Raw genomic sequence first — 115,343 nt, 5'->3', positions numbered from 1 at the left:
GCCGTGCCCCCAACGCGAGTGTCCCGGTCCCGACGAAGCCGTAGCCGATCAACTGTGCGAGGAGGTGGATCGGCCCGGCACCACGCAGCGCGACGACGACGATCGGGTCCTCGAGCACGCGAACGGTCCGAAACGCCACCTCGCTCGCCACCGGTGGGAACCCGGTCACGACGACCGTGAACAGGAACCCGGCCCCGACGAGAGTCCTGACGGACCAGTTCGCGAGCAAGTCGCGGTAGCCCGCGTACGTCAGGGTGAAGTAGAACCACGCTACCGCCATCACCGCCCGCGTCACCTCGATCCCGTAGGAGGTGACGTACGCGGTCTCGCCACCGCCGACCACCTCGGCCAACTGGAGCGTCGCCCACACCGCGACCACGGCGAGGAACGTCGTCAACTCCCGTGCCGCCTCCCCGCCGCGCCGGTACACCCACACCGCTCCACCGGTCGCGACCGCGATGCTCCCCCCGAGCGCGACGACGTACAACAGCAACGCGGAGAACCACGGGTCGACGACGGTCACTGTGGTGTGTTGGCTCACTATCCGAAATAAAAGTGGCTATCCGTCCTTCGCGGCGTCTCGCGGCCGTTCTCCTCACCCGGGTGTGTGTGAAACACGAACTCCGGGTAGAAACCGTACCGACGGGTAGAGTGGGTACGGGTCGGAGGGCTAGCCTTTGCTCTCGACGCGAACTGCGAGCTAGCCGGCGAGTGGACGCTCGGTGCAGAGAACGCGGCCTCGCGGCGCGGAGAACGCGGCCACTCCGACTGCTGTGGACGCGGACTCCCGGGAGTAGCCACCCAGTGATCGGCGACGGGGTGGTTCCTACGGGGTGGGCGTCTCGGTGGGCGTGTCCTCGACGGGCGCGTCGATGGAGAACGACCGCTCCTCACCGGGCCAGCGGAGGCGTATGGAGATACTACCCTCACTCACCCGCACGTCCGACGACGCCCGACCCGTCTCGCCAGGGGCTACCGAGACGGTCGGTCTGTAGAAGACGCCACCCCACTGGATGCCACCGAACCAGTACCCGCGACTGTCTCCCTCGTTGCGGACGGTCACCGCGACTTCGACCCTCGATCTCGGGCGTGCCGTCTCCGGTACTGTCACGTCGACGACGCGGAACGACGGGAGGGCGGCGAGTCGACGGAGCCGCTCGCCGGGCACTCGCGCTCGGCTCCCGTCCGGGGCGACGAGCGTGGCCGCGGGCGCCGTCCCCTGGTCCGGGGTCGCGGTCGCCGTGTCCGTGGCCGTCACGTCGAAGAAGATCCAGCTCCCGCCGGACTCGCGGCCGTACCACTCTCCCACGACCGGCATGGCCGTCCAACTCATAGCGGAGCGAGGCGGAAACCCACCTCTTTAGGGGTGGGAGGAAGCCGACACGAGTAGTGGACTAACCACCGTACGGCAACTAGCTGACTCCCAAATATATATGAGTAAACGGCTATACATATGAGATATGGAAGTGCGCCGAACTGTCCCAGTCACGCTTGATGTGGACAGTCCCGACGCTGCACTTCTCGAAGAGACCATCGACCAGTTCCTCTGGGCAGCGCAGTACGTCACCGACCACGCCTTCCAAGGCGAGTACGTCACCACCAGCAAGACCACGCTCAATGACGAGACATACGACGATGTCCGTGAGGCTACTGACCTCCACTCGAATCACGTCCAGTCATCCCGCAACAAAGCTGCTGAAGCGTGCAACGGCGTTGTCAAACGCTGGAAACAGGGCAAGAAGGCCTCGAAACCACATTTCACTAGCCCCCACCTCGTGTACGAGTCTCGAACAGCCACGTTCCACGACGACTACGTGAGTCTCGCTACCGTCGACGGGCGAATCGAAGCCGACTACGTACTCCCCGAGAACTCGGAGAACACGCCCCATCAGAAGTACCTCTTCAACGACGACTACGAGATTACCAGCGCGGAACTCCACCGAAAGCACGGTGAGTGGCAACTTCACATCTGTTGCACAGCAGACGTGGAGATCGACACGTCGACCCAGGCAACCACCGAGAACGGAACGGTTCTCGGGGTTGACCTCGGCGTGAACCAGCTTGCCGTCACCAGTACGGGCCGGTTCTGGAGTGGTGACGAGTTCGACCACTGGCGACGAGAATACGAGAAACGCCGGGGTGACCTGCAAGAACACGGGACGCGGTGGGCACACGAGAACATCCAGTCAGTCGGACGGAAAGAGGAGGGACGATTCACACAGACCCTCCATCGTATCAGCAACGAACTGGTCGCAGAGGCTCGTGAGACCGGGTGTACGGTGATTGCCTTCGAGGAGTTGACCGACATCCGTGAACGGACTGGTGCCTCGTGGGGCCACAAGTGGGCGTTCGACCGCCTATACGAGTACGTCGAGTACAAGGCCGAGGCGTACGGATTGTGTGTCGAACAGGTGAACCCGAAGAACACGTCACGGCGCTGTTCTGAGTGTGGGTTCACACACCCCGACAACCGGGACGGAACGGACTTCGAGTGTCTCAAGTGCGAGTATCAGAACGACGCTGACTACAACGCAGCAAAAAACATCGGTTTGCGGTATCTCCGTGGCACTCAAACTGAGAGCGACGGAGGCGCACCCGTAGGCGTGCGCTTGAACAGCGGGACGCTGAACGTGAACGGTGAGTATGAATCACCTGCCGACGTGTCAGCCAGAACGGGAGTCCACGCTGAAAGCCCACCCCTTTAGCGGTGGGTTAGCTTACTCCGTTGTCCACACTTCTGTAGACGGTGTCCTCGAGTCGGAGTTCGAACGCGTCCGGCTCCGGCCCACGCAACGCCTCGGGGACGCGGACGGCGACGAAGGCGTCGTTGTCGGGTGCCGAGACTTCGACGGCGTCCACGGTGTGGACCCACCGAATCGAGGTCCTGACGCGTGCCGCCGCGACGGGGAGGTCGGTCCGGGCGGTCTGGGTCTGCCTCGTCCGGTCTCGACTCGTCTGCCCCTGATCCGTCCGTGTCTGTTCGTCCGCGGTGGCGCGGCGCGTCTCGCCGGACAGACACCCCGCCGTCGTGGCGAGCGTGGCTGCCGTCGACGCGAGGAGGGCTCGTCGTCGCACGTCCGGCGACTCGACTGGTGGTGGTAAGTGCCTTCGGGGACCAGAGGTCCGGGAGGGACAGCGCCCGCGACGCGGCTCAGTCGTCGCCCGGCGCGCTCCCGAAGCCGCCCTCGGCGTCGCTCGCCACCCGCGACGGCAGGTCGGTCCGCACGTCCTCGGCGTCGCCGGCCGCCAGTACGTCGGCGTACGGGTCCGGTAACACGCGGAGGAAGTCGTCGACGACCGTCTCCCAGTCGTCGAGCAGTTCCGCGGCACGCTCGCTGCCGGTGTGGGCGGCGTGGTTCTCGACGAGCCGCCGGAGGACCGCGCGGTCGCGGTCCGACAGCGACCGACTCGTCGACACCATCGAGCGGTTGACACGTCTCTCTGCGGTGCCGTCCGGATCGTAGACGTACGCGACGCCGCCGGACATGCCGGCCGCGAAGTTGCGCCCGACCGCGCCCAACACCGCTACGACGCCGCCCGTCATGTACTCACAGCAGTGGTCCCCGGCCCCTTCCACGACGGCTCGGACGCCGGAGTTGCGGACCGCGAACCGCTCGCCCGCGACACCCTCGACGTACAACTCCCCGTCCGTCGCGCCGTACAGCGCCACGTTGCCGATCGCGACGTTCGTCGCTGGATCGTACCCCGCGTCCTCTGGCGTCTCGACGATCACGCGTCCACCGGAGAGTCCCTTCGCGACGTAGTCGTTCGCGGTGCCGGTCACCCGCGCGGTGACGCCGGGTGCGAGGAACGCCCCGAACGACTGGCCGGCTGCCCCGGTCAGATTCACCGAGACGGTGTCGTCCGCGAGCCCGTCGCCGCCGTGTTCGTCGACGACGCGCCCTGACAGGGTCGCGCCAACCGCCCGGTCCGCGTTGTCGACGCGGCCGGTGATCGTCGTCTCTTCGCCGGCCGCGACGCGCTCCGCGAGGTCGGGACAGAGCCGGTCCAGGAGCCTGTCCGTCGGCCGCGGCTGGGGCTGGACCTTCGTCCGCGCCGTCCCGCCGTCCGCCGCCGTCGGCGTGTCGCCGGTCGGTGCGTCCGTCTCGTCCGGCACGGGGTCGCCGACGGGGTCCGCGAGCACCGCGCTCGGGTCCAGCGTCGCCGCCCGCCCGGTGAGGTCCTCACGCGGCTCCAGACAGTCGGGGCGGCCGACCATCTCGTCGACCGTCCGGAAGCCCAACTCGGCCATGATCTCGCGGAGGTCCTGCGCGACGAACCGCATGAACTCGATCACGTGGTCCGGTTCTCCGGGGAATCGCTCGCGTAACTCCTCGCGCTGTGTCGCGACGCCGACTGGACAGGTGTTCTGGTGACACTGTCGGGCCATCACACACCCCGAGGAGACGAGCGACGCGGTGCCGAAGGCGAACTCCTCGGCTCCCAACAGCGCCCCGACAGCCACGTCGCGGCCCGTCTTGAGTCCGCCGTCGACGGAGACGCGGATGCGGTCGCGCAGGTCCGTCTCGTGGAGCAGTTGGTTCGTCTCCGCGAGCCCGATCTCCCACGGGAGCCCGGCGTGTTTGATGCTCGTCCGCGGGGACGCCCCGGTACCCCCGGAGTGCCCGGAGACGTGGACCGCGTCGGCGTTCGCCTTCGCCACCCCGGCCGCGATGGTACCGATCCCGGTGCCGGCGACCAACTTGACGTTCACGTCCGCGTCCGGGTTGATCGCCTTCAGGTCGTAGATCAACTGCTTGAGGTCCTCGATCGAGTAGATGTCGTGTTGTGGCGGCGGCGAGATCAGCCCGACGCCGGGTGTCGAACACCGGACGTGTGCGATCAGGTCGTTCACCTTGCTGCCGGGGAGGTGGCCGCCCTCGCCGGGTTTCGACCCTTGCGCCATCTTGATCTGGATCTCGTCGGCGGCCCGCAGGTACGCCGCGGTGACGCCGAACCGCCCGGAGGCGACCTGTTTGACGTGACACTCGCGTTCCGTGTCGAACCGCTCGGGCGGTTCGCCGCCCTCGCCCGTGTTCGACTTACCGCCAATCCGGTTCATCGCCTGGGCGTTCGTCTCGTGGGCCTCCGGCGACAGCGACCCGAGCGACATCGCGGCCGTGGAGAATCGCTGGACGACCTCCGAGACGGGTTCCACCTCCGCGATCGGCACCGGGTCGCGGTCGCCGGCGAAGGTGAGCGTGTCCCGCAGCGCCTCCGGCTCCGCGGGGTCGTTCACGTGGGCGGCGTACTCCTCCCAGGCGTCGTGGTCGCCCGAGCGGACCGCCGAGTGGAGCGCACTCACGGAGTCGGGGTTCCAGCCGTGGCGTTCCCCGTCGCTGCGGTTCTCGTGTTCGCCCGTCCGCGGGAGTTCCGGGTCTCGGTCGTACCCCGCCGCGTGTCGCGCCAGCGCGTCGGTCTGCACTTCCTCGACTCCGATCCCGGCCGTCTTCGACTCGGTGTCGGTGAAGTAGCGGTCGAGGAACGACTCGTCGAGTCCGACGGCACCGAAGACGGCCGCTCCCTGGTAGGAGGACAGTGCCGAGATACCCATCCGCGCCATCGTTTTCGAGAGTCCGTCCTCAACCGCCTCGCGGTAGGCGGTGAGGGCGGTCTCGGGGTCGGCGCCGTTCTCGCCCGCGACGAGGTCGCGGACGGTGTCGTACGCGAGCGCCGGGTGGACTGCGCCGGCGCCGTAGCCGATCAGGCAGGCGACGTGGTGGACCTCGGCGGCCTGCTCCGTCCGGACGACGAGCCCGCACTGCGCCCGCAGCCGCTCGTCGACGAGGTGGGTGTGGACTGCGGCGGTCGCCAACAGTGCCGGGATCGCGGCGCGGTCCGCCCCGACGCGCTCGTCCGAGAGCACGAGTACGTCCGCGCCGTCGCGGACGGCGGCGGCCGCGCGCTCGCGTAGATCCGCCACCGCGGCCGCGAGTCGTGGTGCCTCGTCACCTCCGTCCTCGTCGTCCGGCACCGCGAACGTCGTGTCGACGGTGACGGACCGGAGCCCGTGGTCCGTGCCGTCCAGCGCGCGGATGGCCCGCGCCTCCGCGTCGGTCAGCACCGGCGAGTCACACACGACCTGCCGGGCGTGAGCGGGCATCTCCGAGAGGAGGTCTCGCTGTGGTCCGAGCCGGGTCTCCAGCGTGGTGACGAGGTCCTCGCGGATGTAGTCGATCGGCGGGTTCGACACCTGCGCGAAGCTCTGGACGAAGTAGTCGAACAGCGACCGCCGCGTCTCCGAGAGCACCGACAGCGGCGTGTCGTCGCCCATCGAGCCGACCGGGTCCGTCCCCTCGCGCGCCATCGGCTCCAGCATCGTGTCGAGTTGGTCGTGGCTGTACCCCGCCGCGACCTGCCGTGCGCGGAGGTCGTCCGGGAGCTCCGCCTCCGTCTCCTCCGTGACGGTGTCGTCCGTCAGGTCGTCCACCGCCACCGCCTCGCGGTCGACCCACTCCCCGTACCGCTCGTCGGTGAGGTCCGCGAACACCTCCTCGTCGGGGACGACGCGCCCCTCCGCCAAGTCCGCGACGAACACCTCGCCGGGTCGGAGTCGTCCGCGGTCGACGATCTCCGCGGGTGGCGTCTCCAGTGCGCCGGCCTCGCTGGCGGCGATCAGCCGTCCGTCGGCGGTCACGTCGTACCGACACGGGCGGAGGCCGTTGCGGTCGAGCACGCCGGCCACCTGCTCGCCGTCGAACCCGATCACGAGCGCCGGGCCGTCCCACGGCTCGACGAGCGAGGCGTGGTAGTCGTAGAAGTCGCGCCGGTCGGCCGCCATCTCCGGGTCGTTCCGGTACGCCTCCGGGACGAGCATCCGGAGGGCGTGCGGGAGCTCTCGCCCACCGTGGAGCAGCAGGTCGAGCACCTCGTCGACCGTCGCCGTGTCGGACTGGTCGGGGTCCGTCACGACGGGCGTGACGGCCTCCAACTCGTCGTCGTCGAACCGCTCGCCCGACAGCTCGGACTCGCGGGCGCGCATCCAGTTGACGTTGCCGTCGAGGGTGTTGAACTCGCCGTTGTGGACGACGTTGCGGTACGGGTGTGCGAGGTGCCACGCGCCGAGCGTGTTCGTCGAGAACCGCGCGTGGACCAGCGCCACCCGCGACCGGAGCCGCTCGTCGCGGAGGTCCGGGAAGTAGTCCGGCAACTGCTCGGCCGTCAACAGCCCCTTGTACACCACGCGCTGGCGGTCCAGCGAGACGACGTACGGGTCGCGACTGCTCTCGTCCCCGGTCCCGTTCTCGTCGGTGTCGGTGTCGGCTCCGGGCGTCGCCTCGTCGAGACGCGACTCGACGGCGCGGCGAGCCACGTACAACGCGTGGTCGAACGCCTCGGTGTCGACCGCAGCGTCTGTGTCTCCGACGGAGTCGTCGGCCGCTGTCGAGCCCGCGTCTCCGTTCGTGTCGGCGTCGCCCACCGCGTCGGTCGGTGCGACGAACACCTGCCAGATCGCCGGCTCGGCGGCGCGAGCCGTCTCGCCGAGGTTCGCCGGCTCGGCAGCCGTCGGGACGCGCCGCCACGTCAGCACCTCGCAGTCGCGTGCCGCCAACTCCTCGCGAACCACGTCTCGCACCCACTCGCGTGTCGCGTCGTCGTCCGGCGGGAGGAACAGCGTCCCGACGGCGTACGTCGACGGCAGCGACACGTCGAGTTCGGCCGCGAAGAACGCGTCCGGCCGTTCGAGCATCACACCCGCGCCGTCGCCCGTGTTCGGCTCCGCACCGCGGGCTCCACGGTGTTCCATGTCCGCGAGGAGGTCCAGCGCGTCGGCCACCGTCTCGTGGCTCGCCGCCCCCTCCAGGTCGACCACCGCGCCGACGCCGCAGTTCGCCCGCGACGCCGTCGGGTCGGCCAACCCCTCGCCGCGCGCGACGGCACTCGACTCCTCCCGATTCGCTCCCGTCCCCCGACCACCCGTGGTCCGCGCGTCGGCGCCCGCGTCTCCGCCGCCTACACCTCGACCACCGTCGCCTACATCCCGACTACCGTCTCCCAGTCGGTCCGCGCCGGCGTCGTCGTGAGTCATACACTACCACACGGACTCCTCTCCCTTATCGTCTTCTGGAATCGTAACACGAATATCAGTACCATTTCCTGATCCTAATATGCTAAGGTTTGACAAGGCCAGGTGTCTCGGACCGGTGTGCCTGTCGTTCTTCGGGGGTGCGTCGCGTGTCGATCCGACGTTCTACGGCCGACGTACGATTTCGGCGGCGAATCAAACGAAAACTTCTGGCTGCTGGCGTGGCTCGACTGCAGGCTGACCCGGCGCACTCGGCGGCCGGTGGTCGGTAACGGCGTGGGACTCCTCGCGGCGTCGACTGGGTGTTCGTTGCATCGTGGTGGTGGTCCTGGAGACGCGATCGGGAGTTCCGCGCCCGGGAGACGGGACTGGGAGACGCGGTCGGGAGTTCCGCGTCCAGGAGACGGGACTGGGAGACGCGACCGGGAGGTCCGCGTCCCGAGGAGCAGTCGTGCGACCGGGCCGTTCGAGAACTACCCGTCGGTGGCGAACGTGTTCTGCGCGGGTGGCCTGACCGGCGAACTGGTCCAGTCGACCGGGTTCGCGACCCGTGACGACGCCGTCTCGTCGACCGCAGAGGTTGAACTCCTCCGCGACACCGCGTACGTCTAGACGACCACCTGCGGCGACTCACCGCGGAACTCGGAGTGATCGTCCGGCGGCGACTCGTCCGAACAGCCCGCTCTGCTCGACGAACTACACCCTAAAGTATTACTTATTAGCGATACTAATCACCTATACTACTTGACTACACTCACTGGCTACAGTCTACTCTGACGAGTCTCGAATCACCGGCTTCGGTCACCGACTCTCGAGTCGCTCGCGTCGAGCCGAGTCACGCGCGGGACCCACAGAGACGCTCACTCGCGACCGGCAGATATTGCACCCCCGGAGCGAATCCACGTGTATGGACACGGACAGTGCCGACGAGCCGGCCGTGACGCTCGCGGACGTGGAGGCCGCGGCCGAACGACTGGCCGCGGTCCCGGAGATCGAGGAGACGCCGGTGGTCGAGAGCGCGACCCTCGGCCGCGAGACCGGCGCGGACGTGCGGCTCAAGTTCGAACACCTCCAGAAGACGGGGTCGTTCAAACCCCGTGGCGCGTACAACACGGTCGCGCAGTTGGTCGCGTCCGACGAGGCCGTCGACCGCGTCGTCGCCGCCAGCGCCGGCAACCACGCACAGGGGGTCGCGTTCGCCGCGACGGAACTGGGCGTCGACTCGCTGGTCGTGATGCCGGAGACGGCTCCGCAGGCGAAGGTCGACGCGACGCGCGGCTACGGCGCCCGCGTCGAACAGGTCGGCGAGACGTTCGCGGCCGCGATGGACGCGGCCCGGGAGGCCACCGACGACCCCGGCACCGCCTTCGTCCACGCCTACGACGACCCCGCGGTCGTCGCCGGCCAGGGGACGATCGGACTCGAACTCGCCGACCAGGTGCCCGAGGCCGACACCGTCGTCGTCCCGATCGGGGGCGGTGGACTGATCTCTGGGGTCGCGACCGCACTCGCGGAACTCGACGCGGACACCCGCGTCGTCGGGGTGCAAGCCGAGGGGGCGGCGACGGTGCCCGACAGTCTCGCGAAGGGCCACCCGGTCGACATGCCGGACCCGGACACCATCGCGGACGGGATCGCAACCGGGGGCATCTCCGCGTTGACGTACGGGCTGATCGACCGGTACGTCGACGAGGTAGTGACCGTCTCCGACACGGAGATCGCGACGGCGACGCTGTTCCTCCTCGAACGGACGAAACAACTCGTCGAGGGCGCGGCGGCGACGAGTGTCGCCGCGTTGCTGTCCGGAACGCTCTCGGTCGCACCCGACGAGACGGTCGTGCCACTGTTGTGTGGCGGCAACGTCGACACCGCGACGCTCCAAGACGTGCTCACCCGCGCACTCGTCGACCGCCAACAGTTCGTCACCTTGCGGGTCCGGATCGACGATCAGCCCGGTGTCCTCGGGGAGATCGCCGAGATCGTCGGCGAGTACGACACCAACATCCGGAGTGTGCGCCACGACCGCTCGGAGGCCGGGCTCCCCGTCGGGAAGGCGGACCTGGTCTTCCGCGTGACGGTCCCCGGCGCGGCGGCACTCGACGGCGTCGTGGGCGGTGTGGAGGACGCGGGGTACGAGGTCCGACGGGTCGTGCCGGAGGCGGCCGCGCCGGACGGTGTCGGCGAGGCGGGGGAGGACTGACCCGCCCGACGCGGTACACTTACCTCGCTCGTCGCCGACCACTCCGTAGATGCCAGACGCGAGCGAGGGGGACGGGACGCGACTGGAGACCGCCGTCGCGGCGCGACTGCGGAGTCTCGACGCCGGAGCGTACCGCGCGAACAGCGAGCACGTTCTGGAAGAGTTCGTCTCCTTCCTCCGCAGTCGACGTGACGTGACGACACTGGAAGAGATCGACGTGCTGGACGTTCGCCGCTACGCCCAGTACCTCCGCGAACGAGTCCACGACGACGCGGACGACCTCTCCGCGAGTTCCGCCGCCGGCCCGTACTTCACCGTCGTCCGCGCGTTCCTCGGCTGGTGTGTCGACGACGAGCGACTCGACGCGAACCCGGCGCGTCCGAATCGCGCTCGCGAACCGCTGCCGACGGACCGCGGGGACCACGACCGCCAGTTCTGGAGTCGCGAGGCTCGCGAGCAGTTGCTGGCCTTCGTCGACGACCGGGCCCACGAGGCGCTGGAGGGAGACGTAGACGTGGACCGGACGACGGCGTTCCGCGATCGGGCGCTCGTGACGGCGCTGGCGTTGACCGGTGCTCGCGGCGCGGAGCTGTTCGCGACGCCGCGCGACGAGGACCGCAACGGGTTGCGCTGGCGCGACGTGGACTTGGCCGGCGGGACGGCTGTCGTCTTCGGGAAGACACGCGAGGAACAGCCGATCCCGTTGTTGGACCGTGTCGTCACGGTGTTGGACCGCTACCGGCGCGTGCTGGAGCCGCCGACGGACGAGTGGCCCGTCTTCCCGACGGAACACGCCCCGTCGCTGGCTCGCGCCGCACGCGAGGGGCTCGCGGAGCGCGGCTGGGCCGACGAGCGGATCGAGACGGCGCTGGCGGACGCGACCGCCAGCGAGGTGTTGCGCGACCACGAGGTGCCGCCGCCGGCCATCTCGACGAACGGCGCCCGCTCGCTGATGCGTCGCCTCTGTGAGGCGGCCGAGGTGTTCATCGACGGGGAGTACTTGAAACCGCACGGCGGCCGGCGTGGACTCGGCAGCGAGGTGTACGCCGAGGATGCCGAACTCGCACAGGAACTGTTGCGCCACGAGAGCATCGAGACCACCCACCAGGCGTACCGCGAGGAACGTGTCGCGGAGACCCGCGAGCGCGTCCAAGACGTGCTCGACGGGGAGTGACACGTAGCGAGCGGAAGCCCACCCCTTCAGGGGTGGGTGTAAGCGACAACACAGCGCAGTACCCCACCGCACTACGACTCGTCTGGATGTTCCACCGCCTCTACCCCTGCCTCGATCACTTCCTGGTACGCCTCGCTCAGACTGTCCAGGTCGGCAGCCTCTTTGTAATCCTTCACCCGACCAGCCAGCGTGTGACTGATGTCGATATTTGGTCTCATCGTCCAAAAGACCTTTAGTCATAGAGCGGTAAGAGTCTGTTGTCGTGAGGCGGACCAACACGTTCGCGGTCAGACCGCTCACAGCAGACGGTGAGCAACTGCTCCGCGAGTTGTTGGACGCCTCTGCCAGTCTCTGGAACCAGCTCAACTACGAACGTCGCCAGAACTTCTTCGACGGCGAAAGCGTGTGGGACACCGCCGACTACCGCAAACAGTACGTTGGTGTTCTCGGCTCTGCCACCGCTCAACAGGTCATCCGCAAAAACAGCGAAGCGTGGCGGTCGTTCTTCGCTGCCCGCGAGGATGGCGAGGACACCGCCCCGCCGGGATACTGGGGCAACGAGGAAGATGGTCGAGAACTGCAGACGTACATCCGCAACGACCAGTACACCCTCGAAATCGGTGAGCGGAGTCGGCTCGAAATCCCTGTCGGCCGAGACCTCAAAGACGAGTACGGGCTTGGCTACCACGAGCGCCTGCGCCTCGAAGTCACTGGCGACCCCAAATGGGAGGGCGAACACGGCCGGTTGGAACTGTACTACGATGAGGTGAGCGACACGTTCAGGGCCTTTCACCCTGTCACAGTACCCGATTCTCGACAGGATTCACCACGAGCCGAGGAATCGGCTGCCTTGGATGTGGGCGCGAACAACCTCGTCGCCTGTACGACCACGACCGGTCAACAGTACCTCTACGAGGGACGTGACCTGTTCGCCGACTTTCGAGAAACCACCGAAGAAATCGCCCGTCTACAGTCGAAGCTCCGCGAGGGACGGTACAGTAGTCGCCGAATTCGACGCCTGTACCGCAAGCGGACACGGCGGCGCGACCACGCACAGGACGCACTCGTGCGTGACCTGATGGACCGACTGTACGACGAGGGCGTTGCCACCGTGTACGTGGGCGACCTCACCGACGTGCTGTCGGACCACTGGTCGGCGCGAGTGAACGAGAAAACCCACCAGTTCTGGGCGTATCGCTCGTTCGTCGACCGTCTCGCCACGACCGCCGAGGAGTTCGGTATTTCGGTCGAGGTTCGGTCGGAAGCGTTCACGACGGCAATGTGTGTCGCGTGTGGTGAGCGATTGGAGACGAAGCGTCGTGGTGACGTGTTCCGGTGTTCGTGTGGATACGAGGGTCACGCCGATTTGGACGCCTCCCGGACGTTCCTCAAACAAGAGACTGACACAGCGTTCGAAGCAGGGTCGATGGCACGGCCTGTGCGCCTCATGTGGGACGACCACGATTGGTCGGAGCGACCACACTCTCCCGAGAGGGCAAGTCCCAACGAGGAACGCACAAACCAGAGTACCAGCAACGGGAAAGTTGCCTCCGTGGGTCGATAGGTCGAACATCCCTACCGGAGGAATCCCACCCCTTCAGGGGTGAGAGGATGTCAAGGGCGAGACGTGTCTCCGATCCACGCCTCCGACGCAGTGTGAACGCAATCCCCCGGCGTCAGAGATTTGACTCGCCGGTCCAGTGTGAGAGGCGTGACGGCCGGCGGCCCGACGACGAACTCCTACGTCAGAGCGGCGCTGGACCTGCTGGTCACCGGGCTGTTCGTCGCGTTCGTCGTCGGCGCGGGCGCGTTCGGGTTCTGGCTCGGGAGCGTCTCGCCGCTGCCGACACCAGTCGCGGTGGCGATCCCACTGGTACCCGCGCTGTTGGGTGCGTACGCGTACTTCAAGCGGACGGTACGGTACTGGAACCGACGGTCGATCTGAGAGAGGCGACTGGACCGGATCGAATCCGCCCCCGTGTCGGCCGTCCGTCGTGATGGCCCGGTCGCTCGCTCGTCCGTCGCGGTGTTCCGACCGCTCAGTCGTCCGTCGCGAGGTTGCGCTCGACGAACCCGTCCGGGAGCGACTCCACCTCGCCCACCTGGACGCTCCAGAGGTCGGCGTACAGCCCGTCGGCCCCCAGCAACTCCTCGTGGGTGCCCGTCTCGGCGACGTGGCCGTCGTCCAAGACGACGATCCGGTCGGCGTCACGCACCGTCGAGAGCCGGTGGGCGATCACGAACGTCGTCCGCTCGGCGAGCGTGTCCGCGACGTTCTGTTGGATCACCACCTCCGTCTCGTTGTCGACGTGACTCGTCGCCTCGTCCAACACGAGGATCGACGGGTCCTCCAGGATGGCCCGCGCGATCGCCAGCCGCTGGCGTTGTCCACCCGAGAGCTTCACGCCCCGCTCCCCGACCGTCGTCTCGACGCCGTCGTCCAACTCCGAGACGAACTCCCACGCGCCGGCCCGCCGGAGTGCCGTCTCCAACTCCGCGTCGGTCACCTCCGTCTGCCCGTAGGCGACGTTCTCGCGGACGGTGCCGCCGAAGAGGAACGGCTCCTGGGAGACGTACCCCAAGTGCTCCCGGAGACTGTCGAGACGCACGTCGCGTACGTCGTGGCCGTCGAGCCGGATCGTCCCCTCGTCGGCGTCGTACAGCCGCATCAGGAGCTTGATCAGTGTCGTCTTCCCGGCACCCGTCGGCCCGACCAAGCCGACGGTCTCGCCCGGCTCCACCTCGAGACTCACGTCGTCGATCGTCGTCTCGTCGGCGTTCTCGTAGGCGAAGGAGACGTCCTCGTACGACACCGCGCCGGCGACCGTGTCGAGTTCGACCCCGTCGTCGCGGTCGGGAATCTGATCGGGTTCCCGCAGGAGCCCGACGATCCGCTCGGCCGCCGAGTAGGCGTACTGGTAGTTGTTCAACACCTGTCCGAACTGCCGCATCGGGTACATCAGCCGGCGGGCGTACAGGAGGAAGGTGACCAGCGTCCCCGCAGAGAGGCCGGCCGCGAAGAAGGCGACGACGGCGGGCGCCCCGGCAGTGCCGCCGAAGAGGTACGCGTAGCCGCCGAGCGTGAACGTGACGCCGTAGCCGAAGGCGGTGATCACGACGAGCGCGGGGAAGAACTTGATCCGGGTGCGGATCGCGTCCCAGTTGGCACTCCGGTAGTCGTCGGAGGCGTCGGCGACCCGGTCGGCCTCGTACGCCTCGCGACCGAACGCCTTGATCACGGTGATCCCGCCGATGCTGTTCTCCAGCCGGGCGTTGAGTCGCCCGACGGACGAGCGCACCTCGCCGTACTTCGGCTCGATGGCGTTCTGGAAGCGGTAGGAGGCGTACCCCAACATCGGCACCATCGTCAGGGTGACGAGCGCGAGTCGCCAGTTGAGCCACAGGGTGATCGCGCCGATGGTGAGCGAGGTGACGACGATCCGGACGCCCTGTTGGAGGTCCTGCGAGAGGAACGACTCCAGTTGGTTCACGTCGTTGTTCAGCACGGACATGATCTCACCGGTCTTGTGGTCGTCGAAGAAGGCGAGCCGCTGGGTCTGCATCTCCTCGTAGGTGTCCGTCCGCACGTCGTGTTGCACGTCCTGTGCGACGCGGTTGAGCGCCCACCCGCGGAGGTACCCGGACACGGCGGCCAACAGGAACGAGCCGGTGACGATGCCGACGGTGAGCCAGAACTGGCCGGTGGCCGTCGGCGGGATCCACGCCTCGGGCACCAGCGGGAGGGTGAACGGGCGTTCGTTCGTGAACAGTGCGTCGAGTGCGACCCCGAGGACGAACGCGGGGACGGAGAACAGCGCCGCCGAGAGGACTGTGGTGACACCACCCAACAGGAGCTCGAGGGTGTACCCACCGCCGTACTCGCGGGCGAGGTACAACATCGGCCGCTCGGCGTGTTCGCGGAGGTCGTCGAGCGACCCGTCGCCGTCGGACATACGGGACACACGGGGGCGCGACACTTCACTTCTCGTATCTCCGTAGCCGACGGCTGTAGTGAGACGCGCCGACCCACGACGGTCCGACTCCCGGCGGCTGGGAACGCGAACCAGGGGTTGGGAACTGCCCCCGGTTTATAGGCTCCGTCCGGACAGACTCGTAGGTGTGAGGTGACAGACGATGTCCACACAGGCGGCGAACCCACTGGCGGACGCGTTCGAGTTCGACGTGGGCGGGCAGTTGGCGAGCTACTGGCTCGCGTTCCTCAGACTCGTCACCGGGTGGTGGTTCTTCCACGCCGGCGTGACGAAGCTGCTCGAGGACGGGCTGGCGTTCACCTACGGCCCCGTCTACCTGAAGAACATGACCGGGACGGCACTGGGACCGCTCCCGGTGTTGATGGGTGAACACCTCGCACCGCTGATCCAGGCGGGGGTCCCACTCGGCGAGACGGCCATCGGGCTGGGCCTGATGGCCGGCGTCCTGGTGCGGCTGGCCTCGTTCTTCGGGGTGTTCTTCATGACCCTGTTCTGGGTCGGCAACGCCGGGTTCTCCCACGGGCTGGTGAACTCAGACTTCATGGGGCTGCTCCTGTTCGCGACGCTGATGGTGTTCGCGGCGGGGCGCCACTACGGACTCGACGCCGTCCTCGAACGCACCGCACTCGTCGAGAACAATCCGCGGTTGCGGTACCTACTCGGGTGAGAGGTGACGGATCATGAGCTACGACACGATCGACACGGCGGCGATCGGACTGAGCGGCGCACTGGCGCTGGTGGCGACCGTCGGCCTCGGGACCGTCGAGATCCTGGCCGGGAAGCCCTACAGCCCGGTGCCGCTGAAGAACGACGCGGGTGAGGTGATCGCACAACCGGCGGTAGATCCGACGATCCGCACCGGACTGATCGTCGGCGCACTGGTCGTCCTCCTCGTGTGGGGACTGTACCGGTTCGCGACGGCGACGCCGCGACGTGCCGGGACGACGAGCGATCCCGGCGTCTCCGCGGACTGAGACGTGCCGGCCCCTCCTTCCTCGAATCGACCGTGGTCGCGACGGCCGCGACCCACACGTCTCGTCGACCCGACGTGACCGGCGAGAGTCGTGTCGGCACGGTCACACTGTGGCCCAAGCGTGTCTCGCCGCCACGACGGGACCTCGGCGGCCGAGAGACACCGTCGGCGTCGTCACTCCTCGTCCGTCCTCGCCCCCGCTGGTCTGGACTCTCCAGTCGGGACGTCGTCCCACGTCGGTGCCTCGCCGGCCTGCTGGCCCTGCGAGAGCGCGGCCGACCGGCCGGCGTCGACCGGCACCGAGACGCCGGTGACGTACGCCGCGTCGTCGCTCGCGAGGAACGCGACCACGCCGGCAACGTCCTCCGGACGACCCCACCGCCCGAGTGGGTCGACGGGCGGGTCCTGTCGCAGTTCCTCGTCGTCCGGGTCGTCTAAGTAGATCGCGCCGGGTTGGACGGCGTTGGTGGTGATCCCGAGTGGTCCGAGTTCGACGGCCATCGCGCGTGTCAAGCCGTCGACGGCGGACTTCGCGACGTTGTACGGGAAGAAGTTCGGGACGGTGCGGGCCGCGTTCGTCGAGGAGACGTTGACGACGCTGCCGCCCCCCGGCATCGCCGGGAGCGCGTGCTTCGTCGCGAGCCACGCGCTGCGGACGCTGGTGTCGAACGTCTCGCGCCACGTCTCCGGGTCGGACTCGAAGAGGTACTCGTGACCGCCGTCGCCGACGACGTTGCACAACACGTCGACGCGGCCGTACTCCGCGACCGCCTCTTCGACCAGTCGCTCGACGGCCGCCGCGTCGCTCACGTCCGCCTCGACGAAGATCGCGTCGGCCAACTCGGCCGCGACGGCCGGCCCGTCGTGTGCTCCCTCGTCGTTCACGACCACCGACGCCCCCTCCGCGTCGAGTCGCCGTGCGATCGCCAGTCCGATCCCGTGTGTCGAGCCCGTCACCAACGCGACGGCGTCCTCGAATCGTCTCACACACACCACTCCCGGCGGTCGCCTGGAGAGTGTTCCCCTACCGCGCGTGAGACTGACAAGCGAGATCTCGCAGGCGACCTGCGGCGCTCTCCCCAGTCACCCGACGACCGTGACGGGCACGTCACACTGGCCGACGAGTCCGGTGGCGACGCTGCCGAGGACGCGGTCGTACTCGGCGGAGGTGCCGCGGTGGCCGACGACGACGCCGTCGTAGCCAGCCTCGGTCGCCACCTCGGCGAGCTTCGTGACCGGGTCGCCGTACCGGAGGTGGGTGTCGGCGACGGGGACGGCGCTCGACGCGACGCGCTCGGCGGCGGCCGCGAGCACCTCCTCTCCACGGGCAGTCGCCGCCTCCAGACTCCCGGATCGCTCCGGGGACCCGGGTGCCTGTGCGACGCTGTAGGAACTCGGGTCGATCGCGTGGGCGGGGGCGACGGCCCCGTCCGAGCGCGTCGCCAGTCGGCAGGCGTGTCCGACTGCGTCCCGACTGGTGTCCGAGCCGTCGACGGCGACGAGGTAGTCCATGCTCGGTCGTGCGGGAGGCGCTCACCTGAGTGGTGCGGCGCGTTCTCGGGAGCTGGGACTGTGATCCGTCGCGAGCACCGAGTGTCGAGGGCGAGTCGGCGGAGACACACCGCCGAGTCTCGACGACGGGCTGGGGAAGACACAAGAGCCTCCGCCCGGAATCGGGGCGCGATGGACCACCCAGGCCCACCGCTGTTCGCCGCGGTCGGCGACGAGTTGGAGCTCGCACCGCGGGACCCGGACCCGGACGCCGCCGACGAGTACGGCTGGCGACTCGACGACGCTCCGGACGGAGCGAGCGTCGCGGTCGGCGACACGCCGGTCGTCCACGTCGAGCCGGACACGGCCGGCCGCTACGTCTTCGTCCACGAGACACCGGCCGGGACGTACCGCCAGACCGTCCGCGTGTTCGGTGCCGAGCACGCACCGGGAGAGGCGCCGACGAGACAGCAGTACTCCGGCACGGAGCCACCGACTGCGGCGGACCACACCGTCCCGGCGGGCACCGACGCCTCGGAGGCGGACCCGACCGACCCCGGATCGGGACTGACGCGGCTCGACGACGAGACGGAGCCGGAACGGCCGCGACTCCAGTTGTCCGTCACCACGACGTTCAGCGAGTCCGACACCGACGACGAGGCGAGTGGCGTCGACGAGAGTGGTGCCGCCGACGCCGACACCGACGACGAGGCGAGTGGAGTCGACGAGAGTGGTGCCGCCGACGCCGACACCGTGACGATCGCCGCGGCGGTCGACGGGCCGAGCGACGCACGCGTGGAGTTCCTGCTCGACGACCGCGACGTACCGGCGGGGACGACGGTGGCCGATCTCGGCCGTGTCGAAGACGGCGAGCTGACGCTCCAACGCTCGGCGGTCGAAGGCCGACTCCGCGTCCACGCGGTCGCCGTCGGCGACAGCTACAGTGTGCCCGACCAGATCGACCTCCGCGTTGACGACAGCTCGGAGTCGCGTGCCGCAGCCGACGCACGCGGCGACTTGCGTGTCGAACGCCCGTACGACCCGCCAGAGTGGGCGCTCGACGCGGTGATCTACGAGGTGTACGTCCGCACCTTCGCCGGCGAGGAACCCGAGGCCGGGGACCCGAGCGCGGTCCCGACCGACTCTGCACCACCCGCACCCGGTGAGCGGGCCTTCGACCGGATCCGGGAGCGACTCGACCACCTCGACCGACTGGGCGTCGACGTGTTGTGGCTCACGCCGGTGTTACAGAACGACCACGCGCCACACGGCTACAACATCACGGACTTCTTGGCCATCGCGGACGACCTCGGCACGCGCGCGGACTACGAGCGACTGATCGACGCCGCCCACGACCGCGGGATGCGGGTGATCTTCGACTTGGTCTGTAACCACTCCGCCCGCGCCCACCCGTTCTTCCGGGACGCGTACGGGGACGGCGAGCACTGGGGTGTCGGCGAGGGCTCGCCGAATCCGGACAGCGACTACTACGACTGGTACGAGTGGCGAGACACCGGCGAGCCCGAGACGTACTTCGAGTGGGAGTACATCGCCAACTTCCAGTTCGACACCCTGGACGTGCGCCGGCACCTGTTAGACGTGGTCGACGAGTGGGCACCGCTGGTCGACGGCTTCCGCTGTGACATGGCGTGGGCGGTTCCCAACGGGTTCTGGCGCGAGGTCCACGACCGCGTGAAGGCTGCCGACGGGGAGTTTTGGCTGTTAGACGAGACCATCCCGTACATCCCCGAGTTCCAGGCTGGGCTGTTCGACACGCACTTCGACTCGACGACGGCGTTCCAACTCCGCGAGGTGGGTGCCGGCGACGCGCCGACCGCGTCGCTGTTGGACGCCGTCGCGGAGCGGCGCCGGATCGGCTTCCCCGAACACGCCTCGTTCATGCTGTACGCGGAGAACCACGACGAGTCGCGGTACGTCTCGAAGTGTGGGAAGCCGGCGGCGTTCGCGGCTGCCGGTGCGCTGGCGACGCTGCCCGGCACCCCGATGGTGTACGCCGGCCAGGAGCTCGGTCAACTCGGTCGACGCGACGCGTTGGACTGGGAGCACGCCGACGACCGGCTCACGGCCCACTACGAGCGGCTGTTCGAACTCCGCCACGAGGAGCCGGCACTGCGAGCGCGGGCGTCGCTGGACCGCGTCGACTACGACGTCGTGTCCGGCCACGACGAACGTGTCGTCGCGTACCACCGCCGCGCGGAGGGGGAGCCGTCTGCCGACGCGGCCAGTGGACTCGTCGTCGTCTGCAACTTCGCGGAGGGCGTCGCCGAGGTCGCGCTGGAGCCACCGGTGGCGGGACGGGACCTGGTCCACGAGGAGGCCGTCGCGACGGACCCAACCACCGTCGACGACGTGGTCGTCCTGCCGGTCGAGTGACGGGCCGGTCGTGTCCACGGCCGATAGAGCGACCAGAGGGCGGCGTCGTCGATCCAGCGGACTCGGCTGCGGTGACGACTTCGACGCCCCGTCAGTCCTGGTGACGACGGTCGAACCGGTCGGCGGGGAGGAGGAGTTCTTCGAGTTCCGGGATGCGTTTGACGTTGAACAGCACCTTCAGCTCCTCCGTCACGGGGGAGGCGATACAGGACAACTGGAACCCGCGGTCGACGAGGTCGTCGGAGAGGATGTGGTCGTTCGGCGTCGCCATCTCCCCCTCGACGACCATCACCGCACAGTTCGCACACGCGCCGCCACGGCAGGCGAACGGCCAGGCGTAGCCGCGCTCCTCGGCCGCCTCCAACAGGGTCTCTTTCGGCTCCGCGTAGAACCGCCCGAACGTCTCGTCGTCCAACTCCGCCGTCGCGGCCGTCTCGAACGGGTCGTCGTCCAGCGACCACCCGCGGTCGACGACCGCCTCGTAGTCGAGGTACGAGACGGTCGTCCCCACCTGCGGGTCGGCCTCGGTCTCCGTGTCGCCCGCCCGGGACCGCCGTCGCCAGTCCGCACGCGACCCTGGCTCGTCTGCACGCGACCTCGGCTCGGCAGACGCGCTCGCGCCCGAGCCACGTTCGCTCGTCTCGGTCGCGGTCGCTCCCGCGTCCTCGTCCCGTTCGGCGGTCCCGTTCTCGTCGCCGACCGTCCCGTTCGCGTCGCCGTCGGGCTCGTCGAGCGCCGGCTCTGTGCCGGCTTGGATCTCCTCGTAGGCGGACTTGACGACGCGGAACTCGGAGACGGAGCCACCCTGGTCCGGGTGGGTCTCGATCACGCGCCGGCGGTACGCGCGGTCGATCTCCGCCTCGTCCGCATCCGGGTCGACGCCCAACACCTCGTACGGGGAGGCCACGACTGTCGTCAGGTGACGGAGCCGGGTAACTCCCGCGTCTTCGATCGACGCCGACTGGGTGGTGACGGCAGCGAGTGGCGGTGGCGGGCGTCGGTGACGCGTCTCCCGCTCACACCGACGCCGTGTGCTGGCCGAACTTCACCACGACTGCGATCTGGGACCCGCCGCCGATGGTGAGCACCGTCGCGCCGAGACTGTCCAGCGCACCCGCGTCCGGCACGACGAGCAACAGTGCGGTGACGACACCCGCCAGCGCGTAGAACACGAGCGTGACGAGCATGTGCCGCATCAGCGTGTCGACGAGTGTCCCCTGCGAGGCCGCCCCGCGGAGGTGTTCGCGGTAGAAGTACGTGCCGTAGACGATCACCGCCGGCGCGAGCACGACGCTCAACACCGCCGGCGCGAGGCCGTCGAAGAACAGCGGCGGCACACCCATCCCGACGATCCCGAGGACGATCCCGACCTCGATCCCCCGCCGCGTCGGGTACTCGCCGAGTCTGTCGATCTCGCGGTCCGAGAACACCGCGTTGTACTGTGCCTCCCGGAGTGTCAGTCCGCAGGCGAACACGTAGCCGACGAGCAGCGTCGGGACGAGCGCCGCGAACGCCACCGGCGGTTCGACCAGCGTCGTCCGGAACGCACCGATCCCGCCGGTGACCACCCCGGCGGTGCCCACGAAGCCGAAGTAGGCCCACAGTGTCCGCTGTGACCCGGGGGCGGTTCGGTAGAGCCTGTACCCGACGTAGCCGAGGTAGCCGGACAACACCGCCAGCAGGACGAAGCCGATGAACCAGATCAGCGAGGTACCGCCGCCCCCGAGCAACGGGACCAACGGCGGCGGACCGACGGTCCCGACGACGGCAGCCGCGGACGCGGAGAGTGGTGTCATAGTCGGTGAGTGTGTCGTGTCGTGGGTTGTGCGTTTCGGGATCGGTACGGTCCGTGTCGCTGGTTGCGCGTTTCGGGATCGGTGCGGTCCGTGTCGCGGGCGGTCCGTCTCTCGGTTCGCTCGTGATCCGGCGGAGCCTCACCCGTGTGCCGTCAGCACGCTCCGGAGTGCCTCGGCGATCCGAGCGACGGACTCGTAGCGCCACGGTTTCTGCGGTGCGGTCGCGGTCTGGACGATCTCGTCCAACGCCGTCGGCAGCTCGTACTCGACGACCGACGAGGGGTCCGGCACGTCGGCCGGGACGAAGTTGCCGTCGGCGTCACGAGTGTGTGGGGGTGCCTCCCCCGTCAACATCGCGAACAGCGTCACACCCAGTCCGTACACGTCGGTCAGGCGCCCGACGGAGCCGTAGTCGTCGCTCATCGCCTCCGGGGGCGCGAACCGCTCGTCGGCACGCAGGGTCCGCGGAGTGCCGACGTGGGCACCGACGCCGACTCTGGTCAGCTTGGGGACGTAGCCGTCCGACCGGACCAGGCCGACCGTCCACGGCGAGATCCCGCCGTGGGCGGTGCCACCTTGGTGCATCGTCGCCACCGTGTCGGCCAACTGCACACCCAACTCCACCGCACCGCGCGTCTGGAGCCGCCCGGACCGCCACAGGGGCCGCGGGAGGTACTCCGTCGCCACCCACGGGTGTGGCGTCCGGCCGTGGTCGAGCACCGCGGCGACGTTCCGGAGCCCGTCGACCTCCGTCCACCCCTCGAACACCGGCTTGAAGTCGCGCTGGTAGTCCTTGATCGCGTACTCGCTGCGCGGGACGTACGTGTGGAGGAGGAACTTCTGGAACTCTCCGTTCACCGTCCCCTCGCAGACGTAGACGCGCTCGTGACGCGAGAGGCCGACGAGGTCGATCGCGTTGACCGCCTCGATCGGACTTGAGTCGGGCACGAGTGTGTTCGACCCCGGCGCGATCACTTGATCGTCGAGCATCGGGTACGTGAGGTACGGACCCCAGAGGTTCTCCTCCAGACGTCGTTCGGGGCGACTCATCTGTGCGGTGCCGGCACCTGCCGAAGCGGAGGCGTCGTGGTAGTAGTCGAGCATACCCACGAGGAGGCCCGCCTCCTGTGAGTCGTGATCGTCTGCGCGGGTCGCCAGGTGACTCACGTTCGCCGGGTGGTGTTCGGCCACCATCGCCACCGCCCACGCGGCCGTCAGTCGCACCTGCCGGTGGTCGTGGTCCAACAGCGCCAGCAACGACGGGAGTTCGCGCGGGGCCTGCCAGATCTCGTCGACGACGGTCTCGACAGCGTCCACGGCGTCCGGGTGGAGTGTGTCTCTGGCGGTCCCGAGGTTCACCTGCCGCGTGCTCGCGACGCCGCCATCGCCGGCCGCCGACCCCTCGGACTCGGACGGTTCCGGGACGAGGTGGTCCAGCAACATCCCGCTCGCGATGCCGTCGATCACGGGGTCCGTCCCCGGACCCTCCGGGCCGGACCCAACGTCGTCTGCGGTGATCCCCCGCTGAGCGGCCAACACGTCCTGGAGGAACCCGGACTCGACCGAGGTCTGGTCGTCGGCCAACTCGGCGACGGTGTCGATGGCGTCCGGGTGGAACTCCGCCACCTGCGCCAGTGCCCACATCGCGGTGAGACGGACCGGTCGCGACGGGTTGTCCAGCGCCTCCGCGACCGCCGGCAGTTGCTCGCCGAGGCCGTGCACGTCCGTCACGACTCGTTGGGCGATCCGACCGACGCCGGTGTCCGTCTCGCCGACCATGCTGTCTCACCGAGACCCCGTCTGCCCCGAGTCTCGCTGCCCGGCGCTACACCGCCCTCCCACTTAAGCTACCCTCTGAACGTCCTCGCCGAGTACGAGAATCGAGAATCGGGTGACCGTGCGGGTCGGTGGGAGGCGGAGTGGGTCCTACTCGTCCGCGCTCGCCGCCGGCGTGAATGAGACGGGTGTGCCCACGAGATCCGCGAGCGTCTCGCCGAGGCTGTCGTCGACGAGTGGGGAGTCCGGCCCGGGGTCTGCGGTCGCGGCGCTGCCGTCGACGGTGGCCTCGAGGATGGTGAACGTCTTCGGTCCGACGGCGGTCAGGGCGTACGCGAACACGCGGCCGGAGGCGTCGCGGAAGCGGAGGTCCACGCCAGCCCACTCCGGGAGGAGTCGGCCGGCGGTCAACTTGAGGTCGCCGGCCGGCGGCACCGCGCGGGAGTCACAGGCGGGACAGCGCCCGGGGTGTGGCTCGCGGCCGAGGTAGCCGTAGCGGTGACCGCAGTCTGCACACTGCAGGCCGCCCGCGCCCGCGTCCGAGCGCGACGAGTGGGCGGCAGTGGTCGGTCGGGACCGACCGGAGTCGTCGGGGGCCATGCTGTACGTCTCGGTACGTGCCACTCCGACGTAACTCTACCCCGAAATCCCACCCAAATCTCACCAGAGTCCGCGACAGTGTGGCTCTCTGGCGGGTCTCGTAACCGTTGACTACCGACGGGGCGCGCTCGGTGTGGTGCTCCGCGTAGGCAATACTACCTCTTCGAGGTGCCCGGTTACTGCTCGTCCGACGTGGACCGCTCGGGCGGCGGCCCGGGGGTGCGCCCGACGTACGCGCCGCGGTCGTGGACCCCCGAGTGTGGCGGTGGGAGCAGGACTTCGCCGTCCGGTCGCTCGGCGCGGAACGTCTCCCACGTCGTCACGCGCGAGGGACGGACGGGCAGCGTCGTCCCGGTCGCCGGCCCACAGATGGCCCGCGCGAGGATCTGACTCCAGTAGCTCCCGGTTGCGGTGTCGTACAACACGAGGTTGCCGCCCGCGCGGACGCCGACGCTCTCGCCGCCGGTGCGCTCGGCGCCGAACGTCCGGTTCCCCTGCTCTGCGGCCGCCACCTGGATGCGCTCGGGCTGCCAGAGTAGTCCCGAGACGGCGAAGGTGAGCGTTTCGCCAGCCACCGCGTGCTCCGCCGCCGTGGCGTTCTCGGTGTCTCCGCCGCTCTCGGTGTCCCCGCCGTTCTCGGTGTCGCCGCCGCCTCCACCGCTCTCGGTGCCCCCGCCGCTCCTGCCGCCCGTGGCGTCACTCGACGCCGGGACGCGCCGGTCGGCGACGACACCGCTGCGACAGATCGGACAGAACGTCACCAGCAGCGGTCCGCCGAAGGTGTCGTTCACGATCTCGTGTTCCGCGAGCACCTCCAGCGGGTAGGCGCGAGCGCGCCCGTCTCCGGTCTCGACGACGACGACCGTCTGTCGTGGGTCGATCCCACCCGACGATCCCGTCGCCGGTTCGTAGCGGTCCGAGATCCGGTGACTCGTCCAGTCGGGGGCGAACTGCGGGTCGACGAGCGCCTCCTTCCCCGGGTCCGCGACGACCGCCTCCGAACAGATCGTCGTCGGGACACCCTGTGCCGCGAGACTCCCGTCGTACGCGTCGCGGCGCTGCTCGTCACGCTCGCCACTCTCGTCACTCTCGGTCCGGCCGGTCCGACTGCCTCGCTCCGTCTGCGTAGCCCGGCCACTCCGCCCGCCGCGGCCGAACACGTCCAGACAGCCCGCGAGACTCCCGACACCGACGGCGAGTCCGGCGAGCGCGTCGCGGCGGTTCACGACTCTGCTACCGGCTCGGACCTGAAGAGTCGTCCACGGTCGTGCGTCGCTCGCGCCACGGAGCGGCCGCGAACGATCCGCGCGTCCACCGGAATCGGCCGCGTGACTCCGCGAGACAACACCCGAACGTAATCGGGTACGAGCACGAGCCACCACGAGAGGTTTTGTACCCGGGGGTCCGACGGACCCCCATGCGACTCCGCACCGCACTCAACGAGTTCAAACGCGATCCGTCGGACGGCGGCGCCGCCGACACGTCCACGGGCGCCTTCTCTGGCCGTGGGGATCGACTCGTCCACGTCGACCCCCGCGGTCGTCTCCGCGACTACTCGTACGCGCTGTCTGGGCTCTCCGGTCTCGACCGGTCTCGCTTCGGAATCGAGACGGCCGACCACACCTACTGGTTCGACGACCTCGACATCGTCCGGCAACACTACTACCGCGAGACCACCCTCGTGGAGACGGAGTACGACGCCGGCCGCTTCACCGTCCACCAGTACGACATCACCCTCGGACGCGCCCACGTCACCCACGTCGAACTCCGCGGCGCCGTGCCGCCGGAGGCGAGTCTGATCGCGTTCCTCACGCTCGCGCCGGAGGGCCGCGAGAGTCGCCTCGGCCGGCTGATCCACGAGGACGCCGGCCCCGAGGACAGTCGCGTGCTGGAGGTGTTCCACCGCGACGAACACGACTACGTCGCCGCCTCCACCGGGCTCGACGACGTGCGCGGACAGGTGCCCGAACGGTTCTACGAGATTCTCGACGACGACCCGGTCGAGTTCCCCTCGGAGTCGGCGCTGAACCGGTACGAGGACACCCACCTCTCCGGCGACGTGGTCGTCACCGCACCGCTGGAGGAAGCCGGCCGCGGCCGACGTACCTCGCTGGTGACGCAGTTGTCCGACCACACGGACGTGGACCGCGCGGACGCGCTGGGTGACCTGGCGAACTGCGTGACGGAGTTCGACTCGGCTCGTGCCTTGCGGACGGTCGCGGGCGAGCGCACGGAGGTGGACGTGCCCGACGACGTGGTCCGCGAGCGGACCGTCCGCAACGACCTCCGCGTGCTCGACTTACTGGAGTCGCCGTCCGGCGCACGGATCGCCGGCCCGGAGTTCGACCCGTTCTTCACCAACTCCGGCGGCTACGGCTACACCTGGTTCCGCGACGACGCGCGCATCTCGCAGCTCCTGCTCGGCTCCCAGCGGACGCTCGGACTGGACGTGACCGAGGAGTTGGTCCGGAGTGCGCGCTTCTACTGTGAGACACAGCGTCCAGACGGGACGTGGCCCCACCGCGTGTGGGCCGCCGACGGCTCGTTGGCCCCCGGGTGGGCGAACGGCCGGGTCGAGGGGCAGGCCGACTCGACGGAGTACCAGGCGGACCAGACGGCGACCGTCGTGCGGTTCCTCGCGACGTTGTTGGACGCCCGCGGCGACGAGTTGTCGCGCGAGGACCGCGACCGGATCCAGCGCACGGTCGCCGACGGGGTGCGGGCGCTGGACGACGACCTCGGGGCGGCCGGACTCCCGGTCGCGTGTCAGAACATCTGGGAGGACGCCGCCGGCCAGTTCACCCACACGGCGGCGACGTTCCTGGAGGCGTTCGCGGCGGTCGCGGACGCCCCCGTCGACGAGGTGACCGCCGGAATCGCCCGCGACGGGGCGGAACTCGTCGCCGGTAGCCTCCACCAGTTGTGGCTCCCCGAGCAGTGTGCCTACGCCGTCCGGCGGACGGACGACGGCCTCGACGACCGTCTCGACGGCGCGACACTCGCGTTGGCGGACGCGTTGGTCGTCGCGGAGGAGGTCGACGAGATCTCGCTCCCCGACCGCCTGCTCCCCCGCGTCGTGGCTCACACGGAGACGACGCTGTCGGGACTGTACCGCGACCCGGACGACGACCCGGTCGCCGGGTTGATCCGCTACGAGGGGGACCGCTGGCGCACCGGCGGCCAACACGCCGAGAAGGTGTGGTCGCTGACGACCGCGATGGGGGCCGTCGCCGCGGCGAAACTCGGTACGCTGCTGGAGGAGATCGCAGACGGCGCCGTCGCCTTCGAGGGCCACCTCGACGCCGCGGCGGCGCCCGACGGCGGGCGGGCGGAGGCCACCGCGGACTCGTCGGACGCGTCGGCAGACGCGGCGGAGCCGACCGACGCGAGTGAGACGACCGAGACGGAGGGGGCGACGAGCGACGAGTCGACCGGGACGTCCACTCCGCCAGACCGCGACCGCGGGCCACACGAGCGGGCGAGTGCGGACGCGGCGACGCTGTTCGCCTGGGCGAGCGATCTCTACGAGTCTATCGAGGACGAGGGGCCGCTGCCGACGGACGCGGGCTACCTCCCGGAGCAGGTGTTCGACGACGGGAGCGCCGACTCGGCGACGCCGCTGGGGTTCTCGCACGGCTACCGCCTGCAGGCGACGGCACTGCTGTCGGCCGCCGACGCCCTGCCGTCGAGCGCGAGCGAGACGGACAGCCCGCCGGAACGCCCGAAGTGGACGACCGGCGAGAAGTTCGCCGTTGGCACCGCCGCCGACCACACCACCGAGACGCCCTCGCGGGTGTGGTTCACCGCCACGGAGGGTACACTGACGGAGGTGCGGTTCCCGCGCGTCGACCTGATGAACCTCCGGACGCTGGACTTCGTGGTCGTCTGCGAGGACGACTCCTACACCGCGCGGAGTCACGTCGAGGGGTCGGCGGCGGCCGACGACACGGTCGAGCGACGTGTGGAACCGACCGCGGACGACGCCCTGGCGTTCGCCCACGAGATCGCGGAGACCGGCGACGGACGGGGCCACGAGTGGTCGCTGCGCGTCGAGTACGTCACGGACCCGGACCACGACGCGCTCCTCGCCGACGTGACCTTCGAGTCCGGCGACGACCACGCCTACGAACTGTACGCCGTCGCGGACACGGCACTCACGAACACCGGGACGGAGGACCGGGGTCTCCGCCTCGGGGAGCCGGGGAGTCACTACTTGGTCGCCCGCGACGCGGAGGCGTACACCGGCGAGACGGCCGACGACGTGGCCGACCAGCCGGTCGACCCCGCGGATCGGGCCGACACGGCCGACGAGCGGATGGCGGCCGGCGAACCGCTGTTGGTCGACGAGGACGGGGACCGCTACTCCGTCGCCGCGACGATGGCGACCGCCGGCCGGTTCGACTGGGCGACGGTCGGGCGTGCCGGCGGCGCGCTCGACGAGTTCTTCACCGACGGCGTCACGCCGACGACACGCGACTCGATCACGGACGAGCGGGTCGTGCTCGTCGGGCGGATGGGTACCGGCACCGCAGTTCGAGACACGCTCGCACTCGGGTTCGCTCGCCAGGCGGACGTGTCCGCGTCGCTGGGTGAGGCGGCGGGCGCACTCGCCGACGGGTTCGACGCCGTCCGCGAGCGCTACGTCGACACCTGGCGGTCGTTCCTCGCGGACAAGCCGCTCCCGGACGCCGTCGCCGACGAGGAGCGGCTGGCGAACCAGTACCGCTCGGCACTGATGACGCTGCGTGCCGTCGAAGACAAGACGTTCGTCGGCGCCTCCATCGCGTCGCCGTCCGTCCCCTGGGGCGACGCCGTCACCGCCGACGTGGAGAAGGGGTACGGCTACAACTTCGTCTGGTCGCGGGACCTCTACCAGGTGTTCACGGCCTTCGAGTTGGTCGACGACCTCGAGACCGCGGCCGACCAGGTGGCGTACGTCTACAACTACCAGCAGGACGAGCGCGGGTTCATCCCCCAGAACACGTACCTCAACGGGATCACCCGCTGGGGTGGCGAGCAGATGGACAACATCGCCTACCCGGCGGTGATGGCGTACCACCTCCACGAGCGGGGGCTGACGTTCGACGACGTGGCCTACGACTACGAGCACGTCCGCCGCTCTGCGAGTTACGTCGTCCGGAACGGCCCCGAGAGCGGCCAGGAACGCTGGGAGGAGGAGTCCGGCTACTCCCCGTCGACCATCGCCGCGGAGATCGCCGGACTCGTCGCCGCAAGCGAGTTGGCCGCCGCGACCGGCCACGACTCGGACGCGCTGGTGTACCGCGCGGTGGCGGACAGCTGGGCCAACCGCGTCGAGGAGTGGACCGCGACGACCACCGGGACGGACCGTCACACGGAGACGCCGTACTACCTCCGGGTGACCCGCGACGGCGACCCGGACGCGGGTCACCACCGGACGCTGGCGAACGGTGGGCCACGCTTGGACGAGCGGAACGTGATCGACGCCGGCTTCCTGGAGTTGGCGCGGCTCGGCATCCGGCCGTGGGACGACGACGTACTGGAGACCTCCCTCGACGTGGTGGACGACGAGATCCGCGTCGACCTGCCCGCGGGGGCGGCGTTCTACCGCTACAACGGCGACGGTTACGGCGAGGTCGAGCAGGGCGACATGGGTGCGCCGTGGTCCGTCGAGCAGCCGGGGAAGGGTCGCCTCTGGCCGATCCTCACCGGCGAGCGGGCGGAGTACGAACTCCGGCGCGACGAGCCGACGGACGAACTGGTCGCACCCGAGCGGGCGCTCTCGGCGATGGCGGAGTTCGCCAACTCCGGGCGGATGATCGCCGAGCAGGTGTGGGACCGCGAGGTGTCGACGGCCTACGACTGGGCGTACGGCGAGGGGACCGGCTCGGCGACGCCGCTGGCGTGGTCGATGGCCCAGTACGTCCGTCTCGCCCACGGGATCGACGCCGGACGGCCGGCGGAGACACCCGCGGCGGTCGAGGAGCGGTACGTCGACCGCGAACTGCACGCCCCCGACGAGAGCCCGGCGCTGCAGGTGGACACCAGCTTCCGCGGCAACGAGGTGGTCGTCAGCGGGAAGACGACCGGCGCTGCCGTCGCCGTCTCCACGCCGGCAGACGACGCGTACGTCGAGGTGACCGACGGCGCGTTCGAGGCGACCGTCGAGATCGGCTACGGCGAGAACGACGTCGTCGTCGCTGCCGCCGCCGACACGGCGCTCGACGAGGCGGGGACGACCGTGCGGCGGTTCTCCGTCTGATCGCGGTCACCGCAGCGTCGCGTCGGTGATCCGCGCGAGCCGTTCGGCCACGCCGTCGGTCAACTGCTCCTCTGTGACGCGCCACTGCCAGTTCCCCTCGACGGTGCCGGGGGTGTTGAACCGCGCCTCGCTCCCGAGGCCGAGGAGATCCTGTAGTGGGGCGATCGCCACCGCGGCGTTCGAGTTCCAGACCGCCTCGATCAGGTCCCAGTGGATCTCCTCGCCGTCCGTCCCGAGGTTGTAGTGGAGACAGTCCCGCTGCTCGGCCGGGAGGTCCTCGTAGTACCCGACGAACGTGTCCGTGTCGTGGGTCGAGGTGTAGCCGACGCTGTCCTCGGGGTAGTGCATCGGCTGGTAGCGGTCCCCCTCCGCACACCAGTCGGCGTACACCGGCACGCGCATCCCCGGGAACCCGAACCGGTCCCGCAGCGCCACGACGGACTCGTCGAGGAAGCCCAGGTCCTCCGCGAGGAACGGCAACTCGCCCAACTCCGCCTCCACCGTCTCGAAGAAGTCGACGCCGGGGGCGTCGCGCCACTCCCCGTCCGCCGGGTCGTCGCTGTCGCCGGGGATCGCCCAGTACTCGTCGAACCCCTTGAAGTGGTCGATGCGGGTCACGTCGACTAACTCGAACAGCCGGCGGAGGCGGCCGAGCCACCAGTCGTAGTCGCGGGCCGCGAGTTCGTCCCAGTCGTACAGTGGGTTCCCCCAACGCTGGCCGTCGTCGCCGGGGTTCGGCGGGACGCCCGCGACGGCCGTCGGCTCGCCGTCCTCGATCTGGAACGCCTCCGGCGACGCCCACACGTCTGCGGAGTCGAACGCGACGTAGATGGGGAGGTCGCCGACGATCTCGATCCCGCGTTCGTGGGCCGCGTCCGCGACGCGGCGCCACTGCCGGTCGAACAGCCACTGACAGAAGGCGTGGTACGCCACGTCGTCGGCGAACTCCTCGCGACGGCGCTCGACGGCTTCCTCGTCGTGTGCCCGGATCGGCTCGGGCCACTCCGTCCACGGCGCGCCGTCGAAGGCGCGCTTGCAGGCGACGAACAGCGCGTAGTCGTCGAGCCACGCGGCTTCGCGCTCGCGGAACCGGTCGAACGCCTCGCGGTCGCCGTCGGCTGGCGACTCGCGGAACCGCTCGAAGGCGGTCCGCAGGCGGTCGCGTTTGAACTCGCTCACGGCGTCGTAGCGCGTCTCGTCGGTGGCGACGCCGGCCGGCGGTTCGAGTTCGTCGTCCCCGAGGTAGCCCCGCTCGCCGAGTGGGTCGAGCGCGACGAGCAGTGGGTCCCCGGCGAATCCGGAGAGCGTCTGGTACGGGGAGTGGTACGCCCCGGCCGTCGTCGGACCGAGCGGACACACCTGCCACAGCGACTGGTCGGCCGCGTCGAGAAAGTCGAGGAAGGCGGTCGCGCCCGCGCCGAGGTCGCCGATGCCGTGTCGCCCCGGCAACGAGGTGACGTGACAGAACACGCCACTCTGTCGATCGAATCGCATACCGCACCGTTCTCCCGGCGGTGGTATGCCGTTTCCGGTCGCGACGGGGTTGGCGGCCGACTGGGGTTCGCGACCACTCGCCGGGGCACCCCCGACCGCCCGCCGTTCGCCCCGACGACCCCTCAGTCGCCCGCCGCCGCCCCGCCGGCACTCGCCGACTCGCTGGAGTCCGTCCCGGCGTCGCCGGCGCCGCCACCCAGCCGCAGGGACTCGCGGCCCTCGAACCCGGCCAGCCGGTGGACGATCAACAGCGAGACGCCGCCGCGGAACAGCAGGTTCGGGTACTGGACGAGCACCTGACTGACGACGATGTTCTGGATCAGTCCGGACAACAGCAGGAAGGCGTACACCACCAGCATCCCGAACAGGAACAGTTGGAGGTTGCGCGCCTTCCAGTGGAGCAGTCGCTGTCGTGCCGGGACGCGCTGGGCCGCGCGCCACACCGGGCGCAGGTACAGCGCGACGACGACGGGGTAGCCGCCGAGGATGCCGACGGCCGCCAGCGTCGCCAGCGTCGTGCCCGGTGCCGCGGCGTTGCCCAACGAGAACGCCACCCGCATCGTGACCGCGACGCCGGTCACCGCGGCGACGAGCCGGCGCGAAGCACCCGCCAACAGCGTCGTCCCGCCGTACAACACGGCGTAGGCGTACACGTCCAGCGCTGCCGTACTCACCCGGACGGCGTTGCCGTTCACGACCACACTCCCGCCACCGGTCGCCTGCCACAGCGAGTCGACGGTCGCCAGCGCCGCCAGCAGGACGAGCGGGTAGCAGTACCGCCGGAGGCTCGCGTCGACGCGTCTGACGCCGACCAGCAGCGCCAGGAGGACGACGGCGTACCCGACGGCGGCCGCCTGCAGCACCGTCGCCTGGTCCACCTGCAACGGGAGTAGTGTGGTAGTCACCGGTCGTCACCTCCCGCGGACGATCCGACCGAGCCGCTCGTCGGCCGCCCAGCCGTCGAGCTCCCGGTCGTCGAAGCCCCAGTCGTCGAATTTCCAGTCGTCGAAGCCCCAGTCGTCGGCTCCGTCGTGGCGGCGTCCGGCGCCACTCGCCCGTCGCCACTCGACCGTGTCTCGAAGTCGTCGAGCATCGTCCGGAGTTCGACGGTGTCGTCGACGAGGTCCTCGGCACGCGTCTCCAACTCGGCCATCGTCTCGGCTGTCGCCTCCGCGCGGGCCGCCAGCGACTGGGCCGCCTCGGCCGCCTCGGCGACCCGCTCGCGTACCTCGCTCACGGCGGCCGCGACCGACTCCGCGGCGGCCGCCCCGTCGTCAGTCGCCCGAGCGATCTCGTCGCTGGCGTCGTCGACCTCCGCGACGACCGCGGACAGCTCCCGGAACGTCTCGACGGCCTCCGAGACGGACTCGGTGCTCTCGGCGAGTCGTTCGCGGGTCGCGGCGGTCTCGTCGGTCACCTCGTCCACGTCCGCTCGTGTCTCGGCGACCGTCGCCTCGATCTCGGCGATGGCCGTCTGACTCTCCTCGGCGAGACTCCGCACCTCCTCGGCGACGACGCCGAAGCCGTCACCCTCCACGTCGACACGTGCGGCCTCGACGTTCGCGTTCAACGCGAGCACGTCCGTCTGTTCGGCCACGTCCGCGACGAGGTCCGTCGTCTCCTCCACGTCGGCCATCCGCTCGTCCAACTGCGCCACCAACTCGTCGAGCCGTTCCACGCGCGTCTCGACCGTCTCCATCGCCGCGACGGCCGCCTCGCTACGGTCCGCGCCGGTCGCCGCCACCTCGCCGCCTGCGGCGGCTCGGTCGGCCACCTCGTCGCTGGTCGCGGCGACCTCCTCGATCGTCGCAGACACGTCGCCCACGTCCTCCGCGACCGTCGCGAGTCTGTCCGCCGCGGCGGTCACGCCGTCGGCCGCGTCCCGGATCTCGGCGGCCAACTCGCGGTGGTCCCGCGCCGCCTGCGCCGCGTCCTCTGCCGTCGCGGTCGCCGTCTCCTCCACGTCGGCCGCGAACGTCCTGATCCGGTCGACGGTCGCCGAGAGGTCCGTCGCCATCGCCTCGTAGGCGTCCGCGATCCGCGCGACGGCGGCCTCGTCGGCGTCCGTGTCGAGTTCGTGCGTCAGGTCGCCGTCCGCCACGGCCTCCAGCGCCGCCCCGACCTCCTCGGCGGCCGCCAACAACGACTCCGTCTGCGCCTCGGCGTCGGCGCGGGCCGCCTCCGCCTCCTCGCGGGCTCGCTCGGACTCGTCGAAGGCGGTCCGTAGCGAGTCGCGCATCTCCGCGAGTGCGTCGCCCAACTCGCCGATCTCGTCGCTGCGCCGACTCCGTGGGTCCACGTCCAAGTCGCCGTCGCCGACCGCCTCCGCCGCGGCCGTCAGCCGACTCAACTCCGTCGCCACGTCGCCGCCGAGCACCACCCCGAGCACGCCGAGGTGGAGCACGGCGACGAAACAGACGGCGATCACGACCTCCGAGACTGGGACTCCGGCGCCGGTCCCGTACGCCGCGAACCCCGCGCCGAACAGGACCGTCGCCAGCGCCGCCACGGCGAGTGCGGCTCCCAACCGGTAGGTGTACTGCCGTCGAACGCGCCGTATCACGACTCTCCGTGTGCGACAGTGCCTCTTATCCGTGGCGGCTCGGACTCTCCAGCCAGTCTATCTAGTTAGACGACCGTCGGCTTCGGTACTCGTCTGTTAGAGTCGACTCACCAGTTCACCGCCGCCACACGACTCACCGCGAGCCCGGACCGCCAGCCAAGTCGTCTGCGCCCGGTGGGTCGTCGTCCTCGTCGTCGCGCTGTCCCGGTACACCGACGACGTGGTAGGAGACGAGCAACAGTGCCACCGACACGATCACCGCCAGCGTCGCGTCGTCGACGAGATCGACCGACGGGAGCGTCCCCGACCGGAGGAGGAGCCACGGGGCGGCCACCGCGGACAGCGCCGCCGCCCACCGACCGGGCCAAGGTGTCTCGACCGGTGGGTCCTCGCGGCCGACGAGGTTCGACAGCGTCCCTCCCACCAGCATCACCCCGAGTACGAGTGCCAGCTGGAGTGGCTGCGAGAGCGTCACCGGCCACCACCTCGCGACGACAGCGTCGACACGTTCTCCGGGTCCGTCGGTGACCGTCCGTGGGCGCCTCGCCGCGACGGGTGTGTGCGACGCCCGACGACGCCGCTCGTGTCTGTCGGTGACATCCGTCCGGCACTCAGGGGCCGACGGCTCTTAGCGGTTCTGGAGGTGACTCTCTCGGCGGCCACCGCGACGGTCGGCGGACCGACGGGGACGGGGAGCTCCGGAGGATGACACCACAGGAGACGAAGAGAGTGTCGAGGAGACGGAGAGACTGGGAAGTGGCGAGAGGAGGAGACGGAGAGACTGGGAAGTGGCGAGAGGAGGAGACGGAGAGACTGGGAAGTGGCGAGAGGAGGAGACGGAGAGACTGGGAAGTGGCGAGAGGAGGAGACGGGTGAGACACCGAAGACAGTGAGCGAGAGGGAACGAGCGTCGTCCGTCGACCGCGTCACCACAGGTCGCGACGACGGTCGTGCCCGTTCTGAGCACACAGTGGTAGCTGTTAACATTGTACGATACTTGGAGATCGCATGGTCTCAAACCTCCCAGTCGAGACCGAGCGACGCGGCGAGTACGTGATCTGGAACATGCGCGAGTGGGACGGAGACGACGAGGTACTCGGAGACCTGGAAGAGCGGTGGGTCGAGATACACACGGACTCGTCGATCGAGGGGTCCGTGGTCGTGTTGAACGACGATCTCCGTCTCGACTCCGGGTTCCAAGAGCACATCGAGACGCGGTAGTCGTCGCTGATCGAGCGCGCCGGTGTCGAGAAGATGGTGTGGGTCTCGGACGGGATCACTGCCCTGGCGGTGACGGCGAACCTCGAGGTAGACGGCCTGACTTCGGAGACCGCGGAGACGATCCCAGACGCGACGGAGTGGATCGAGACCGAGGCACCCGCCTGAGACTCGCGGCCGGCGGCAGTTTCGCCCCGGTCGGACGAGAAAGTTTTACCACTCCGGGGGAAACGGTCGGGTGTGAACGGTTCGTCGACCGAACGCCGTCTCCTCGTCGTGGGCCCCGACGACGTAGCGGCGCTCCTGCGAGAGGTAGCCGACCGCCGAGACACGCCGGGCTCCGTCGCCGTCGAGTCGAAGGCGGCTGCCGTCGGAGGGACCGACTACGGCGACACGTCCGGAGCGAGAGCGTCGGACGGTGCCGACGGGACGGACGAGGCAGCCGCGGTGCTCGTCGTCGCCGACGACCCCGCCGCGGTCGTCGACCGACTCTCGGAGGCGACGGGGCCGGTAGTCGTCGCGACGGACGACGAGACCACCGCCGGCGTCGAGTCGCTCCGAGCCGGCGCGACGGCGACGCTACCACGCGACGCACTCGCCGAGACACCCGAGACGGTACTCGACAGCCTACTCGAACTCGCCGCCACCGACGACGGCTCGCCTGCGAGAGCCGGCCGCACGGAGGGGAACGGCTGCACGGAGGGGAACGGCTGGACGGATGGGAACGGCTGCACGGATGGGGACGGCCGCACGGAGGGGGACGACACGCCGCCGAGTGACACCGAGACCGAGGACGGAGTGGCCGACGGGGTCGGGACCACCACGACGGCGACGGGAGCGGGCGACCGCCCGCTCGACCGCCGGTACGAGGTCGTCCTCGACGAGATGACGGACGTGGTCGCGGTCCACGACCCGGAGACGGGGGAGATCGTCGACGTCAACCAGGCGTTGTGTGAACTGGTGGGACGGGACCGCGAGTGGGTCCTCGAGGCCGGCGTCGACGGTGTCAGCGCGACCGACGAGGGGTACACCGTCGAGCGAGCGGTAGAGTTGTACCAGCGTGTCGTCACTTCCGGTGAGGAGGAGCGCGTCGAGTGGCGACTCGACCTCCCGGACGGGGAGCGGCGGACCCTCGCGGCACGAGTGACGCCGGTCGAGATCGACGGGGAGACGCTCGCGATGGCGGTGTGTCGCGACGTGACCGAACGCGAGCGGCGCGAGCGCCGCCTCCGCGAGGAACGCGAGAAGTACTCGACGCTGGTCGAACAGAGCACCGACGGGGTGACGGTCGTCCAAGACCGAGAGTTCGTGTTCGTCAACGACCGGTTCGCGGACGTGACCGGCTACGACCCCGAGTCGCTGGTGGGGGAGCCGCTGGAGTCGATCTTCGCCCCGGAGTACGAGTCGCTGGTGCGCGAGCGCTACCGCGAGCGCATCGGCGACGGCGACCCACCACGGCGGTACGACGTGGAGGTGGAGACACCCGACGGTGGCCGACGCGTGTTCGAACTCGCCGTCTCGGCGATCACTCACGAGGGAGAGCCAGCGACGCTGGCGAACTTCCGAGACGTGACCGACCGACGCGCCCGCGAGGCGGAGTTGGAACGTCGGGAGCGACAGTTCCAGCAGATCGCCGAGGCCGTCGACGAGGTGATCCACCTCGCGGAACCGGACCTCTCCGAGACCCACTACATCAGCCCCTCGTACGAGGACATCTGGGGGCAGAGCCCGGAGCGGATGTACGAGGACAGCTTCTCGTTCGAGGAGACACTCCACCCGGCGGACCGCGACGAGTTCCTCGGCCTGTTGCAGGACTGGATCGACTGTTGGACGGACCCCGACCGCCGCGGCCCGGACAGCCACGACTACGAGTACCGAGTCCGGCGCGACGACGGGAGTGTCCGGTGGATCGAGGGACGCGTGTACCCGATCCGCGCGGCCGACGACCCCTGCGAGGTGACGCGGATCGTCTCGCTGTCGCGTGACGTGACGGACGAGCGGGAGCGTCGCCAGACGGTGGAGTCGTTCCAGGAGGCGACCGGCGAGTTGACGACCGCGTCCACGCCGGAGGCGGCCTGTCGGACGGCCGTCGAGGCGACCGCGGACGTGTTCGGATTGGACGCTGCGGTCCACCTCCTCGACGACGAGACGGGGGACCTCGCTCCGACCGCCGCGGCGGGGTCGCTCGCACCCGCCGACGAGTTGCCCACTTGCGGCCCCGGCGATCCGGCGTGGCACGCCTTCGTCGACGAGGAGACGACGCGGATCGGCCTCCCGGACGGCGCGTCGTTCCCCGTCACGGACGGCGGTGGCGACGGGGACGAGGACCCCGACGCCGAGTCGGACGAGACGGAAATGGGAACCGAGACGGAGACGGGCAGCGAGACGGAGACGGGCAGCGAGACGGAAACGAGGGACGACGGCGCGACCACCGGCGTCGCGACGGGGCGGACCGCCGTGCTCGTCCCGCTGGCGAGTCACGGGGTGTTGTGTGTCGTCGGCGACGAGGGGGCGCCGTCGGCCGAGACCGCGAACCTCGTCGCGGCGACACTCGAGGCGGCGTTGAACCACATCGCCGGCGAACGGCGCCTGGCCTCCCAGCGGGCGGAGTTGGAGCGCCAGACACAGCGGGCCGAACAGTTGGAGCGCGTCGCGGAGCTGACGCGGCGCGTCGAGGCGGCGATCACCGAGCAGTCGGACCGCGTCGGCGTCGAGCGGGCGGTCTGCGAGCGGCTGGCCGAGATCGAGCCGTTCGCGGCCGCCTGGACCGCCTCCGCGAGGGGTGGCGGGGGAACCGGCACACTCTCACCGCGGGTGACAGCCGGCGTCGCCGACGAGACCGTCGCGCAGTGTCTCGCGGACGCGAGCGACGCGGACCCACACCCGGCGACGGCCGCCTCGAGGACCGGCGAGACGACGACGGAGACGGGGTTCGTCACAGCCGGGGGTGCCCCGTGGCGGCGCGCGCTCGTCAGGCGGGGGATCGAGGCAGTCTGTGCGGTCCCGCTCGTCTACGAGGGGATCACACACGGCGTGTTGGTGATCCAGGCGACGGAGGCGGACGCCTTCGACGGCCCCGCGGGTGACGCCGTCGATCAACTCGGTGCCTCCATCGGCTACGCGATCACCGCGGTCGAGCGCCGTCGAGCGCTGGAGTCCGACGAGACCGTCGAGTTGGAGTTTCGGGGTGACGCGACGGTGCCGTTCGCACGACTGGCTCGCGAGACTGGGCGAACTGTCAGACACGAGCGCACCGTCCGGCGACAGGACGGTTCGTTGACGGTCGTGTACACACTCCCCTCGGGAGAGACCGGGAGTGGCGGAGCCGACACCGGAGCGAGCGCCGCCACGGGGGACGACGAGTCGGACGTCGCGGCGGTCGCCGACCGCGTCTTCCCCGGCGAGACGACGGTGACGGTGGGCGAGGACGGCGGCGTGACGGTGGAGCGCGAGGGGACGACGTGGTTCGGTGCGACGGTCTCGGAGTACGGCGGCGTACTCCGCCGTGGGACGGCGCGCCCGGACGGGACGGAGTTGGTCGTCGAGTTGCCGACGGAGACGGACGTGCGGCGGTTCGTCGAGCGACTCGGCGACCGGTTGCCGGGGCTCTCGCTGTTCGCTCGCCGGGAACACGAGGCGAGTGCGGCGTCGGCGGACGGGGTCGCCAGACGACTCGCGGACCGACTCTCCGAGCGGCAGGCGGAGGCGTTGGAGACGGCCTACGAGATGGGCTACTTCGCGTGGCCCCGCGAGCACGAGGGCCGCGAGGTGGCGGCCGCGATGGACATCACCCAGCCGACGCTGAACCGGCACCTCCGCGAGGCGGAACGCAAGGTGTTCGACACGCTCCTCAACGGTGACGGCGGCGACGAGCGCGACGCCGACGCGTGAGCGTCTGCGGACCCGTCGGTTCGGGTTACCGGAGTCGCTCGGTCCATCCACCCCACTCAATCAGTGTAGTGTCGTGACCCTCTCCCACACCTCACTGTGTTGCCACAGAGGTGGAGTGGGGAGAGACGGTACGTGTGGATGCGACGGCAGGGCCACGGACCCGCGAGGTGCGGGTTCCCGGCGACCGCGAACGGGTGTCCTCCGCCCCGCCGACACCCCACCGCGCGTCGAGCCCCTCCCTCTCCCCCCGACTCGACGCGCCGGTCGCCGGGTCGCCTGCCCGTCGTCGTACCGTACCTCTCTCGGCCCTCCAGGCGGTCGCACGGTGACGCGCCGAGAGCCACTACTGCGTGTGGTCGAGCACACTCACTCGCCCCGAAGTCGTCGGAAACTCTCACTCGCCACGAAGTCGTCGGTACACCGACTCGAAATGGAGTCGACGAGAACACCGACTCGAAACGGAGTCGTCGAAACGTCTCACACTCGGCGAAAGTGTTGCGCCGGTCCGCGTGTTCAATACCCCCTGGGGCGTGGGCACAGTCGTCATGTTCGACACGGAGGATTCGTCGGCCACCCCGGCGGATCGAGTTCTCGGCGGGCACACTGCGTGACCGGACCGAGGTAGACGACGCACGGATCTTCGACACGACGCTGCGAGACGGGGAGCAGTCGCCGGGCACCTCGTTCTCGTACGACGACCAACGCGAGATCGCCGCGGCACTCGACGCCGCGGCGACGGACGTGATCGAGGCCGGCTTCCCGGTCAACTCCGACGCGGAGTTCCGCGCGGTCGCCGACGTGGCGAGCGCGGTCGACGCGGACGTGTGCGGACTCGCTCGCGTGGTCGACGACGACGTCGAGGCCGCGCTCGCGGCGGGTGTCGACGTGGTCCACGTGTTCTGTTCGACGAGTGACGTACAGCTCGCCGACTCGATGCACGCGACCAGAGCCGAGGCCGTCGAGCGCTCTGTCGCGGCCGTCGAGCGGGTGAAGGAGGCGGGCGTCGAGGTGATGTTCTCGCCGATGGACGCGACCCGCACGGAGCGGTCGTTCCTGATCGAGGTCGTGGAGGCGGTCACCGAGGCGGGTGTCGACTGGATCGACGTGCCGGACACCTGCGGTGTCGCCACGCCGGCCCGGTTCCGGGACCTGATCGAGACGGTCGCGAGCCACACGGACGCCCGGATCGACGTGCACACGCACGACGACTTCGGGATGGCGACGGCGACCGCGCTGGCCGGCTTCGAGGCGGGTGCCGACCAGGCGCAGGTGTCGGTCAACGGGATCGGCGAACGCGCCGGCAACGCCGCCTACGAGGAGGTCGTGATGGCGCTGGAGGGGTTGTACGGCGTCGACACCGGGATCGACACCCGGGCGCTGAGCGACCTCTCGGCGACGGTCGAACGGCACAGCGACGTGCGGGTGCCGGCGAACAAGCCCGTCGTCGGTGACAACGCGTTCGCCCACGAGAGCGGCATCCACGCCGCCGGCGTGATCGAGAACGCCGCCACGTTCGAGCCGGGGGTGATGGGCCCGGACACGGTCGGCACCGACCGCGAGCTGGTGCTCGGGAAACACACTGGCCGCCACGCCGTCCGCGAGCGCATGACGGAGATCGGCTTCGACCCGACCGACGAGCAGGTGGCGACGGTCACCAGCCGCGTCAAGGAGCGTGCCGCCGGCGACGAGCGGGTCACCGAGGCGGATCTGGTGGCGTTCGCCGAGGAGACCGGCGCGACACGGACCACGGAGTCCGTGTCCGAGGAGGAGCGTGTTCGCGGCGAGTGAGTCGCCCCGATCCGCGGTCGGGAGTCGGCGGGTACGGGAGACGAGCCACCCGGCGGTTCGGCCGCTGCCGGCTGGAAAACGTTGCCACGCCACGGGGATTTATCACTCCGACGGGGCGACGGGTGGGTGTGACCGCAGACGACACACGCAGACGAGCACGCTCCGGCGGCGCGAGCAGCGCCGCCCGGACGCTCGGTCGTGTCGTCGTAGGGGCCGCCTAGCCCCGCCCACACCCACCTCGATTCTCCGGCTCCAGATCGCCAGACGGCGACCCACTGCTCGCCCGACGCGACGACACACCGCTCGTGTCTCGCGACGACGCACTGCTCGCCCGACGCGACCCGTCGATCCGGGCGACCGTCTGGCCGCACGGACCACTCGAGTCACGCACCGACACGGCGGCGACCGACCGCCGAGCACCGCCGCAGTCGACCGACACGGCCGACGCGACACGACCGAGACGACAGCGACGATGTACACACGACGCACTGCGACGACGGACCGGCACAGTCGGACCACACCGCGTGGTCCGCGACCGACACGCGGCTCGTATCGCGGGGGTGAGCGATGACGGACGGGAGCCCCGGTGCGGCAGCGGCAGAGACGAGAGAGACCCGGGAGACCGCCGAGACGCCGGACCCACCCGAGACGGGAGGCGAACACGGAGGCGGCGAGACGAAGAGAGACGAACTCGACTCCGACGACACCGGAGCGCACGCGACGCCGACGACCGGTGCCGAGGCGGCGGTCGCGGCCCTCGAACGCGCCGGGGTCGACACACTGTTCGGCGTGCAGGGGGGTGCGATCATGCCCGTCTACGACGCCCTGTACGACACGGACGCACGACACGTCACGATGGCCCACGAGCAGGGGGCCGCCCACGCGGCCGACGCCTACGGGCAGGTGACGGGCGAGCCGGGTGTCTGCCTCGCCACCTCGGGGCCGGGCGCGACGAATCTCGTGACCGGCCTCGCGGACGCGGACATGGACTCGGACCCGCTGGTCGCGTTGACCGGGCAGGTGCCGACGGACCTCGTCGGGGGCGACGCGTTCCAGGAGACGGACACCGTCGGCGTCACGACGCCGGTGACGAAGGCGAACTACATGGCCACGGACCCCGACGCAGTCGGTGACACCGTCGACGAGGCGGTGTCGCTGGCGGCCGCGGGGCGACAGGGACCGACGCTGGTCGACCTCCCGAAGAACGTCACGCAGGCGGAGACCACCGAGTCGCCGACCGTGGACGACGACTCGACCTCCCCAGACGCGACCCCCGACGGCCCCACGCGGTCGCCGGAGTCGGAGGGACTCCCGAGTCCGCCGGACCCGGCGGTCGAGCGCGCCGCGCGGGCGCTGGCGGACGCCGAGCGACCGCTGTTGCTCGCCGGCGGCGGGGTGATCGCGGGCGAGGCGACGGCGCAGTTCCGCGAGCTGGCGCGGACCCACGAGGTCCCGGTCGTGACGACGATGCCAGGGATCGGCGCGTTCCCGGAGGACGACGAGTTGTGTCTCTCGTGGGCCGGGATGCACGGCACCGGGTACGCGAACGCCGCGATCACGCACTGTGACCTGCTGTTCGCGGTCGGGACGCGGTTCGACGACCGACTGACGGGTGACGTGTCCACCTTCGCGCCCGACGCCGAGGTGGTCCACGTCGACGTGGACCCGGCGGAGATCTCGAAGAACGTCCACGCCGACTACCCGCTGGTCGGGGACGCCGCGCGCGTGCTGTCGCGGGTCGCGGACGCACTCCCGGCGTCGCCGGACACCGAGGGGTGGCGCGAGCGGTGTGCCGAGTGGCGCGAACAGTACCCGCTGACCTACGCCGCACCGCCGGACGAGGCGATCAAACCGCAGTTCGTCGTGGAGGCGGTCGACGAGGCGACCCCCGAGGACACCATCGTCACCACCGGCGTCGGGCAACACCAGATGTGGGCGGCCCAGTACTGGACGTTCCGCGAGCCGCGCACGTTCGTCTCCTCGCACGGGCTCGGGACGATGGGGTACGGGCTCCCGGCCGCCGTCGGGGCGGCGACGGCCGCGCCGGACCGCGAGGTGGTGTGTTTCGACGGCGACGGCTCGTTCCTGATGACGTGTCAGGAGCTGTCGGTCGCGGTGCGCGAGGGGCTCGATCTCACCGTCTTCGTGCTCAACAACGAGGCGGTCGGGATGGTCCGCCAGTGGCAGGACGGCTTCTACGAGGGTCGCCGGATGGCCTCGGAGTACCCGTGGGTGCCGGACTTCGCCGCGCTCGCGGAGGCGTTCGGCGCCGAGGGGGTCCGACTGACGGAGTACGACGGCACCGCCGAGACGGTGCGGGCCGCGCTCGACACGGACGGGCCGGCGGTCGTGGACTGTCACGTCGACCCCGAGGAGAAGGTGTTCCCGATGGTCGCCGGCGGCGGCGCGAACGACGAGTTCGCCCTGACGGAGGACCACCTGTGACCGACGAGGAGACGCTGGGTGGCGTCCCGCTGTCCGCGACCCGTGCGGAGCCCGACCGCTCCGGCGACCGCCCCGCGGACGGGAGTCTCCCGGGACCGGCGCCCGACGAGCGCCCGGACCGCAGCGGCGCGCGGACGGACGAGGGCGTGCGGCTGGCGGACGCCGCGGCGACGGAACGGGGCCGCGAGCGGCGCACGCTGTCGGCGGTCGTCGACCACGACCCCGGCGTGCTCTCGGCCGTCGCGGGGCTGTTCTCGCGGCGGATGTTCAACATCGAGAGTCTCACCGTCGGCCCGACGGCGGACGACGCCTACGCCCGGATGACGATCGTCGTCGACGAGTCCGGCCCGGGGGTCGAACAGGCTCGCAAACAACTCGCCGGGCTGGAGTCGGTCCACACGGTCCGCGGACTGGCGGACCAGCCGATCGAGCGCGAGCTGGCGCTGGTGAAGGTGGACTGTACGGCGCCGGGCGAGGTGGAGGCGCTGGCGACGATGCACGACGCCGAGGTGGTCTCGGTGTCGCCGACGGCGGCGACGGTGCAGGTGACCGGCACGGAACGGGAGATCGACGACGCCGTCGCCGCGTTCGGCCGGTTCGGCGTCCGCGAGGTGTCCCGCACCGGCACGACCGCGCTGGGCCGCGGCGCCGAGACGGTGTTCGACGACGCCGACCACGGCGCCGCGCCGACGGACTTCGACCCCGACGGCACGACGGACCACACCGGGACACGCGACGAGACGGACACACGCGACGTCGAGACGGCGACGGAAGCCCGCGAGCCGAAGCGCGTGACCGGCGACGCTCCCGACGGTCCGCCGCCGACACCGGCGGACGAGGAGTGACGGATCGGCCGAGAACACACCACGACACGACACTCATGACGACACACGACACGGACGACACGACGGCAGACGCAACGCAGGCGACCGACACGCAGACGACGACCGGGACGAGCGGCGCGACCGACACGGAGATCTACTACGAGGCGGACGCGGACCCCTCGTCCCTCGCCGGCGAGACGGTCGCGGTGATCGGGTACGGCTCGCAGGGCCACGCCCACGCCCAGAACCTCGCGGACAGCGGGGTGGACGTGATCGTCGGCCTGCGCGAGGGGTCGAGTTCCCGCCCCGCGGCCCGGGAGGACGGACTCCGCGTGGAGACGCCGACGGCCGCCGCGAGGGAGGCCAGCGTCGTCTCGCTGCTCGTCCCCGACACCGCCCAACCGGACGTGTACGAGCGGATCGCGCCGGAACTGGACACCGGCGACACCCTCCAGTTCGCCCACGGGTTCAACGTCCACTACGACCAGATCGAACCACCCGAGGACGTGGACGTGACGATGGTCGCGCCGAAGGGCCCGGGCCACATCGTCCGGCGCGACTACCGCCGCGGCGAGGGGACACCCGGGCTGCTGGCGGTGTACCGCGACGCGACGGGCGAGGCACACGAGCGGGCGCTGGCGTACGCCGCCGGTATCGGGTGTACGCGAGCCGGCGTCGTGGAGACGACGTTCCGCGAGGAGACGGAGACGGACCTGTTCGGCGAGCAGGCGGTGTTGTGCGGCGGCGTCACGGAGCTGATCGAGGCCGGGTTCGAGACGCTCGTCGACGCCGGCTACAGCCCCGAGATGGCGTACTTCGAGTGTCTGAACGAACTGAAGCTCATCGTCGACCTCCTGTACGAGGGTGGCACCTCGGGGATGTGGGACTCCGTCTCCGACACGGCGGAGTACGGCGGGCTCACCCGCGGCGACGACGTGATCGACGAGGAGGTCCGCGAGAACATGGAGACGGTGCTGGAGGAGGTCCAGGACGGCACCTTCGCCCGCGAGTGGATCACGGAGAACCGGGCCGGGCGCCCGGCGTACGGGCAGCACCGCACCGCCGCCCGCGAACACGAGATCGAACGGGTCGGCGCGGAACTCCGCGAGTTGTTCGCGTGGAGCGACAACGCCGCTGCTCCGACGGACGGCGCGACCCAGACGCCCGGCGAGGCCGACGGGGAGGAGACCACGACGGGGACGCCCGACGACGCGGCGGACGGCGAGGACGACCAGACCCGAGACCCGCCGGAGGCGGACGCGGTATGAGCGAGGGCACACTGTACGACGAGGTGTGGGAGCGCCACAAGGTGGCCGAACTCCCCGACGGGCGCGACCAGTTGTTCGTCGGGCTCCACCTGGTCCACGAGGTGACGAGTCCGCAGGCGTTCGGGATGCTCCGCGAGCGAGACCTGGAAGTCGCCTTCCCGGAACGAACCGTCGCGACGACGGACCACGTCGTGCCGACGGCGACTACCGAACGCGACCGGCCGCTCGCCGACGACCAGGCGGAGACGATGCTGTCCGCGTTGGAGGAGAACGTCGCGGACGCCGGAGTGCGGTTCTTCGGACTGGGCGACGAGCGGCAGGGGATCACCCACGTCGTCGCCCCCGAACAGGGCCTCACACGTCCGGGGATGACCGTCGCGTGCGGCGACTCACACACGGCGACCCACGGGGCCGTGGGCGCCATCGGCGTCGGGATCGGCACCTCGCAGATCCGCGACGTGCTCGCCACTGGGTGTATCGCCGCCGAGAAGCGCGACGTGCGCCGGATCGAGGTGACCGGCTCGCTGGACGAGTGGGTGACGGCGAAGGACCTGATCGTCACCGTCATCCGCCGGCTGGGTGTCGACGGCGGCGTCGGCTACGTGTACGAGTACGGCGGCGAGGCGATCCGCGAGTTGGACGTGGAGAGTCGCCTCGCGCTGTGTAACATGTCCATCGAGGGCGGCGCGCGAGCGGGCTACGTCGAACCCGACGAGACGACCGTGGAGTACCTGCGTGGCCGCCCGTTCGCGCCGGAGGGCGAAGCCTTCGAGGAACGCGCCGCGGAGTGGCTGGCGCTGCAGAGCGACGACGACGCGACGTACGACGACGTGGTCGAGATCGACGCCGACGCGATCCAGCCGACGGTGACGTGGGGCACCACGCCGGCACAGGCCGTCGGGGTCGACGAACCGGTACCGGACCCCGCGGACCTGCCGGACGACGAGGCCGCGGCGGCTCGCGAGGCACAGGCACACACCGGCGCGACACCGGGCGAGCCGATGCGCGGGACGCCGGTCGACGTGGCGTTCCTCGGCACTTGCACGAACGGCCGTGCCTCCGACTTCCGTGCTGCGGCGCGCGTGTTGACCGGCGGCGACCCGGTCGTCCCGGCCGAGTCGGCGGGCGACGACGCGCGGGCGGCGAGCGACGGCGGTGTCGTCCGGCCGACGGTTCGTCACACCGTGCCGGACGACGTGCGCGCCGTCGCGGTGCCGGGGTCCGAGCGCGTCCGCGCCCGACTGGAGGCGGAGGGCGTCGACGAGGTGTTCCGGGCGGCCGGCTTCGAGTGGCGCCAGGCGGGCTGTTCGATGTGTCTGGCGATGAACGGTGACGAACTCGTCGGCGACGAGGTGTGCGTCTCCGCGTCGAACCGCAACTACGTCGGCCGACAGGGGTCGACGGCGGCGACGACGGTGTTGGCGAGTCCGGCGACGGTCGCCGCCAGCGCCGTGACCGGCGCGATCGTCGACCCGCGGGAGGTGGTGGCGTGACGGACGCGTCGGACGCGACCGCGCGTCCCGACCGCCCGACGAGCGGCAGTGCCGAGCGTCCGACGAGCGGCGAGTCGGTCGAGCACGTCGTCGGCCCGGGACTCCCACTGCCCGGCGACGACGTGGACACCGACCAGATCGTCCCGGCGCGGTTCCTCAAGGAGGTCACCTTCGACGACATGGGCGAGTACGTCTTCTACGACGAGCGCCGCGACGCGGACGGCCAGCTGGGCGACCACCCGTTCGACAGGCCGGAACACGCCGACGCGCGGGTGCTCGTCGTCGGCGACAACTTCGGCTGTGGCTCCTCGCGGGAACACGCGCCGCAGGCGCTGCTCCGGTGGGGCATCCGCGGGATCGTCGGCGTCTCCTTCGCCGAGATCTTCGCGGACAACTGCGCCGCGCTCGGTGTGCCGACCGTCACCGCCGACCGCGAGACCGTCGACGAGCTCCGCGAGTTCGTCGCCGCGAACCCGGACGCGCCGGTGCGGATCGACGTTCGGGCCGAACGGGTGACGTACGGCGACCACGCGGTCAGTGTCGAGATCGACGACGCCACCCGAAACGCCCTGCTCGACGGGCAGTGGGACACGACGGCGATGTTGCGTGCGAACCTCGAGACTGTCCGCGAGACCGCCGCGGAGCTGCCGTACGTCGACACTGTGAGCGACCCAGCCGGGAGTGGTGGTTCGTGACTGGGTTCGAGTCGCAGTCGGTGGACGGGGGATCGGCGGTGGCGAACGCCGATCCGACCGACTCGGACGACCGCCCGGCGGACGTGTTGGTCGTCGAGGGGGACGGGGTCGGCCGCGAGGTGGTGCCGGCGGCGGTGCGGGTCCTGGCGGCGACAGACGCAGCGCTGTCGTTCGAGACGGCCCGCGCGGGCGACGCGGTGGCGGCCGAGACCGGGCGCCCGCTCCCGGACACCGTGTACGACCGCGCGGCGGCGGCCGACGCCGTCCTGTTCGGCGCGGCCGGCGAGACGGCCGCGGACGTGATCCTCCCGCTGCGCGAGGCGGTCGGCTCCTTCGCCAACGTCCGCCCGGCCCGCGCCTACCCGGGCGTCGAGGCCCGCGCGCCGGAGACGGATCTCGTGATCGTCCGCGAGAACACGGAGGGCGTCTACAGCGGGATCGAGAATCGCGTCGCCGACGGGGTGACGACGCTGACGCGCGTGGTCACCGAGGCCGCCTCGCGGCGGATCGCGGAGTTCGCGTTCGCGTACGCCGCGGAACGGGACGCGCGGCTCACGGTCGCGCACAAGGCGAACGTGATGCGCGAGACGGACGGGCAGTTCCTCGACGCCGTCGCGGCGGTCGCCGCCGAGCGCGGACAGGGAGACGGAGACGCGGCAGCAGCGACGGGTGGAGGGAGTTCGGCGCGTCGGGACGACACGACGGGAGCCGACACGGCGACCGCCGACACGACGACCTACGACACGGCACTGATGGACGCGCTCGCGACGGAGTTGGTCCAGCACCCCGAGGCGTACGACGTGATCCTGACACCGAACCTCGCCGGGGACGTACTGTCGGACCTGGCGGCGGGACTCGTCGGGGGACTCGGACTGCTCCCGTCCGCGAACGTCGGCCGCGACGGGGGCCTGTTCGAGCCAGTCCACGGCACCGCGCCGGACATCGCGGGCGAGGGCGTCGCCAACCCGACGGCGACCATCCTCTCGGCGGCGATGCTGTTGGAGCACGTCGGCCAGCCCGGCGCCGCCGAGCGCGTCCGGAGTGCGATCCACGAGACGCTGGTCGAGGGGCCACACACGCCGGATCTCGGCGGCGACGCGAGCACCGAGGCGGTCACGGACGCGGTGGTGGAGCGACTGTGATCGGCGTGGAACGGAGTGTGCCACGGAGCACAGAACGGAACCGAGGCGGCGCCGACCCGGCGCCGACAGACGCGAGCGACCACGGAGACACCTGCGAGCATGAGTAGTCAAGACACGGACGGCGAGGCGAACGAGAGGGCGGATCGAGCGAGCGAACAGCGCACGGACCGGGCGACGGACCAGCGCGCAGACGGAGTGACGGACCAGCGCGCCGACCAGCGGCCGGATCGAGACACGACCGGGGACGCGCCACGGCCGCAGAAGGACCCGGACCTCCCGAGCGCGGCCGTGACCGAGGGCGCGGACCGCGCACCCCACCGCGCGATGTTCCGGGCGATGGGGTACGACGACGACGACCTCGCCGCGCCCATGGTCGGCGTCGCCAACCCCGCGGCGGACGTGACGCCGTGTAACGTCCACTTGGACGACGTGGCCGACGCCGCCGTCGCGGGGATCGAGGCGGCCGGCGGGATGCCCGTCGAGTTCGGGACGATCACCGTCAGCGACGCCATCTCGATGGGGACCGAGGGGATGAAGGCGTCGCTGATCTCGCGGGAGGTGATCGCCGACAGCGTGGAACTCGTCGCCTTCGCGGAGTCGCTGGACGCCTTGGTCACCGTCGCGGGTTGCGACAAGAACCTCCCCGGGATGATGCAGGCCGCCATCCGGACGGATCTGCCGACGGTGTTCTGTTACGGCGGGACCATCCTCCCGGGCGAGTTCGACGGCGACGACGTGACGATCCAGGACGTGTTCGAGGCGGTCGGTGCCCACGCGGAGGGTGACCTCTCCCGGGCCGAACTCGACGAGTTGGAACACCAGGCGTGTCCCGGCGCCGGGTCGTGTGCCGGGATGTACACCGCGAACACGATGGCGACCGTCTCGGAGGGACTGGGCCTCGCACCGCTCGGCTCCGCGACCGCACCGGCCGTGACAGAGGAACGGCTCGATGTCGCCCGGCGGGCCGGCGAGGCCGTGCTCCACTGTATCGAGACGGACCACACACCCTCGGACGTGCTCACGCGAGAGTCGTTCGAGAACGCCATCGCGCTCCAGGTGGCGGTCGGCGGCTCGACGAACGCCGTCTTACACCTGCTGGCGTTGGCCGCCGAGGCCGGCGTGGAGCTGGAGATCGGCGACTTCGACGAGATCTCGCGCCGGACGCCCCACGTCGCCAACCTCCGCCCTGGCGGGACGTACGTGATGGCGGACCTCCACCGACAGGGTGGTGTCCCGGTCGTGATCCGCCGCCTGATCCAAGCGGACCTGTTCCACGGCGACGCCCAGACGGTGACCGGCAACACGGTCCGCGAGGAGCTCGCCCGGCTCGACCTGCCGGCGGACGAAGCCGTCGACGAGTCCGTCGTCCGGCCGCTGGACGACCCGATCCACGAGGAGGGAGCGATCGTGATCTTGGACGGGAGTCTCGCGCCGGACGGGGCCGTGCTGAAGGTGACCGGCGACGACGAACTGTACCACCAGGGCCCCGCGCGGGTGTTCGAGGACGAGGAGTCCGCGATGGCGTGGGTCCAAGACGGCAACCTCCAGTCGGGCGACACGCTGATCGTCCGCAACGAGGGGCCACGCGGCGGGCCGGGGATGCGCGAGATGCTGGGTGTGACGGCGGCCGTCGTCGGGCAGGGCCACGAGGACGACGTGGCACTCCTGACCGACGGCCGGTTCTCGGGTGCCACGCGAGGACCGATGGTGGGGCACGTCGCTCCGGAGGCGGCCGCCGACGGCCCCATCGCGGCCGTGGAAGACGGCGACACCGTCACCGTCGACGTGCCGAACCGCCGGCTCGACGTGGGCCTCTCGGAGAGCGAGATCCAGCGCCGCCTCGCCGACCGAGAGCGCCCGGACCCCGACTACGAGACCGGCGTGCTCGCGAAGTACGGCCGCGCGTTCGGCTCGGCCGCCCACGGAGCGGTCACGGACCCGGGCGCGAAGCGGTAGTCTCGCGTCCGAACAGGGAGCGCGGGCGTCCGACAGACGGCTGTCGTGTGTCGGACACGAACGACCGAACCGACGAGGGTCTCCCGCGCGTCGAGTCGGCACCGACGAGCCGCCTCTCGGCGAACACTCGTGTGACGGTCGCTACGCTCCAGTTCTCTCCCCCGGTTGGGCGCCGACCCGTCGGGAGGATAGGTTTAACAACCCAGTTATCGTACGCGATTCTGTGCGCGACGGGGAGGGACGGTCCGACCGGTCACAGATCGGACTCGGGACGTTGCTCGTCTTCCTGGCGCTGATCGTCGTCGGGTCCGTCGCGGCCGGACTGTTGTTGCAGTCGGCCGGCGTCCTCGGGACGCGCGGCGAGGAGGCCGGGCGGGCCGCACAACAGCGGGTCAACGGCGGTGTCCTCGTCCACGGGAAGTTGGGCGAGGTGGACACCGACGGCGGTGGCGGCGTCACGACGGTCCAGTTACAACTCGGTCCCGCGCCGGGAGCGTCCGATCTCAACCTCACGCGGGCGACGGTCGTGTACGACGGGAGCAGGACCGCCGCACTCGGGTACACGGAGGGGTCGGCGGACGCAGTCTCCTTCTCGACGGTCGCGTTGCGCGGCGACGACACGGTGTTGACCGAGCAGAGCGACCGGATCGTCCTCACCATCGACGTGGCCGCCATCGAGACCGGCGACGGCGGGCTCGCCCGCGGTGAACGCGCCGAAGTCCGGATCACGACGCCGTACGGCGCGACGACGACGGTGGAGTTGTTCGTCCCCGATCCGCTCGGCTCGAGGGCGGTCGTCGAGTTGTCGGGCGGGCCGGGGTGACGGACTCCGGCCGCCACGCCGGGAGACGCAGCCTGCGGTCACTCGGACGCAGTCTCGTCGTCTCCGCTACCCGTCGACTCGCTCTCTTCGGTCTCCTCGTCTCCGGCGGTCGTCTGGCGCTCTGTGCGTCGCTCGCTGACGTGTTCCCACACTTCCGTACAGCCACAGCCGTCGTCCAACTCGTCGAGGTGGGATCTCGTCGCCTGTCGTTCACTGGACACGACGTGTGTCGACACGACGGGGAGACACTTCCGACTGGCGAGGATCACGGCGCCGCGAGAATCCGCGTCCGAAGCGGGTCGGGACCGCGGCGATCAGGTCAGCAGTTCCGTCACCAGCTCGACGAACGTCTCGTCGTCGGCGGCCGCGAGTTCCTCGTCGGCCAACAGCAGTCGGAGGCGTGGGCGACCCACGTCCGTCGGCACCTTCTCGGTGGTGAGGATGCCGTCGTCCTCCAGTTCCGTCTTCTCGCGCGAGAACGTCGCACGCGAGGCGAGCCCCACGTCCTCGCCCCAGTGACTGACGGTGTACAGCTGTGCCTCGTGACGTGCCGCGACGAGCAGCGACAGCGCGACGCCGTCGACCGGGTCGCCGGACGGACTGTGACCCGGTTCACCTAGCACCGCCGCGAAGTCGTCGGCGGCCGCCTCGCCGAGTTCCTCCGTCAGCGTCTCCAGCATCCGAGTACGACCCGGCGTCCGGAGGTCGAACGGCTCGGCGGTCTCGAACTGCTCGCCGTACGTCTCGTTGACGTCCGCGACGAACTCGTCGTCTTCTGCCGTCAACGCCGCCGCGTCCGTCGCGGTTCCGACGACGGCGAACACGTCGTCGTCCGTCACGAACAGGGTGTTCGACGTCGCCTCCGAGAGCGTGCGTACCTCCAACGTGCCGTCCTCGACGAGGTCGGCCGTGTCTGCCGCGACCGGGAAGTCGTCCCGAACCGCCTTCAGCACGGTCTCGGTCGCCAGTAGTCGAATCTGCGCTCCGACCTCCGTCGTCACCGCGTGTGCGACGACGGTCTCCAACAGCCGAACGTCCGGATCGACGATCAGCACCGGTCCCTCCGCGTCCCCCAACACCGACGCGACGACCGCCGATCTGTCGCCGACGTGATCGTACTCCGACATCTATCGTTCGGCTTCAGTAGGGTAGGGAATATAATATTGACGAGTCGTGTCTCTCGCTGAAATACATCTACGGGGGTTCGGAATTCGCACACACGCGGTGCGGTCGAACTCGATTCCACGCTGCAGGCCGTGTAGCCGACGACCCGTTCCACGCCGCCGGACGTGGAGACGACACTTGGGCTCTGTGTCACGGGGGTGGAGGTGACACTGGGTTCCGCGTCACGGGGGTGGAGGTGACACTGGGCTCCGCGTCACGGGGGTGGAGGTGACACCTGGGCTCTGCGTCACGGGGGTGGAGGTGACACCTGGGCTCCGCGTCACGGGAGGTGGAGGTGACACCTGGGCTCCGCGTCACGGGGGTGTCTGGTGAGGGTCACTCCTTACTCGCGACGAGGTGTTCCACGAGCGCCTCCTGGGTGTAGAGTCTGTTCTCCGCCTGCGTCCAGACGACGGACTGGGGCCCCTCCAACACCGCGTCGGTGATCTCTTCGCCACGGTGCGCGGGGAGGCAGTGGAGACAGACGGCGTCGTCGGCCGCCAGCGAGAGGAGGTCCGCGTCGAGCTGGAACCCACCCGTCTCGAACGCGGCGCGCTTGTCGCCGGCGGCGTCCTCGCCCATGCTGATCCACACGTCCGTGTAGACGGCGTCGGCACCGGCGACCGCGGACTCGGGGTCGCTCGTGACCGTCGGGGTCGGCCCGCCGTCGGCGACACTGGGCAGGCGGTCCAGGAACCCCTCGTCGAACCCGTGGGCCGCGGGCGTCGTGAGCGTGAGGTCGACGCCCAGCAGCGCACAGCCGACGGCGAGCGACCGCGCGACGTTGTTCGCGTCCCCGACCCACGTCACCGCGGCGTCGAGACCGACGGTCTGCTGGAGCGTCCGCAGATCCGCGAGTGTCTGACACGGGTGCGCGGCGTCGGTGAGCCCGTTCACGACCGGGACGGTCGCGTACTCGGCCAGCGTCTCGAGGTCCTCGTGGTCGAACAGCCGGGCGACGATCCCGTCGACGTACCCCGACAGCGCCCGCGCCGTGTCTCGGAGTGGTTCGCCGGCACCCAACTGGAGGTCGTCCGGGCCGAGGAACTGCGCGTGCCCCCCGAGGCGCGTCAGTCCCGTCTCGAAGGACACCCGCGTCCGCGTCGAGGGTTTCTCGAACAGCAACGCGACCGTTCGCTCAGACAGCGGCGAGTCGGACGGGTCCTCGGCGCGCACCGCCGCACGGTCGAGTAGTCGCTCGACTGTCCCCGCCGAGAGGTCGTCGACGTGGGTGAAGTGTGTCGGGTTGGTGGCGTCGTGAGGGCCGCTCGCCTCGTCTTGCTCCTCGTGTGTGGACCCAGGTGGCGTCGTGTCGTCAGGTGTGAGTGCAGTCATCTGTCGGATCGTGTGAGTGTGGTGTGTTCTCTAGGTGGTGTACGGTCGAGTCGGAGCGTCGGCGGGGTGAGGAGAGAGTCGGGGCGGAGGCCCCTATCGCAGTCGCTCGACGGCGGTCGCGGCGACGCCCGCCGCGCGGTCGAGTTCCGGGAGCGGCACCCGCTCGTCGGCGGTGTGGTCCAGCGCGGAGTCGCCGGGACCGTAGGTGACGACCGGCGCGTCCCACGCCGCCGCGAAGAGGTTCGCGTCGGCCGTCCCGGTCTTCCGGAGCAGCCGCACGTCGCCACCCGCGCCGCGGACGGCGACACGGAACGCCCGCGCCAACTCCGTCCGCGGACTGGCGGTCGTCGGCGGGATCGACTCCGTCCACGTCAGGTCACCGCGGTCGGTCTCGGCGGCGACACGGTCGCGGATCGCGTCCGGTGTCGTCGTCGGCGGCACGCGGAACTCCGCCGCGACGGTCGCGGCGACGGCGTGGCCGTCGTCGGTCGGCCCGCCGTCGATCCGCACGGGCGTCGCCGTCACCGACTCGAAGACGCTGCCGGGTGCCGTCTCCGCCGTGTCGCCGACGCTCTCCGACACGCGCCGCCACCAGTCCGTCGCGTGCTGGATCGCGTTCGGCTCCGGCCGCGAGGAGTGGACGGCGTCCGTCGTCACCTCGTAGCGCGCCCGGAGGAACCCGCGGTAGCCGAGCGTGACGGCGTCCCAGCCGGAGGGTTCGCCGTTCACGACGGCGGCAGGCGCGGGGCGGTCGTCGACGAGGTGCCGTGCGCCACGCGAGTCCGTCTCCTCGCCGACGACGCCGACGAACGACGCCCCCGTCTCGACGGCAGCGGCGGCCAGCGCGACCAGCGGCCCGGTCGCGTCGACCGATCCACGACCCCACAGTTCTGGGACCGTCTCTCGCGAGTCGTCGACCGCAGGATCGCCGCCCCAGCGGGCGTCCGCGACCGGCACGCGCTCGACGCGGACCGGCACTTCACCCGGGACGGTGTCGAGGTGCGACGTGAGCAACACGTCCTCGCCCGGCGCCGCGTCCGGTGCGGGTGCGCGGACGTTGCCGACCGCGTCGATCCGGACCGAGCGGTCCCGGTCCGCGAAGAACGCCGCGAGCCGGTCTGCGACTGCCTCTTCGTCGCCGGAGACGGAGGGTGTGGCGACGAGGTCGGCGAGCAGTTCGCGAGCCGGCGTCGTCAGTGCCGACTCGTCGACGGCGAGGGTGTCGGCCCCGGAGTCCGGCGTCTCGGTGCGGTCACTCTCGCGACCGGCTTCCGTCTCGCCGTCCCCATCGTCCCGACCGGTCTCCGCTGCCGTGGCGTCGGTGTCGGTCACGACAACACCTCCACGAGTGCGTCCACGATCCGGTCGGCGTGGTGCCGTTCGATCGTCAGCGGCGGGAGCAGGCGCACGACGGTGCGGCCCGCCGGGAGCGCCAACACCCGTTCGGAGAGTGCCAACTGCTTCAGGGTCCGGTTCGCGCCGCGGCGGACCTGCACGCCGAGCATCAGCCCGCGGCCGCGTACCTCGCGGATCGGGAGGTCGTGCGTCTCGGCGGCCGTCGTCAGCCGCTCGCGGAGGTACGCGCCCACGTCGGCGGCGTGACTCGCGAGACTCTCCTCAACGATCGTGTCGACGGTCGCGTCGGCCGCCGCACAGACGAGCGGGTTCCCCGAGAACGTCGAGCCGTGGTCGCCCGCACCCTCCGCGAGCCAGTCGGCACACAGTGTCGCCCCGAGCGGGAGTCCGGAGGCGACCCCCTTCGCCGTCGTCACCGCGTCCGGGACGATTCCGGCGTGTTCACAGGCCCAGAGATCCCCGGTGCGGCCCAGTCCCGTCTGGATCTCGTCACACACCAGCGCCGCGCCGCGCTCGGCGGTCACCTCGCGGGCCGTCTGGAGGTAGTCGTCGCTCGCCGGGTGGATACCGCCCTCCCCCTGGATCGGTTCGAGGAACACCGCGGCGGTGTCGTCGTCGACCGCGTCCGCGAGCGCCGCCTCGTCTCCGTACGGGACGAACTGCACCCCACGCGGGATCGGGTCGAACCCCGCGCGGTACTTCGGCTTCCACGTCAGCGACAGCGCGCCCATCGTCCGGCCGTGGAAGGCACCCTTCGCCGCGATCACCTTCGTCCGGCCGGTCGCGGAGCGCGCGAACTTCAGTGCCGCCTCGACCGCCTCGGTCCCGGAGTTACACAGCCACACCTTCGAGCAGTCGCCTGGGGCGAGCGCGCCGAGTCTCGCGTACGTCTCCGTCCGCGTCGGCGTCGGGTACGACGCCTGGACGTACAGCAACTCCTCGGCTTGGGTCTGCACGGCTTCGACGACTGCCGGGTGACAGTGTCCGATTGGCGCACAGGCGTACGCCGCGCCGGCGTCGAGGTACGCCGTCCCGTCGGCGTCGTGGAGGTGGACGCCGTCGCCGCCGACGATCTCCAGCGGCTTCTCCGAGAAGACGAACCCCTCGCCGTCCTCGCCCGCGGTCGCCTCGTCGGCACCCACCGCCGTCCCGCCGTCTGGAACGAGGCGGTCGCTAGCCTCACCACGGATCGACTCGCCGTCGTCCGTGTGTGGGGCACGGGTCACGACTCCACCTCCGCGGACTCGTCTGTCGTCTCGTCGGCGCTCGACTCGCCGGCACTGGATTCACCTGCACCGGCCTCGTCGACGACCGCCGCCCGGTCGACTCTGGTGCCGTCGCCGCCGAGCGCGGCGATCACCGGGTCGCGGACGTTCGCGTCGCCGATTACCACCGCGGGCGATCCGGCCGACAGCGCCGCCTCGGCCGCCATCACCTTGCGGGTCATGAACCCCTCTGCGGCCGCCTCCAGCGCGGCGAACGCCTCCCCCGTCTCCACGTGTTCGATCAGCGTCTCCGGGTTGTCGGGGTCGGCGTAGACGCCCCGCACGTCCGTCAGCGCGACGAGCGGCGCGTCCAGCGCCCCGGCGACGGACGCCGCGGCGCGGTCCGCGTCGGTGTTGACCGGCAGGAGGTCGCGAGTCTCGGTCGCGCCGTCGCCTGCCGTCGATCCGCCGTCGTCTCCCGCCGACCCGTCGTCGCCTGCCGCCGCATCCTCGTTCTCGGCCGCCGAGGCACGGTCTCCGGCTCTCGCACCTCCGCCCTCGTCCGTCGCGAGCATCGGGACGGTCACCACCGGGACGTGACCGGCGTCGAGTAGCGTCTCCAGCAGTTCCGTCCGGACGGACGCGATCCGGCCGGAGTGGTCGCCGCGTCTGATCTTCTTGCGGCCGTCCTCGACGACCCTGACCGTGCCGGTCCGCGGGCCGGTCAGCAGGCCGCCGTCGACACCGGAGAGGCCGACCGCGTCGACGTTCGCCTCGCGGAACTGCGTGACGAGATCCGTGTTCAGTTCACCGGCGAGCGTCATCGTGAACGCCCGCATCGTCTCGGCGTCGGTGAACCGGCCGGTGACGCCGTCCGGCGTCTCGACGTACTCCGGCTCGATCCCCAACTCCCCGAGCGTCTCGTCGACGGCCGTCGAGCCGCCGTGGACGACGACCACCCGGACGCCGTTGGCGACGAGGTGCGCCACGTCCGTCACCGCACCCGCGGGGTCGACCGCCGCCGCGCCGCCGATCTTGACGACCACCGTGTCCGGGTCGAGGCCGGCATCGCCCGTCTCGCCGCCGTCGGCCGCGAACCGGATCGTCCCGTCAGGTGCGCGGTGGACGCCAGGGTCCGAGGCCGTGTCGACGTGGCTGTGGTCCACCACGTCCGCTTCGTGGTCTCCCGTCACGGCGCACCCACCGGGTGGAGCCCGCGGTGTTCGAGGCCAGTCGTCTCGGGCAGGCCCAGGGCCACGTTCGCGGCGTGGACGGCCTGTCCGGCCGATCCCTTCACGAGGTTGTCGAGCGCGGCGAACACGATCACGCGACCCGCGTCGGGGTCGACCTCGAAGCCGACCTCCGCGCGGTTCGTCCCCGCGACGCTCTTCGGCTCGGGGTAGCGGTAGACGCCGCTCCCACCGGCGACGAGGTCGACGAACGGCTCGTCGTCGTAGGCGTCGCGGTACGCGTCCCACAGGTCTCGCTTCGAGACGGGGTCGACGAAGGTGTGACACGTCGCCGACGCACCGCGAGTCGTGTCGACCGCGTGGGCCGTGAACGCCGTCTCGATCCCCAGCAGGGACTCGATCTCGGCCTGGTGGCGGTGGCCGGTCGGCGCGTACGGGCGGACCACACCGGACCGCTCGGGGTGACTGGCGGCGCGGCCGCCGCCGGCACCACCCTCGCTGGAGCCGACCTTCACGTCGACGACGACGCGGTCGTCGGCCGTCAGGAGGTCCGCCTCGACCAGCGGCGCGAGGCCGAGCAACGTCGCCGTCGCGTTACAGCCGCCGGCGGCGATCAACTCCGCGCCGTGGAGCTGCTCGCGGGTCAACTCGGGGAGTCCGTAGACGGCGTCCTCTAGGTGGTCGGGGGCGGCGTGGCCGTCGTACCACTCGTCGTACGCCGTCTCGTCCGCGAGCCGGAAGTCCGCCGAGAGGTCGACGACGGTGTCGGCCACGTCGCGCAGCCGGTCGATCTGCTCCATCGTCACCCCGTGGGGTGTCGCGGCGAACAACACGTCCGTCGCCGCGAGGTCCGTCGGGTCGGAGAAGCGCACGTCGAGGTCGCGCAGGTTCGGGTGGACGCTCCCGAGCGAGCGGTTCTCGTACTCGCGCGAGGTGACGGCGTCGATCTCGAACTGCGGGTGATCCGCGAGGAGCCGACACAGCTCCCCGCCCGCGTACCCCGATCCGCCCAACACCGTCGCGTGGAACTGGTCGCTCTCGCTGGAGTGGCCGGTCGCGTCGTGGCTGTCGGCGTCGTCTGCTGCCCCTCCGGCCTTCGTGTCGTCGCTCTCCTCGTGATCGAGCGCCGTCATACGGTCGCCGTCACCTCCGTGTCCGTCTCCGCGTCGCCGTCCTCGGCCGTTGCCTGCGCCTCCAACCAGTCGACCACCGTGGCGGCTACGTCCACGTCGGTCGCCTCCGCGAGCGCCTCGAACTCGACGGTGTGGTTCACCTCGTGGACGGTGTACCCGTCGCCGGTCTCCATCAGGTCGACGCCGAGCAGCCCGCCGCCGACCGCCGTGGCGGCCTCGCTCGCCAGCGTGGCGGCCCGGTCGTCCAACTCGAACGCACTCGTCTCCGCGCCCCGCTTCGCGTTCGTGACCCAGTGGTCGCCCGATCGCGCCATCGCGGCGACGGGCTCCTCGCCGAGCACCAACACCCGCAGGTCCCGGCCGGGTTTCTCGACGAACTCCTGGACGTAGAACACGTCGTGCTCGTAGTGACCCAGCGTCGACTTGTGTTCGAGGACAGCCTCCGCGGCGGCACGCCCCTCCAGTTTCGCGAGCAGCCGGCCCCACGAGCCGACGACTGGCTTGAGCACGCACGGGTAGCCGAGCGACTCGACGGCGTCCAAGGCGCTGTCGGTGTCGAACGCCACCCGCGTCTCGGGTGTCGGGACGCCGGCCGCCGACAGCGCGAGGCTGGTCTCCACCTTGTCGGCACACACCCGTGCCGTGTCGGGGGTGTTCACCACCGGCAGGTCGTACGCCGCCGCGAACTGGGTGGTGTACAGCGACCGCGAGGTGGCGAGACAGCGGTCCAACACCAGGTCACAGTCCGACAGTGTGGCCGCCGCGTCGCCGGTCGAGAGCGTGTCTGTCGTCCCGTCGTCCGTCCCACCACTGCTCCCGTCGGTCGTCTCGCCGGTCGACTCGGCGGCACCTTTGCCGGTCGTCTCGGTGGTCGACGCGCCGCTCGTCTCGACGCTCGCGGCAGCCCCGTCGTCGACGCCGAAGGTGGTGCGGCGCACGTCGAGTTTCACGACCTCGTGGCCGCGGTCGCGGAGTTCGGTCAACAGCAGCTTCTCGCCCGTCCGAATCCGGGAGTAGAGGAGACCGAGCTTCACACTCACTCACCCCAGTCCTCGGCGAGTTCGGGCGCCTCGTCGAGGACCGGCGGCTCGGTGTCCAGCACCTCCAACTCGACGCCGCAGGTGGTGCAGTCGACGATCTCTCCGATCTCGTAGTCGTCGTGCAGGGTCAGTGTCGCCCCACACTCGACGCAGTCTGCCTCGGTCATCGCGTCTCCACCTCCGACGGGAGACTACTTCAATTTGTCGTATTCAATTAATGAAATAAACATGCAGAGGCGCCGCTGGCGGTGATATCGCGGTCGTCGTGCCACCGGTGACACCCTCGTCGTCGGGCCGTTCCCGGTCGCGAGTGCAGTCGTCCGAGCCCGCCCGTTCGCGGGTGTGGTCGTCCCGCCTCGCTCGGTCGCTGACGGGCTCGCCCGTCCTCGCCCGGTCGCAGGTGCAGTCGCCGTCGGTGGTGTGATAGTGTGTGCCCCTCTCGGGGCGGCGGCAGCGGGACGGCCGGCGCGGCCGGCGCCGGGAGTGCAGTCGCTCGCCGTCCTCGGACGAGCGCTCCGGCGTCGCTGGCGTCGCGGTCGGGACTGGCGAGTCCGCGCTTCTCCAACTCGCGCCGACACAGATCAGACATACCCGCTCACCTCCGCGTCGAGGGTCTCCGCAGCGGCGGCGAGTGCCTGCCGGCACGCCGCGATCGACTCGCGGTCGGCGACCAGCGCGGCCCGTGCCGCTTCGCGTTCCGCGGCTGTCGCCGACGGCGCGGGCCCGCCGGCAGAGTCGCGACTCGCCACACTCTCGACGGGGTCGAGCGCGGCGCGCAGTGTCGCCTCGTCGACCCGCGTGGTGGCGGGCTCGCCGACGACGGACTCGGTGGCCGCGTCGACGGCCGCGACGGCGGCGTCGGTGTCACCCTCCGCCAGCGCCACCTCCGCGTCGGCCGCCGCCGCGGCGACTGCCTCGTGGGCGTGCCGGAACGGGACGCCGGCCTGCGCCAACAGATCCGCGACACCCGTCGCCGTCGCGAACCCCTCGCCGGCCGCCGCCGCGAGCGCCTCCTCGTGCCACGTCGCGGTCGCGACGGCACCGGCGGCGACCTCCGTCGCCTCCGTGACGGCGTCGACCGTCTCCCAGGCGTGGGGTGTCGCGCGCTGCAGGTCGCGGTTGTACGCCCGCGGCAGCCCCTTCAACGTCGTGAGTAGCCCCGTCAGTCCGCCGACGGCGTCGCCAGCGGTCGCGCGGACCAACTCCAGCGTGTCGGGGTTCACCTTCTGGGGCATGATCGAGGAGGTCGAGGCGTACTCGTCGGCGGGCGTGAGCAACCCCCGATTTGCGAACAACAGCGTGTCCGCCGCGAGTCCCGACAGCGTGGTCGCCTGCGTCGCCAGCGTGGCGACCGTCTCGACGAGGAAGTCGCGGCCGGCGGCGGCGTCGGCGGCGTTGCGCACCACGCCGTCGAAGCCGAGCAACGCGGCGGTCCGCTCGCGGTCCACGTCGAAGGTCGTGCCAGCGAACGCGGCCGCGCCCAGTGGCGACCGGTTCGTCCGCGCGAACGCCGCCAGCAGCCGACTCGTGTCGCGTGCCACCGCGTTCTCGTAGGACAGCGCCCAGTGGGCGACCGTCGTCGGCTGTGCGGGCTGGAGGTGCGTGTACCCCGGCATCACCGTCTCGGCGTGTGACTCCGCCACCGAGAGCAGCGACTCGCGCAACCCGACGCTCGCCTCGGCCGCCGCGAGCAGGTCCTCGCGGAGCCGGTACCGGATACACGCAGCCACCTCGTCGTTGCGCGAGCGAGCGGTGTGCATCCGTCCGCCGTCGGGGCCGACGCGGTCGACCACCGCCGACTCGATCGCCTCGTGGACGTCCTCACCCTCGGGCAGGGCGTCGTGGCCGGCTGCCTCGACGGCGGCGAGTGCGGTCAGGATCTCGCTCGCGACGCCCTCCGCGACGATTCCCTGTTCGGCGAGCATCACGACGTGTGCGCGGTCGACGGCGAGGTCGGCCGCGAAGATCCGCTCGTCGGCCGCGAGACTCGACAGGAACGACCGCGCGGGCCCACCGCGGAACCGCTCGCCGCGGACGACACTCCCCGTCGTGCTGGAGTCTTCCGCTGCCGCTCCGGCCTCCGCCGCCGTCGTCTCTGCGCCGGTCGAGTCCGCCCCGGACGCGTCGTGGGCCTCGTCGGTCACCGTGAGTCACTCCTCCGTCGTGTCGGTAGTGCCGTCGTCTTCCGTGGTGACGCCGCCACCGCCGTCGGCGGCGAGCGTCTGGTCGTCCGCCGTGTCGTCGGCCGCCACCCCGGCGCCGTTCGCGAGGCGACTCTGGAAGCCGTGGTACTTCGCGACGCCGGTGGCGTCGGCTTGTTCGATGTCGCCCACGGCCGCGGTGTCGAACGACGCCGCCGACGCGGAGTAGGTGGCGTACTCGGACTCGCGGCCGACCACGCGCGCCTGTCCACCCTCGAACCGGATCGTCACGGTGCCGGTGACGCGCTCGTTCGTCGCCGCCAGGAACGCCTCCAGTGCGTCCACGAGCGGCGCGTCGAGCAGCCCCTCGTAGGCCTTCTGGGCCCACTGCTGGTCGACGTGCGTCTTGAACTGGCGTTCCTCCTGGGTGAGGACGAGTCCCTCCAGTCCCTCGTGGGCGGCGAGTAACGTCGTCGCGGCGGGGTGTTCGTAGTTCTCGCGGACCTTCAGCCCGAGCATGCGGTCCTCCATCAGGTCCGACCGGCCGACGCCGTAGGAGCCGGCGAGTTCGTTCAGCGTCTCGATCAACGCGACGGGTGCGAGAGTCTCGCCGTCCAGCGAGACGGGTGTGCCGGCCTCGAAGCCGATCTCGACAGTCTCCGTGTCGCCGTCGGGGTCGTCCGTCCACGCGTAGATCTCCGTCCCGGGGACGTGCTCGGGGTGTTCGAGGTCCCCACCCTCGACGGAGCGCGACCAGAGGTTCGTGTCGATGGACCAGGTACCCTCGTCGCCACCTTCCACCGGGAGGTCGCGCTCGGCGGCGTAGTCGATCTCCCACTCGCGGGTGAGTCCCAACTCGCGGACCGGGGCGATCACCTCGAGGTCGCTCGTGCGCCACACTGCCTCGAAGCGGAGTTGATCGTTCCCCTTGCCGGTACAGCCGTGCGCGACCGCGTCGCAGTCCTCGTCTTCGGCGACCGCGAGGATCTCTGCGGCGATCACCGGGCGCGCCAGCGCGGTGCCGAGCGGGTACCCCTGGTAGGTGGCGTTCGCCTGGACCGCGTCGAGACACTGCTCGGCGAAGGCGGCTCGCGCGTCCACGACGTGGTGGTCCAACTCGAGTGCCTCGGCGGTCGCCTCCGCCTCCGCGAACTCCGCGGCGGGTTGCCCGACGTCTACCGTGACGCCGATCACCTCGTCGTAGCCGTACTCTTCTTCCAGCAGCGGGACACAGACGGTCGTGTCCAGCCCACCGCTGAACGCGAGCGCGACGCGATCTGTCATCGGTCGTGTCGACGGGGCCACACCGTATAAATTTGCTGATTGAAAAATTGTAATTTAATGATACACGGCACGCTAGCCGGTCGAGGTCTGGTCTCCGTCTGGAAGGGATGGTACGATCGGGCCTAACGGCCCGGTCGCGGTCGCACGGCTCGTGGGCCCCGTGAGAGAACGCTACGGGAGTCACCGTACGACATCGAGTGACATTCCGAAGTGGACGTACATAAATGGTGGTGCCGGCGCGAACGTTGCCGAGCGGTGGTGACGGTGGCTCGGTGGGGGCGAGTCGCGGGGCCGCAAGACCGAAGTGGGTGACCCCACCACCGTAGGGTCGTGACGCGAGCCAGACCGACGCGGTACGCACTCGGCGGGACGGCGGCGGCCGTCCTCGCGTTGGTGTTCCTCCTCCCACTCGCCGGGACGGTGGCGCTTTACTGCGGCTACCGCGTCCACGCCGCCGGCGAACGGGTGTACGGCGGGCTCGTCGCCGCCGCCGGCTCGGTACCGGTACTCCTGTGGCTCGGCGGTCTCGTTCCGATCGCGTGAGTGGATCGGTGACCCAGTCTCGACCGCGCGTGAGTGGATCGGCGGCCTCGTCTCGATCGCCCGAGAGCCACGACTCCCCCGCGACACCCGCGGTCCGAGACGGTCCCACTCGGCCGGTGCCCGCCGGCCGCCGTCTCGTCGTCGCACGGGTGTCGCCGCGCTCGACCCGGAGGCTCCCGACTCCGACCCGCTCGTGGCTACACGTCGTAGCTGGTCACGTCGCCGCCGCACTGCACACAGTTCTCGGCGTGCTCGTCGTGCGAGACACCGCAGTGTCGACACTCGACCACCGCCCGTGTACTCTCCGTTCCGACGAAGAGGCGCTTGATCTCCCCCAGCACGTGTCTACAGACACACGTCTCGGGGGAGTATCACGGCGCTAACTACACAGACCGTGTCGTGTGAGCGCCACTCACAGTGTCGCGGAATCGGCTGCGTTCACCGACGAGCTGCGTCGTCCCCGCCGACCCCTGCCGTCGCTCGCCCCGACCGGAGTAGGGTGGTGTCGGCTCTCGGCTCCCGGAGGGGTGAGGTGTCTGCACCTGGCGATCGAGAGGGTGAGGTCCCGGCCCGGAGCGACTCCGCTCGTGACGGACCCACCCGCGGACGCCGGGAGTCGGGTAAGGAGGAGGTGACCCGCGTCGACGGTGTCGGCGACACCGACGCAGGTGGGCGTCGCACTCGTTGAGACGGCCGTCGCCGCGAGTACCGGCGACGGGTGGCGACTGGCCTGGGGACACGACTGCGGCATCGGACACCGAACGGTCGGTGCAGCGGGTGGGTCGCATCTGCAATCGACGGTGGAAACATTGACTAGGTTTCTCTTGCAACGGGAGACCACATGGCGACCGCAGTCAAAATGGACGAAGAGACGAAGTCCCAGTTAGAGGAACTCCAAGCGGAGATCAAACTCAAGACCGGAGAGAAGGTCACACAACAGGAGTTGCTGGCGCGCCTCGTCCAGTCTGCCGTCGACTCCCGTAGTGAGTTCGTCGACTCGTTTCGAGACGTCTCGACGAGTCTCTCCGACGCGGAGTTCGAGGCGTTCGACAGTGGAACCGTCTCCTCCGGCGTGGAGACGGACGAAGCAGACATCGACGACATCCTCTACGGATGAGTGTCTTCGTCGACACCGGCGTCTTTTACGCACACCACGACACGGACGCGTCGCGACACGAGACGGCCGCCGACGCGTTGCGTGTCGTCCTCCAGAGCGACCAGTACGGATGGATCACGACATCGGACTACGTGTACGACGAAGTTGTGACTCTCACCCAGCGACGGACCGGCGATCGAGAAGCCGGACTGGAAGTCGGAAGACGGCTCCGTGGTGACGGGTACCCAGACGCGATCGAACTGTTGCACACGTCTCGGTCCGTCTTCGACGACGCGGTCGCGATCCAGGAGACGTACGACGATCAGACACTGAGTTTCACCGACGCCGTGACGGTAGCGACCGTCGAGTACCACGATCTCGACACGGTTCTCAGCTTCGACGACGACTTCGACGGCGTCACCGATCGGCTCTCACCGGCGACCGTCGTCGACGGGTGAGAGGTCGCGGTTTCGACGGTCACACCACGGTCGCACACGGCCCGACGAGGACCCGTCCGACCACTCCGCCACCTCGACACCCTCACCGCTCGCCGCGCCACCGTAACGACTTCTCGTTCAGTTCGATCACCGCGGGACGGCCCTCCGAGAGCATCCGGTCCGCGATGTCGACCGCCCGTTCCAACTCGGCCCGCGAGAGCCGCTCGTAGGCCGGCGAGCCGTCGACGTGGGCGTACCACTCGTCGCCGAACACGTTGTCCAACACGACACGTGCGAAGCAGTGGTCTTCGTGGATCGGCCAGTCGCCGGCCGCTCGCGCCCGCGCCGGGAGGCGGTCCTCGACCCGTTCCAGGTACGCCTCGCGGAGCGGTCCGAGGTCGTCCCCGCCGAGTGTCCGTTGGCCCATCGGGACTCGGTTCGAACGCGAGCCGATTGAGCCTGTCGGCGCGGAGATCACCGACAGAAGCGGGACGACGGCTGGCAGCCCGGGCCGACGAGGGTCAGAGATCGCCGCGGATCACGTCTGCGACCCGCTCGCGGTCGAAGAGGCGCTCCTCGGCGGGAATCTCCGGGTACGGCTCGCCGTCCACGTAGCCCGGCCACTCGCCGAACTGGTCGGGGTAGAGTTGCTTCGCCGTCATCTCAGTCTGGAACAGTTCGAGGATCGGCCCCTGGCGCCGCGCACCCTGTGCGTACACCCGGCCCGTCTCGACGGCGGTGAGTTCACTCGCGACCTCGTGATCGGCCAGTCGCGACCGGATCTCGCCGAGGTCGAAGTAGCCCGTCATCGGTCCCAAGACGAGCAACACGTCCGGGTCGGCCTCCAGCAAGGTCTCGTAGTCGAGGGTGACGTTCCGGCCGTCGTCGCCGTACCCCTCGCCGACGGCCTCGGCGAGTGCGTCCGTCACGCCCATCGGGCGCGTGTGGGCGGCGTAGTACCCCGGGTGGTTCAGCTTGTACCCCCACGCCTTCTCCTCCTCTGCGGCGAACAACACCAGCGCCGCCGTCGGTCGCTCGCTCTCCGGCGGGAGGTCCGTGGCGATCCGCTCGCGGAGGCTCTCCCGGACGGCGGCCAACGCCTCGTACCGGTCGGTCGCTCGGAACAGTCGTGCGATCTCCGCGAAGATCTCCCACAGCGTGTAGTACTCGTACCGATCGCGCCAGCCAGTCGGAGGCTGTTCGTGCGTCCCACTGAGGGTGTTCCCGACCCACGGGGCGACGGTGTCTGCCACCTCGCGAACGTCGTCGTCGTCCCACCCGTCGGCGGTCGCGACCTTCGCCGGGTCGGCGACGTGCACGTCGCTGTCGAGTTCGTACAGCTTCTCCTTCGTCGGCGGCCACGAGGAGTAGAGTCCCTCCCAGTCGACGGAGACACCCTCCAGGTGGTGCAGGAACTTCTCGTACAGCGACTGGTGGTACTCCGGCGCGTGCACGGCGTTGATGTCGTCGCCACGACCGAGCGCGACCAGCATGTCGGCGTGGTGCCCGAGGATGGTGAACACCTCCTCCGGCACCTCCTCGAAGGAGACCTCGCCGGCCGGCGCCAACGACACCGAGTACCCGTCGTCCGGTGTCGCGGTCTCCGTCTCCGTCTTCGACGCCGTCGGCGCCTCCGTGTCCGGTTCAGTTCCCGTCGGTGTCTCGGTCGCCGACTGCTCCGCACAGCCGGCGAGCAGGCCGCTACCGACGACTGCGCCCCCGTACTTCACGTACTCTCTGCGTGTTGGTGCCTCCTCGCCGGCTGGCTCTCGTGCCATGTGTTTTAGGCCAGCCTAAACAGTTGAAGTGGGTTTCGAACTTCCGCCGGAACCCAGCGACGGCGTCGGGATCGGTGGGTCACCGGAGTGGTGTCACTCTCGGTTCAGCCGTCCCCGGCCGCCCGCTCGGCCTCGATCTCGCGTGCCCGTTCGAGGACCAGGTCGTCGTCGAGGTGGGCGAGCAGCCGGCGGTGGGCGCGCTCGGTGCGGCTGGCGACCTCCGCCTCGCCGATCTGTTGGGCCTGCTGGCGCTCCGCGAGGTCGCGTGCCAGTTCCCGGACCGCCTCCTCGTCGCGGTCCTCTGGTGCGGCCTCCAGGTGCCAACCGGTCGCCGTCTCCAGCCACTCTTCGCCCTCGTAGCGTCCCTGTTGGACGACCCAGTCCGTGTAGTCGGCCGACCCCGGCCAGATGTTCTCCGCCTCGCGGCGGTACGCCTCGACGAGGGCGACGCCGACGCGGGCGCCGTGGCCGACGGCGACGGCGATCTGGCTCTCGACTCCCGCGGTCGGGCCGGCGAGCCACAACCCGTCGACGGGTGTCTCCCCGCGCTCCCCGGCCAACTCCGGATCGAGCCACGTCTCGCCACCGTCCGACTCGAAGTGCTCGCCGAGTACACTCTCGAGGTAGCTCACGTCGTACGTCGAGGCGGCGACGACCCGGTCTGCCGTGTACGTGCCCCCTTGCGTCTCGACGCGGAACCCGGCGTCCGTCTCGGTGAGTTCCGTCACCATGTCGTCGACGACGGTTCCGCCGACTCGCTCGACGTGAGCGTGCATCGTCCGGTACAGCGTCGCCACGTCGATGCCGCCGGGGAACCCGAGGTAGTTCTCGACGAACGCACACTGCTGGAGCGAGGAGTGGCCCCGGTCCAGTACGAGCGTGTCGAGGTCGTACCTGGCGGTGAAGACGGCCGCCGAACAGCCCGCCGGCCCCCCGCCGACGACGAGCACGTCCGGGTCCGACTGTGCCGTCGGCATCGCTCGATCAGTCGTCCCCGGTGATCACGTCTGCGACCGCCTGCGGGTCGAACAACTCGCCCAGGTCGCCGGTGTTGCCCGGCTCCGGCGGCTGGCCGAACAGGTCCGGGTAGAACTGCTTGGCCGTGAGTTCCGTCTGGAAGATGTTGATGATCGGCCCCTGGAAGGCGTCGCCGCCGGCGTAGAGCCGGTCGTTCTGTACCGCCGTCAACTGGCTCCCGACCGGGTGGTCCTCCAGCGCGAAGAACGCCTCCGTCGCCTCGTCGGGGTTCTGCCAGTCGGAGAAGTGGACCAACACGTCCGGGTCCACCTCCAGCATCGCCTCCATCCCGATCAGTGCGCTGTCGGACCACCCGCTGCGCGGGCCGCTCGGGAGCTCCGCGAGCGCGTCGTTCGCACCCAGCGGCCGCGTGTGGGCGTTCTGGAACCCGGGCGCGTTCAGGTGGTACACCCAGAACGACTCCTTCTCGCGGTCGTACCAGACGACACCCACCTCCGGGCGCTCCGACTCCGGCGGCAGTTCCGCCTGGATGTCCTCCAGCATTCCGTCGCGGATCGCCTTCAGCCGCTCACCACGCTCCGGCACCTGGTAGACACGGGCGTACTTGTCGACGAGTTCCCAGATGGAGTAGAACTGGTAGTTCGAGGCGGATTCGGGGGCGACGTTCGTCCGACTGTGGTAGTTGGCGAAGAACGGGGCGACGTTCGACGACAACTCCTCGACGTCCGCCTCGTCGAACGACGACCAACTGGAGAACCAGACCGGGTCGATGTGGTGAACGTCGGCTTCGAGTTCGTAGAAGATCTCCTTGTCGACCCCGTCGTCGTAGATCTGCGTCAGGTCGTCGGTGTCCAGCGAGACCCCCGGCAGTTCGTCGTAGTAAGTGGCGCTGTAGTTCTCCGGGAACCCGAGCGACTGGATCGCGTCCGCCTGTCCGAGTGACACGAGGATGTCCGCGTCGTGGTTGGAGTAGACGACCGCCTCCTCCGGGACGGCGTCGAACTCGACGCTGCCGACCGGCGACAACTCTACCGACCAACTCTCGTCGGTCGCCGTGGGGGTCTCGGTCTCTCCCTCCGTCTCTGTCGGTGTCGGCGTTTCGGTCGCGGTGGCCGTCTCCGTCGTCGTCTCACCCGCGCCGGACTCCGACTGCCCCGCACAGCCGGCGAGGAGCCCACCACCGACGACTGCGCCGCCGTACTTCACGTACTCTCTGCGTGTTCGCGTCGTCTCGTCTCGTGGCTCGTCTGCCATACGATTTAGGCGAACCTAAAACGTACAAGACCGTTTCGATCCGTCGGGTCGGCCGTCACTCGCGTCCGTCGGGTCGGGGGCGCAGCGGGTCGATCCGGGGGCCGCGTGGGGTGTGTTCGACCTCGGCTTCGACGTCGAACACCTCCGCGAGCAGCGACTCGGTGACGACGGACTCCGGCGGGCCACGCGCCTGGATCTCCCCGTCACGCAACGCCACCATCTCGTCGGCGAGGCGTGCCGCCTGCTGGATGTCGTGGAGGACCACCACGACGGTGATGTCGCTCTCCTCGCGGAGCGTCTCGACGATCTCCATCACCTCCAGTTGGTGGTGTAAGTCGAGGAACGTCGTCGGCTCGTCGAGCAAGAGCACGTCGGTGTCCTGGGCGAGCACCATCGCGATCCAGGCGAGTTGTTTCTGCCCCCCGCTGAGACTCCCCACCTCGCGGTCGCGGAGGTGGCCACAGCCGGCCAACTCGACGGCGCGGTCGATGGCTCGCTCGTCCTCGGCGGTCGTGTGCTCGAAGAACCCGCGGTGTGGATACCGCCCGTGGTAGACGAGATCCTCGACGGTGATGCTGTCGGGGGCGGTGCTCTCCTGTGAGAGCAGCCCCAGCGTCCGAGCGAGTTCCTTCTCGTCGAACGACTGGACCGAGCGCCCGTCTACGAGGACCGACCCCGCGTCGGGTTCCAGTTGGTCGGCGAGGCCCTTCAGCAGGGTACTCTTCCCGGAGCCGTTCGGTCCGACGAGTGCCGTCACCGCGCCCGCCTCGGCCGTGATCGACTCCCCGTCGACCACCGGCCCGTCGCCGGTCGGGTACGACAACACGAGGTCCTCTCCGGCGAGGCGACCGCCGGGACGCTCGCTCGGCGGATCGTCGTCGGTCTGTCCCGAACTGTGTCCGTCTGGACCGTCCGAACTGTGCCCGTTCTCCCGTGGATCGCCGGTTCGTTGTCGTGCCATCAGATCTCACCCATCTGTTCCTGTTTGCGCATCAGGTAGAGGAAGTACGGTCCACCGACGAGGCCCGTGACGATCCCGACGGGGATCTGGACGGGGTCGAACGCGAGGCGGGCCCCGACGTCGGCGGCGACCATCAGCGCCGGCCCGGCGAACACGCAGCCGACGACGAGCTTCTTGTAGTCGCTCCCGACGACTGTCCGGACCATGTGCGGGACGATCAGTCCGACGAAGCCGACGATCCCCGCGACGGCGATGCTCGCGGCCGCGGCCAACACCGCCACGCCCGACAGCGCGAACCGGACCCGCTCGACGTTCATCCCGAGGGAACTCGCGGTCTCCTCGCCGAGCAAGAGGACGTTCAACTGGCGGGAGCTGACAAGTGCGAGTCCGATCGCCAGGACGGTCCACGGCAGTGCCATCCGGACTTGTTCCCAGTCGGTCCCGGTCAACGAGCCGGTCGTCCAGGCGATGGCGGACTGGACGACGCCGATGTCGTCGGCGAAGAAGAACAGTCCCGTCTGGAGACTCCCGAAGACGGTCCCGACGATCACACCCGCCAGCACCAATCGAACCGGCGAGGTGCCGTTCTTCCACGCGATGACGTAGACGATCAGGAACGCGACCGCCCCGCCGACGGCGGCGACGATCGGCAGGACCGCCGACAGCCCCGAGAAGACGACGAGCGTCAACAGGATCGCCAGCCCGGCGCCCGACGAGACGCCGAGGACGAACGGACTGGCGAGTTCGTTGCGCGTCACCGCCTGGAAGATCGCGCCGGAGACGGCGAGGTTCGTCCCCACGAACACGCCGACCAGCACGCGCGGGAGGCGGATGTTCCAGACGATCAGGCTGCGTTTGTTCATCTCGGGCAGTTCGCCGCCGAGCAGGAACGCCTCCCACGCCTGCGCGGACAACAGCACGTTCGGGTCGAAGACGGCCCGCCACGCCTCGAGGATACTCATCGAGAACGCGCCGAAGCTCACCTGGACGAGCCCCCCGCCGACGGTGACGAGGAGGCTCCCGACGACGAGCGTGAGCAGCGAGCCGTCGATCCAGCCGAGCCACCGCTCGCGCCGACTCGGCTGCTCCGGATCGGACGCCGTCTCGGTCGCCATCTATCCGAGCACCCCCACGGTACCGGCGCCGTGTCTCTCACACCGGACACTGTCCCACATCCGGCAGTGCTCCTCGACGACGACCCAGCCGTCGTCCCCCACACTGCACCGTCGTGTCGGCCTCACCAGTCGACCGGTGTCCTCTGTCACACGGTTTAGGCGTTCCTAAAGCGTACAAGTACCTTCCGACCACACGGCGGATTGGCCGGAAGAAACCGACGGTCGCACGCTCGGGGGCCGGCCGGGCGGACGGTCACACGACGCCGGACCCGGGAGCAGTCGCTGGCGTCACGCCGCGAGTCAGCGTGGAGCGCCACACCCCGGACACGTCGGCGGTCCGCCGTTGGGCAGCGTCAATCCACAACTCGGACACTCCTCGCCGTCTGGGGCGGTCATCTCGGCGACGACCGCCTCGGTGCCCTCGCGGACGGAGGCGACCGTGCCCACGCTGGCTGTCGACGACTCGGACGGCTCGGAGGACTCACTCGCCTCGGCCGTCTCCGACGATCCGGCCGGCGCCCCGTGACGTCGCGACCGACAGAAGCCGAGGCGGTCGGTGAGGAACGACGGCGGGTCGTCGTCGCTCGGGACGACGTCGAGGTCGGGCACCGACGTGAGTCCCGCCTCCGATCCGGCCAACAGCCCGAGGGCCTCTGCCGCCCGTCCGCGGACGTACGGGTCCTCGTCTGGCTCCTCCGCTGCCAGTCGGTCCCGGAGCGCCGACTCGGCCTCGTCGAGGCGTTCGGGGTACTCACAGCCGATCACGACGAGCGCCGTACAGAGGTGGTAGCGCACGAGGTCGGCGTCGTCCCCGAGGTGGTCGGCCAGCGACGCGACCTGGTGGCGGAGGCGACTCGGGTCCCCGAGTGCGACGTGGGCCAGCGCCTTCGCCAGTTTCTCGCGCACCTCACGCTGGTCGAACGACAACCCGACCCGGAGGTCCGCCAGCGTCGCCGGGTCCGCCACCGCGTCCGGCCGCTCGACGGCGACGTACCCCAACGCCTCCGCACACCGCGCCCGGACGTAGTAGAACGCCGTCTCGTCGGCCAACCGAGCTGCCAGCGTGTCGACGACCGGGACCACGCCGTCGGGGTCGTGTTCGGCGACGGCGACCAGTGTCTTCGCGGTCGTCAACCGGACGGCGCGCTCCTCGTCGGTCAGGAACGCCGCGAGTGGCTCCGCCAGTCCGTCGAGACTGGTCGGGTCCTCGTCGGCGACCTCCCGCACGGCCCGGAGGATCCGCTTGCGAGTGTCGGCGTCGGCGTCCGCGAGCCGGTCGAGATACGCGACCGTCTCGTCGTGGGTCCCCGCTCGGATGCTGTCGCGGAGACGGCCCGGCGTCGGTCGCTGGTTCGGGTCACTCATCGGTGGTGATCGTCGTCGTGCGGTTCGCTCACCGGGCGTTTCAATGCGGTGGTTCCCGTGGCCGATGATTCGCTCGTCACCCGTGGCTGTGTCGTCCTCGGTCTCCGGAGAACTACACCCCGTGCTCGCTCCCGCCACCGGCGCTCTCATCAACGTCCGGCTCGACTGGCGGCTCCCACAGGCGGATCAGGGCCGCACAGACGACCAGAATACCACCGGCGACGGCGAGCGCGAACAGCGGCGAGACGGCGTCCGAGAGGACACCGCTGCCGAGCTGGAACGGGACGACCGCCAGCCCGCTGACCATCGCCATCCCGCTGAGAACCGTCGCGCGGCCGAGGGTCGCGACCCGATCGTTGACGTACTGCCCGGCGAACGTGCGGGTCACGTCCGAGAGGCCACGCACCACCACGAACGTCGGCAGCGCCAGCACGGGGAGGAAGTACATTCCCACCAACGCCCCGCCGACGACGAACGGGAGCCACAAGAACCAGGTTCGGAGACCGATCCGGTCGCGGATCGCCCCGGCGCAGTAGCTCACGCCCGCCCCGACGAGGCTGTACACGGCGTAGAACACTCCGAGCAGTGACTCGACGCGCGACGCCGGGACGCCGAACCCGAGGACGACGGTCTCGAAGATCGGCTGGAGGAACACGAACACGAGGTACGTCACCGCCGCGTAGAGGACGTAGTAGTAGAGCACGAACGCACGGAGGGTCCGTCCCGAGACCGTCTCCCGGACGATCGAGAGCGCCCGAGGGAAGGTCAGGGCCGTCGTCTCGGCGTCCTCGTAGCTCGCCGGTTCGTCGACGGTGACGAGGACGACCGCCCCGACCGCCGTGACCGCTGCGGCGACGAACCACGGGTACGACAGGTCGAGGCTACCGAGGTAGCCCCCGGTGATTGCGGCGCCCGCCCCGACCGCCAGCGAGACGGACTCACCGCGCCCTCGCACTCGTGCGAACTCGTCGTCGGAGTCGTCGTCGGTGAGCGTGTCGTACAGCCACGCGTCTTCGCTCCCCGACCGGAAGTTGTACCCCGTCGACCAGCAGACGTACAGCACCACGAGCGACGCGAAGGAACCGGCCAGTCCGATCCCGACCAACGTCACCGAGACCAGCACCGTGCCGATCAGGAGACTGTTGCGGCGACCGACGCGATCGCCGACGTAGCCGGTCGGGATCTCGCCGAGCACCGTGGTCAGGTTGTACGTCGCCTCGAGGATCGCGATCTCCGTGAACCCCAGTCCCCGCGAGATGAAGAAGAGGTACATGATCGGGCGGTAGAACTCCACCGCCTCCGTCGACTTGTAGAGGTAGTACTGCAGGACACTCACCGACGGGAGACGCGACCGGACGGCCGAACGTCGAGACGCCACACCGGTGGTGGCTATCGAGGCGACATGACCGTTGTCTTATGCGTGTCTCGGGTTTTCGTAATACTTGCACCGAAAGGAGTGGTACGGCGGGTCGGGGGCGACGCGACGACGTCTCCTCGGGAGGGTCGAGTCGGACGACGACGACGTCACCGCGCCGAATCTCGGGGCCGTCACTCACCCGTCAAGTTCCGACCACGCTTCGTCCGAAGTGCAGTCCCACTCGTCCGCGAGACTACCCGCGCTTTCAGACGCCTCACGGTGCGCGGCGGCCAGTTCCGCCTCGTCGGGAGTCTCGGACTCGACCTCGACGACGGCCACCGTGACCCGTTTGTTCGCGTACTCGGTGCCGAGATACACCCGGCCCCGGTCGTCGGTCTCGTTCGTCTGGAGTTCGTCGGCATCGATCTTCATCCCGTTAGCCATTGTTGCCCACGAGCACGTGTGCCCTCCTCACCGTCACCCATCTTCGTAGCCACCCAGATCACCGTCCCGGAAGGTGGTGTCTGGTTGGAACCACCCTACTCGGCCCGATCGGACTCGATCGACACTGCACGTCACGGATGTACTGACAGGATGTGGTCTCTCCCCCTGCGAGAACACCATTCTCTATCGCCCTATACGGTTTACAAACGCCGAATATCCGGGTTCGACGACGCTACGGCGGGGGCAGAAGGGATACGTGACGACGAGCAGCACTCACTGTTAATGTGAAAAGACACAGTGTAGTGTGACCGAGACCGTACCGGTAGGGGGAGCCGACACTGCACGAGAGAGAGGGTCCCCGAGGCACCCACGTTCGTTCACGTCGCGAGCTGCTGGAGCAGCCGTGTGACGTAGGGGCTGTTCTCCCAGCTTCGGTGCTCGCCGATGGCCGTGATCAGCTTCCGTGCCACCTCGAGGTCCATGTGTCCGTTCCTGGCGTAGTCGGCGACGAACCGGGGAGTCGGGACGACCCGAGGGCCCTGGAGAACGGCGTGGATCAACGGGAAGTTGGTCCCACCGAACTCGTCCGTGAGAAACCCGTCGACGGGAACGGCGTTCGCGAGGACGACCCCGTCGGTCTCACCCTCGTCGAGACCGAACGCCGGTCGTGAGTCTGGCGTCTCGTCTCGTTCGTACGGGTCTTCGACGGCGTAGTGCTCCCGAGCGTCGAGTACGTTGCTCGCGGCTGCGGCGTGGATGTCCCGGTACTCTGCGATGTCGCGGAGTTCTGTGACCACCTCTCGTGGCACCGTCACATCACACGAGGTGAGGAAGATCCGAAGTGGGTCGGGGAGGTCGGTTCCGACGGCGTCGTCCGCACGGGGGACGGCGAGACTGACGAGACCACTGGTGTCGGCGACGACGGTTCGAAGTCGCCGGTCGGTCATCCGTCGTCTGCGGTATCGACCGTCGTCGGATCGCCGTCGTAGATGTCGACCGCGGCTGCGGGGTCGATGTCGAGCGGTTCTTCGTCGAGATCACGCTTGAGAAGTCGGAGTCGCTGAGCGGCCTCGGTACCGACCAACTGTTGGGCTGTCTCGAAGTCGAGCCGATCGTCGTAGTACTTCTGTGCGACGAGTTCCCGAAACGTCTCACTCTCCGCTGTCTCCTCCACGTACTCGCGAATCGCCTCGACGAGCAGCTCCGTCCGATCTGTATCGAACAACTCCGCGATAGCGTCCAAACGGTCGACGAGGTACTCCGGCGACTGGAAGTGAACCCGCCGAGGATCGTCACTCGCACTCATTCGATGTGCAACTCTTGCACACGGCGGTATAATCGTTCCGCCGCACGACTCCTCCCGGGCGGTTCAGACTGCGAGTGATACTCTACGGCACCCAGAGAGGGAGCGAGATCAGTTCGACGACCCGGTCGTCCGGAGTCACTCCCTGCCCGTCCGACTCGCGTCGGCGGAGACGGCGAGGAGCGTGCGGAGTCGGTCGTGGCGCTCGCGACCACTCCCACGGTTGCGGGTGCCGTGCCCCAACTGGAGCAGCAGTGACCCGTCGACGCGCGATGTCTCGACACGGACGGCGAACGTCTGGTCCGTGCCCGACAGGTCCGACCCGGACCACGACACCGACGCGACATCGTCGACGGCCGCGAAGGGCACGACGACGGTCCGCTCGCGCGAGCGGGCGTCGTCGAGGGAGAACTGCTGAGGATCGAGTCGCCCCCCGAACAGTCGCCGGAGTGTCGACCCGGCGTGGTCGTCGACCGCTCCCGCGTACCCACTCGTGACGGGTCCAGTCCCCGCACCACAGACGAGTTCCGTGTCCGTGAGGAACAGCCGACCCTCGACGAGTGTCTCCGGTTCGGATCGAGTCGTCTCGGTCGTCGTGAAGTAACCGGGCGTACTCGTCGTCACAGGAGACTCACCACCGCGAGAAGCGTCACGATCCAGGGCGAACACAACAGCAGGACGAACACCCAGTTGGTCGAGCCGTCCAGTGACTCGCGGTTCGCGCGGAGGTACCCGACGTTCTGGACGTTCGCCGACCAGAGGAGCCCGACGAGGTCACCCACCACCGGGACGACAGAGACCGCGAACTCGACCGTGAGTACCACCGACATCCACAGTAAGGTCCGCGTCGGCGCACCGAGTCGCAGTCCGTGGTACACCAACGACAGGGCGACGAGGAACATCAGCCCGTCACCGGCGCCCGGCAGCAGCCCGACGATCGAGGAGACACCGACTCGTGTGTTCGTCAGCGGGATCCGGAACTCCTCGTCGAGCCACACCGCACGCCGCTCCAACTCGTCCAGGCGTTCGTCGATCGCGGTCGTCCGCTCGAACGCCTCGCGCGCCGCGTCGGGTGTGGGGGCGTCCGGGTCCGCGACGGCCGTGGTCGCTTCGGCGGCGGCGTCCGTCCCGGCAGACTGGGCGGTCCGCGAGGCTGGCTCCGACGGGGTCTCCGCCACGCCGTTCGTGTCGGTCCCCGGAGACGCGTGGGTCTCGTCACCTCTCGTGTCGGACTGCGACGCGTGTTCCGTCTCGTCGTCGTCCGTGTCGGCCTCAGGCACCCGTTCGCGCTCGTGACTGGTCGACGACGGCGACTGGGACTCGCTCGTGGACTCGGAACCAGGTGACGCGGGGTCGTGGGGTGATTCGGCGCCACCCGACGACGTAGAAGCGCCGGGTGACGACGTGTCGACGGACTCGCCGGACCGACTGACGGCGTCGTCGTCCGACCCATCACCGTGCCGTGAGTCGGGGGGCGACCGACTGGACGGCGACTCGGGCCCGCTCGTCGTCTCGTCGGGCGACCCGCCACCGAGCAGGTCGATCCCACGTTCGCTCGCGGACTCCGCACCGTCTCCCCAGGGATCGTCCGTAGTCACGTCGCCCGTCGGGTCGTGTTCGGAGTTCGGTGTGTCGTCGGGGCCCTCTACGTCACCCGGGTGATCGACGACCACACCGGACCGTGTCAGGCGGACAGTGATCCCGTTCGGGTCCGTCCCGGCGTCGACCTCGACGACGGCCCAGTGCTCGTCGGTCGACACCTCGAGGTCGAACCGGTCGTCGGGGGTCTCTCCCCAGACGAACGCTCCCCGTGGCTCGACGGTCCGCTCCGTCGTGTCGCCGCCGATGGGCCCGATCTCGACCACGCGTCGCTCGTCGGTCCCGTTCTCCACGCTGATCCCGCCGCCCGACCCCGTTCCGGCGGATCGCGACATACGCCCGGTATCCGACGCCCGAGGGGAAAACGTACCGGTCCGACGGCGTTCCGACGGGTCTCGTCGTCACGAGTCGGATCTGCAGAACGACACGGAGTGCGCGGAATCCCGAGCAGTCAAGCCACTCCGGCGAGAACGGGCGGGCGTGACACTCCCGACAGCACGAGCCCGGGCGTACCTGTTGGGTGCGTTGACGGGTGCGTTCGCGGCACTGTCGATCGTCGGCGAAGACCGACGGCGAGCCCTGTTCGGCACGCTGTCGCTCGTCTGTGGAGCGATGGCGGTCGCCTACGAGGAGCGGGCCGACCGAATGACTGGGATGTCGGCACCCGACGCGGACGCCGCCGGCGACGAGCAGACGGACCGCGTCGAGGCGGTCGACGACTGAGCCGTCCGCCGAGTTCGGTTCGGTCTCCGACCTCCCGACCGAGGACACAGCCGCGGGAGCGGCCCTCTCCGCCGCCTTCGTCCGATCCGGTCCCCACTCGCTGGCGTGACCACCTCACACGGTGTCGTCTCGTTTCGCCGACAGTCGGGTGGTCGCCGGCACAGTGTTTTAGTCGGGGGGTTCCGACACTGCCGGTCGGCGCTCACAGATGGTCCCCCGAACCCGAACCGCTCGTGGCCGGCGTCCGACGGTCACGACACACGGCCTCGAGACGACGGAGCGGCGAGCCACTCGCGAGACGACGCGACCGAAGACGGTGAGACGACCGACGAGACGACACACCGTGACGGCGGTAGCTGTCGGAGAGAGACGATGACGCGACGGTGGTGGCTCCTCCGTCGTGCACTCCTCTCGTTCGTCGCGCTGTGGGCCGTCGTCTCCGTCGCCTTCGCGTTCGTCGCGCTCACGGACGACCCCAACGAGGGGCTGATCAGGTTCGAGGCTGCGCAGACGGCACTCGCGGGCGGCGAGAACGTCTCGGCGGCCGTCGAGGAGGCTCTCCGCGGCTACCGCGAGGCGCGGAACCTCGACGAGCCGGTGTTGGACCGGTACCTCGCCTGGATGCAGAGCGTAGCGACGCTGAACCTCGGCGTCTCCTACCGCACCGGGCAGTTCGTCACCCCGCTCGTCGCCCGACGGCTCGTGATCACGCTCCAGTACACACTCCCGGGGCTCGCGGTCGCGGTACTCGGAGGGACCGTCGTCGGCACGTACGCCGGGCTCGAAGACGACGACTCTCTCTCGCGAGTGGCGACGCTGGTGTCGTACACGACCTACGCCGTCCCGAACTTCTGGATCGCCAGCGTCGTCTTGTCGGTCGCGGTGTGGGAGTTCGGCATCCTCACACTGACCGGCTACGAGTTGGACCGTGGTCTGTGGGCGAGGAAGAACCTCGAGAAACTGGTGCTCCCCGCACTGTTGCTCGGGACCGGACTGATCGCGACGCTGGCGCGGTACGTCCGGACGAGAGTGCTCGACACCCGCGACGAGACGTTCGTCAAGGTGGTGCGTGCGAAGGGAGCGAGTCGGCCCCGGGTCGCGCGACACGTCCTCCGGGTGGCCGCGCTCCCGCTCCTCTCGCTGGTGCTCTCGAACCTGCTCGGGGTGTTGGTGTTGGGTGTCGTCGTGATCGAGTTCGTCTTCGACGTGCCCGGGTTCGGACTCCTCACCCTCCGGTCGGTCCAGAACCGGGACCTACCGGTGATCGTCGGTGTCACGCTCGTCGTCGCGGCCACCGGCGTCCTCGGCACCTTCCTCAAAGACGTCGCGACGACGCGTCTCGACCCCCGGATCGACGAGTAGTCCACACGCTCGAGCGGGGTCTCGTCGACCGGCACCTCGTCTGTGCCACCGCGCCACGAGGAGCGGTCGTCTCCGCCCGGGCCACCACAACAGTTATCCGACGAGACGGGAACCGACCGGGCGGTATGGTCCCCAGGTGTGACTCTCGCGGTGACGACCGTCGGTGTTCGACCGGCGGCGAGACGTGAACCGAGACGAGACGGAGCGTCGCGAGCGCGGCGCGCCGGCGACGCACTCCGACGCTCCCGACGCCAGTGGAAGCGACGACCAGGGTGAGAGAGAGGGCGGCACGGCCGGGAGTGGCGGGAGAACGGAGGGGAGCGACGACGAGGCGACCGAGAGAGACGGCAGCGCGCCGCGGACCGACGGCGGAGAGCCGGACGCCGACACGACGACAGCGTCGGGGTCCACCTCGCTGGACGCGGTCACGTTCGACGGAGACGGGCGAGCCCCGATCTACCCGGGGCGTCGTGGACTGGCACTCTTCACGTGTCTCGCCGTCGTCGGTGCCGCGTTCGCGGTCGACTACGCGGCGCCACCGGACGCGACACCACTGTTCGGGGCCGACCCGACACAGACGGACTGGCTGTTCGTCCCCGCGCTCGTCTGTCTCGGGGCCGTCGTCGTCCCGGTCGTGACGGACCCGGACCGCCGGACGCGAGTGCTCGAGACCTGTCGAGCGCGACCGGCCGTCGGGGTCGCGACGGCGTACCTCGTCGCGTTCGTCGGACTCGGCCTCGTCGGGCCGTCGTTGGTGGCCGACGTGACGAGCGACCTCGCACGATCGAACCAACCGCCGCTGGGGTTCACCGCCCCCGCGTCGGTCGTCACCGGTTGTGTCGGGACACTGACAGACGCCGGGTGTCCGGGGACACTGCAGTCCCCGCTCGGGACGAACAGACAGGGCATCCCGATGTCCGTCGTGATCGTGCGCGGGATGCGTGTGAGTCTCCAGGTCGCGGTCGTCGTCGGGGTGTTGGTGGTGCCGGTCGCGGCGGTCGTGGGGACGCTGGCAGGGTACGTCGGTGGGTGGGTCGACACGCTCGCGATGCGGTACGTCGACGTCCAGCAGACGGTTCCGGCGTTCCTCGTGTACATCGTCCTCACGTACGCGCTCGGACAGAGTCTGTTCCTGCTCGTCCTCGTGTTCGGGTTGACGAGTTGGGGTGGGGTCGCGCGCGTCGTCCGCGACGAGGTGGTCCAGTTGCGCGAGACGTCGTTCGTCGACGCCGCAGTCGTCCACGGCGTCGGTCACGTCCGGCTCGTCGTCCGACACGTCCTCCCGAACCTCGGCGGGACGGTCGCCACGGCGGTCACACAACGGATTCCGGCGATCCTCTTCGCCGAGGCGGCGATCTCGTTCCTCCTGTTGAACGACACGAGCGTCCCGTCGTGGGGACTCTCGATCTCGCAGGGGTTCCGCGCACAGGCACCGTTCCTCGACATCTGGTGGGTCTCGACGGTTCCGGTCGCCTTCCTCGCGGGAACCGTCGTCGCGGTGACCGTGGTCGGCGACGCACTCCGGGACGCGCTTGACGCACAGACCACCCTCTGAGGATCGCAGCCCCCTGCGGGGGTGACGGTCGACCGCGAGCTCACTTCGGCGGCCGCAGTCGGTAGTACCGGCGGTTGAGGTCGTACATGTACCCCTCGCGCATCGTCTTGAGGACGGCGTACGAGACCGCCCCGGTGAGGATCGGCAGCAGGAACGTCAGATCGAACAACAGCGTCGGGTCCATCGGGACGAGGTTCTTCGCGGAGTAGACGGCCAGCGTGAACGCGAACGTCGTCCCGCCGACACCGACCGCCGCCCAGAACGGCTGTTCGACGGGGCGTCGCGCCGACCCCTTGTTGAGGAACGGGACGACCGCTATGGCACCGACGACGATGACGTTGGTCAACACGCCGAACATCCGGTCGGACATCAGCTTCGAACCGTCGAGGATCGACAGCTCGGGGTTGAGCGGACCGAGCTTCAACAGCCCGAACGACCAGTAGAGGTACCAGTCTGGCAGGATGATCTCCGGCGTGTCCTGTGCGTTCGCGGGTGCACCGATGTGTGGCGGCAGCGTCGCCGCCAGGAACAGCAGGATGCCGACGAAGAAACACCCGATCGCGAGGTTCCGCACGACCTCGTGGGGCCACGTCGGGAACGCCAACACGTCCCGTTCGACGTAGTCCGACTCTCGCCGGAGGTCCTCGTCCTCCCGGCGAGAGCGTTCGAAGTACTCGTAGGTGAGTCGCGAGAGTCCCTGCGTGCGCTCTTTGCGCTCGCGCCAGGTGGGTGTCTCGTCGTCCGGTGCGACGACTCCGGTGCCGCCGCCGTCCGTCCGTGGCGGCGTCCGGTCGTCGTCCGGCGACGACGCTCGCGGGCTGTTCTCGGCTCCGTCCGTGTCCGCCTCGTCTGTCTCTGTCATCGTGTGATCGTGTCTGACTCCGGGGTCGTCGTGGCTCGCTCGGCCACGACGCCAGACCACTCGTGAGACTGGCGTCGGGTCCTCGAGCGCTCGCCGACACCTCGGAGGGCTCGTGGTCGAACTCCTCTCCGAACACCGACAGGTGACCACTCAGTGGACGGGGAGGTGTAAACGCTCGCAGGAGACGGTTCCTGTAAGAGCTATTACCACTCTCCCGTCCCGGACCGAGCCGGTTCACAACACACAAACCCGCTGGCGCGAGAGAGCCGACCAGTGGCGTTCGAGACACCCTCTCCGTCGGAACTGGCCGACGTGTTCGGGCTCCTCGCGAACGACCTCCGGGTAGCGGTCGTCCGCGAGCTGTGGCTCGCGTTCCCGGACCCACTGTCCTTTTCTGCGTTGCGGGAGCGCGTGGGTGGGCCGGACTCGGGGACGTTCAACTACCACCTGAACGAGTTGCAACCCGCGTTCGTCGAGTCGGTCGAAGACCGCTACACGCTGACGTACGCCGGGCGACAGGTGGTCGGAGTCGCCGTCTCGGGCCGGCTGGACGGCCGGGACGGGCCGACCGTCGACGCGACGCCGGCGGGCGAGTGTCTCTCCTGTCCGGCGACCACCGAACTCCGCTACGAGGCGGGTGTGGCGACCGTGGCGTGTCCGGAGTGTGGCCTCCTGGCCGCGGAGACGGCCGTGCCGCCGGCGGTGATCCAGTCGGCAGAGCGAGACCCTGCAGAGCGGGAGTCCTCACGGCGAGAGTCGGTCGTACGCGTCGTCAGTGACCACCTCCGCCGGACCGCCGAACGGCTCGCGCGGGGCTTCTGCACGCACTGTGATGGGCGCGTCGACGCGACGCTCGTCGGCGACACCGACGACGAGGCCGTCGCGCACCGCCGCGAGCTGGGGGTGCGGTTCGACTGTCGCGTCTGTGGTGCGGAGCCACGTCTGAACGTCGGCGCCGTCCTCCTCGCCGATCCAGCCGTCGTCTCGCTGCTGACCGACGCGGGTGTCGACCTGCGGGAACGCTACGCGTGGGAACTCGCACCGCTCCTCGACCCGGAGTCGGCACGAACGACGAACGAGGGTGACGAGTCGCGACTCCGAGTGACGTTCGCGGTCGACGACGAGCGACTGGTCGTGACCGTCGACGACACTGCGTCGGTGGTCGAGACGGAGCGGGTGTGACGGGCCAGTCGGCGGGTACTCTTAGGAGACACCTCGTAACGAGCGTCGTGGACGGCCCACCGGTCGGAGACCGACGAGACTGAAGTGAGGCCGGACGTTCGGAGGCGCACGGATGGACCACAGGACGGTCGGATCGGTGGTCGCCCTCGTCGGGTTCCACGCGACGTTGGTGGTCGCCGCCCTGCTGTCGGAGAGCGCCCTGACAGTCGCACTGTTGCTCGTCGTCGACGTGGTGGTCGGCGTCGCCAGAGTGCTGTTCGAGCGGGCCGCGGCCGGGCGACCGGCGGCGGAGCCACCGGCGTCGGACCCCTACGGTATCCTCGAGTCGTTGTACGACACGGTCCGTGATCGGCGGGGATCGGTCCGACTCCACCCCCGACTACCGGCGGTCTCCCCGCGCAACCTCCCGTACGTCGTCGAACAGTGGAGTGTGCTCCTCGCACTGCTCCCCGTCGTCGTGTTCACACTGACGGTCTCGGAGCCGTTGGAGGGGGGACTGGGACTCGCGCTGGTTCCGGGGCTCATCCTGATCGCGACGAGACACTCGCTGGTGATCCGGGCCTGGACGGCGACCGGACGGTACGCGGCGGCGTCGCCACGGACCGTGCGTCGGGGGCGAGAGCTCCTCGTCTCGGGGGTGTTGGGGTGTGTCGCCGTGGTGGTCCTCGCCGCCGCACCGCCGACGGCGGCAGACGTGACCGCGGCGACGGTGATCGCCGTCGGGGTCCGACACCCGTTCGACTGGTACGACTGTGGGATTCGCCCGTGGCCGTTCGGTCACGACCTGGCCGACGAGAGCGCGGACGAGTCGACGGGTGACGAGCGCGAATCGGACGACGGCGGCCGGTGTGTCCCCGACGACGGAGCGACCGGAGAGAGAGACGAGACTCCGATCGGGTCGTTCCCGGTCGATCGCACGGTCGCACGGCGACTCGCGGTGAACACCGGGATCACCTACACGGTCGTCGTGGGGGTGTTCCTGGCGGCACTGCTCGGCGGGATGGGACTCGTCGTCTCCGGATCGCTCAGCGTCGCGGTCGACGGCGTGCTCGTCGGTGTCGTCGCCGGTCCGGTGGTCGGCTTCCCGACCGGAGCCGTCTGCCGGTGGCTCGGGACCGCCAACGACGAGCTCAGACTCTACGAAGATCACGTGGTCGCGTACGACACGCTCACCGCGGAGGTACAGTGGTGCCTCTCGCTGGCCGACGTGTCGAACGTTGAGACGACCGACCGATCCGTCGGGCGGCGACTGCTGGGAGTGATCGAGACGGTGCCCTTCGACCGCGACGTCGTGCAGGTCGACACGCGAGACGGGACGACACGACGCGTCGCCCCGTTGATCGACCCGGCGGGGTTCGTCCGTGCGGTCGACGAGAGACGCGGGTAACCAGGACCCTCGACACAGTGATCCCACGTTCGGCAGACCACCGCGCACGGCCGACTTCGGTGTACGGGGTGCTACGAGGCGAGTATCACGAGCCCCACCGAGAGTACTCCTCTGCTGCCTCCAGACGAATCTACACTTCGCACACGGGGGGTCCGAACCGTGTCGGAGCCGGACCGACCGCTCACTCGGTGGCGTCGGTCCGCGGACCGAGCGCGTCGTCGTCGGGCTCGTGACCGGCGTCGTCCGTGTGCCCTTCGCCGGGAGACGCCGACACACTCGTCGCGTCGGCTCGGTCCGGGTCCGCCCCCAACCCGAGGGCACTCGGGTCGGCGTCGGCGACGGTGGGAATCGAGCGCAGTCGCCCGGAGACGGCGAACGCGAGGCCGAGCGTCGCGATCGCCACCGCCTGCCCGAGGATCAACCCGCGGACGCCGACGACGCCCGCCGCGGCACCACCGACGACGGAGCCGATCGGCATCGCGACGGAGGTGCCGCTCTTCAGCAGCGATGAGACCCGTCCGAGCAGGTCGTCCGCGACGACGGACTGGACCAGCGACTGGAAGGTGACGTTGAACAGTCCCATCGGCACCAGCGCGACGACGACGAGCGCGAGGACGGCCGGGAACCAGTCGACGAACGCGACCGCAACGAACCCCACACCGGTCACCAACGGACAGACGACGGCGAGTTCGCCGAACGGCCTGTCCGGGAGGACACCGGCTGCGGCGGTGCCGGCGAGGTTCCCGACCGCGAACGCGGCCATCAGGAACCCGTACGACTGCGCACCGGAGAACTCCGCCGCGAACGCCGGGAGTACCGCCATCGTCGCCGCCGAGGTGAAGTTCACCACCAGCGCGCCGACGACGACGGGGACCAACACGGACCCACGGAGGTACTGCGCGCCCGACCGGAGTTCGTCCGCGTACCCGGCCCAGTCGAAGCCGTCGGCCTCGGCTGCTCCCGTGGTCTCGTCCGGGCCGCTCTCGTCTGCGTCCACGTCGGTGTCGGTCGATCCCTCCGCGACGTCGCTCTCGGCCGAGCGGCCGTCCACCTCGGTCTCGGCCGTCTCCTCGTCCCCGTCGAGTCGCAGCCCGAGGAACAGCAGCGCGGCGACGCCGAAGGTGACGGCGTCGAGCGCGTACAGCGCGACGGCACCCGTCAGCGCAACGAGCACCCCCGAGAGCGCGTTGAACACGCCGTTCGCCGCGCCGGCGGTCGTGGCGAACAGCGAGTTCGCACGCGTCAGCCGGTCGTCGTCGACCACGAGTGGCAGCGCGGCCGTCTGCGCCGGACCGGTGAACTGGTCGACGGCGGCCAGCACCGGCATCACGAGCAAGACGACCCAGACGGACAGCGTCCCCGTCAGGGACGCGAGCGGCACCGCGAGCACCAACACCGCCTGCACGGCCTGGACGACGACCAACACACGCCGGAGGTCCCAACGGTCGACGAGCGGCCCGACGAGGAACCCCAGCGCCGACGGCGCCTGCGTGAGGAACGCCGCGACGCCGGTGAACAACGGGTCTCTCGTCAACTCCCAGACGAGCCACATCGCCGCGATCGCGTACAGACTGTCGCCCGCGTTCGTCGTCAGTCGACCGACGAACAGTCGCCTGAACTCCCGATTGGATCTGAGCAGTGACACGAGAGAGACCAGCCGCGCGATCGCCGTAAGTGTAAGCCGAATTACACTTCTGTCGAGCGCGGGACAGAATCGGGTTTCTGTCGGACGTGTGGTAGGTCGAGCGGTGTGGGAGAGGTCGCGTCGGTGGAGTCGACCGGTGGCCGACGGAGTCGGGTCGGAGTGGCGACTACTCCTCGGCGGCGGGGCCAGTGAGGATGTCGGCCCCCGTCAGCGGGTCGTCGTCGTCGGGATCGTAGAAGTCAGCGTCGGTCTCGCGGCGCCGTTTCGGCGTCTCGTACGGTGCGCGGGTGGACGCCTCTCGACGCCCGCCGTTCGTCGTCGTGCTCGTGGACGTTCCGTCGGTGGCCGGCCCGTCGTCGGTCGGCGTCCGGTCACCCACCGCTCCGTCGTCGGCTGCCGAGCGACCGCCCACCGCTCCGTCGTCGTCGAACAGTTCGCCGGCGATCACGTCCCGCGTGTGGTAGTTCCCTGGCAGTCCCTGATGCACGGTGACACTGTACGTGCTCGGGCCACCTGAATGGTGGGTGTGACGCCGTCGTCGACCGAGTCTGTATAGTTAGCCCCGGCTGTGCGAGGTCACTCGGTTGTGAGCATCGGGACCCATGCGGGTGGCGGTCCCAGTAGTAGTCACGATGTCGACGCGCCCCACCACCGAGACGAGATCCGACGCGACAGCACCCGAGCCGACGCCGTCCGCGACGAGAGAGGCCGGCCCGTCGGTAAGAGAGACGACCGGCCAGACGGACCCCACCGACGAGTCCACGAGTCACTACGGCGAGTTGAAGACGGGACTCGAGGAGAGCGAACGGCAGTTCGCTGCCCTCGACGGCCACCTCTCGGACGTGTCGACGCAGTTCGAGAGTCTGACGGCGGAGCTCTCGCAGTTCGGCGACGACTGATCGACAACGACCGACAGACGACAGACCCGCTGGCGCTCGTCCCCTCGGCACTCGCTCGCTGGACCCACGTGGACGCTCGCGCCTTCCACACTCGCTCGCTGCCGCCCCTCGCTGGCGCTGGTACCCTCCACCTTCGTTCCACCTCCGTCCCCGCCGACGTGTCCTCCTCCGACCGGTCTCGACGGACACCGGCGTCACTCGGGTCCGGCCGCCGTGGGGTCCACGGCAGTTGGTCACCGACCGGAAGCGACAGGCCGAAGCCCCGTCGCGCCCAGGCAACTGTGTGTCGCTCCCCGACCGGCTCGCGAGTGTACTCCGTGCGACAGTCGCCGCCGTCTTCGGACTCCTCCGTCCCGCGGGCCGTGCCGTCGTCTCGCTGTTGGACCGGACCGGCGTCGTCGCCGAGGAGCGCCTCCGCGAGACACTCTCGCTGTCGTGGCCACGCATCGTCACCGGCTTCGCGATCATGTCCAAACGGACGGTCGACCTCGCCGTCGTCGGTGTCGCGGTCGGCGCCGAGGCGGTCGCGGGCCTGACACTCGCCAACGCCTTCTGGACGCTCGGGAAGTTCGCGTTCATCGGGTTCGCCGGCGGTACCATCGCCCTCGTCTCCCAACACTTCGGCGGCGACGACCGCGAACGCGCGGGTGAGGTCGTCGCCGCGAGTCTCGTCCTCGCGGCCGGGGCGGCCGTCCCCGTCGCGGTCGCGTACAACGTCTTCGCGACGCCGCTGGTGACGCTCGTCGGCGGCGGGCAGGCGGCGACTGGCTTCGGGGCGACCTACCTCGCGATCGTCGCACCGGGGATCGTCTTCGAGGCGGTGAACCTCGTCGCCTCGCGGACCTACGCCGGCGTCGGCGACACCGTCACCCCGATGGCCGTCCGTGCGGCCGGCGCGGTGCTCAACGTCCTCGCCAGCGTCGGGCTCGTGTTCGGACTCGACCTCGGCGTCGTGGGGGCCGCGATCGGCACCACCGTCTCGACCGGGATCGTCACCGGGGTGTTCGCGTGGGGGCTCGGCGGGCGCTCGTACTACCGCGGACGCGGCGCCAGTCCGCTCCCGGTGGGCCGGACCACGCGTCCCGACGGCGCGCTGGTGCGAGAGCTGTTCCGCGTCGCGACGCCGCTGGTCGCTCGCCGCGTCGTGCAGGGCGTCTTCGTCTTCCCACTGCTCGCGCTGGCTGCGACGTTCGGCCCGGTCGTGCTCGCGGCGGTCGGCGTCGCGCGGCAGGTCCGACAGCTGCTCAACAGTTTCAGTTGGGGGTTCTCCATCGCCGCCTCGACGCTGGTCGGCCAGGCACTGGGTGCCGGCGAGGAGACGCGTGCCGTCGCCTACGGACGCGACATCACGACGCTCTCGGCGGTGGTGTACGCGCTGTCGGCGGCCGTCGTCGGCCTCCTCGCGACGCCCGTCGCCTCGGTGTTCGTCGACGGGGAGGCGGTCGCCGCGACCGCGGTGTTCGTCGCCGTCGCGGCGCTCAGTGCGCTCCCGTTGGGTGTCGACGGCTCCGTCACCGGGACGCTGCGTGGCGCGGGCGACACGCGGGTGCCGTTCCTCGCCACCCTCGCAGGCCTCTACCTCGTCGCGCTCCCCCTGGCGTACCTCGGGACGGAGACGGCGCTGGGTGTCGTCGGACTCTACCTCGCCGTACTCGCCGAGACGCTCGTCCCGATGGTCGTCAACGTCGCGCGGTTCCGCACGGGCGCGTGGCTCGCCGTCGGGCGCGAGCTCGGGCCAGACGCGGAGCCGGACCCTGGCGAGCCAGACCCGACGGACTGAGCACCGAGGCGCCGGTGGCGGAGCGGAGGACCGTCGCCGTCACTCACCGCGAGTTGGCCACGGGCGGGGCGCCGGTGTGGCCGCGTGTGCTCGCCGACGGCGCGTCGGCAGTCTCCGAGGTGACCAGTGTCGTCAGCGACTCCCGGAGGGTGTCCGTCTGCCGTGCGAGTGTCCCGAGTTCGGTGACGATCGACTGTGCCTCGTCGGTCTGTCGTGTGGCCACCGTCGCGATCTCCCGGACGCTCTCGGTGGTCCGCTCGCTCGCCGTCTGCACCTCGTCGACGATCGTGACCGTCTCCTCGGTGCTCGCCGCCTGGTCGTCCGTCGCACGACTGATCTCGGTCACACCGCCGGTCGTCCGCTCTGCCTGGTCGGCGAGGTCGTCGAACTGGTCGCCGGCCGCCGAGACGGCCGTCTCGGCGTCGTCGGCGTGCGTGGCGGTCCGTCGAGCCGTCTCTGTGACCGCCTCCGTCTGTGCCTGTGCGCTCGCGATCAGTGACTCGATCTCGCCGGTCGCCTCCCGCGTCTCCTCGGCGAGTTGTTTCACCTCGTCGGCGACCACCGAGAACCCGTCGCTGCCGTCGGTGTCGGCCCGTGCAGCCTCGATGTTGGCGTTCAGCGCGAGCAGGTTCGTCTGCTCGGCGATCTCCCCGATCATGGCCGTGATCTCGCCGATCTCGGCCATCCGGTCGTCCAGCGTCTCGACGGCGGTGACGGTCTCGGTCGCGGTCTCGCGGACCGCACCGGCGGCTTCGACCGCGTCGTCGACGGCGTTCCGGCCGTCGTCGGCCGTCTCGACCATCCGCGTCGCGGTGGTCTCGACCTCCGTCGCCGAGGAGGCCACCTCCTCGATGGTCGCCGAGAGCGTGTTCATCTCGTCGGCGACCTCGACGAGTCGGTCCCGTTGGTCCGTGACTCGGCGCTCCACGTCGTCGACGGTCCCACCGACGTCTTCGCTCGTCGTCTCGACGGTCGTCGCCGCGGTCGTCGCCGACTCGGAACTCTCCGCCACCGCCTCGGCGAACGACTGGACCTCGGTCACGGTGTCTTCCATCTCCGCGAGCATCTGGTTGATCGAGTTTGCGACGGCTCGCATCGCGTCGTCGTCGACGTCCGGGTCGAGTCGGACGGTCAAGTCGCCGTCTGCCGCCTCCGCGATGGTCCCCCGGTACTGCTCGGCGGTGGTCTCGAGCTCCTGTTTCAACGCGGCGATCTCCGCCTCGCGACGTTCCGCCTCCGCCTGGGCGGCCTCGGCGTCCGTCACCAGTTCGCGCTGGCGTTCCGCCTCCGCGAGTTGGTCGCTCGCCTCGCGACGCGACCGTTCGATCGACTGCCAGTTCGAGAGTTCGGAGACGGCGAGCAGCGACACGAACAGGCCGTGGATCCCACCCCAGACCCACGGGTTGGCCGCTCCGGCGGCGTGGTTGTAGACGCGCGAGGCGTCGAGAACCGTCGCGAAGGCCCCGTGACCCAAGACGACGTACCCGATCCCCGCGGCGAACGGGAGCCAGTCCTCGTAGCTCGCCAGCACGCCGACGGCGACGAAGAAGTGGAAGTGCGCCTCGATGTATCCGCCCGAGAACTGGACGAGCATCATCGACGCGAGCATCCAGCCGAACGCGGACAGAAGCGTCCGCACCCGGCGTCGTGGCCGACCGCTCCACGCGACCGCGATCGTCGCGGCGAACACCGCGAGTTCCGTGCCGACGATCCAGAGCGGCGTCACGGGGATCGTCGCCTCCGTCACCGGCATCGTGCCGCTGAACAGTCCCAGCGCGGCGAGGACCGGAACGTGGGCCGCGAGAGCGAGCAGGATCTTCCGGTGGCGACCGCGCCACATCTCCTCGCCCATCGACCGACCGTCGGGAACGTCCCGGAGGAAGCGCCGCAATCGGCCCTCCGAGCCCCCGGCAGTATTGTTCTGTGTGTTCATTTTCGTGGTCACAGACACGGGGACGGTACTAACGACTGTCGGGGTGGCCCTACTCTCGTGTGAAATAACAACACGTCCGGGCGGAGGACGAACGGGGATTCCACACCGTCGACGACCGTCTCCGACCGCTCAACTGTCGCGCGCCAGTCGTTCGAGGCCGACGAGCACGCCGGCACCGACGACGACGAGCAGGACGGCGACGACCAACAGCGTCGAGGTGACGCTCACGAGCGGGTCCAACGAGTTCCGCAGCGAGTTCCACGCCTTCACCGGCACCGTCCGCGTGTCCCGCCCCGAGAGGAACAGCGTCATCACGAACTCCTGGAGGCTGACCACGAACGCGACCAGCGCCGCCGCGGCGAGGCCGGCACGGACGTTCGGGACGACGACCTCGCGGAAGGCGCGGGGGCGAGTCGCCCCGAGGTCGAGCGCGGCGTCGCGCACCGACCAGTCGAACCGCGCGAACGTCGCCCGCACGACGGAGTAGGTGAGCGGCGTCGCCCACAGCGAGTGTGCCAACACCAGCGTCGGGAGTCGCTGTTGGAGTCCGAACTCGCTGAAGAACACCAACAGCGTCACGCCCAACACGACCCCCGGGACGAGCAGCGGGAGCACCGCGAGCGCGCTGACGACCGCCGACAGGTCGTCGTCGAGTCGCCGTACACCCAGTGCCGCGAGGACGCCCAGCGTCGTCGCGAACAGTGTCGTCCCGGTCGCGACGACCAGACTGTTGCGGATCGCACGCGTCCACGCCTCGCTCGCGAGCAGTTCCCCGTACCAGCGCGCGGACAGTGCCTCCGGCGGGAACGTCACCGCACCCGTGGCGTCGAACGAGGAGGCGACGACGACGAGGATGGGCGCCAGTAGGAACGCGAACACGACCAGGTACGCCAGCCGGAACAGCCACGTCCCCGCCGTCCGTCGGAGCCGCGAGACGACGGGCGAGTCCGGCCGGCCGGACTGGCTTCGATCTCGGGTCGCGGTTCCGCCGTCGGTGAGTCCGTCGCGGTCAGACACCGGTGTCCACCCCCGAGCGGGAGAGCGCCAGCCAGGTGACGACGAGCGCGAGGAAGACGGTGGCGGTGACGACCAGCCCCAACGCGGCCGCGACCGGCCAGTCGAACTGTTGCAACAGGAAGTCGGAGACGGCGATCCCCGCGGTGCGTTCGCTCCCGGAGCCGATCAACAGCGGCGCGGCGTAGGCGCCGATGCTCCAGGTGAAGCTGATCACGCCGCCGACGAGTAAGCCGGGCACGACGTGTGGCACGACGACCGCCCGGACGGTCCGAATCGGACCGGCACCCAGGTCGCGAGCCGCCTCCAGCAGCGACTCGTCGATCGTCGCCAGTACGGAGTACACCGCCAACACGGAGTACGGGACGATCACGTACAGTTGTCCCAGCAGCGCACCGACGCCGTTGTTGACGAGCAACAGCGGCTCGGCGAGCAGGCCGCTCCCGACCAACAGGTCGTTGACGAGACCGTTCGGGGAGTACACCAACACCGCCGCGAACAGCTTCACGACGATGGCGGTGAACATCGACACCAGTACCCCGGCGGTGAGCACCACCCGCAACGCCCCGTCGGCGCGCCACATCGCGTAGGCGTACAGCAGTGAGACGGCCAACGAGACCACGGTCGCGACGACGGCGAACCCGAGCGTGAACGCGAACAGTTCGTGGACGTTGCTCGCGGTCGCGAGGTAGGTGAAACTCTCCACGGACCACGACCCCTCGACGTACGCCTGTGCGGTGGCGCGCTCCGAGAGGGCGATCCGCAGGAGGTAGCCGAACGGCACGACGAACACCGCCAGGTCGAACAGCAACAGCGGGACGACGAGCAGGGTCGCGGAGCGGTCGTCGACCGCACGCCGGAGTCGGCCGGGGGTCGCACCCGCGAGACTCACCGCAACCGCCTCCCGTCGCCGTCGAAGTAGTTCACCGCGCCGCCCGCGGCACCCACGCCGACAGTGTCACCCTCCGCGACGCCGAGCGGCCGGTCGATCCCGCGCTCCGTGACCAGCGTCGCCTCGCCGACGCGCACCTCGTAGCGCACCCGCGAACCGCGGTGGAGGCGCCGCGTCACCTCGCCGGTCGTCCGCAGCGGCGGCGGGTCGGTCTCGCCGCCGTCGGTCGTCGCCCCGTCGTCCGCCACCGCGCGCTCGCGGCGGGTGTCGGCGTCCGCGTCATCGGCGCGGGCATCCGCCTCTCCGTCGGCACTCCGCTCGGCGGCTCCGTCGGCGGTCGTCTCGGCGGCTCCGCCAGCTTCACCGGCCCAGAGGCGGCCGCCGCGATCCGCCGGGTCCGCCGACAGCGACAACCGCTCCGGCCGGATCGAGGCGGTCACCGCCTCCTCGGAGTCGAGACTGCGCGTCCCGGTGGGCGCGTACAGCGGCTCTCCGAGTGGGGTCGCCAGCGCGACTCGGTCCGCGGGCGGGTCGCCGTCGCGAGCGACGGTACACGAGAGGAAGTTCGTCGTCCCGAGGAACGACTCGACGAAACGGTGGTCCGGGTCCGTGTACACCGCCGCCGGCGGTCCGGACTGGACGATCCGGCCCTCGTTGACGATGGCGATCCGGTCGGCGAGGGTGAACGCCTCGTCTTGGTCGTGGGTGACGTACAGCATCGTCGTCCCCAACTCCGCCTGGATCTCGGCGATCTCCAACTGCATCGCCTCGCGGAGCTTCCGGTCGAGGTTCGACAGCGGCTCGTCGAGCAACAACAGCTCCGGGTCCACGGCCAACGAACGCGCCAACGCCACGCGCTGTTTCTGCCCGCCAGACAGCTGGTCCGGGTGGTCGTCGGCGTGTCCGGCCATCTCGACCAACTCCAACATCTCGCGAGCCCTGTCGTGACGCGTCGCCGTGTCGACGCCGTCCATCGCGAGTCCGAAGGCGACGTTCTCCAGTACCGTCTTGTTCGGGAACAACGCCCAGTCTTGGAACACCATCGAGGTGGCCCGCTCGTTGGGCGCGAGCCCGGTCACGTCGCGGCCGTCGATCCGCACCGCGCCCGCGTCGGGTGTCTCGAACCCCGCGACTGTCCGCAGCGTCGTCGACTTCCCGCAGCCGGACGGTCCGAGCAGACAGACGAGTTCCCCCGCGTCGACCGACAGCGAGAGGTCGTCGACCGCCCGCACGTCGCCGAACTCGCGGACGACGCCGTCGAGTTCGAGCACCGGATCGCGACCGCCCGTCCCCCCGCTCATACCTCGGATTTGAGTTCGTTGAACCGCTCGTTGAGACTCTCGGCGTACTGTGCCACGTCCGCCCACTCCAGGAAGGACACGTCGGCCAGCGCCTCGTTGTCCAGCGGGACGTTCTCCTCCGTCGCGGACGGGTAGTCCGTCTCGGGGTTGACCATCCCCATGTTGAAGTTCTGGGCGTAGGTCGTCTGCATCTCCGCCGACAGCATGAAGTCGAGGAAGTCGTGGGCCATCTCGCCGCGACTCGTCCCCCGGACGAGGTGGTAGTCGTCGATGTAGCCGGTCGTCCGTTCGGGGACGTGGAGCCCGATGTCGAAGGAGTCCGTCGACTGCCGTTTCTTCAGCGAGTACGCGAAGAAGTACTGCCCCAGGGTGGCGACACCCTGCGAGATCGCCGTCCACATGTCCTGGGCACCGGTGTAGAACGTCGCGGTGTCGATCTCGCGGAGCGTCTCGAAGATGGCGTCGTGGCCCTCCGGGCTGTACAGTTCCTCGTCGAACGGCATCTCCTCGGAGACGATCGAGGCCATCTGCAGCGAGTTGGTGAAGTACGACCCCGGGAGGGCGGCGTCCTCGGCCTCCGTCGTGAGGTCGCTCCACTCGCCTGGGTCGAAGCCGATGGCCGCCTCGTCGTAGGCGTAACACATCACGCCGTACGCCAGCGGGACGGAGATGGGGTCCTCCCGCAGCAAGTTCTGCTTGATGACCCCGGCGTTGTCCAACTGGTCGAAGTCGATCTGCTCCCACAGGTCCGACTGGAGTCCGATGTAGTGTGCCCGGTCGCCGGTGACAGTGAGGTCGTACGGCGGGCTGTCGGCGGGTGCGGCGCGGATCTTCGCGAGGATCTCGGACCACCCCGGCACGATCTCGAGGGTGCCGCCCGTCTTCTCCTCGTAGGCCGGCTTGATCTCCTCTTCGAACACCGTCGCGTTCGTCCCGCTCCACGTCGAGAACCGGAGCGTCTTGTTGCGGAACGGCTGGGCGGAGTCGACGGTGCCGGTCGTCGTGCCGCCACCTGCACCTCCGTCGTCCCCGCCGCCGCTGGAGCCACCCAGACACCCGCTCAACCCGGCGATGCCGGCGCCGGTGGCTCCGAGTACTGCTCGTCGCGTCGTGCGTCCACGGTCGTCCCCGTGTTCGGACATCGACTGTTCCAAGAGCGCCGTCGGTTAGTATCTGGCGCCCGCTCGGACTGCCGTCTGTCGCCGTCTCGTGGCGTGTGAACGGTGATCACGGCTCCGGCGCTCGTGGCGACGGAACGCCACTCCCCGGCCGCGGCAGTGAGTGACGCGATCTCCTCGCGCCGACCGCGAGGATAGGTGGAGACTTGTCCGCGGAGCCCGAACTGTGGTCGTGTTCGACCTGTTCGCGTACGTCAACTGCAGCCACTCGCCGACCGTCGAGGACGCCTGGCGGCTGTCCGACCACGAGCAGGCGGACGGCTACCGCGATCTCGGGTTCTGGACGGAGCTCGCCGGACTGTTGGACGACGAGTTCGCGGGGCTGTTCTTCGCCGACGCGTACAACGTCGCCGACCGCTACCGCGGGAGTGTCGCCCCGACGGTGCGCCGCGGCGAGCAGTTCCCGGAGAACGACCCGCTCCCGCTGGTGTCTGCACTCGCGGCGGCGACGGAGTCGCTGGGGCTCGTCGCGACCGCCTCCACGTCGCTGTACCCGCCGTACTTGCTGGCGAAGAAGCTCTCGACGCTGGACGACCTCACCGACGGGCGACTCGGCTGGAACGTCGTCACCTCCGCCGGCCGCCTGGAGTTCGAGAACGTCCTCGGCCACCAGTTGGGCCACGACGAGCGCTACGACCGCGCCGACGAGTTCCTCCAGGTCGTCCGCGCGCTCTGGGAGGCGTCGTGGGACGACGACGCCGTCGTCCGCGACGCGTCGACCGGTACCTACGCCGACCCGGACGCGGTGTCGTTCGTCGACCACGAGGGCGAGCAGTTCTCCGTCCCCGGCCCGCACATGACCGCGCCGACGCCACAGCGGACGCCCGTGTTGTTCCAGGCGGGCCAGTCGGATCGCGGGCGGACGTTCGCGGCGCGTCACGGCGAGGCGCTGTTCTCGTTCTCGCTGTCGCGGGCGGGGTTCGCGGACTACGCCGCCGACGTTCGCGAGCGGGTCGAGACCGCCGGACGCGACCCCGACGACGTGCGGCTCTACCCGGCGGTGACGCCGTACGTCGCCCCGACGCGGGCGGCGGCCGAGGCGGAGCGCGACCGCGTGTTGGACGCCATCGAGCCGGAGACGGGGTTGGTGCGCCTCTCGAACCACTTCGATCACGACTACTCGCAGTACGATCTCGACGATCCACTGGAGGCGATCGACGCGAGCGGCATCCGGGGCGCGTTGCGGGTGTTCCTCGACGACGACCGCGAGTGGACCGTCGGGGAGGCGGCCGTGCGCTACGCGCGCTACCCGACGGCGGAGCTGGTCGGGACACCGGAGGCGGTCGCCGACGAGTTGGAGCGGTGGCAGGCTGCGGGCGCGGATGGCGTCGTCGTCACCGCGCCGGTCGTCCCCGGAACGTTCGCCGACGTGGTCGAACACCTCCTGCCGGAGCTCCGCGAGCGCGGGCTGACGCCCGACGGCTACGACGCCGACGAGACGCTCAGGAGCCGCCTGTTCGGACGCGACCGGCCGCGGTGAACCGACGGGAGAGACACGCGACGAGCCGCCGACTGCGCCGCCTCGGACCCCGTCGTCTCACACCTCGTCGTCACACACCACACCACCCCGCATCTCGTCGTCACACACCACACCACCCCGCATCTCGTCACCCCACGCCTCCCCACGTCACACCTCGTCGCCGAACAACAGTCGGTCGACCGACAGCGGGCCGGCACCGGTGACGAGCAGCGCGGAGGTGAGTCCGAACAGCGAGACGTGTGCGAGCACTGGGTCGTCCGGGAGCCCGAACAGCGTCGTCGTGAACAGCAGGAACGCGATCGACGCGGAGGCACGGGTGAGCGTCCCGGTGATCAACAGCAGTCCGACGGCGAGTTCGGTCACCCCGGCACCGGCGACCCACATCTCCGGCGCGACGGGGACGACCGCCGTCAGGTCATACTTCTCGACGACGAGTAACGCGTCCTGTGGCTGCATCAGCTTCTCGACGAGTCCGAGGTAGACGAACTGTACACCCAGTGCCAGTCGGACTGCGGGCCCCGCGAACCGCGCCGCGCCGGTCCGTCCGACCAGATCCGCCAGCGGGTCGCCGCCGACACCCAGACGGTTGAGGAGGGTCCCGTCCGTGACGCGGAGCCGCCGGAAGAGGCCGTCCGCGCTCGGCTGGCCGCTCCCGACGAGTGCGATGGCGAGGAAGCCGCCGACGTACTCCAGCGCGAGCAGCGGGACCGGCCACGCGACGACGAGCACCCAGCCGTAGACGACCAGCCCCACGACGCCGACCCACCGCGTCGCGAGGCCGAACAGCAACAGGAAGCCGAGTCCGATCTGGAGCAGTCGCAGCGAGGTCTGGACCTCCGGCGTGAAGAGGTAGCCGGTGAACCCCGCGCCGACGAGCGGGAGGCCGACGGAGAGCCGGAACATCCACGGGAGGTACGGGCGGTACGACTGCATCGTCCGGCGCGCGACGCGGAGGTCGTGTGCGAACGGCCGGAACCGGGCGTAACTCCCGACCCCGACGGCGGCGGCGAGGCCACCGGCACCGAACAGCGCCAGGTTCCCGGGCGTCGACAACACGCCGACGAGGAACGTGACGGGGTTGCTCAGTTCGCCGGTGCCGTCCGTGACGTAGTCGACGTGAGCCGTGGCGAGTCCGACGAGCCACACCGCGGCGAGGCAGAGACCCACGAGCCGCCCGGCTTGTCCAGCGTAGCCAGCGTATCCGGTGTGGCTGGCGACACCACGGGAGTCGGGGGGCGACCGACGAGGCGAGTCCGAGTTCACGTGACGACTCCGGGCTCCAGGGGCAAGTCAGTTCCCGTCCGTGCGAACTTGACGGGGACCTGGCCGAGCGTTTCGTGGGGCTCTTTCCGCTCCGTCGTCACTCGGTGGTCGTGAACCCGAGCGAGGATCTCCCGGTGTCGCGGTGGACGCTGGTCGCCGTCGCGGCGCTTGCGATGGGTGCCGTTGGCACCTACCAGTTCGTCTGGTCGTCCGTGCGGCTCCCACTGGGGGCGCGACTCGGCACCGGGGAGACGGCGCTCGGCACAGTCTTCACAGTCTTCCTCGTGTTCCAGTCCGGCTCGCAGTTCCCGGCCGGGTGGGTGCGTGACCGCTACGGCCCCCGCGTCCCGCTGCTCGTCGGGACCCCGCTGTTGGCGATCGGCTACGCGGGCACCGCCCTCGCCGAGTCGCTCCCGTTCGTCTACGCCGCCTACGCACTCGGTGGAATCGGGAGCGGCGTCGTCTACACCGTCGCCGTCAACACCCCGGTGAAGTGGTTCACGGAGCGGCGCGGACTCGCGACCGGGGTGGTGACGATGGCGTACAGCGGCGTGAGTTTCCTCGCGATTCCGCTCGTCCGCCGCGGTGTCGAGACGGCGCTGACCGAGACGCTGATCGTCCTCGGTGTCGGCGTCGCGCTGGCGGCACTGCTGGCGGCCGTCGTCGTCCGCGACCCGCCAGCGAGTGCGTTGGACGGCGGCGGAGCGGGCGAGGCCGACGGGGAGTCGGAACCGGACGGCGACGGAGCCGACGACGTACCGGCCGACGCCGGCGGCCACCGAGGCGAGAGAGACGGCGATACGCCGGAGCCAGACGCCGGCGTCGAGTCCCCTGCGGCGGGGACCTACGAGTGGCGCGAGACGGTACGGACGTGGCAGTTCTGGTTGCTGTACGCGGTGATGATCGTCGTCAACGGCGTCGGGCTGATGCTGATCGGCAAGGTGGTCGCGTACGCCGACGCGCTGGAGCTGCCGGCGGCGGTCGCCACTGCCGGCGCCTCCGTCGTCGCGGCGGCGGACGCGGCTGGGATCGTCACCGTCGGCGGCGTCTCGGACCGGCTCGGACGTGTGCGGACCGTCTCGGCGTCGCTCGTCCTCTCCGGCGTCGCGCTCGTCGCCGCCACGGTCGCCGGGGCGGCCGCCGCCGCGTGGCCGTTCGCGGCGCTGGTCGGCGCCGCCGCCCTGTTCCGGAGTCCCGCCTTCTCCGTGTTCCCGAGTCTGATCGGGGAGTACTACGGCCAGCGACGCTCCTCCGAGAACTACGCGCTGTTGTACACCGGGAAGGTGTGGGGGAGCGTGTTCGGCGGCACCGTCGCGAGTCTGCTCGTCGTCTCGCTCGGGTGGACGACCTCCTTCCGGATCTCGGGGGTCGTCCTCGCCGTCGCCGGTCTCGCCACCGCACTCCTGCGCCCGCCGGAGTGACCGACGACGCCGCGGGAAAACTCGAGTTCGCACCGTTTCTCCAGTCGACCCGCCGTCGTCCTCGGTCACGCCGTGTCGTGACCACCAAGTGAGTGCCGTCCCTCCGTCGGGTCGTGACAGCCACGACCGAGTCCGAAGACGCGGCGCTCGTGACCGGGGCGTCGAGTGGAATCGGGGCGGCACTGGCGCTGGAGGTCGCCGCCGACGGCTACGATCTGGTGCTCACGGCCCGCCGCGAGGCGAAACTCGAAGCCGTCGCGAGCGAGGCACGCGAGCAGTACGGCGTCGCCGCGACGGTGCTCCCCCAGGACCTCGCCGAGCCGGACGGCGCCGCGTCGCTGGCCGACCGCGTCGCCGCCACGGACCACCGGATCGACCGCCTGATAAACAGCGCCGGCTTCCCGACCTACGGCCCGGCGACGGAGACCGATCCGGAGACTGCCCGCGACCAGGTCACCGTGAACGCGACGGCGCTGACGGAGTTGACCGTACGACTCGCGGCGCCGATGGCCGAGCGCAGACACGGCGGCGTCGTCAACGTCGGATCGGCGGCGGGCTACTACCCCGCGCCACGGACCGCCGTCTACGCGGCGAGCAAGGCGTACGTCAACCACTTCTCGCGAGCCGTCGCGGCGGAACTAGAACCGCTCGGCGTCACCGTCTCCGTCGTCTGTCCGACCGCCGTCGACACGGAGTTCGTCGAACGCGGCGGGATGGCCGAGAGTGGCGTCGACGACGGCCTCACTCACGACCCGGTCGACGTGGCGCGGACGACGTGGAACGGGCACCTGGACGGCGAGCGCGTGATCTTCCCGGACTTGAAGGACAGACTCGTCGGGTTCACACCGCGGCTGCTCCCCCACCGCGTCGTCACCTCGTTGGGCGGGAGCGCGTTCGACGACGGAACCTTCCCGTTCCTCGCGGACGAGTGAGTCGGGAGCAGGCGGTAGCGGGCGGGAGTCGTGTCTCGGGGATCGGGAGGGATTCTCGACAGCACTCCCGACCCGTTCCGTCTCCTCGGGGACAGTTTCCACCCGTCTCGTCACCCCGTCGGTGACACTGACTCGGTTGCGCCGATCGGCGTGTGCTCTCACCGCCCACGTCCACCCGGTCCTACTCCCTGAGGTTCGTCACGTCCATCAGATCCGTGAGGACTCGTGTCTCGAAGTCGCCGTCGGCGACGACGAGTTCGTCACCGGTAGATCGCGCAGTCGCAGCGACGAGGAGATCACGCGTAGCCATACGTTCACCGTCGTCCATCAGCTGGTCTTGCATCCGGCCCGCCTCCAGTGCCACCTGCTCGTCGAGGTCGAGCGCCCGGACACCACCGAACTCCGCCCGGACCGCGTCTACGTCGGTGGTTCCGGAGCCGACTTCACCGTCGACGACCTCGAACACGCACAGCGACGAGGTGAGGTAGGGCTGGCCGCGGTCTTCGACGTACTCGACGACCTCCGGCACGCCCTCGAGCATGTCGATGACGATCGACGAGTCGAGGAACGTCACTGCTCGAAACTCTCCCGAGATCGCCGTACGGCATCACGCGCACGATCCGCCCGCTCTGCACCCCACGCACCGACGTCGATCGGCTGCTCACTCTGGGCGAGCCGTTCGAGTAACTCGTCGAACGTCTCTTCGTCCCGCTTGAGACGCTCCAGCATCCGTTTCGTGTCGTCGGAGACGCGGATCGACGTGCTCACGTGTATGCGGTGTGCATACGAGGATAATTAGCTTTCGACGAGTCGTCTGCAGTGCCGATGGCGGAGTGGACGATGACCGGGGAATCGGTCCGTTTCTTTGCCACACGGCCCCCGGCCGCGTCGTCAGTCGCCGCGACAGTCGCTCGACTTCACGATGATCTGTTCGTCGCCGTGGAATCTGATCGAGAGGTACGCGCCGCCGTCGCGGGCGCGACACGAGAGTGTGACGGGTTTCCGTGCCGTCGCCGTCTCGGTCTCCACCTCGACGACGAACGTCTGTCGCGTCCGGATCGCGTCGAACCCGAGCCGGAGTTCGTCCGTGTCGGCACCGTCGTCGTCCGCGCTCGTGCCGGCGACCTCGTCGGTGGTCGTGACGATCCGTTCGCCCCCTCGGGACAGCGACAGTTCGTAGGGGACCGCCCGCTCACGCGAGTTCAACACCTCCACGCGGAGGGTCGTCTCCACGCCGCCGGTGCAACCGGCGAGTCCGATCGCTCCGCCGACGGCAGCGAGTATCGCTCTCCTGTGCACGGAGTCGACTGCCCTCCGGTAGATCAAGTACTTTCTGCTCGCCACTCGTTTCACTCTTCGATCCAGTTACTGCGTTCAAGCAGGTCGTGTCCGACTTCGACACGAGGGAGACAGCCCCGTCGAGCCGCAGTGTCGTCACTCCGATCCGGCCGTGCCCGGCGAGCCGACGGAGCGCTCGTACCGTTCCGGACGCTCGCGAGCGGCCGCTCGGCCGACAAAGTCGTCGCCCACGAGGGTCGTATCCACGACGATCACCGCTCGGCGAGTCGCTCGATCCGGTCGGCCGACTCCGCCTCGAGGTCCGCGCGAACCGCCGCGAGTCCCGCCGCCGCGTCGTCGGCGTCCGCCTCCTCGAACGCCCCGAACCCCGTCCACCTGTCGCGCAGCGCCAGCCGCCGGATCACCGCCTCGTAGCTCTCGTCGTCCCGTTTCAGTGTGTCGAGCAGTCGCTTCGTCTCCGCCGAGAGCCCGATGATCGTACTGGACACGTCGACACGTTCGTCCACACTCGACGAGAACCTGTCGCCGAGCACCGGAACTGGACGAACACACCCGATTCCGGTGGAGCCAAGTCGCATGCGGCGAGAGGGTAGTGTGTGAGCGACGTAGACCCGTACGATCCGACCGCCGAGGAGGGACCGACCGCACCGCGGTCGCTGTTGTTCGCCGTGATCGTGGGGTACGGCGTCGCGACCGTGTTGACCGTCACCGGGCCCCGGTGGGCCGCCGCCGTCGCCGTCGCCGCCGCGACGCTCGTCGGCGGCTACGCCGTCTACCGCGCGTTCGGGTAGTTCGGGGCCGCAGCGAGATCCGAGTCCGCCTCGATCCGATCCTGCCGCCGATCCAGCTCCCCACGCCGGTCCGACCCGCCACAGCGGTCCGATCCCGATGGCCCCCGATCCGACACTGGCCGGCTCCGACCGGCTTTTCCCGGTGCCGCCCGAGGATCCGTGCGTGAGAGCAGCAGTCTACCACGGCCCCGGCGACATCCGCGTCGAGGAGGTCCCGAAACCGGAGATCGAGGAACCGACGGACGCCATCGTGAAGGTGACCCACACGGCTGTGTGTGGGTCGGACCTGTGGTTCTACGAGGGCGACAGCGACCGGGACGCCGGCTCGCGCGTGGGCCACGAGCCGATGGGGGTCGTTGAGGAGGTCGGCGACGACGTGACACGCGTCCAGCCGGGGGACCGGGTGTTGGCACCGTTCCGGATCAGTTGTGGCCAGTGTGAGTTCTGTCGGAAGGGACTCCACACCTCGTGTGTGAACGGCGACGGGTGGAGCGGCGACAACGGCGGCGGGCAGGGCGAGTACGTCCGGTCGCGCCACGCCGACGGGACGCTCGTCCGCGTGCCGGACCGCTACGCCGACGACGAGGAGACGCTGCGGTCCCTACTCCCCCTGACGGACGTGATGGGGACGGGTCACCACGCCGCCGTCTCCGCGGGTGTCGAGGCAGGCGACGACTGTGTCGTGATCGGCGACGGCGCGGTCGGACTGTGTGGCGTCCTCGCCGCGCGGCGACTCGGCGCGCGCCGGATCGTCGCCGTCGGCCACCACGAGGACCGCCTCGAACTCGCCGAAGAGTTCGGCGCGACGGACATCGTCGTCGGCGGCGGCGACACGGACGACGGGGAGGCCGCGCTGGCGGCGACCGACGGCGGCGTCGACCACGTACTGGAGTGTGTCGGAGCCGCCTCCGCGATGGAGACCGCGACGACAGTCTGCCGCCCCGGCGGGACGATCGGCTACGTCGGCGTTCCCCACGGGATGAGCGAGGGACTGGACCTGTTCGACTTCTTCGGGCCGAACATCACGCTCGCCGGCGGCGTCGCGCCGGTCCGCGCGTACGCCGAGGAGCTGATGGCGGACGTGCTCGGCGGCACCCTCGATCCAGCGCCGATCTTCACCGAGACCGTCGACTTGGATGGCGTGCCGGACGGCTACGAGGCGATGTCGAACCGCGAGGCGATCAAGGTGCTCGTGAAGCCCTGGGACTGACACGAGAGGGCCGAACCCGAGAGGTACCGCTCCCGACGGCATTGCACGCCAAGTGAACTACCGGCGGTCGCCCGTCGGGTACTCGCGGAGTGAGACTCGGGTCACACCGGTGTGTGAATCTGGGAAGTGATCCTTCAGGAGCACTCGTACTACCCTCGCTCCGTCGAGATCGGGACGGGTGTGGTTCTACAGGCTGATAACGAGCCCCAAAGAGCCTTTAGGTGTGTTGTGGATAGTTCACACGGAGGCTACGAGACGATGACACTCGTTCGGGACCGGTACGGCGCGAAGCTCGCGACCGGGTACCTCGGCGTCGGGGCGGTGATCCTGGCGACCGGGGTCGTGACGGACAGCGTCGCCGCGACGGTGTTGGCGGGGCTGGTCGGACTCCTGGTACTCGGGTCGATCACCGGGACGACGACACTGGCGACGCTGCGGTTCCTCGAACGCCGGACGGCGGCGATCGCCGACGGCGAGTTAGAGACACGCGTCGAGACGACACGTAGCGACGAGTTCGGACGGACGGCGGCGTCGGTCGAGCGGATGCGTCAGACGCTGGCCGACCGGATCGAGGCGGCCGAGCGGGCCCGCGAGGAGGCGCAAGCGGCACGCGAGGAGGCCGACGAGATCGCCGCACAACATCAGGCCATCGCCGAACAGTACGCGGAGACGATGGCCGCCGCGGCGACGGGTGACCTCTCACAGCGCGTCGACGTGACCAGCGTCGACGCCACGACGGAGTCGACCGCGATGGAGGTGATCGGCGAGCAGTTCAACGCCACCGTCGACGAGCTGGAGGACGCACTCGGCGACGTGTCTGGTTTCGCCGACACGGTCGCGGACGGCTCGGCCGAGGTGCGAGTCGCCGCCGAGCAGATCGACGAGGAGGCTGGGGCGGTCGCCGACGCGACGCGCGAGACGCTGTCGGCGGTCGACGACCAACGCGAGCAACTGGAGGAGGCGACCGCGGAGATGAACGACCTCTCGGCGACCGCCGAGGAGATCGCGGCGACCACGGACGAGGTGGCACGCGACGCCGAGTCCGCCGCGGACGCGGCGACGGAGGCGCAGGAGGCGGCGACGACCGCCATCGAGACGGTCGAGACCGTCCAACGAGAGATGGCCGACGCCGTCCAGCGGATCGAGCGCGTCGACGAGCGCACCGCCGAGATCACGGAGGTCGTGGAGATCATCGCCGACATCGCCGACCAGACGAACATGCTGGCGTTGAACGCCTCCATCGAGGCTGCACGCGCCGGCGGCGACGGCGGCGGTGGCGGCGACGCGGGCGACGGGTTCGCCGTCGTCGCCGACGAGGTGAAGAGTCTCGCCGAGGAGACCGGCGAGCAGGCGGACGCCATCGGCGAGACGATCGACGAGTTGCGCGAGGAGACGCGGGCGGCGACGGACCAGATCGCGACCACCAACGAGTCACTCACCGAGGGTGTCGAGACGACCCGCGAGGCGGTCACCCAGATCGAGACGATCTCCGAGTCCGTCGCCCGGATCGACGACGGCGTCGGCGAGATCAGCGGTGCGACGGACGAACAGGCGGAGACGACCCAACGGCTCACCACGAAGGTCGACCGCGTCGCCGCCGTCGGCGACCAGGTGAGTGACGCGACCGAGGACATCGTCTCGGCGACCGAAGTGGCGGGCGACGCGGTCGCAGACGTGATCACCCGCTCGGAGGAGTTCGAGACGCAGACGGAGCAGTTGGCCGACCGTCTCGACGCCTTCGAGGTGGACGCCGAGGCAGTGAGTGACGGACCGGACGAGGGCGGTGGCAGCGCACCGGGTAGGGGTCCAGACGACACCCCCGCGCCGAGTTCGGGCGGACCGGACGCAGTGGTGCGGTCCGACGGGGGTGAGCGCTCGTGGTGACCGCACAGACCGTCGCGCTGGCGGTCGGTGCTGTCGGGATGCTCGTCGGGGTCGGGATCTGGTGGCGCCTCTGGACCGCCGACGACACCGACCGCGAGGCGGGGCAGTTCGCGTGGCTGCTCGTGATCCCCGGTGCCGCCGCGGTGGCGTACGCGCTGATGGCCGCGGGTGTGGGGACGATCACGGTCTCGGGTGTCGCAGTTCCCGTGCCGCGGTACGTCGACTGGCTGGTGACGACGCCGGTGTTGATCGGCTACGTCGCCTACGTGGCTGGGGCGTCGCGGCGGGCGATCGCGGCCACGGTCGCGGTCGACGCGGCGATGATCGTGATCGGCTTCGCCGGCGTGTTGACGACCGGGACGCTCAGAGTCGTCGCCTTCGCACTCTCGTCGCTGTGTTACGTCGGGCTGTTGTACGCACTGTACGGCGTGTTCCCGGCGTCGGCGCGGGCACAGTCAGGTGAGCGGGAGCGGCTGTTCGAGGTGCTACAGAACCACGTCGGGCTACTGTGGGTCGCGTACCCGGTGGTCTGGGCTGCCGGGCCGCTCGGGTTCGGCTACGTCGAGACACTCGGCGTGACCCTGCTCGTCACGTTCATGGACGTGATGGCGAAGACACCGTACGTCTACTTCGCGGCCGTCCACCGGCGCGCCTTCCTCGACGAGGCGACGGACGGCACACCGGACGGGCGAGTGGCCGTCGACACGCCGACAGACGAGAGTCGCGAGGTGGACGTGGCCGACGGCGACGGCGTCACGACGGCGGACTGAGACGACGCCAGGGGCACCGAGTCCAGCCCGACCTCGATTCCTTCTCGGCTCACGGCCCTGCGCCCGGTCCGACCTCGACACGGGCTCGACCCGGATCACCGTCCGAGTGCCGCGTACGTCGCCCGCACCCTGTCGCGTGAGAGTTCGACGGCGCGGACGACCACGACCCGAGCGGCCGGCGAGACGGCCGCCACGACCAGCAGGTAGACGAAGAGGGCAGCGAGCGCGCCCGTCGACGCCGCGAGGGCGCCGCCACCGCCGAGAGTGGTCGTCACGGCAGCCGTCGCCGCCGAGGCGAAGAACGCCGCCGCGCCGCCGAGCAGGAACGCACCCGCGACACGAGCGTCGAACGGGAGCCACCCGAACACGCGGTACGTGTACGCCGCGACGCCGACGCTCACCACGAGGTTCATCGTGACGTACCCCAGCGCCCCCGCGAGTGCGCCCGTCGCGGCCGGCCCCGGCACACCCGCCCCGAGCACGCTCGCGAGCGTCGTCGCCACCGTCTGTGCGGGACTGGTCGGCACGGCACCCACGGGGACGAGCCACCCGGCGGCGAGTGCGGGTCTCGCGAGCAGCGCCGTCGGCGGCACCGCGACCGCGAGTCCGACGACCTTCGTCACGACGCCCGTCCCGGGTCTGTCGACACCCTCCAGGGCGTGTGTCGCCAGCGTCCACCCGGCACGGAGCACGTTCACCGCCCCGACGAGGAGGATCGTCGCCGAGAACGCCGCGACGGCCTCCGGGAAGGCGAGCCGCGCCACGCGTTCGGCGTTCGCGAGCACGTACGCCAACACCAGGAACGTGCCGCCGGTGCCCCCGGTCACCATCGCGTCGAGGTACGCGTACTCCGTGCGCCCGGCCGACCAGTCGCCGCTCACCTTCGTGAGCAGCGGCGAGGAGAGCGCGAACGCCACCGTCGCGCCGAAGTCGGCGAAGCGGTCGGCCGCCTCGTAGACGCCGACGGCGACGGGTGTCCCGACGACGCCGAGCACGTACACCGGCATGTTGTACGCCACCTTGTCGATCACCTGGTCAACGACGCTCCACTGCGTGAACGACCACGCTCGGCGGAGTTCCTCGCGACCGGGCACCGACGGGACGACGCCGACGAGAACCGCCGCCGGGACGTTCGTGAGGAGCCTGACGACGACGGTGAGCCACAACAACGCCGCGGCGCTGTCGATCACGGCCGCGAAGACGACGACCGTCGACAGCCGGATCGCCTGCTCGGCGCCACCGAGCCACGACTGGTAGCTCGGGTAGCCGACCGCCCCCAACAGCGCCTTCACGGTGTCCGACAGCACCGCCGTCGCGCCGGCCGCCACCGCGGGGAGGAACAGCGCCGCCGTGAACAGACTCCCGCGGCCGAGCACGGGCAGGGTCACCCACCCGAGAAGCGCCAGGCCGGCGACGTAGCCGACGCCCGTCGACAGTGCGAGCCCGAAGTACGCACCCACGTCGGTGCCGCGCTCGCTGCCGCGCTTCTGGAGCGTGCGCGCGACGCCGGTGACCGGGCGGACGAGCAGACCGAGCGCGAGCGTGACGAACAGGTAGCGCCCGGCGGCCGCCGGCCCCGCGCCGACGGCGTAGACGACGCCGCTGATTGCGTAGAGGCCACTGGACACCAGCGTCCCCGGCACCGTGCGGAGCGAACTATCGAGCAGGTTCAGTTCGTCCCCGCTGCGTCGTGTCACCATCCGTGAGATCCTCGTCGTCTCCCGTGGTCTCTCCTCCGCCGTCCGGGCGCCGTCGCGGGATCACGCCACCGCGTCGTGACCGCTCGACGCCGAGTCACTGCACCGCAGCCGTCCGTCTCGGAGTTCGGTCGTCCGCGCCGTTGAACCTGTGGGCGAGTCGGTCGACCCGCGAACGAGCCGTCCCACCCGCGAACGACCTGTCCTACCCGTGAACGATCTGTCCGACTCGTGGACGAGCCGCCCGGCCGCTGGCGACGCCCGACTCAGCGCTTCCCGAGCGCCTCCTCGAAGACGCGCTCGGCGCGTTCCCAGCCGTGGTTGCGGTCGACGATGGGATCGGCGTAGTCCGGGGCGGCCTCGGCCCGCTCGTCGGCCGACAGCGTCGGCCAGTCGACGATCGTGCGGGGGTCGACGCCGCGTAGTTCCGGAACGTACTCCGTCACGTAGTCGGCGCCCTCGTCGTACTTGCCCATCTGAGAGACGGGGTCGAAGATCCGCACGTCGACGGAGTCGGTCCCCGTCGAGGCGATCCACTGCCAACTGCCGGCGTTCGACGCCGGGTCGTGATCGACCAACTGTTTCCGGAAGTACCGCGCGCCCAGTCGCCAGTCGATCAGGAGGTGTTTCGTCAGGAAGGAGGCGACGACCTGCCGCGGGCGGTTGTGGACGTACCCCTCGCGGTCGAGTTGCCGCATCCCGGCGTCGACGAGCGGGTACCCCGTCTCGCCGCGCTTCCACGCCTCGAAGTCGGCGGCCGCGTCTTCCCCCTCGCGCCAGTCGATCTCGTTCGGGATCGACTTCCAGTTCGTGTCGGCCAACTCCGGGAGGTAGTACAGCAGGTGGTACATGTGCTCGCGCCACGACAGCTCGTAGCGGTACTTGTCGACGTTCTTCCGCTCGGCCCCGTGGACGGCGTCGTACGTGTCGGAGGCGTCTGCCCACAGCTCTCTGACGCCGATCATCCCCGCCGCGAGGTACGGCGACATCCGGGAGACGCTCGTCGTCGGCCGCTCGACGGCCGCCGCCATGTCGTCGCGCTCGTCGTTGTAGGTGTAGATTCCCCGATCCAGGAAGTCGTCGAACCGCTCGCGTGCCGCCTCGTAACCCGCCGCCGGCAACTCGATATCGGCGTCCAGCTCCGGGACACTCGTCTCGTCGTCCAGCGAGGCGAAACTGTCCGTGTCGGGGTCCCACGGGGACGGTTTCGGCACCTGCTCCCAGTCGGAGTGGAACGCGCCGTGCGTCGGGTAGCGGTCGTCGAGTCGGCCCGGTGAGACGAGGACGTGGTCGGTGCGGTCGTCGCTGTCGATGCCGCGACCGGCGAGTTCGTCGCGGACCGCCTCGGCGCGGGCGCGTCGCTCCGGCGTGTAGTGAGTGTTCCAGACGACGCGGTCGGCGTCGAGTCCGTCAGCGACGGTCGGGACGACCTCGCTCGCGTCGCCCGACCGCACCACGAGGTCGCTCCCGATGGAGCGGTAGCGGCGCTTCAACTCCCGGACGCCCGCGAGGAAGAAGGCTCGTTGGCGCTTGCCGACCTCACTCAGTACGTCGCCGTCGACGACGAAGAGGGGGACGACGGTGCCGTCGCGGGCCGCGATACTCAACCCCTTGTTGTCGGGGATCCGCAGGTCGCGTCGGTGCCAGAAGACTTGCACGGGTAGTCCACGAGCGGGAGCCTGTTCGGGGTTTCGGTCTCCGTGCCGCGCGAGACGGCCGCCCGGTCCCGGAGCCACACAGAGCTACGGAGAGACCGCGGCCGCGGTCCCGTCGACGTCGCCGTTCCGCCGGGAGACTCACCGCGGCGTTGATGTCGTCGGGGGCCGAGAGACGTGTGATGGCGGGCAACACCGACTTGGGGAGTTTCGGCGACACGCCGGCCGACGACGCGCCGGGCGAGGCACGCGTCTGTACGGTGGCGACACAGACGGACACGTTCGAGCGCTGTCGCGAGGGGTTCTACCCGTCGCCGCAGTCGTACGACCGAACCCGGGAGTCGTTCGAGTGGATGGCGTTCTACCGCACTGCACCCACCTCGGCGATCACCCACTACGCTCGCGTCACCGAGCGGACCGTTGAGGACCGCGACGAGCCCGGGACGATGGACGAGACGGACTGGGAGGAACTGATCGACCCGTTCTCGGAGGAACGACGGGTGACCGTGTTCCACCTCGGCGAGCTGGTCCCGCTGGAGAACCCCGTCGCCAACGACGCGAACGGGGTCAGAGGTGCGTGGTACCACACGGTCGACGACCTGCGAGCGGCCGACACGGTCTCCGACCTCGCCGCGCGTGCCGGCGAGACGCGGTGAGACCGGTCGGACGACGGCCCGAGACAGCACACGACGCGACCGCCGAGTGACGCGTCCCGAGACACCACACAAGGCTTACCACAAGAGTCGACACAGACTCGCCCGTGATTCCCGCCACGCTGCGAGCCCTCCCGACACGGGTCGGACTCGGGTCCGGAGCCGACCGCACGCGGCGACTCCTCCCACTCGTCGCACTCGCTGGACTGCTGTTGCTCACGGGGTGTTCCGCCCCCGGGAGCGTCTCGCTCGACATCGTCGAGTCGGACGCCGACCTCGCGGAGTCGCACCTGACACACTCGCCGACGGAGGCGACGCGGGACGACGACGCCGAGGCACGCCGAGCGGTGCGTGCCGTCACACGCGAGGAGGCCGTCGTCGTCGAGGATCGACGGTACCAGCCGATCGGTACCGAGCGACCGGTCCGCATCGACGGTGTAGTGTACCGACTGAACGCCACGGTCGTCGACAGCCGCGAGGTGCCACGCGTCGAGGTGGGCGTCGACTACGACCCGGCGGACGACGCGGCTGGCCGAACTGTCCAGTTCGACGCTCTCCCCGAGCGTGATCGCGAGGTGTTGGCGACCGTGATCGACCCGGACTACGGACGCCGGACCGACGGCTACGAGGTGAACGAGAGTCTCCCGTACGAGCGGCCCGAGCGGTCGGCACTGCTCGACGGCCCGCTGTTCGTCGCGTACGAGGGCGAACGGTACCGCGTCGCCGCGACGCGGCGCGGGACCACGACACTCGAAGACTTCCGGTACACAGCCGAGCGCGTCGCGACGACGGCCGCGTACGGAGAGCGCGTCCGCCAGACCCACGAGTTCCGACTGCAGGGGCTGGACGGCAACGAGACGGCGATCCTCGAGAGCGCACGCGAGGAGACGTACTACCCCGACTCGGACGACGACGCCGGCTTCCAGGCGCTCGTCGACCGGTTCACCGCCCGTGACGAGGACGCGGTCCGACGAGAGGAGTCGTACGGCAACTGGATCGTCGAGTGGCGCGGCGAGACGTACTGGGTGAGTCTCCGGTTCACCGGGTTCGAGACGGCAGCCTGAGGCGGGGTCGTCGGATGCCGGTCGGCAGACCGCTCGTGGTCTCGCGCACGGAGGACTCTTGTCTCCGCCACCCGTCGTGTGGGTATGACACGTTGGACGGCAGCAGACGTGCCGCCGCTGGACGGAGCCGTCGTCGTCGTGACGGGGGCCAACAGCGGGCTGGGGTACGAGGGGACGGCGGTGTTCGCGGACGCCGGCGCGACGGTCGTGATGGCCTGTCGGAGCACCGAGCGTGGCGAGCGCGCCGCACGAGAGATCGCCGCCGACCACGCCGACGTGCGAGTGGTCGACGGCGAGACTTCCACGGCGGGCGACCGGACGGACGAAGTGTCGGACGGCGCGTCGAGCGACGAGTCGACGACCGACCACGCGGCCGGCGGTCGACTGGACGTCCGAGAGTGTGACCTCGCGTCGCTCGACTCCGTCGCGGCGTTCGCCGAGGCGGTGCGGGCGGACTACGACGGAGTGGACGTGCTCTGTAACAACGCCGGGCTGATGGCGATTCCGCGCCGCGAGACCGAGGACGGCTTCGAGATGCAACTCGGCGTCAACCACTTCGGCCACTTCGCGCTCACGGCGCGACTGTTCCCGGCACTCGTCGCGGCCGGGGAGGCTGACGGCGGTGTCGGCCCCGCGGGCGTCGGCGACGGGCCGGCACGGGTGGTGACGCAGTCGTCTGGCGCACACGAGCAGGGGCAGATGGACTTCGAGGACCTCCACTGGGAGCGGGGCGACTACTCGAAGTGGGGTGCCTACGGCCGGAGTAAACTCGCGAACCTGCTGTTCGCGTACGAACTCGACCGCCGCCTGTCCGACGCCGACCTGCCGGTCCGCAGCGTCGCCTGTCACCCGGGGTACGCTGCGACCAACCTCCAACTCCGCACCGGCGAAGCGAGTCGGATTCCGGGGGCGAAACTGGGGATGAAGCTCGCGAACGCGGTGTTGGGACAGGACGCCGCCACTGGTGCGCTCCCGATGGTGTACGCCGCGGTCGCAGACGTAGCGGGCGGTGCCTACGTCGGGCCGGACGGCTTCGCGAACATGCGCGGGTACCCGACCGTCCAGCAGTCGAACGCCGCCTCGCGCGACGAGACCGACGCGCGTCGTCTCTGGGAGATCTCGCTGGAGGCGACCGGCGTCTCCTTCCCCTTCGACGAGGTTGCAGTCGCCGGCGCCGAGTGAGACGGGTGCGGGGCCGGCACTGGAGATTCGAACTACTTCAATCTTCTCCCGAGTGGGCGAGCCGACAGAGGTCGGAGCCGTTTGATAGGGGTGGGGACCCTCGGTCGAGGTGTGACACGACGTGTGACCAGACGCCGCCTGCTCGCCGGTGGTGCCGCCGCTGCCGTGACGGCACTGGCCGGGTGCAGCGGCGCGACGCCGTTCGTGGGACAGCGCCTCGAAGAGACGACGACCCTCTCGGTCGAGACCCTCTCGGCGGTGACCGCCGAGGTACAGACGGGCGACGTGACCGTCGAGACCGCCGACCGGGACGACGTGCGCCTGGAGATCGTCCGCGAGTCGAGTTCCGCCGACGTGGACGTGTCGAAGCTGGAGCTCCGGACCGAGCGGAGCGACGGGACGCTCTCGCTCCGCTCGGAGTGGACCGGCGGCGACACGACGTTCGGTGGACGCCCGTCGATGGATCTGACACTCACCGTTCCCGACTCGCTGGCGGTGCGGCACCTGGAGTCACAGACGGGTGACGTTACGGCCACGGACACGTCGGGTGACCTGCGAGCGGAGACACAGACCGGCGACGTGGACGTCGACGGCGTCGGCGGCACCGTGGTCGCGGTGGCACAGACCGGCGACGTGTCCGTCACCGAACCCGGGGCACTCGGGGGAGCCGAGACGCAGACCGGCGACGCGACCGTCGACGTGCCCGCACTGGACGGCGACTGCGAGGTCTCGTGTCAGACCGGCGACGTGGATGTCGCGGTCTCGGCGGATCTCGACGCCGACCTGGTGGTCGAGACTGGGACCGGCGACGCCTCCGTCTCCGGACTGGATCTCGTGGACGCGACTCGCGAGGACGACCGCGTCACCGGGCGACTCGGCGAGGGCGGACCCGACCTCACCGTCGAGTCACAGACCGGCGACGCGACCGTCGAACCGCTGTGAGCGGCGAGCGGTCGGCGTTCCACCCTCCACTCACCCCCGCCGACGCTCCACCCTCCACTCACCCCCGCCGACGCTCCACCCTCCACTCACCCCCGCCGACGCTCCACCCTCTCCGCTCGCTCCTCCGCTGGCACTCTTGCCTCCACGTTCCGCTGTCGACGCCACTCACTCCTCGCCGATCTCTGTGCAGACTCGAGTCCTCGTCCCGTGTCAGACGCCGTCGAGCGAGTAGAGGATCGACACCAGTCCGACGACGTTGGCCGAGAGAACACCCAGCAGTGTCGCGGCGTCGGACAGCCCCGTCAGCGGTGCCACCCCGTAGTTGACGAGGAACGGCAACACGGTCAGACTGGCGACGCCGACGGCGAGGAACCGCATCGTGTCGCTGTCGTTGCGCACCGCACCGCGGTACGCCAGCCACGCGACCGCGCCACCGGCGACAGCCGTCACCGCCGCGGTCGCGAACAGCACGGTCTCAGGGGCGACCATACACCACCCCCAGAATCACCAGCAGTCCCACCAGTTGACTCGCCGTCGCCGCGGTCGCCCGCGTGGTCGCCGGCACGTCGCCGGCGTTCGTCGCGACCAACCGGATCAGGATCGGCACCGTCGTCAACAACACCAAGCCGACACCGAGCAGGAGCATCCCCGTTCCACCGCCCTCTCGGTAGCCGCGGTAGAGTCTGACCGCGAGGTACAGCGACAGGACCGTCGCGAGGAACAGCGCAGCCAACGCCGCGACGACCACCGTCGGGCTCCCACCGGTCGCCGTCTGGAGCGGCAGCGAGCGCGGGACCGGGACGGACGGAACCGGGACCGGAGCAGACGGGACCGGGACCGGAGCAGACGGGACCGGGACCGGAGCAGACGGGACCGGGACCGGAGCAGACGGGACCGGAACCGGAGCGGACGGGACTGCCGACTGACTCACGGGTGTCATTTGAACCCCTCGAACAGTCTGGTGAAGCGGTCTGCGGGCTCTTCGCGGCGTTCCACCTGGACGTCGAACCCGTCGTCTTCCTCCAGGCGGACCGTGACGGCCTCCA

Annotated in this window: 103 protein-coding genes and 1 pseudogene (2 of these 104 running past the window's edge); 44 read left to right on the top strand and 60 right to left on the bottom strand. The window is 69.9% G+C overall.

Annotated features, from left to right (window positions below; translation table 11 throughout):
* Nucleotides 1-523: the start of an ATP-binding protein gene (locus tag RYH80_RS17500; protein ID WP_370905371.1), read on the bottom strand. It extends 1,664 nt beyond the left edge of the window; the window shows 523 of its 2,187 coding nt (coding positions 1-523); the start codon lies at nucleotides 521-523; the stop codon falls past the left edge of the window.
* Nucleotides 524-826: 303 nt separating this feature from the next.
* A complete protein-coding gene (locus tag RYH80_RS17495) occupies nucleotides 827-1,333 on the bottom strand; it encodes a hypothetical protein (protein ID WP_370905370.1) in 507 nt (168 codons plus the stop codon).
* Between the two features lie 127 nt (nucleotides 1,334-1,460).
* On the opposite strand from RYH80_RS17495, the gene RYH80_RS17490 reads away from it, so the two are divergent.
* A complete protein-coding gene (locus RYH80_RS17490) occupies nucleotides 1,461-2,705 on the top strand; it encodes an RNA-guided endonuclease InsQ/TnpB family protein (RefSeq protein WP_370905369.1) in 1,245 nt (414 codons plus the stop codon).
* Between the two features lie 7 nt (nucleotides 2,706-2,712).
* Here RYH80_RS17490 and RYH80_RS17485 read toward each other — a convergent pair whose 3' ends face one another.
* Both RYH80_RS17485 and gltB read right to left on the bottom strand, forming a co-directional pair.
* Nucleotides 2,713-3,075 carry a hypothetical protein gene (locus RYH80_RS17485; RefSeq protein ID WP_370905368.1) on the bottom strand — a complete coding sequence of 121 codons (363 nt, stop codon included), beginning with the start codon at nucleotides 3,073-3,075 and terminating at the stop codon, nucleotides 2,713-2,715.
* Between the two features lie 76 nt (nucleotides 3,076-3,151).
* Nucleotides 3,152-8,029: a glutamate synthase large subunit gene (gene gltB / locus RYH80_RS17480; RefSeq protein WP_370905367.1), complete on the bottom strand. Its 4,878-nt coding sequence runs from the start codon at nucleotides 8,027-8,029 to the stop codon at nucleotides 3,152-3,154.
* Between the two features lie 273 nt (nucleotides 8,030-8,302).
* Here gltB and RYH80_RS17475 point away from each other — a divergent pair, with 273 nt between their 5' ends.
* From RYH80_RS17475 to RYH80_RS17465, 3 genes are all read left to right on the top strand, one after another.
* Nucleotides 8,303-8,638, top strand: a complete 336-nt coding sequence (locus RYH80_RS17475; RefSeq protein WP_370905366.1) for a hypothetical protein — start codon at nucleotides 8,303-8,305, stop codon at nucleotides 8,636-8,638.
* A 295-nt stretch (nucleotides 8,639-8,933) separates the two neighbouring features.
* The gene (ilvA, locus tag RYH80_RS17470; RefSeq protein WP_370905365.1) at nucleotides 8,934-10,226 is read left to right on the top strand and encodes a threonine ammonia-lyase; all 1,293 of its coding nucleotides are present in this window, start codon (nucleotides 8,934-8,936) and stop codon (nucleotides 10,224-10,226) included.
* Between the two features lie 49 nt (nucleotides 10,227-10,275).
* Nucleotides 10,276-11,400: a tyrosine-type recombinase/integrase gene (locus RYH80_RS17465; protein WP_370905364.1), complete on the top strand. Its 1,125-nt coding sequence runs from the start codon at nucleotides 10,276-10,278 to the stop codon at nucleotides 11,398-11,400.
* A gap of 71 nt (nucleotides 11,401-11,471) precedes the next feature.
* On the opposite strand, the gene RYH80_RS17460 is transcribed toward RYH80_RS17465, so the two are convergent.
* Entirely contained in the window at nucleotides 11,472-11,618 is a 147-nt protein-coding gene (locus tag RYH80_RS17460; RefSeq protein ID WP_370905363.1) for a hypothetical protein, read from the bottom strand.
* A gap of 44 nt (nucleotides 11,619-11,662) precedes the next feature.
* On the opposite strand from RYH80_RS17460, the gene RYH80_RS17455 reads away from it, so the two are divergent.
* Both RYH80_RS17455 and RYH80_RS17450 read left to right on the top strand, forming a co-directional pair.
* A complete protein-coding gene (locus tag RYH80_RS17455; RefSeq protein WP_370905362.1) occupies nucleotides 11,663-12,964 on the top strand; it encodes an RNA-guided endonuclease InsQ/TnpB family protein in 1,302 nt (433 codons plus the stop codon).
* Nucleotides 12,965-13,111: 147 nt separating this feature from the next.
* Nucleotides 13,112-13,345 carry a hypothetical protein gene (locus tag RYH80_RS17450; RefSeq protein ID WP_370905361.1) on the top strand — a complete coding sequence of 78 codons (234 nt, stop codon included), beginning with the start codon at nucleotides 13,112-13,114 and terminating at the stop codon, nucleotides 13,343-13,345.
* A gap of 94 nt (nucleotides 13,346-13,439) precedes the next feature.
* On the opposite strand, the gene RYH80_RS17445 is transcribed toward RYH80_RS17450, so the two are convergent.
* A complete protein-coding gene (locus tag RYH80_RS17445; RefSeq protein WP_370905360.1) occupies nucleotides 13,440-15,353 on the bottom strand; it encodes an ABC transporter ATP-binding protein in 1,914 nt (637 codons plus the stop codon).
* 181 nt (nucleotides 15,354-15,534) lie between these two features.
* Between RYH80_RS17445 and RYH80_RS17440 the strand changes: the two genes are divergently transcribed.
* Together RYH80_RS17440 and RYH80_RS17435 are read left to right on the top strand one after the other, a co-directional pair.
* A complete protein-coding gene (locus tag RYH80_RS17440) occupies nucleotides 15,535-16,059 on the top strand; it encodes a DoxX family membrane protein (protein WP_370905359.1) in 525 nt (174 codons plus the stop codon).
* 13 nt (nucleotides 16,060-16,072) lie between these two features.
* Nucleotides 16,073-16,366, top strand: a complete 294-nt coding sequence (locus RYH80_RS17435; RefSeq protein ID WP_370905358.1) for a hypothetical protein — start codon at nucleotides 16,073-16,075, stop codon at nucleotides 16,364-16,366.
* A gap of 173 nt (nucleotides 16,367-16,539) precedes the next feature.
* Here RYH80_RS17435 and RYH80_RS17430 read toward each other — a convergent pair whose 3' ends face one another.
* A complete protein-coding gene (locus RYH80_RS17430) occupies nucleotides 16,540-17,352 on the bottom strand; it encodes an SDR family NAD(P)-dependent oxidoreductase (protein ID WP_370905357.1) in 813 nt (270 codons plus the stop codon).
* Nucleotides 17,353-17,448: 96 nt separating this feature from the next.
* The gene (locus RYH80_RS17425) at nucleotides 17,449-17,877 is read right to left on the bottom strand and encodes a universal stress protein (protein ID WP_370905356.1); all 429 of its coding nucleotides are present in this window, start codon (nucleotides 17,875-17,877) and stop codon (nucleotides 17,449-17,451) included.
* A 171-nt stretch (nucleotides 17,878-18,048) separates the two neighbouring features.
* On the opposite strand from RYH80_RS17425, the gene RYH80_RS17420 reads away from it, so the two are divergent.
* Nucleotides 18,049-20,250 carry an alpha-amylase family glycosyl hydrolase gene (locus RYH80_RS17420; protein ID WP_370905355.1) on the top strand — a complete coding sequence of 734 codons (2,202 nt, stop codon included), beginning with the start codon at nucleotides 18,049-18,051 and terminating at the stop codon, nucleotides 20,248-20,250.
* A gap of 91 nt (nucleotides 20,251-20,341) precedes the next feature.
* On the opposite strand, the gene fer is transcribed toward RYH80_RS17420, so the two are convergent.
* The 5 genes from fer to RYH80_RS17395 form a co-directional block, all read right to left on the bottom strand.
* Complete coding sequence (fer, locus tag RYH80_RS17415) at nucleotides 20,342-21,157, bottom strand: ferredoxin Fer (protein ID WP_370905354.1); 816 nt, start codon at nucleotides 21,155-21,157, stop codon at nucleotides 20,342-20,344.
* 109 nt (nucleotides 21,158-21,266) lie between these two features.
* Complete coding sequence (locus RYH80_RS17410) at nucleotides 21,267-22,046, bottom strand: hypothetical protein (RefSeq protein ID WP_370905353.1); 780 nt, start codon at nucleotides 22,044-22,046, stop codon at nucleotides 21,267-21,269.
* Nucleotides 22,047-22,184: 138 nt separating this feature from the next.
* Nucleotides 22,185-23,825 (bottom strand): hypothetical protein, encoded by a 1,641-nt coding sequence (locus tag RYH80_RS17405; protein ID WP_370905352.1) that lies wholly within the window; start codon nucleotides 23,823-23,825, stop codon nucleotides 22,185-22,187.
* Between the two features lie 147 nt (nucleotides 23,826-23,972).
* On the bottom strand, nucleotides 23,973-24,422 hold the full coding sequence (locus RYH80_RS17400; RefSeq protein WP_370905351.1) for a hypothetical protein: 450 nt from the start codon (nucleotides 24,420-24,422) through the stop codon (nucleotides 23,973-23,975).
* A gap of 176 nt (nucleotides 24,423-24,598) precedes the next feature.
* On the bottom strand, nucleotides 24,599-25,648 hold the full coding sequence (locus RYH80_RS17395) for a DUF3179 domain-containing (seleno)protein (protein ID WP_370905350.1): 1,050 nt from the start codon (nucleotides 25,646-25,648) through the stop codon (nucleotides 24,599-24,601).
* Nucleotides 25,649-25,839: 191 nt separating this feature from the next.
* Between RYH80_RS17395 and RYH80_RS17390 the strand changes: the two genes are divergently transcribed.
* The gene (locus RYH80_RS17390) at nucleotides 25,840-30,663 is read left to right on the top strand and encodes a DUF7997 domain-containing protein (RefSeq protein WP_370905349.1); all 4,824 of its coding nucleotides are present in this window, start codon (nucleotides 25,840-25,842) and stop codon (nucleotides 30,661-30,663) included.
* A gap of 6 nt (nucleotides 30,664-30,669) precedes the next feature.
* Here the strand turns inward: RYH80_RS17390 and malQ are convergent, their stop codons facing one another.
* The 4 genes from malQ to RYH80_RS17370 form a co-directional block, all read right to left on the bottom strand.
* Entirely contained in the window at nucleotides 30,670-32,157 is a 1,488-nt protein-coding gene (malQ, locus tag RYH80_RS17385) for a 4-alpha-glucanotransferase (RefSeq protein ID WP_370905348.1), read from the bottom strand.
* 122 nt (nucleotides 32,158-32,279) lie between these two features.
* Nucleotides 32,280-33,062: a G protein-coupled receptor family protein gene (locus RYH80_RS17380; RefSeq protein WP_370905347.1), complete on the bottom strand. Its 783-nt coding sequence runs from the start codon at nucleotides 33,060-33,062 to the stop codon at nucleotides 32,280-32,282.
* On the bottom strand, nucleotides 33,059-34,720 hold the full coding sequence (locus tag RYH80_RS17375) for a methyl-accepting chemotaxis protein (RefSeq protein WP_370905346.1): 1,662 nt from the start codon (nucleotides 34,718-34,720) through the stop codon (nucleotides 33,059-33,061). Before RYH80_RS17375 ends, RYH80_RS17380 begins: the two co-directional genes overlap by 4 nt.
* A gap of 133 nt (nucleotides 34,721-34,853) precedes the next feature.
* Nucleotides 34,854-35,195 (bottom strand): hypothetical protein, encoded by a 342-nt coding sequence (locus tag RYH80_RS17370; protein ID WP_370905345.1) that lies wholly within the window; start codon nucleotides 35,193-35,195, stop codon nucleotides 34,854-34,856.
* A 230-nt stretch (nucleotides 35,196-35,425) separates the two neighbouring features.
* Between RYH80_RS17370 and RYH80_RS17365 the strand changes: the two genes are divergently transcribed.
* The 13 genes and pseudogenes from RYH80_RS17365 to RYH80_RS17305 all read left to right on the top strand — a co-directional run bounded on the left by RYH80_RS17365 (nucleotide 35,426) and on the right by RYH80_RS17305 (nucleotide 52,263).
* Entirely contained in the window at nucleotides 35,426-35,596 is a 171-nt protein-coding gene (locus tag RYH80_RS17365; protein ID WP_370905344.1) for a hypothetical protein, read from the top strand.
* Nucleotides 35,597-35,728: 132 nt separating this feature from the next.
* Nucleotides 35,729-35,941, top strand: a complete 213-nt coding sequence (locus tag RYH80_RS17360; RefSeq protein ID WP_370905343.1) for a hypothetical protein — start codon at nucleotides 35,729-35,731, stop codon at nucleotides 35,939-35,941.
* 33 nt (nucleotides 35,942-35,974) lie between these two features.
* Complete coding sequence (locus RYH80_RS17355; RefSeq protein ID WP_370905342.1) at nucleotides 35,975-36,106, top strand: hypothetical protein; 132 nt, start codon at nucleotides 35,975-35,977, stop codon at nucleotides 36,104-36,106.
* Nucleotides 36,107-36,178: 72 nt separating this feature from the next.
* Nucleotides 36,179-39,829: a PAS domain S-box protein gene (locus RYH80_RS17350; RefSeq protein ID WP_370905341.1), complete on the top strand. Its 3,651-nt coding sequence runs from the start codon at nucleotides 36,179-36,181 to the stop codon at nucleotides 39,827-39,829.
* Nucleotides 39,830-40,321: 492 nt separating this feature from the next.
* Entirely contained in the window at nucleotides 40,322-41,617 is a 1,296-nt protein-coding gene (locus RYH80_RS17345) for a LeuA family protein (protein ID WP_370905340.1), read from the top strand.
* 567 nt (nucleotides 41,618-42,184) lie between these two features.
* The gene (gene ilvB, locus RYH80_RS17340; protein WP_370905339.1) at nucleotides 42,185-44,062 is read left to right on the top strand and encodes a biosynthetic-type acetolactate synthase large subunit; all 1,878 of its coding nucleotides are present in this window, start codon (nucleotides 42,185-42,187) and stop codon (nucleotides 44,060-44,062) included.
* Complete coding sequence (gene ilvN, locus RYH80_RS17335) at nucleotides 44,059-44,907, top strand: acetolactate synthase small subunit (RefSeq protein WP_370905338.1); 849 nt, start codon at nucleotides 44,059-44,061, stop codon at nucleotides 44,905-44,907. Before ilvB ends, ilvN begins: the two co-directional genes overlap by 4 nt.
* A gap of 35 nt (nucleotides 44,908-44,942) precedes the next feature.
* A pseudogene (gene ilvC, locus RYH80_RS17330) lies at nucleotides 44,943-46,073 on the top strand (ketol-acid reductoisomerase); the annotation flags it as partial.
* Nucleotides 46,074-46,150: 77 nt separating this feature from the next.
* Nucleotides 46,151-47,647, top strand: a complete 1,497-nt coding sequence (locus RYH80_RS17325; protein ID WP_370905337.1) for an aconitase family protein — start codon at nucleotides 46,151-46,153, stop codon at nucleotides 47,645-47,647.
* The gene (leuD, locus tag RYH80_RS17320) at nucleotides 47,644-48,342 is read left to right on the top strand and encodes a 3-isopropylmalate dehydratase small subunit (protein WP_370905336.1); all 699 of its coding nucleotides are present in this window, start codon (nucleotides 47,644-47,646) and stop codon (nucleotides 48,340-48,342) included. Before RYH80_RS17325 ends, leuD begins: the two co-directional genes overlap by 4 nt.
* Before the next feature lie 38 nt (nucleotides 48,343-48,380).
* Complete coding sequence (locus RYH80_RS17315) at nucleotides 48,381-49,484, top strand: isocitrate/isopropylmalate family dehydrogenase (RefSeq protein ID WP_370905446.1); 1,104 nt, start codon at nucleotides 48,381-48,383, stop codon at nucleotides 49,482-49,484.
* Nucleotides 49,485-49,583: 99 nt separating this feature from the next.
* Complete coding sequence (ilvD, locus tag RYH80_RS17310; protein WP_370905335.1) at nucleotides 49,584-51,440, top strand: dihydroxy-acid dehydratase; 1,857 nt, start codon at nucleotides 49,584-49,586, stop codon at nucleotides 51,438-51,440.
* A gap of 223 nt (nucleotides 51,441-51,663) precedes the next feature.
* Nucleotides 51,664-52,263: a flagellin gene (locus RYH80_RS17305; protein ID WP_370905334.1), complete on the top strand. Its 600-nt coding sequence runs from the start codon at nucleotides 51,664-51,666 to the stop codon at nucleotides 52,261-52,263.
* Between the two features lie 38 nt (nucleotides 52,264-52,301).
* Here RYH80_RS17305 and RYH80_RS17300 read toward each other — a convergent pair whose 3' ends face one another.
* From RYH80_RS17300 to RYH80_RS17250, 11 genes are all read right to left on the bottom strand, one after another.
* Nucleotides 52,302-52,484, bottom strand: coding sequence for a DUF8595 family protein (locus tag RYH80_RS17300; protein ID WP_370905333.1), 183 nt, complete (start codon nucleotides 52,482-52,484; stop codon nucleotides 52,302-52,304).
* Between the two features lie 93 nt (nucleotides 52,485-52,577).
* A complete protein-coding gene (gene tbsP, locus RYH80_RS17295) occupies nucleotides 52,578-53,390 on the bottom strand; it encodes a transcriptional regulator TbsP (RefSeq protein WP_370905332.1) in 813 nt (270 codons plus the stop codon).
* A 373-nt stretch (nucleotides 53,391-53,763) separates the two neighbouring features.
* Nucleotides 53,764-54,762, bottom strand: a complete 999-nt coding sequence (gene argF, locus RYH80_RS17290) for an ornithine carbamoyltransferase (protein WP_370905331.1) — start codon at nucleotides 54,760-54,762, stop codon at nucleotides 53,764-53,766.
* 93 nt (nucleotides 54,763-54,855) lie between these two features.
* The gene (locus tag RYH80_RS17285; protein WP_370905330.1) at nucleotides 54,856-56,094 is read right to left on the bottom strand and encodes a [LysW]-lysine hydrolase; all 1,239 of its coding nucleotides are present in this window, start codon (nucleotides 56,092-56,094) and stop codon (nucleotides 54,856-54,858) included.
* Entirely contained in the window at nucleotides 56,091-57,260 is a 1,170-nt protein-coding gene (locus tag RYH80_RS17280) for an aspartate aminotransferase family protein (protein WP_370905445.1), read from the bottom strand. Before RYH80_RS17280 ends, RYH80_RS17285 begins: the two co-directional genes overlap by 4 nt.
* Nucleotides 57,261-57,340: 80 nt before the next feature.
* Nucleotides 57,341-58,426 carry an acetylglutamate/acetylaminoadipate kinase gene (locus RYH80_RS17275; protein ID WP_370905444.1) on the bottom strand — a complete coding sequence of 362 codons (1,086 nt, stop codon included), beginning with the start codon at nucleotides 58,424-58,426 and terminating at the stop codon, nucleotides 57,341-57,343.
* Between the two features lie 86 nt (nucleotides 58,427-58,512).
* On the bottom strand, nucleotides 58,513-59,646 hold the full coding sequence (gene argC / locus RYH80_RS17270) for an N-acetyl-gamma-glutamyl-phosphate reductase (RefSeq protein ID WP_370905329.1): 1,134 nt from the start codon (nucleotides 59,644-59,646) through the stop codon (nucleotides 58,513-58,515).
* Nucleotides 59,643-60,680, bottom strand: coding sequence for a RimK family alpha-L-glutamate ligase (locus RYH80_RS17265; RefSeq protein WP_370905443.1), 1,038 nt, complete (start codon nucleotides 60,678-60,680; stop codon nucleotides 59,643-59,645). The genes argC and RYH80_RS17265 overlap by 4 nt, the downstream gene beginning before the upstream one ends.
* A gap of 2 nt (nucleotides 60,681-60,682) precedes the next feature.
* Nucleotides 60,683-60,853 (bottom strand): lysine biosynthesis protein LysW, encoded by a 171-nt coding sequence (gene lysW, locus RYH80_RS17260; protein ID WP_370905328.1) that lies wholly within the window; start codon nucleotides 60,851-60,853, stop codon nucleotides 60,683-60,685.
* 414 nt (nucleotides 60,854-61,267) lie between these two features.
* Nucleotides 61,268-62,830 carry an argininosuccinate lyase gene (gene argH / locus RYH80_RS17255; RefSeq protein WP_370905327.1) on the bottom strand — a complete coding sequence of 521 codons (1,563 nt, stop codon included), beginning with the start codon at nucleotides 62,828-62,830 and terminating at the stop codon, nucleotides 61,268-61,270.
* A 6-nt stretch (nucleotides 62,831-62,836) separates the two neighbouring features.
* Nucleotides 62,837-64,111: an argininosuccinate synthase gene (locus tag RYH80_RS17250; RefSeq protein WP_370905326.1), complete on the bottom strand. Its 1,275-nt coding sequence runs from the start codon at nucleotides 64,109-64,111 to the stop codon at nucleotides 62,837-62,839.
* Between the two features lie 330 nt (nucleotides 64,112-64,441).
* Here RYH80_RS17250 and RYH80_RS17245 point away from each other — a divergent pair, with 330 nt between their 5' ends.
* From RYH80_RS17245 to RYH80_RS17235, 3 genes are all read left to right on the top strand, one after another.
* Nucleotides 64,442-64,654, top strand: coding sequence for a hypothetical protein (locus RYH80_RS17245; protein WP_370905325.1), 213 nt, complete (start codon nucleotides 64,442-64,444; stop codon nucleotides 64,652-64,654).
* A gap of 841 nt (nucleotides 64,655-65,495) precedes the next feature.
* Complete coding sequence (locus RYH80_RS17240; RefSeq protein WP_370905324.1) at nucleotides 65,496-65,771, top strand: hypothetical protein; 276 nt, start codon at nucleotides 65,496-65,498, stop codon at nucleotides 65,769-65,771.
* The gene (locus RYH80_RS17235) at nucleotides 65,768-66,208 is read left to right on the top strand and encodes a type II toxin-antitoxin system VapC family toxin (RefSeq protein WP_370905323.1); all 441 of its coding nucleotides are present in this window, start codon (nucleotides 65,768-65,770) and stop codon (nucleotides 66,206-66,208) included. Before RYH80_RS17240 ends, RYH80_RS17235 begins: the two co-directional genes overlap by 4 nt.
* Before the next feature lie 82 nt (nucleotides 66,209-66,290).
* Here RYH80_RS17235 and RYH80_RS17230 read toward each other — a convergent pair whose 3' ends face one another.
* The 14 genes from RYH80_RS17230 to RYH80_RS17165 form a co-directional block, all read right to left on the bottom strand.
* Nucleotides 66,291-66,614: a hypothetical protein gene (locus tag RYH80_RS17230; protein ID WP_370905322.1), complete on the bottom strand. Its 324-nt coding sequence runs from the start codon at nucleotides 66,612-66,614 to the stop codon at nucleotides 66,291-66,293.
* Between the two features lie 94 nt (nucleotides 66,615-66,708).
* On the bottom strand, nucleotides 66,709-67,965 hold the full coding sequence (locus RYH80_RS17225; protein WP_370905321.1) for an ABC transporter substrate-binding protein: 1,257 nt from the start codon (nucleotides 67,963-67,965) through the stop codon (nucleotides 66,709-66,711).
* Between the two features lie 104 nt (nucleotides 67,966-68,069).
* Complete coding sequence (locus tag RYH80_RS17220) at nucleotides 68,070-68,942, bottom strand: NAD(P)/FAD-dependent oxidoreductase (RefSeq protein ID WP_370905320.1); 873 nt, start codon at nucleotides 68,940-68,942, stop codon at nucleotides 68,070-68,072.
* A 7-nt stretch (nucleotides 68,943-68,949) separates the two neighbouring features.
* Nucleotides 68,950-70,197 carry an ABC transporter substrate-binding protein gene (locus RYH80_RS17215; RefSeq protein ID WP_370905319.1) on the bottom strand — a complete coding sequence of 416 codons (1,248 nt, stop codon included), beginning with the start codon at nucleotides 70,195-70,197 and terminating at the stop codon, nucleotides 68,950-68,952.
* Nucleotides 70,198-70,252: 55 nt separating this feature from the next.
* The gene (locus RYH80_RS17210) at nucleotides 70,253-71,158 is read right to left on the bottom strand and encodes an ABC transporter ATP-binding protein (RefSeq protein ID WP_370905318.1); all 906 of its coding nucleotides are present in this window, start codon (nucleotides 71,156-71,158) and stop codon (nucleotides 70,253-70,255) included.
* The gene (locus RYH80_RS17205) at nucleotides 71,158-72,273 is read right to left on the bottom strand and encodes a FecCD family ABC transporter permease (RefSeq protein WP_370905317.1); all 1,116 of its coding nucleotides are present in this window, start codon (nucleotides 72,271-72,273) and stop codon (nucleotides 71,158-71,160) included. The genes RYH80_RS17210 and RYH80_RS17205 overlap by 1 nt, the downstream gene beginning before the upstream one ends.
* Complete coding sequence (locus RYH80_RS17200) at nucleotides 72,274-72,423, bottom strand: hypothetical protein (protein ID WP_370905316.1); 150 nt, start codon at nucleotides 72,421-72,423, stop codon at nucleotides 72,274-72,276. It lies immediately after the preceding gene.
* A 150-nt stretch (nucleotides 72,424-72,573) separates the two neighbouring features.
* A complete protein-coding gene (locus RYH80_RS17195; protein WP_370905315.1) occupies nucleotides 72,574-73,638 on the bottom strand; it encodes a hypothetical protein in 1,065 nt (354 codons plus the stop codon).
* Between the two features lie 112 nt (nucleotides 73,639-73,750).
* Nucleotides 73,751-74,911 (bottom strand): MFS transporter, encoded by a 1,161-nt coding sequence (locus RYH80_RS17190; protein ID WP_370905442.1) that lies wholly within the window; start codon nucleotides 74,909-74,911, stop codon nucleotides 73,751-73,753.
* Between the two features lie 279 nt (nucleotides 74,912-75,190).
* Nucleotides 75,191-75,427: a hypothetical protein gene (locus tag RYH80_RS17185; RefSeq protein WP_370905441.1), complete on the bottom strand. Its 237-nt coding sequence runs from the start codon at nucleotides 75,425-75,427 to the stop codon at nucleotides 75,191-75,193.
* A gap of 389 nt (nucleotides 75,428-75,816) precedes the next feature.
* On the bottom strand, nucleotides 75,817-76,386 hold the full coding sequence (locus tag RYH80_RS17180) for a hypothetical protein (RefSeq protein ID WP_370905314.1): 570 nt from the start codon (nucleotides 76,384-76,386) through the stop codon (nucleotides 75,817-75,819).
* The gene (locus tag RYH80_RS17175; RefSeq protein ID WP_370905313.1) at nucleotides 76,383-76,745 is read right to left on the bottom strand and encodes a hypothetical protein; all 363 of its coding nucleotides are present in this window, start codon (nucleotides 76,743-76,745) and stop codon (nucleotides 76,383-76,385) included. The genes RYH80_RS17180 and RYH80_RS17175 overlap by 4 nt, the downstream gene beginning before the upstream one ends.
* A gap of 135 nt (nucleotides 76,746-76,880) precedes the next feature.
* Complete coding sequence (locus tag RYH80_RS17170; protein ID WP_370905312.1) at nucleotides 76,881-77,366, bottom strand: hypothetical protein; 486 nt, start codon at nucleotides 77,364-77,366, stop codon at nucleotides 76,881-76,883.
* Nucleotides 77,363-78,676 (bottom strand): DUF4112 domain-containing protein, encoded by a 1,314-nt coding sequence (locus RYH80_RS17165; RefSeq protein ID WP_370905311.1) that lies wholly within the window; start codon nucleotides 78,674-78,676, stop codon nucleotides 77,363-77,365. The genes RYH80_RS17170 and RYH80_RS17165 overlap by 4 nt, the downstream gene beginning before the upstream one ends.
* A 145-nt stretch (nucleotides 78,677-78,821) precedes the next feature.
* On the opposite strand from RYH80_RS17165, the gene RYH80_RS17160 reads away from it, so the two are divergent.
* The 3 genes from RYH80_RS17160 (at nucleotide 78,822) to RYH80_RS17150 (ending at nucleotide 81,981) form a co-directional block, all read left to right on the top strand.
* Nucleotides 78,822-79,064 (top strand): hypothetical protein, encoded by a 243-nt coding sequence (locus tag RYH80_RS17160; protein ID WP_370905310.1) that lies wholly within the window; start codon nucleotides 78,822-78,824, stop codon nucleotides 79,062-79,064.
* Between the two features lie 372 nt (nucleotides 79,065-79,436).
* Nucleotides 79,437-80,426, top strand: coding sequence for an ABC transporter permease (locus tag RYH80_RS17155; RefSeq protein ID WP_370905309.1), 990 nt, complete (start codon nucleotides 79,437-79,439; stop codon nucleotides 80,424-80,426).
* Between the two features lie 184 nt (nucleotides 80,427-80,610).
* Nucleotides 80,611-81,981: an ABC transporter permease gene (locus RYH80_RS17150; RefSeq protein WP_370905308.1), complete on the top strand. Its 1,371-nt coding sequence runs from the start codon at nucleotides 80,611-80,613 to the stop codon at nucleotides 81,979-81,981.
* Between the two features lie 40 nt (nucleotides 81,982-82,021).
* Here RYH80_RS17150 and RYH80_RS17145 read toward each other — a convergent pair whose 3' ends face one another.
* The gene (locus RYH80_RS17145) at nucleotides 82,022-82,843 is read right to left on the bottom strand and encodes a cytochrome b family protein (RefSeq protein ID WP_370905307.1); all 822 of its coding nucleotides are present in this window, start codon (nucleotides 82,841-82,843) and stop codon (nucleotides 82,022-82,024) included.
* Nucleotides 82,844-83,116: 273 nt separating this feature from the next.
* Between RYH80_RS17145 and RYH80_RS17140 the strand changes: the two genes are divergently transcribed.
* Together RYH80_RS17140 and RYH80_RS17135 are read left to right on the top strand one after the other, a co-directional pair.
* Complete coding sequence (locus RYH80_RS17140; RefSeq protein ID WP_370905306.1) at nucleotides 83,117-84,025, top strand: DUF7351 domain-containing protein; 909 nt, start codon at nucleotides 83,117-83,119, stop codon at nucleotides 84,023-84,025.
* A gap of 112 nt (nucleotides 84,026-84,137) precedes the next feature.
* Nucleotides 84,138-85,412 carry a hypothetical protein gene (locus tag RYH80_RS17135; RefSeq protein WP_370905305.1) on the top strand — a complete coding sequence of 425 codons (1,275 nt, stop codon included), beginning with the start codon at nucleotides 84,138-84,140 and terminating at the stop codon, nucleotides 85,410-85,412.
* A 181-nt stretch (nucleotides 85,413-85,593) separates the two neighbouring features.
* Here the strand turns inward: RYH80_RS17135 and RYH80_RS17130 are convergent, their stop codons facing one another.
* Nucleotides 85,594-87,057, bottom strand: a complete 1,464-nt coding sequence (locus tag RYH80_RS17130; RefSeq protein ID WP_370905304.1) for an MFS transporter — start codon at nucleotides 87,055-87,057, stop codon at nucleotides 85,594-85,596.
* Nucleotides 87,058-87,223: 166 nt separating this feature from the next.
* Nucleotides 87,224-87,544 carry a hypothetical protein gene (locus tag RYH80_RS17125; protein ID WP_370905303.1) on the bottom strand — a complete coding sequence of 107 codons (321 nt, stop codon included), beginning with the start codon at nucleotides 87,542-87,544 and terminating at the stop codon, nucleotides 87,224-87,226.
* A 145-nt stretch (nucleotides 87,545-87,689) separates the two neighbouring features.
* Here RYH80_RS17125 and RYH80_RS17120 point away from each other — a divergent pair, with 145 nt between their 5' ends.
* Together RYH80_RS17120 and RYH80_RS17115 are read left to right on the top strand one after the other, a co-directional pair.
* A complete protein-coding gene (locus tag RYH80_RS17120) occupies nucleotides 87,690-87,956 on the top strand; it encodes a hypothetical protein (protein WP_370905302.1) in 267 nt (88 codons plus the stop codon).
* 376 nt (nucleotides 87,957-88,332) lie between these two features.
* Nucleotides 88,333-89,736: an MATE family efflux transporter gene (locus RYH80_RS17115; protein ID WP_370905440.1), complete on the top strand. Its 1,404-nt coding sequence runs from the start codon at nucleotides 88,333-88,335 to the stop codon at nucleotides 89,734-89,736.
* Nucleotides 89,737-89,779: 43 nt separating this feature from the next.
* On the opposite strand, the gene RYH80_RS17110 is transcribed toward RYH80_RS17115, so the two are convergent.
* The 5 genes from RYH80_RS17110 to RYH80_RS17090 all read right to left on the bottom strand — a co-directional run bounded on the left by RYH80_RS17110 (nucleotide 89,780) and on the right by RYH80_RS17090 (nucleotide 96,018).
* Nucleotides 89,780-91,669, bottom strand: coding sequence for a methyl-accepting chemotaxis protein (locus RYH80_RS17110; RefSeq protein WP_370905301.1), 1,890 nt, complete (start codon nucleotides 91,667-91,669; stop codon nucleotides 89,780-89,782).
* A gap of 129 nt (nucleotides 91,670-91,798) precedes the next feature.
* Entirely contained in the window at nucleotides 91,799-92,686 is an 888-nt protein-coding gene (locus RYH80_RS17105) for an ABC transporter permease (RefSeq protein WP_370905300.1), read from the bottom strand.
* Nucleotides 92,679-93,575 (bottom strand): ABC transporter permease, encoded by an 897-nt coding sequence (locus RYH80_RS17100; RefSeq protein WP_370905299.1) that lies wholly within the window; start codon nucleotides 93,573-93,575, stop codon nucleotides 92,679-92,681. The genes RYH80_RS17105 and RYH80_RS17100 overlap by 8 nt, the downstream gene beginning before the upstream one ends.
* Nucleotides 93,572-94,876, bottom strand: a complete 1,305-nt coding sequence (locus RYH80_RS17095; RefSeq protein WP_370905298.1) for an ABC transporter ATP-binding protein — start codon at nucleotides 94,874-94,876, stop codon at nucleotides 93,572-93,574. The genes RYH80_RS17100 and RYH80_RS17095 overlap by 4 nt, the downstream gene beginning before the upstream one ends.
* Nucleotides 94,873-96,018: an ABC transporter substrate-binding protein gene (locus tag RYH80_RS17090; RefSeq protein WP_370905297.1), complete on the bottom strand. Its 1,146-nt coding sequence runs from the start codon at nucleotides 96,016-96,018 to the stop codon at nucleotides 94,873-94,875. Before RYH80_RS17090 ends, RYH80_RS17095 begins: the two co-directional genes overlap by 4 nt.
* A gap of 208 nt (nucleotides 96,019-96,226) precedes the next feature.
* Between RYH80_RS17090 and RYH80_RS17085 the strand changes: the two genes are divergently transcribed.
* On the top strand, nucleotides 96,227-97,534 hold the full coding sequence (locus tag RYH80_RS17085) for an NtaA/DmoA family FMN-dependent monooxygenase (protein WP_370905296.1): 1,308 nt from the start codon (nucleotides 96,227-96,229) through the stop codon (nucleotides 97,532-97,534).
* A gap of 147 nt (nucleotides 97,535-97,681) precedes the next feature.
* Here the strand turns inward: RYH80_RS17085 and RYH80_RS17080 are convergent, their stop codons facing one another.
* Nucleotides 97,682-98,701 carry a DoxX family protein gene (locus tag RYH80_RS17080; RefSeq protein WP_370905295.1) on the bottom strand — a complete coding sequence of 340 codons (1,020 nt, stop codon included), beginning with the start codon at nucleotides 98,699-98,701 and terminating at the stop codon, nucleotides 97,682-97,684.
* Nucleotides 98,702-98,907: 206 nt separating this feature from the next.
* On the opposite strand from RYH80_RS17080, the gene RYH80_RS17075 reads away from it, so the two are divergent.
* The gene (locus RYH80_RS17075; RefSeq protein ID WP_370905294.1) at nucleotides 98,908-100,218 is read left to right on the top strand and encodes an MFS transporter; all 1,311 of its coding nucleotides are present in this window, start codon (nucleotides 98,908-98,910) and stop codon (nucleotides 100,216-100,218) included.
* A gap of 113 nt (nucleotides 100,219-100,331) precedes the next feature.
* A complete protein-coding gene (locus RYH80_RS17070) occupies nucleotides 100,332-101,150 on the top strand; it encodes an SDR family NAD(P)-dependent oxidoreductase (protein WP_370905293.1) in 819 nt (272 codons plus the stop codon).
* A 181-nt stretch (nucleotides 101,151-101,331) separates the two neighbouring features.
* Here the strand turns inward: RYH80_RS17070 and RYH80_RS17065 are convergent, their stop codons facing one another.
* The 4 genes from RYH80_RS17065 to RYH80_RS17050 all read right to left on the bottom strand — a co-directional run bounded on the left by RYH80_RS17065 (nucleotide 101,332) and on the right by RYH80_RS17050 (nucleotide 102,937).
* Nucleotides 101,332-101,724 carry a PIN domain-containing protein gene (locus tag RYH80_RS17065; RefSeq protein ID WP_370905292.1) on the bottom strand — a complete coding sequence of 131 codons (393 nt, stop codon included), beginning with the start codon at nucleotides 101,722-101,724 and terminating at the stop codon, nucleotides 101,332-101,334.
* Nucleotides 101,721-101,918, bottom strand: a complete 198-nt coding sequence (locus tag RYH80_RS17060) for a DUF7557 family protein (RefSeq protein ID WP_370905291.1) — start codon at nucleotides 101,916-101,918, stop codon at nucleotides 101,721-101,723. Before RYH80_RS17060 ends, RYH80_RS17065 begins: the two co-directional genes overlap by 4 nt.
* A gap of 123 nt (nucleotides 101,919-102,041) precedes the next feature.
* The gene (locus RYH80_RS17055; RefSeq protein ID WP_370905290.1) at nucleotides 102,042-102,449 is read right to left on the bottom strand and encodes a hypothetical protein; all 408 of its coding nucleotides are present in this window, start codon (nucleotides 102,447-102,449) and stop codon (nucleotides 102,042-102,044) included.
* A gap of 251 nt (nucleotides 102,450-102,700) precedes the next feature.
* Nucleotides 102,701-102,937 (bottom strand): DUF7557 family protein, encoded by a 237-nt coding sequence (locus tag RYH80_RS17050; RefSeq protein WP_370905289.1) that lies wholly within the window; start codon nucleotides 102,935-102,937, stop codon nucleotides 102,701-102,703.
* Nucleotides 102,938-103,045: 108 nt separating this feature from the next.
* Here RYH80_RS17050 and RYH80_RS17045 point away from each other — a divergent pair, with 108 nt between their 5' ends.
* From RYH80_RS17045 to RYH80_RS17030, 4 genes are all read left to right on the top strand, one after another.
* Nucleotides 103,046-103,240 carry a hypothetical protein gene (locus tag RYH80_RS17045; protein ID WP_370905288.1) on the top strand — a complete coding sequence of 65 codons (195 nt, stop codon included), beginning with the start codon at nucleotides 103,046-103,048 and terminating at the stop codon, nucleotides 103,238-103,240.
* 163 nt (nucleotides 103,241-103,403) lie between these two features.
* Entirely contained in the window at nucleotides 103,404-104,450 is a 1,047-nt protein-coding gene (locus tag RYH80_RS17040) for a zinc-dependent alcohol dehydrogenase family protein (RefSeq protein ID WP_370905287.1), read from the top strand.
* Nucleotides 104,451-104,708: 258 nt separating this feature from the next.
* Entirely contained in the window at nucleotides 104,709-106,334 is a 1,626-nt protein-coding gene (locus RYH80_RS17035) for a methyl-accepting chemotaxis protein (RefSeq protein ID WP_370905286.1), read from the top strand.
* Entirely contained in the window at nucleotides 106,328-107,104 is a 777-nt protein-coding gene (locus RYH80_RS17030) for a bacteriorhodopsin (protein ID WP_370905285.1), read from the top strand. Before RYH80_RS17035 ends, RYH80_RS17030 begins: the two co-directional genes overlap by 7 nt.
* 95 nt (nucleotides 107,105-107,199) lie before the next feature.
* Here RYH80_RS17030 and RYH80_RS17025 read toward each other — a convergent pair whose 3' ends face one another.
* Nucleotides 107,200-108,804, bottom strand: coding sequence for a polysaccharide biosynthesis protein (locus tag RYH80_RS17025; RefSeq protein WP_370905284.1), 1,605 nt, complete (start codon nucleotides 108,802-108,804; stop codon nucleotides 107,200-107,202).
* A 263-nt stretch (nucleotides 108,805-109,067) separates the two neighbouring features.
* Nucleotides 109,068-110,459 carry a cryptochrome/photolyase family protein gene (locus RYH80_RS17020; RefSeq protein ID WP_370905283.1) on the bottom strand — a complete coding sequence of 464 codons (1,392 nt, stop codon included), beginning with the start codon at nucleotides 110,457-110,459 and terminating at the stop codon, nucleotides 109,068-109,070.
* Between the two features lie 179 nt (nucleotides 110,460-110,638).
* Here RYH80_RS17020 and RYH80_RS17015 point away from each other — a divergent pair, with 179 nt between their 5' ends.
* From RYH80_RS17015 to RYH80_RS17000, 4 genes are all read left to right on the top strand, one after another.
* Nucleotides 110,639-111,112, top strand: a complete 474-nt coding sequence (locus RYH80_RS17015) for a DUF8743 domain-containing protein (RefSeq protein ID WP_370905282.1) — start codon at nucleotides 110,639-110,641, stop codon at nucleotides 111,110-111,112.
* 104 nt (nucleotides 111,113-111,216) lie between these two features.
* Nucleotides 111,217-112,173 carry a hypothetical protein gene (locus tag RYH80_RS17010; protein ID WP_370905281.1) on the top strand — a complete coding sequence of 319 codons (957 nt, stop codon included), beginning with the start codon at nucleotides 111,217-111,219 and terminating at the stop codon, nucleotides 112,171-112,173.
* A gap of 84 nt (nucleotides 112,174-112,257) precedes the next feature.
* Entirely contained in the window at nucleotides 112,258-113,355 is a 1,098-nt protein-coding gene (locus tag RYH80_RS17005) for an SDR family NAD(P)-dependent oxidoreductase (RefSeq protein ID WP_370905280.1), read from the top strand.
* A gap of 123 nt (nucleotides 113,356-113,478) precedes the next feature.
* Nucleotides 113,479-114,297, top strand: coding sequence for a DUF4097 family beta strand repeat-containing protein (locus RYH80_RS17000; protein ID WP_370905279.1), 819 nt, complete (start codon nucleotides 113,479-113,481; stop codon nucleotides 114,295-114,297).
* Between the two features lie 210 nt (nucleotides 114,298-114,507).
* Here RYH80_RS17000 and RYH80_RS16995 read toward each other — a convergent pair whose 3' ends face one another.
* The 3 genes in view from RYH80_RS16995 to RYH80_RS16985 are tightly spaced (each overlapping or abutting the next) and all read right to left on the bottom strand, a layout consistent with a single transcriptional unit that may run on beyond the window.
* Complete coding sequence (locus RYH80_RS16995) at nucleotides 114,508-114,786, bottom strand: DUF7521 family protein (protein WP_370905278.1); 279 nt, start codon at nucleotides 114,784-114,786, stop codon at nucleotides 114,508-114,510.
* Nucleotides 114,773-115,237 (bottom strand): hypothetical protein, encoded by a 465-nt coding sequence (locus tag RYH80_RS16990; protein ID WP_370905277.1) that lies wholly within the window; start codon nucleotides 115,235-115,237, stop codon nucleotides 114,773-114,775. Before RYH80_RS16990 ends, RYH80_RS16995 begins: the two co-directional genes overlap by 14 nt.
* Nucleotides 115,234-115,343 carry the end of an ArsR/SmtB family transcription factor gene (locus tag RYH80_RS16985; RefSeq protein ID WP_370905276.1) on the bottom strand. 244 nt of this gene lie beyond the right edge of the window, so only the last 110 of its 354 coding nucleotides appear in the window; its start codon lies off the right edge, out of view; it ends in the stop codon at nucleotides 115,234-115,236. The genes RYH80_RS16990 and RYH80_RS16985 overlap by 4 nt, the downstream gene beginning before the upstream one ends.

The sequence above is a fragment of the Halobaculum sp. MBLA0147 genome, assembly GCF_041361345.1.
GTDB lineage: Archaea > Halobacteriota > Halobacteria > Halobacteriales > Haloferacaceae > JAHENP01.
Note: the sequence above shows the minus strand (reverse complement) of the source record. Positions and strands in the feature narration are given on the sequence as shown.

What these genes read in the sequence shown, in the direction of transcription:
- ilvD (WP_370905335.1), top strand. Translation starts at nt 49,584, where the DNA reads ATGAGTAGTCAAGACACGGACGGCGAGGCGAACGAGAGGGCGGATCGA.
- RYH80_RS17445 (WP_370905360.1), bottom strand. Translation starts at nt 15,353, where the DNA reads ATGTCCGACGGCGACGGGTCGCTCGACGACCTCCGCGAACACGCCGAG.
- RYH80_RS17120 (WP_370905302.1), top strand. Translation starts at nt 87,690, where the DNA reads ATGTCGACGCGCCCCACCACCGAGACGAGATCCGACGCGACAGCACCC.
- RYH80_RS17360 (WP_370905343.1), top strand. Translation starts at nt 35,729, where the DNA reads ATGGTCTCAAACCTCCCAGTCGAGACCGAGCGACGCGGCGAGTACGTG.
- RYH80_RS17490 (WP_370905369.1), top strand. Translation starts at nt 1,461, where the DNA reads ATGGAAGTGCGCCGAACTGTCCCAGTCACGCTTGATGTGGACAGTCCC.
- RYH80_RS17410 (WP_370905353.1), bottom strand. Translation starts at nt 22,046, where the DNA reads ATGACACCACTCTCCGCGTCCGCGGCTGCCGTCGTCGGGACCGTCGGT.
- RYH80_RS17145 (WP_370905307.1), bottom strand. Translation starts at nt 82,843, where the DNA reads ATGACAGAGACAGACGAGGCGGACACGGACGGAGCCGAGAACAGCCCG.
- RYH80_RS17025 (WP_370905284.1), bottom strand. Translation starts at nt 108,804, where the DNA reads ATGGTGACACGACGCAGCGGGGACGAACTGAACCTGCTCGATAGTTCG.
- RYH80_RS17440 (WP_370905359.1), top strand. Translation starts at nt 15,535, where the DNA reads ATGTCCACACAGGCGGCGAACCCACTGGCGGACGCGTTCGAGTTCGAC.
- RYH80_RS17325 (WP_370905337.1), top strand. Translation starts at nt 46,151, where the DNA reads ATGAGCGAGGGCACACTGTACGACGAGGTGTGGGAGCGCCACAAGGTG.
- RYH80_RS17205 (WP_370905317.1), bottom strand. Translation starts at nt 72,273, where the DNA reads ATGGCGACCGAGACGGCGTCCGATCCGGAGCAGCCGAGTCGGCGCGAG.
- RYH80_RS17230 (WP_370905322.1), bottom strand. Translation starts at nt 66,614, where the DNA reads ATGGGCCAACGGACACTCGGCGGGGACGACCTCGGACCGCTCCGCGAG.
- RYH80_RS17015 (WP_370905282.1), top strand. Translation starts at nt 110,639, where the DNA reads ATGGCGGGCAACACCGACTTGGGGAGTTTCGGCGACACGCCGGCCGAC.
- ilvB (WP_370905339.1), top strand. Translation starts at nt 42,185, where the DNA reads ATGACGGACGGGAGCCCCGGTGCGGCAGCGGCAGAGACGAGAGAGACC.
- RYH80_RS17365 (WP_370905344.1), top strand. Translation starts at nt 35,426, where the DNA reads ATGACACCACAGGAGACGAAGAGAGTGTCGAGGAGACGGAGAGACTGG.
- malQ (WP_370905348.1), bottom strand. Translation starts at nt 32,157, where the DNA reads ATGCGATTCGATCGACAGAGTGGCGTGTTCTGTCACGTCACCTCGTTG.
- tbsP (WP_370905332.1), bottom strand. Translation starts at nt 53,390, where the DNA reads ATGTCGGAGTACGATCACGTCGGCGACAGATCGGCGGTCGTCGCGTCG.
- argF (WP_370905331.1), bottom strand. Translation starts at nt 54,762, where the DNA reads ATGACTGCACTCACACCTGACGACACGACGCCACCTGGGTCCACACAC.
- argC (WP_370905329.1), bottom strand. Translation starts at nt 59,646, where the DNA reads ATGACGGCGCTCGATCACGAGGAGAGCGACGACACGAAGGCCGGAGGG.
- RYH80_RS17425 (WP_370905356.1), bottom strand. Translation starts at nt 17,877, where the DNA reads ATGGACTACCTCGTCGCCGTCGACGGCTCGGACACCAGTCGGGACGCA.
- RYH80_RS17005 (WP_370905280.1), top strand. Translation starts at nt 112,258, where the DNA reads ATGACACGTTGGACGGCAGCAGACGTGCCGCCGCTGGACGGAGCCGTC.
- RYH80_RS17035 (WP_370905286.1), top strand. Translation starts at nt 104,709, where the DNA reads ATGACACTCGTTCGGGACCGGTACGGCGCGAAGCTCGCGACCGGGTAC.
- RYH80_RS17210 (WP_370905318.1), bottom strand. Translation starts at nt 71,158, where the DNA reads ATGGCACGACAACGAACCGGCGATCCACGGGAGAACGGGCACAGTTCG.
- RYH80_RS17090 (WP_370905297.1), bottom strand. Translation starts at nt 96,018, where the DNA reads ATGTCCGAACACGGGGACGACCGTGGACGCACGACGCGACGAGCAGTA.
- RYH80_RS17240 (WP_370905324.1), top strand. Translation starts at nt 65,496, where the DNA reads ATGGCGACCGCAGTCAAAATGGACGAAGAGACGAAGTCCCAGTTAGAG.
- RYH80_RS17215 (WP_370905319.1), bottom strand. Translation starts at nt 70,197, where the DNA reads ATGGCAGACGAGCCACGAGACGAGACGACGCGAACACGCAGAGAGTAC.
- RYH80_RS17495 (WP_370905370.1), bottom strand. Translation starts at nt 1,333, where the DNA reads ATGAGTTGGACGGCCATGCCGGTCGTGGGAGAGTGGTACGGCCGCGAG.
- ilvA (WP_370905365.1), top strand. Translation starts at nt 8,934, where the DNA reads ATGGACACGGACAGTGCCGACGAGCCGGCCGTGACGCTCGCGGACGTG.
- RYH80_RS16995 (WP_370905278.1), bottom strand. Translation starts at nt 114,786, where the DNA reads ATGGTCGCCCCTGAGACCGTGCTGTTCGCGACCGCGGCGGTGACGGCT.
- RYH80_RS17465 (WP_370905364.1), top strand. Translation starts at nt 10,276, where the DNA reads ATGCCAGACGCGAGCGAGGGGGACGGGACGCGACTGGAGACCGCCGTC.
- RYH80_RS17165 (WP_370905311.1), bottom strand. Translation starts at nt 78,676, where the DNA reads ATGTCGCGATCCGCCGGAACGGGGTCGGGCGGCGGGATCAGCGTGGAG.
- RYH80_RS17460 (WP_370905363.1), bottom strand. Translation starts at nt 11,618, where the DNA reads ATGAGACCAAATATCGACATCAGTCACACGCTGGCTGGTCGGGTGAAG.
- RYH80_RS17220 (WP_370905320.1), bottom strand. Translation starts at nt 68,942, where the DNA reads ATGCCGACGGCACAGTCGGACCCGGACGTGCTCGTCGTCGGCGGGGGG.
- RYH80_RS17405 (WP_370905352.1), bottom strand. Translation starts at nt 23,825, where the DNA reads ATGGTCGGCGAGACGGACACCGGCGTCGGTCGGATCGCCCAACGAGTC.
- RYH80_RS17180 (WP_370905314.1), bottom strand. Translation starts at nt 76,386, where the DNA reads ATGACCGACCGGCGACTTCGAACCGTCGTCGCCGACACCAGTGGTCTC.
- RYH80_RS17420 (WP_370905355.1), top strand. Translation starts at nt 18,049, where the DNA reads ATGGACCACCCAGGCCCACCGCTGTTCGCCGCGGTCGGCGACGAGTTG.
- lysW (WP_370905328.1), bottom strand. Translation starts at nt 60,853, where the DNA reads ATGACCGAGGCAGACTGCGTCGAGTGTGGGGCGACACTGACCCTGCAC.
- RYH80_RS17435 (WP_370905358.1), top strand. Translation starts at nt 16,073, where the DNA reads ATGAGCTACGACACGATCGACACGGCGGCGATCGGACTGAGCGGCGCA.
- RYH80_RS16990 (WP_370905277.1), bottom strand. Translation starts at nt 115,237, where the DNA reads ATGACACCCGTGAGTCAGTCGGCAGTCCCGTCCGCTCCGGTTCCGGTC.
- RYH80_RS17185 (WP_370905441.1), bottom strand. Translation starts at nt 75,427, where the DNA reads ATGAAGATCGATGCCGACGAACTCCAGACGAACGAGACCGACGACCGG.
- RYH80_RS17235 (WP_370905323.1), top strand. Translation starts at nt 65,768, where the DNA reads ATGAGTGTCTTCGTCGACACCGGCGTCTTTTACGCACACCACGACACG.
- RYH80_RS17250 (WP_370905326.1), bottom strand. Translation starts at nt 64,111, where the DNA reads ATGACAGATCGCGTCGCGCTCGCGTTCAGCGGTGGGCTGGACACGACC.
- RYH80_RS17355 (WP_370905342.1), top strand. Translation starts at nt 35,975, where the DNA reads ATGGTGTGGGTCTCGGACGGGATCACTGCCCTGGCGGTGACGGCGAAC.
- RYH80_RS17400 (WP_370905351.1), bottom strand. Translation starts at nt 24,422, where the DNA reads ATGGCCCCCGACGACTCCGGTCGGTCCCGACCGACCACTGCCGCCCAC.
- RYH80_RS17110 (WP_370905301.1), bottom strand. Translation starts at nt 91,669, where the DNA reads ATGAACACACAGAACAATACTGCCGGGGGCTCGGAGGGCCGATTGCGG.
- RYH80_RS17190 (WP_370905442.1), bottom strand. Translation starts at nt 74,911, where the DNA reads ATGTACCTCTTCTTCATCTCGCGGGGACTGGGGTTCACGGAGATCGCG.
- RYH80_RS17135 (WP_370905305.1), top strand. Translation starts at nt 84,138, where the DNA reads ATGGACCACAGGACGGTCGGATCGGTGGTCGCCCTCGTCGGGTTCCAC.
- RYH80_RS17390 (WP_370905349.1), top strand. Translation starts at nt 25,840, where the DNA reads ATGCGACTCCGCACCGCACTCAACGAGTTCAAACGCGATCCGTCGGAC.
- RYH80_RS17195 (WP_370905315.1), bottom strand. Translation starts at nt 73,638, where the DNA reads ATGAGTGACCCGAACCAGCGACCGACGCCGGGCCGTCTCCGCGACAGC.
- RYH80_RS17175 (WP_370905313.1), bottom strand. Translation starts at nt 76,745, where the DNA reads ATGAGTGCGAGTGACGATCCTCGGCGGGTTCACTTCCAGTCGCCGGAG.
- RYH80_RS17095 (WP_370905298.1), bottom strand. Translation starts at nt 94,876, where the DNA reads ATGAGCGGGGGGACGGGCGGTCGCGATCCGGTGCTCGAACTCGACGGC.
- RYH80_RS17155 (WP_370905309.1), top strand. Translation starts at nt 79,437, where the DNA reads ATGACGCGACGGTGGTGGCTCCTCCGTCGTGCACTCCTCTCGTTCGTC.
- RYH80_RS17225 (WP_370905321.1), bottom strand. Translation starts at nt 67,965, where the DNA reads ATGGCACGAGAGCCAGCCGGCGAGGAGGCACCAACACGCAGAGAGTAC.
- gltB (WP_370905367.1), bottom strand. Translation starts at nt 8,029, where the DNA reads ATGACTCACGACGACGCCGGCGCGGACCGACTGGGAGACGGTAGTCGG.